The sequence below is a fragment of the Methylobacterium nodulans ORS 2060 genome, from assembly GCF_000022085.1.
Classification (GTDB): Bacteria; Pseudomonadota; Alphaproteobacteria; order Rhizobiales; family Beijerinckiaceae; genus Methylobacterium; species Methylobacterium nodulans.
The window spans coordinates 2,063,079-2,172,973 of the sequence record NC_011894.1 but is presented as its reverse complement, the minus strand read 5'-3'; the positions used below and the strand labels follow the sequence as shown (position 1 = coordinate 2,172,973).

General features: G+C 67.0%; 115 protein-coding genes, 1 tRNA gene and 4 pseudogenes (2 of these 120 cut by a window edge). 47 read left to right on the top strand and 73 right to left on the bottom strand.

Annotated features, from left to right (window positions below; translation table 11 throughout):
* On the top strand, positions 1-150 hold the 3' portion of the coding sequence (locus tag MNOD_RS09985; RefSeq protein WP_015928748.1) for a 5-(carboxyamino)imidazole ribonucleotide synthase. The gene continues 957 nt to the left of window position 1, outside the view; only the last 150 of its 1,107 coding nucleotides appear in the window; its start codon lies off the left edge, out of view; it ends in the stop codon at positions 148-150.
* Between the two features lie 241 nt (positions 151-391).
* Positions 392-1,270: a tetratricopeptide repeat protein gene (locus MNOD_RS09980; protein WP_015928747.1), complete on the top strand. Its 879-nt coding sequence runs from the start codon at positions 392-394 to the stop codon at positions 1,268-1,270.
* 150 nt (positions 1,271-1,420) lie between these two features.
* Here the strand turns inward: MNOD_RS09980 and MNOD_RS45665 are convergent, their stop codons facing one another.
* Positions 1,421-1,756, bottom strand: coding sequence for a hypothetical protein (locus MNOD_RS45665; protein WP_015928746.1), 336 nt, complete (start codon positions 1,754-1,756; stop codon positions 1,421-1,423).
* Positions 1,757-2,325: 569 nt separating this feature from the next.
* On the opposite strand from MNOD_RS45665, the gene MNOD_RS09970 reads away from it, so the two are divergent.
* The 3 genes from MNOD_RS09970 (at position 2,326) to MNOD_RS09960 (ending at position 6,324) form a co-directional block, all read left to right on the top strand.
* The gene (locus tag MNOD_RS09970) at positions 2,326-3,225 is read left to right on the top strand and encodes a LysR substrate-binding domain-containing protein (protein WP_015928745.1); all 900 of its coding nucleotides are present in this window, start codon (positions 2,326-2,328) and stop codon (positions 3,223-3,225) included.
* 223 nt (positions 3,226-3,448) lie between these two features.
* On the top strand, positions 3,449-4,864 hold the full coding sequence (aspA, locus tag MNOD_RS09965) for an aspartate ammonia-lyase (RefSeq protein ID WP_015928744.1): 1,416 nt from the start codon (positions 3,449-3,451) through the stop codon (positions 4,862-4,864).
* Between the two features lie 119 nt (positions 4,865-4,983).
* Positions 4,984-6,324 carry a dicarboxylate/amino acid:cation symporter gene (locus MNOD_RS09960; protein ID WP_015928743.1) on the top strand — a complete coding sequence of 447 codons (1,341 nt, stop codon included), beginning with the start codon at positions 4,984-4,986 and terminating at the stop codon, positions 6,322-6,324.
* 370 nt (positions 6,325-6,694) lie between these two features.
* On the opposite strand, the gene MNOD_RS09955 is transcribed toward MNOD_RS09960, so the two are convergent.
* Positions 6,695-7,762, bottom strand: a complete 1,068-nt coding sequence (locus tag MNOD_RS09955) for an ATP-grasp domain-containing protein (RefSeq protein ID WP_015928742.1) — start codon at positions 7,760-7,762, stop codon at positions 6,695-6,697.
* Positions 7,763-8,157: 395 nt separating this feature from the next.
* Between MNOD_RS09955 and MNOD_RS09950 the strand changes: the two genes are divergently transcribed.
* The 3 genes from MNOD_RS09950 (at position 8,158) to MNOD_RS09940 (ending at position 10,719) form a co-directional block, all read left to right on the top strand.
* Positions 8,158-8,940: a hypothetical protein gene (locus MNOD_RS09950; RefSeq protein WP_015928741.1), complete on the top strand. Its 783-nt coding sequence runs from the start codon at positions 8,158-8,160 to the stop codon at positions 8,938-8,940.
* 145 nt (positions 8,941-9,085) lie between these two features.
* On the top strand, positions 9,086-9,997 hold the full coding sequence (locus tag MNOD_RS09945) for a hypothetical protein (protein ID WP_157091417.1): 912 nt from the start codon (positions 9,086-9,088) through the stop codon (positions 9,995-9,997).
* A 362-nt stretch (positions 9,998-10,359) separates the two neighbouring features.
* A complete protein-coding gene (locus MNOD_RS09940) occupies positions 10,360-10,719 on the top strand; it encodes a hypothetical protein (protein WP_015928739.1) in 360 nt (119 codons plus the stop codon).
* A gap of 222 nt (positions 10,720-10,941) precedes the next feature.
* Here MNOD_RS09940 and MNOD_RS46290 read toward each other — a convergent pair whose 3' ends face one another.
* A complete protein-coding gene (locus MNOD_RS46290) occupies positions 10,942-11,115 on the bottom strand; it encodes a hypothetical protein (RefSeq protein ID WP_015928738.1) in 174 nt (57 codons plus the stop codon).
* A gap of 112 nt (positions 11,116-11,227) precedes the next feature.
* On the opposite strand from MNOD_RS46290, the gene MNOD_RS09935 reads away from it, so the two are divergent.
* Entirely contained in the window at positions 11,228-11,494 is a 267-nt protein-coding gene (locus MNOD_RS09935; RefSeq protein WP_015928737.1) for a hypothetical protein, read from the top strand.
* A 233-nt stretch (positions 11,495-11,727) separates the two neighbouring features.
* On the opposite strand, the gene MNOD_RS09930 is transcribed toward MNOD_RS09935, so the two are convergent.
* Positions 11,728-12,126, bottom strand: a complete 399-nt coding sequence (locus tag MNOD_RS09930; RefSeq protein WP_015928736.1) for a group III truncated hemoglobin — start codon at positions 12,124-12,126, stop codon at positions 11,728-11,730.
* A gap of 376 nt (positions 12,127-12,502) precedes the next feature.
* Between MNOD_RS09930 and MNOD_RS09925 the strand changes: the two genes are divergently transcribed.
* From MNOD_RS09925 to MNOD_RS09910, 4 genes are all read left to right on the top strand, one after another.
* Complete coding sequence (locus MNOD_RS09925; RefSeq protein WP_015928735.1) at positions 12,503-12,781, top strand: hypothetical protein; 279 nt, start codon at positions 12,503-12,505, stop codon at positions 12,779-12,781.
* Positions 12,782-13,276: 495 nt separating this feature from the next.
* On the top strand, positions 13,277-14,533 hold the full coding sequence (locus tag MNOD_RS09920) for a Hint domain-containing protein (RefSeq protein WP_015928734.1): 1,257 nt from the start codon (positions 13,277-13,279) through the stop codon (positions 14,531-14,533).
* A 210-nt stretch (positions 14,534-14,743) separates the two neighbouring features.
* Entirely contained in the window at positions 14,744-16,357 is a 1,614-nt protein-coding gene (locus MNOD_RS09915) for a glycosyltransferase (protein ID WP_015928733.1), read from the top strand.
* Positions 16,358-16,566: 209 nt separating this feature from the next.
* On the top strand, positions 16,567-17,469 hold the full coding sequence (locus tag MNOD_RS09910; protein ID WP_015928732.1) for an inositol monophosphatase family protein: 903 nt from the start codon (positions 16,567-16,569) through the stop codon (positions 17,467-17,469).
* Positions 17,470-17,752: 283 nt separating this feature from the next.
* Here the strand turns inward: MNOD_RS09910 and MNOD_RS09905 are convergent, their stop codons facing one another.
* Complete coding sequence (locus tag MNOD_RS09905) at positions 17,753-18,007, bottom strand: YegP family protein (protein ID WP_015928731.1); 255 nt, start codon at positions 18,005-18,007, stop codon at positions 17,753-17,755.
* A gap of 440 nt (positions 18,008-18,447) precedes the next feature.
* Here MNOD_RS09905 and MNOD_RS09900 point away from each other — a divergent pair, with 440 nt between their 5' ends.
* From MNOD_RS09900 to MNOD_RS09875, 6 genes are all read left to right on the top strand, one after another.
* Positions 18,448-18,645: a hypothetical protein gene (locus MNOD_RS09900; protein ID WP_015928730.1), complete on the top strand. Its 198-nt coding sequence runs from the start codon at positions 18,448-18,450 to the stop codon at positions 18,643-18,645.
* 611 nt (positions 18,646-19,256) lie between these two features.
* Positions 19,257-20,114, top strand: coding sequence for an IS5-like element ISMno12 family transposase (locus tag MNOD_RS09895; RefSeq protein WP_015927380.1), 858 nt, complete (start codon positions 19,257-19,259; stop codon positions 20,112-20,114).
* 323 nt (positions 20,115-20,437) lie between these two features.
* Positions 20,438-22,438 carry a protein-L-isoaspartate(D-aspartate) O-methyltransferase gene (locus MNOD_RS09890; RefSeq protein WP_015928729.1) on the top strand — a complete coding sequence of 667 codons (2,001 nt, stop codon included), beginning with the start codon at positions 20,438-20,440 and terminating at the stop codon, positions 22,436-22,438.
* Between the two features lie 4 nt (positions 22,439-22,442).
* The gene (locus MNOD_RS09885; RefSeq protein ID WP_015928728.1) at positions 22,443-23,339 is read left to right on the top strand and encodes a hypothetical protein; all 897 of its coding nucleotides are present in this window, start codon (positions 22,443-22,445) and stop codon (positions 23,337-23,339) included.
* A gap of 12 nt (positions 23,340-23,351) precedes the next feature.
* Positions 23,352-23,672, top strand: a complete 321-nt coding sequence (locus tag MNOD_RS09880; RefSeq protein ID WP_015928727.1) for a DUF2934 domain-containing protein — start codon at positions 23,352-23,354, stop codon at positions 23,670-23,672.
* Positions 23,673-24,121: 449 nt separating this feature from the next.
* The gene (locus MNOD_RS09875) at positions 24,122-26,281 is read left to right on the top strand and encodes a TonB-dependent receptor (protein ID WP_015928726.1); all 2,160 of its coding nucleotides are present in this window, start codon (positions 24,122-24,124) and stop codon (positions 26,279-26,281) included.
* Positions 26,282-26,496: 215 nt separating this feature from the next.
* Here MNOD_RS09875 and MNOD_RS09870 read toward each other — a convergent pair whose 3' ends face one another.
* The gene (locus MNOD_RS09870) at positions 26,497-27,753 is read right to left on the bottom strand and encodes a pilus assembly protein TadG-related protein (protein WP_015928725.1); all 1,257 of its coding nucleotides are present in this window, start codon (positions 27,751-27,753) and stop codon (positions 26,497-26,499) included.
* The gene (locus MNOD_RS09865; protein WP_043748432.1) at positions 27,750-28,106 is read right to left on the bottom strand and encodes a TadE family protein; all 357 of its coding nucleotides are present in this window, start codon (positions 28,104-28,106) and stop codon (positions 27,750-27,752) included. The genes MNOD_RS09870 and MNOD_RS09865 overlap by 4 nt, the downstream gene beginning before the upstream one ends.
* 1,117 nt (positions 28,107-29,223) lie before the next feature.
* Between MNOD_RS09865 and MNOD_RS46285 the strand changes: the two genes are divergently transcribed.
* Both MNOD_RS46285 and MNOD_RS09855 read left to right on the top strand, forming a co-directional pair.
* Positions 29,224-29,571, top strand: a complete 348-nt coding sequence (locus MNOD_RS46285) for a hypothetical protein (RefSeq protein WP_157091416.1) — start codon at positions 29,224-29,226, stop codon at positions 29,569-29,571.
* A gap of 48 nt (positions 29,572-29,619) precedes the next feature.
* Positions 29,620-29,808 (top strand): hypothetical protein, encoded by a 189-nt coding sequence (locus tag MNOD_RS09855; protein WP_015928723.1) that lies wholly within the window; start codon positions 29,620-29,622, stop codon positions 29,806-29,808.
* 543 nt (positions 29,809-30,351) lie between these two features.
* On the opposite strand, the gene MNOD_RS09850 is transcribed toward MNOD_RS09855, so the two are convergent.
* A complete protein-coding gene (locus MNOD_RS09850; protein ID WP_015928722.1) occupies positions 30,352-31,593 on the bottom strand; it encodes a KpsE/RkpR family capsule polysaccharide export protein in 1,242 nt (413 codons plus the stop codon).
* A 57-nt stretch (positions 31,594-31,650) separates the two neighbouring features.
* Positions 31,651-31,896: a hypothetical protein gene (locus MNOD_RS48880; protein WP_244424696.1), complete on the bottom strand. Its 246-nt coding sequence runs from the start codon at positions 31,894-31,896 to the stop codon at positions 31,651-31,653.
* Between the two features lie 232 nt (positions 31,897-32,128).
* Here MNOD_RS48880 and MNOD_RS46280 point away from each other — a divergent pair, with 232 nt between their 5' ends.
* Both MNOD_RS46280 and MNOD_RS46275 read left to right on the top strand, forming a co-directional pair.
* A complete protein-coding gene (locus MNOD_RS46280; RefSeq protein WP_015928721.1) occupies positions 32,129-32,353 on the top strand; it encodes a hypothetical protein in 225 nt (74 codons plus the stop codon).
* Positions 32,354-32,926: 573 nt separating this feature from the next.
* Positions 32,927-33,064, top strand: coding sequence for a hypothetical protein (locus MNOD_RS46275; RefSeq protein WP_157091415.1), 138 nt, complete (start codon positions 32,927-32,929; stop codon positions 33,062-33,064).
* 487 nt (positions 33,065-33,551) lie between these two features.
* Here the strand turns inward: MNOD_RS46275 and MNOD_RS09840 are convergent, their stop codons facing one another.
* Complete coding sequence (locus MNOD_RS09840) at positions 33,552-34,547, bottom strand: transporter family protein (protein ID WP_015928719.1); 996 nt, start codon at positions 34,545-34,547, stop codon at positions 33,552-33,554.
* Between the two features lie 867 nt (positions 34,548-35,414).
* Here MNOD_RS09840 and MNOD_RS09835 point away from each other — a divergent pair.
* From MNOD_RS09835 to MNOD_RS09825, 3 genes are all read left to right on the top strand, one after another.
* Entirely contained in the window at positions 35,415-36,296 is an 882-nt protein-coding gene (locus MNOD_RS09835; RefSeq protein WP_043750787.1) for an outer membrane protein, read from the top strand.
* A gap of 776 nt (positions 36,297-37,072) precedes the next feature.
* Positions 37,073-37,363 carry a hypothetical protein gene (locus MNOD_RS09830; RefSeq protein ID WP_015928717.1) on the top strand — a complete coding sequence of 97 codons (291 nt, stop codon included), beginning with the start codon at positions 37,073-37,075 and terminating at the stop codon, positions 37,361-37,363.
* 5 nt (positions 37,364-37,368) lie between these two features.
* Positions 37,369-37,926 carry a hypothetical protein gene (locus MNOD_RS09825; protein ID WP_157091414.1) on the top strand — a complete coding sequence of 186 codons (558 nt, stop codon included), beginning with the start codon at positions 37,369-37,371 and terminating at the stop codon, positions 37,924-37,926.
* Positions 37,927-39,038: 1,112 nt separating this feature from the next.
* Here MNOD_RS09825 and MNOD_RS46270 read toward each other — a convergent pair.
* On the bottom strand, positions 39,039-39,191 hold the full coding sequence (locus tag MNOD_RS46270; RefSeq protein ID WP_157091413.1) for a hypothetical protein: 153 nt from the start codon (positions 39,189-39,191) through the stop codon (positions 39,039-39,041).
* 223 nt (positions 39,192-39,414) lie between these two features.
* On the opposite strand from MNOD_RS46270, the gene MNOD_RS09820 reads away from it, so the two are divergent.
* Positions 39,415-39,651 carry a DUF6894 family protein gene (locus MNOD_RS09820; RefSeq protein WP_043748419.1) on the top strand — a complete coding sequence of 79 codons (237 nt, stop codon included), beginning with the start codon at positions 39,415-39,417 and terminating at the stop codon, positions 39,649-39,651.
* 524 nt (positions 39,652-40,175) lie between these two features.
* Here MNOD_RS09820 and MNOD_RS46265 read toward each other — a convergent pair.
* Entirely contained in the window at positions 40,176-40,376 is a 201-nt protein-coding gene (locus MNOD_RS46265; protein ID WP_015928713.1) for a hypothetical protein, read from the bottom strand.
* A gap of 14 nt (positions 40,377-40,390) precedes the next feature.
* On the opposite strand from MNOD_RS46265, the gene MNOD_RS09810 reads away from it, so the two are divergent.
* Complete coding sequence (locus MNOD_RS09810) at positions 40,391-40,879, top strand: hypothetical protein (protein ID WP_015928712.1); 489 nt, start codon at positions 40,391-40,393, stop codon at positions 40,877-40,879.
* A 433-nt stretch (positions 40,880-41,312) separates the two neighbouring features.
* Positions 41,313-41,513: a hypothetical protein gene (locus MNOD_RS09805; RefSeq protein ID WP_015928711.1), complete on the top strand. Its 201-nt coding sequence runs from the start codon at positions 41,313-41,315 to the stop codon at positions 41,511-41,513.
* Positions 41,514-41,752: 239 nt separating this feature from the next.
* On the opposite strand, the gene MNOD_RS09800 is transcribed toward MNOD_RS09805, so the two are convergent.
* Complete coding sequence (locus MNOD_RS09800; protein ID WP_244424695.1) at positions 41,753-42,034, bottom strand: helix-turn-helix domain-containing protein; 282 nt, start codon at positions 42,032-42,034, stop codon at positions 41,753-41,755.
* 642 nt (positions 42,035-42,676) lie between these two features.
* Between MNOD_RS09800 and MNOD_RS46260 the strand changes: the two genes are divergently transcribed.
* Both MNOD_RS46260 and MNOD_RS09785 read left to right on the top strand, forming a co-directional pair.
* A complete protein-coding gene (locus MNOD_RS46260) occupies positions 42,677-42,913 on the top strand; it encodes a hypothetical protein (protein WP_043748410.1) in 237 nt (78 codons plus the stop codon).
* Between the two features lie 1,560 nt (positions 42,914-44,473).
* On the top strand, positions 44,474-45,808 hold the full coding sequence (locus tag MNOD_RS09785; protein WP_012631034.1) for an IS1182-like element ISMno38 family transposase: 1,335 nt from the start codon (positions 44,474-44,476) through the stop codon (positions 45,806-45,808).
* Between the two features lie 37 nt (positions 45,809-45,845).
* On the opposite strand, the gene MNOD_RS42820 is transcribed toward MNOD_RS09785, so the two are convergent.
* The 9 genes from MNOD_RS42820 to MNOD_RS09745 all read right to left on the bottom strand — a co-directional run bounded on the left by MNOD_RS42820 (position 45,846) and on the right by MNOD_RS09745 (position 54,530).
* Positions 45,846-46,016 carry an SRPBCC domain-containing protein gene (locus MNOD_RS42820; protein WP_015928703.1) on the bottom strand — a complete coding sequence of 57 codons (171 nt, stop codon included), beginning with the start codon at positions 46,014-46,016 and terminating at the stop codon, positions 45,846-45,848.
* Between the two features lie 28 nt (positions 46,017-46,044).
* Positions 46,045-46,749 (bottom strand): ABC transporter ATP-binding protein, encoded by a 705-nt coding sequence (locus MNOD_RS09780; RefSeq protein WP_015928702.1) that lies wholly within the window; start codon positions 46,747-46,749, stop codon positions 46,045-46,047.
* Entirely contained in the window at positions 46,742-47,500 is a 759-nt protein-coding gene (locus MNOD_RS09775) for an ABC transporter ATP-binding protein (RefSeq protein ID WP_015928701.1), read from the bottom strand. The genes MNOD_RS09780 and MNOD_RS09775 overlap by 8 nt, the downstream gene beginning before the upstream one ends.
* On the bottom strand, positions 47,497-48,516 hold the full coding sequence (locus tag MNOD_RS09770) for a branched-chain amino acid ABC transporter permease (RefSeq protein ID WP_015928700.1): 1,020 nt from the start codon (positions 48,514-48,516) through the stop codon (positions 47,497-47,499). The genes MNOD_RS09775 and MNOD_RS09770 overlap by 4 nt, the downstream gene beginning before the upstream one ends.
* A gap of 12 nt (positions 48,517-48,528) precedes the next feature.
* Complete coding sequence (locus tag MNOD_RS09765; RefSeq protein WP_015928699.1) at positions 48,529-49,419, bottom strand: branched-chain amino acid ABC transporter permease; 891 nt, start codon at positions 49,417-49,419, stop codon at positions 48,529-48,531.
* A 27-nt stretch (positions 49,420-49,446) separates the two neighbouring features.
* Complete coding sequence (locus MNOD_RS09760; RefSeq protein WP_015928698.1) at positions 49,447-50,694, bottom strand: ABC transporter substrate-binding protein; 1,248 nt, start codon at positions 50,692-50,694, stop codon at positions 49,447-49,449.
* A 67-nt stretch (positions 50,695-50,761) separates the two neighbouring features.
* Positions 50,762-53,128 (bottom strand): xanthine dehydrogenase family protein molybdopterin-binding subunit, encoded by a 2,367-nt coding sequence (locus MNOD_RS09755; RefSeq protein WP_015928697.1) that lies wholly within the window; start codon positions 53,126-53,128, stop codon positions 50,762-50,764.
* Positions 53,125-53,655 (bottom strand): (2Fe-2S)-binding protein, encoded by a 531-nt coding sequence (locus tag MNOD_RS09750; protein ID WP_015928696.1) that lies wholly within the window; start codon positions 53,653-53,655, stop codon positions 53,125-53,127. Before MNOD_RS09750 ends, MNOD_RS09755 begins: the two co-directional genes overlap by 4 nt.
* Positions 53,652-54,530 (bottom strand): FAD binding domain-containing protein, encoded by an 879-nt coding sequence (locus tag MNOD_RS09745; protein WP_015928695.1) that lies wholly within the window; start codon positions 54,528-54,530, stop codon positions 53,652-53,654. The genes MNOD_RS09750 and MNOD_RS09745 overlap by 4 nt, the downstream gene beginning before the upstream one ends.
* A 116-nt stretch (positions 54,531-54,646) precedes the next feature.
* On the opposite strand from MNOD_RS09745, the gene MNOD_RS09740 reads away from it, so the two are divergent.
* Positions 54,647-55,354: a TetR/AcrR family transcriptional regulator gene (locus MNOD_RS09740; protein ID WP_015928694.1), complete on the top strand. Its 708-nt coding sequence runs from the start codon at positions 54,647-54,649 to the stop codon at positions 55,352-55,354.
* A gap of 12 nt (positions 55,355-55,366) precedes the next feature.
* On the opposite strand, the pseudogene MNOD_RS42815 reads toward MNOD_RS09740, so the two are convergent.
* From MNOD_RS42815 to MNOD_RS09605, 29 genes and pseudogenes are all read right to left on the bottom strand, one after another.
* Positions 55,367-55,585: pseudogene (locus MNOD_RS42815) on the bottom strand (transposase); the annotation flags it as partial.
* Positions 55,586-55,603: 18 nt separating this feature from the next.
* The gene (locus tag MNOD_RS09735) at positions 55,604-56,002 is read right to left on the bottom strand and encodes a hypothetical protein (protein ID WP_015928692.1); all 399 of its coding nucleotides are present in this window, start codon (positions 56,000-56,002) and stop codon (positions 55,604-55,606) included.
* Positions 55,977-56,537: a hypothetical protein gene (locus tag MNOD_RS47960; protein ID WP_015928691.1), complete on the bottom strand. Its 561-nt coding sequence runs from the start codon at positions 56,535-56,537 to the stop codon at positions 55,977-55,979. Before MNOD_RS47960 ends, MNOD_RS09735 begins: the two co-directional genes overlap by 26 nt.
* Positions 56,538-56,562: 25 nt before the next feature.
* Positions 56,563-56,796, bottom strand: a complete 234-nt coding sequence (locus MNOD_RS48875; RefSeq protein WP_043748409.1) for a hypothetical protein — start codon at positions 56,794-56,796, stop codon at positions 56,563-56,565.
* Positions 56,797-56,832: 36 nt separating this feature from the next.
* On the bottom strand, positions 56,833-57,126 hold the full coding sequence (locus MNOD_RS48870; RefSeq protein WP_043750779.1) for a hypothetical protein: 294 nt from the start codon (positions 57,124-57,126) through the stop codon (positions 56,833-56,835).
* Positions 57,127-57,288: 162 nt separating this feature from the next.
* Positions 57,289-57,930: a glycoside hydrolase family 108 protein gene (locus MNOD_RS09715; protein ID WP_015928690.1), complete on the bottom strand. Its 642-nt coding sequence runs from the start codon at positions 57,928-57,930 to the stop codon at positions 57,289-57,291.
* A gap of 31 nt (positions 57,931-57,961) precedes the next feature.
* Positions 57,962-59,629, bottom strand: a complete 1,668-nt coding sequence (locus MNOD_RS42805; protein WP_015928689.1) for a DUF2793 domain-containing protein — start codon at positions 59,627-59,629, stop codon at positions 57,962-57,964.
* Entirely contained in the window at positions 59,622-63,524 is a 3,903-nt protein-coding gene (locus MNOD_RS09705) for a baseplate multidomain protein megatron (protein ID WP_015928688.1), read from the bottom strand. Before MNOD_RS09705 ends, MNOD_RS42805 begins: the two co-directional genes overlap by 8 nt.
* Positions 63,521-63,973, bottom strand: a complete 453-nt coding sequence (locus MNOD_RS09700; RefSeq protein WP_015928687.1) for an NlpC/P60 family protein — start codon at positions 63,971-63,973, stop codon at positions 63,521-63,523. Before MNOD_RS09700 ends, MNOD_RS09705 begins: the two co-directional genes overlap by 4 nt.
* The gene (locus MNOD_RS09695; RefSeq protein WP_015928686.1) at positions 63,954-64,838 is read right to left on the bottom strand and encodes a DUF2163 domain-containing protein; all 885 of its coding nucleotides are present in this window, start codon (positions 64,836-64,838) and stop codon (positions 63,954-63,956) included. The genes MNOD_RS09700 and MNOD_RS09695 overlap by 20 nt, the downstream gene beginning before the upstream one ends.
* Positions 64,835-65,470: a DUF2460 domain-containing protein gene (locus tag MNOD_RS09690; protein WP_015928685.1), complete on the bottom strand. Its 636-nt coding sequence runs from the start codon at positions 65,468-65,470 to the stop codon at positions 64,835-64,837. The genes MNOD_RS09695 and MNOD_RS09690 overlap by 4 nt, the downstream gene beginning before the upstream one ends.
* Positions 65,470-67,677, bottom strand: a complete 2,208-nt coding sequence (locus tag MNOD_RS09685; protein ID WP_015928684.1) for a hypothetical protein — start codon at positions 67,675-67,677, stop codon at positions 65,470-65,472. Before MNOD_RS09685 ends, MNOD_RS09690 begins: the two co-directional genes overlap by 1 nt.
* Before the next feature lie 65 nt (positions 67,678-67,742).
* Positions 67,743-67,871, bottom strand: coding sequence for a hypothetical protein (locus MNOD_RS49910; protein ID WP_015928683.1), 129 nt, complete (start codon positions 67,869-67,871; stop codon positions 67,743-67,745).
* A 44-nt stretch (positions 67,872-67,915) separates the two neighbouring features.
* Entirely contained in the window at positions 67,916-68,302 is a 387-nt protein-coding gene (locus MNOD_RS09680) for a gene transfer agent family protein (protein ID WP_015928682.1), read from the bottom strand.
* Positions 68,299-68,748: a hypothetical protein gene (locus tag MNOD_RS09675; RefSeq protein WP_015928681.1), complete on the bottom strand. Its 450-nt coding sequence runs from the start codon at positions 68,746-68,748 to the stop codon at positions 68,299-68,301. The genes MNOD_RS09680 and MNOD_RS09675 overlap by 4 nt, the downstream gene beginning before the upstream one ends.
* The gene (locus MNOD_RS09670; protein WP_015928680.1) at positions 68,745-69,194 is read right to left on the bottom strand and encodes a DUF3168 domain-containing protein; all 450 of its coding nucleotides are present in this window, start codon (positions 69,192-69,194) and stop codon (positions 68,745-68,747) included. The genes MNOD_RS09675 and MNOD_RS09670 overlap by 4 nt, the downstream gene beginning before the upstream one ends.
* Positions 69,191-69,763, bottom strand: coding sequence for an HK97 gp10 family phage protein (locus MNOD_RS09665; RefSeq protein ID WP_015928679.1), 573 nt, complete (start codon positions 69,761-69,763; stop codon positions 69,191-69,193). Before MNOD_RS09665 ends, MNOD_RS09670 begins: the two co-directional genes overlap by 4 nt.
* Positions 69,763-70,065 carry a phage head completion protein gene (locus tag MNOD_RS09660; RefSeq protein ID WP_244424694.1) on the bottom strand — a complete coding sequence of 101 codons (303 nt, stop codon included), beginning with the start codon at positions 70,063-70,065 and terminating at the stop codon, positions 69,763-69,765. The genes MNOD_RS09665 and MNOD_RS09660 overlap by 1 nt, the downstream gene beginning before the upstream one ends.
* Positions 70,066-70,091: 26 nt before the next feature.
* The gene (locus MNOD_RS09655) at positions 70,092-70,580 is read right to left on the bottom strand and encodes a head-tail connector protein (protein ID WP_015928677.1); all 489 of its coding nucleotides are present in this window, start codon (positions 70,578-70,580) and stop codon (positions 70,092-70,094) included.
* 26 nt (positions 70,581-70,606) lie between these two features.
* Positions 70,607-71,077 carry a hypothetical protein gene (locus tag MNOD_RS09650; protein ID WP_015928676.1) on the bottom strand — a complete coding sequence of 157 codons (471 nt, stop codon included), beginning with the start codon at positions 71,075-71,077 and terminating at the stop codon, positions 70,607-70,609.
* Positions 71,078-71,142: 65 nt separating this feature from the next.
* Positions 71,143-71,532, bottom strand: coding sequence for a hypothetical protein (locus MNOD_RS09645; protein ID WP_015928675.1), 390 nt, complete (start codon positions 71,530-71,532; stop codon positions 71,143-71,145).
* A 62-nt stretch (positions 71,533-71,594) separates the two neighbouring features.
* A complete protein-coding gene (locus MNOD_RS09640; RefSeq protein WP_244424693.1) occupies positions 71,595-73,058 on the bottom strand; it encodes a phage major capsid protein in 1,464 nt (487 codons plus the stop codon).
* A 97-nt stretch (positions 73,059-73,155) separates the two neighbouring features.
* On the bottom strand, positions 73,156-74,064 hold the full coding sequence (locus MNOD_RS09635; protein WP_015928673.1) for a S49 family peptidase: 909 nt from the start codon (positions 74,062-74,064) through the stop codon (positions 73,156-73,158).
* Positions 74,061-75,482: a phage portal protein gene (locus MNOD_RS09630; protein ID WP_015928672.1), complete on the bottom strand. Its 1,422-nt coding sequence runs from the start codon at positions 75,480-75,482 to the stop codon at positions 74,061-74,063. The genes MNOD_RS09635 and MNOD_RS09630 overlap by 4 nt, the downstream gene beginning before the upstream one ends.
* The gene (locus tag MNOD_RS09625; protein WP_015928671.1) at positions 75,482-75,661 is read right to left on the bottom strand and encodes a hypothetical protein; all 180 of its coding nucleotides are present in this window, start codon (positions 75,659-75,661) and stop codon (positions 75,482-75,484) included. The genes MNOD_RS09630 and MNOD_RS09625 overlap by 1 nt, the downstream gene beginning before the upstream one ends.
* Positions 75,661-77,496 (bottom strand): terminase large subunit, encoded by a 1,836-nt coding sequence (locus tag MNOD_RS09620; RefSeq protein ID WP_015928670.1) that lies wholly within the window; start codon positions 77,494-77,496, stop codon positions 75,661-75,663. The genes MNOD_RS09625 and MNOD_RS09620 overlap by 1 nt, the downstream gene beginning before the upstream one ends.
* Positions 77,468-77,902 carry a P27 family phage terminase small subunit gene (locus MNOD_RS09615; protein WP_015928669.1) on the bottom strand — a complete coding sequence of 145 codons (435 nt, stop codon included), beginning with the start codon at positions 77,900-77,902 and terminating at the stop codon, positions 77,468-77,470. Before MNOD_RS09615 ends, MNOD_RS09620 begins: the two co-directional genes overlap by 29 nt.
* Before the next feature lie 104 nt (positions 77,903-78,006).
* Entirely contained in the window at positions 78,007-78,372 is a 366-nt protein-coding gene (locus tag MNOD_RS09610; RefSeq protein WP_043750772.1) for an HNH endonuclease, read from the bottom strand.
* A gap of 71 nt (positions 78,373-78,443) precedes the next feature.
* Positions 78,444-79,193: a Crp/Fnr family transcriptional regulator gene (locus tag MNOD_RS09605; protein WP_015928667.1), complete on the bottom strand. Its 750-nt coding sequence runs from the start codon at positions 79,191-79,193 to the stop codon at positions 78,444-78,446.
* Between the two features lie 482 nt (positions 79,194-79,675).
* On the opposite strand from MNOD_RS09605, the gene MNOD_RS42800 reads away from it, so the two are divergent.
* Positions 79,676-79,951 (top strand): hypothetical protein, encoded by a 276-nt coding sequence (locus tag MNOD_RS42800; protein WP_015928666.1) that lies wholly within the window; start codon positions 79,676-79,678, stop codon positions 79,949-79,951.
* 643 nt (positions 79,952-80,594) lie between these two features.
* Here the strand turns inward: MNOD_RS42800 and oxlT are convergent.
* The 14 genes and pseudogenes from oxlT to MNOD_RS50560 form a co-directional block, all read right to left on the bottom strand.
* Positions 80,595-81,908: an oxalate/formate MFS antiporter gene (gene oxlT, locus MNOD_RS09600; RefSeq protein ID WP_015928665.1), complete on the bottom strand. Its 1,314-nt coding sequence runs from the start codon at positions 81,906-81,908 to the stop codon at positions 80,595-80,597.
* A 489-nt stretch (positions 81,909-82,397) separates the two neighbouring features.
* A pseudogene (locus MNOD_RS09595) lies at positions 82,398-82,868 on the bottom strand (caspase family protein); the annotation flags it as partial.
* 75 nt (positions 82,869-82,943) lie between these two features.
* Positions 82,944-83,105, bottom strand: a pseudogene (locus MNOD_RS50565) (glycosyltransferase); the annotation flags it as partial.
* A gap of 133 nt (positions 83,106-83,238) precedes the next feature.
* Positions 83,239-83,883: a transcription termination/antitermination NusG family protein gene (locus MNOD_RS09590; RefSeq protein ID WP_015928664.1), complete on the bottom strand. Its 645-nt coding sequence runs from the start codon at positions 83,881-83,883 to the stop codon at positions 83,239-83,241.
* Positions 83,884-83,936: 53 nt separating this feature from the next.
* Entirely contained in the window at positions 83,937-84,083 is a 147-nt protein-coding gene (locus tag MNOD_RS46255; RefSeq protein ID WP_015928663.1) for a MucR family transcriptional regulator, read from the bottom strand.
* On the bottom strand, positions 84,080-84,328 hold the full coding sequence (locus MNOD_RS09585; RefSeq protein ID WP_015928662.1) for a hypothetical protein: 249 nt from the start codon (positions 84,326-84,328) through the stop codon (positions 84,080-84,082). Before MNOD_RS09585 ends, MNOD_RS46255 begins: the two co-directional genes overlap by 4 nt.
* A 139-nt stretch (positions 84,329-84,467) precedes the next feature.
* Positions 84,468-85,997, bottom strand: coding sequence for a virulence-associated E family protein (locus tag MNOD_RS09580; RefSeq protein WP_015928661.1), 1,530 nt, complete (start codon positions 85,995-85,997; stop codon positions 84,468-84,470).
* A 49-nt stretch (positions 85,998-86,046) separates the two neighbouring features.
* Entirely contained in the window at positions 86,047-86,652 is a 606-nt protein-coding gene (locus tag MNOD_RS41300; protein WP_015928660.1) for a bifunctional DNA primase/polymerase, read from the bottom strand.
* On the bottom strand, positions 86,649-86,969 hold the full coding sequence (locus MNOD_RS09570) for a hypothetical protein (protein WP_015928659.1): 321 nt from the start codon (positions 86,967-86,969) through the stop codon (positions 86,649-86,651). The genes MNOD_RS41300 and MNOD_RS09570 overlap by 4 nt, the downstream gene beginning before the upstream one ends.
* On the bottom strand, positions 86,969-87,418 hold the full coding sequence (locus MNOD_RS09565) for a uracil-DNA glycosylase family protein (protein ID WP_015928658.1): 450 nt from the start codon (positions 87,416-87,418) through the stop codon (positions 86,969-86,971). The genes MNOD_RS09570 and MNOD_RS09565 overlap by 1 nt, the downstream gene beginning before the upstream one ends.
* Before the next feature lie 2 nt (positions 87,419-87,420).
* Positions 87,421-87,804, bottom strand: coding sequence for a VRR-NUC domain-containing protein (locus tag MNOD_RS41295; protein ID WP_015928657.1), 384 nt, complete (start codon positions 87,802-87,804; stop codon positions 87,421-87,423).
* Positions 87,804-88,106 carry a hypothetical protein gene (locus MNOD_RS09555; RefSeq protein ID WP_015928656.1) on the bottom strand — a complete coding sequence of 101 codons (303 nt, stop codon included), beginning with the start codon at positions 88,104-88,106 and terminating at the stop codon, positions 87,804-87,806. The genes MNOD_RS41295 and MNOD_RS09555 overlap by 1 nt, the downstream gene beginning before the upstream one ends.
* Positions 88,103-88,525, bottom strand: a complete 423-nt coding sequence (locus MNOD_RS09550) for a hypothetical protein (RefSeq protein ID WP_015928655.1) — start codon at positions 88,523-88,525, stop codon at positions 88,103-88,105. The genes MNOD_RS09555 and MNOD_RS09550 overlap by 4 nt, the downstream gene beginning before the upstream one ends.
* A gap of 250 nt (positions 88,526-88,775) precedes the next feature.
* Positions 88,776-89,027 carry a helix-turn-helix domain-containing protein gene (locus MNOD_RS50560; RefSeq protein WP_015928654.1) on the bottom strand — a complete coding sequence of 84 codons (252 nt, stop codon included), beginning with the start codon at positions 89,025-89,027 and terminating at the stop codon, positions 88,776-88,778.
* An 83-nt stretch (positions 89,028-89,110) separates the two neighbouring features.
* Here MNOD_RS50560 and MNOD_RS42790 point away from each other — a divergent pair, with 83 nt between their 5' ends.
* The 8 genes from MNOD_RS42790 (at position 89,111) to MNOD_RS09510 (ending at position 94,955) form a co-directional block, all read left to right on the top strand.
* Positions 89,111-89,794 carry an XRE family transcriptional regulator gene (locus MNOD_RS42790; protein ID WP_015928653.1) on the top strand — a complete coding sequence of 228 codons (684 nt, stop codon included), beginning with the start codon at positions 89,111-89,113 and terminating at the stop codon, positions 89,792-89,794.
* Positions 89,795-89,975: 181 nt separating this feature from the next.
* On the top strand, positions 89,976-90,746 hold the full coding sequence (locus tag MNOD_RS09540; protein ID WP_015928651.1) for a phage regulatory protein/antirepressor Ant: 771 nt from the start codon (positions 89,976-89,978) through the stop codon (positions 90,744-90,746).
* A 3-nt stretch (positions 90,747-90,749) separates the two neighbouring features.
* Positions 90,750-91,142, top strand: a complete 393-nt coding sequence (locus MNOD_RS09535) for a hypothetical protein (RefSeq protein WP_015928650.1) — start codon at positions 90,750-90,752, stop codon at positions 91,140-91,142.
* Positions 91,143-91,503: 361 nt separating this feature from the next.
* On the top strand, positions 91,504-92,463 hold the full coding sequence (locus tag MNOD_RS09530; protein ID WP_043748404.1) for a hypothetical protein: 960 nt from the start codon (positions 91,504-91,506) through the stop codon (positions 92,461-92,463).
* A complete protein-coding gene (locus tag MNOD_RS09525) occupies positions 92,460-93,809 on the top strand; it encodes a hypothetical protein (RefSeq protein WP_015928648.1) in 1,350 nt (449 codons plus the stop codon). Before MNOD_RS09530 ends, MNOD_RS09525 begins: the two co-directional genes overlap by 4 nt.
* Positions 93,806-94,177 (top strand): hypothetical protein, encoded by a 372-nt coding sequence (locus tag MNOD_RS09520; protein ID WP_015928647.1) that lies wholly within the window; start codon positions 93,806-93,808, stop codon positions 94,175-94,177. Before MNOD_RS09525 ends, MNOD_RS09520 begins: the two co-directional genes overlap by 4 nt.
* The gene (locus tag MNOD_RS09515; RefSeq protein ID WP_015928646.1) at positions 94,174-94,653 is read left to right on the top strand and encodes a hypothetical protein; all 480 of its coding nucleotides are present in this window, start codon (positions 94,174-94,176) and stop codon (positions 94,651-94,653) included. Before MNOD_RS09520 ends, MNOD_RS09515 begins: the two co-directional genes overlap by 4 nt.
* Positions 94,650-94,955 carry a hypothetical protein gene (locus tag MNOD_RS09510; protein WP_015928645.1) on the top strand — a complete coding sequence of 102 codons (306 nt, stop codon included), beginning with the start codon at positions 94,650-94,652 and terminating at the stop codon, positions 94,953-94,955. The genes MNOD_RS09515 and MNOD_RS09510 overlap by 4 nt, the downstream gene beginning before the upstream one ends.
* 5 nt (positions 94,956-94,960) lie before the next feature.
* On the opposite strand, the gene MNOD_RS47955 is transcribed toward MNOD_RS09510, so the two are convergent.
* Entirely contained in the window at positions 94,961-95,191 is a 231-nt protein-coding gene (locus MNOD_RS47955) for a hypothetical protein (RefSeq protein WP_043748401.1), read from the bottom strand.
* On the opposite strand from MNOD_RS47955, the gene MNOD_RS09500 reads away from it, so the two are divergent.
* Complete coding sequence (locus tag MNOD_RS09500; RefSeq protein WP_015928643.1) at positions 95,190-96,251, top strand: tyrosine-type recombinase/integrase; 1,062 nt, start codon at positions 95,190-95,192, stop codon at positions 96,249-96,251. The genes MNOD_RS47955 and MNOD_RS09500 overlap by 2 nt on opposite strands.
* Positions 96,252-96,325: 74 nt before the next feature.
* On the opposite strand, the gene MNOD_RS09495 is transcribed toward MNOD_RS09500, so the two are convergent.
* Both MNOD_RS09495 and MNOD_RS42785 read right to left on the bottom strand, forming a co-directional pair.
* Positions 96,326-96,399 (bottom strand) — tRNA-Gln (locus MNOD_RS09495).
* A 166-nt stretch (positions 96,400-96,565) separates the two neighbouring features.
* Positions 96,566-97,083 (bottom strand): annotated as a pseudogene (locus MNOD_RS42785) (DDE-type integrase/transposase/recombinase); the annotation flags it as partial.
* Between the two features lie 1,231 nt (positions 97,084-98,314).
* Between MNOD_RS42785 and MNOD_RS09485 the strand changes: the two are divergent.
* Both MNOD_RS09485 and MNOD_RS09480 read left to right on the top strand, forming a co-directional pair.
* Positions 98,315-98,554 carry a hypothetical protein gene (locus tag MNOD_RS09485; protein ID WP_015928641.1) on the top strand — a complete coding sequence of 80 codons (240 nt, stop codon included), beginning with the start codon at positions 98,315-98,317 and terminating at the stop codon, positions 98,552-98,554.
* A 412-nt stretch (positions 98,555-98,966) separates the two neighbouring features.
* Entirely contained in the window at positions 98,967-99,179 is a 213-nt protein-coding gene (locus MNOD_RS09480; RefSeq protein ID WP_015928640.1) for a hypothetical protein, read from the top strand.
* A gap of 480 nt (positions 99,180-99,659) precedes the next feature.
* Here MNOD_RS09480 and MNOD_RS09475 read toward each other — a convergent pair whose 3' ends face one another.
* Together MNOD_RS09475 and MNOD_RS09470 are read right to left on the bottom strand one after the other, a co-directional pair.
* Positions 99,660-99,911, bottom strand: a complete 252-nt coding sequence (locus tag MNOD_RS09475) for a hypothetical protein (RefSeq protein ID WP_015928638.1) — start codon at positions 99,909-99,911, stop codon at positions 99,660-99,662.
* A gap of 672 nt (positions 99,912-100,583) precedes the next feature.
* Positions 100,584-101,786, bottom strand: coding sequence for a pyridoxal phosphate-dependent aminotransferase (locus MNOD_RS09470; protein ID WP_015928637.1), 1,203 nt, complete (start codon positions 101,784-101,786; stop codon positions 100,584-100,586).
* A gap of 394 nt (positions 101,787-102,180) precedes the next feature.
* Between MNOD_RS09470 and MNOD_RS09465 the strand changes: the two genes are divergently transcribed.
* From MNOD_RS09465 to MNOD_RS09455, 3 genes are read left to right on the top strand one after another with little or no spacing between them, the layout of a single operon-like run.
* Positions 102,181-104,400 carry a type I secretion system permease/ATPase gene (locus MNOD_RS09465; RefSeq protein WP_015928636.1) on the top strand — a complete coding sequence of 740 codons (2,220 nt, stop codon included), beginning with the start codon at positions 102,181-102,183 and terminating at the stop codon, positions 104,398-104,400.
* Positions 104,397-105,932 carry an HlyD family type I secretion periplasmic adaptor subunit gene (locus MNOD_RS09460; protein ID WP_015928635.1) on the top strand — a complete coding sequence of 512 codons (1,536 nt, stop codon included), beginning with the start codon at positions 104,397-104,399 and terminating at the stop codon, positions 105,930-105,932. Before MNOD_RS09465 ends, MNOD_RS09460 begins: the two co-directional genes overlap by 4 nt.
* Before the next feature lie 17 nt (positions 105,933-105,949).
* Positions 105,950-107,281, top strand: a complete 1,332-nt coding sequence (locus MNOD_RS09455) for a glycosyltransferase family 4 protein (protein ID WP_015928634.1) — start codon at positions 105,950-105,952, stop codon at positions 107,279-107,281.
* A 657-nt stretch (positions 107,282-107,938) separates the two neighbouring features.
* Here the strand turns inward: MNOD_RS09455 and MNOD_RS09450 are convergent.
* From MNOD_RS09450 to MNOD_RS09445, 3 genes are all read right to left on the bottom strand, one after another.
* Positions 107,939-108,997 (bottom strand): hypothetical protein, encoded by a 1,059-nt coding sequence (locus MNOD_RS09450; RefSeq protein WP_015928633.1) that lies wholly within the window; start codon positions 108,995-108,997, stop codon positions 107,939-107,941.
* Positions 108,994-109,140, bottom strand: coding sequence for a hypothetical protein (locus MNOD_RS46250; protein WP_015928632.1), 147 nt, complete (start codon positions 109,138-109,140; stop codon positions 108,994-108,996). Before MNOD_RS46250 ends, MNOD_RS09450 begins: the two co-directional genes overlap by 4 nt.
* Positions 109,141-109,765: 625 nt before the next feature.
* Positions 109,766-109,895, bottom strand: partial view of a sensor histidine kinase gene (locus MNOD_RS09445; RefSeq protein WP_015928631.1) — the final stretch only. The gene runs 1,019 nt beyond the window's last position; 130 of the gene's 1,149 nt are visible here — the last part of the coding sequence; the start codon falls outside the window, past its right edge; the stop codon is at positions 109,766-109,768.

The window sequence follows — 109,895 nt, the reverse complement described above, 5'->3', positions numbered from 1 at the left end:
GTCGAGATGCTGAACCTCGTCGGCGATACCGCCGGTCACTGGCACGACATCCTCGCCGAGCCCGGCTGCCATCTGCACCTCTACGGCAAGAGCAAGGCCCGGCCGGGCCGCAAGATGGGCCACGTCACGCGTCTCCTGCCGCCCGGCTGAGGCGCCTGCGCCACAGATGGTGCGCGCTCGCACCGTCAAGCGGCGTGGCGGCCCCTAAAGCCACACCTTCGCCACATCGGCCTTGTGAACCGTGACGGCGCGGATGCTTAAGCCGCCATTCACCTCGATCCGAGACGATCGTCGCGGATCAGGGTTCGTGGCCGTACTCGCGCCGCACGGGATCCGATGACCGAGACAGGACGCGCGGCGCTCCGATTGCGCCGCCGTTGGGGGACGAGGGATGAAGGCTGTGATCGTGCTGTGCCGGGCGAAGCCGGCGGTGGTGCTCGGAGCGACCGCGCTCTCGGCGCTGCTCCTCGCCGGCTGCGATACCGTCAGCCGCACCACCGCAACGCGGCAATTCGCCGTGCTGGAGACCGACAAGAGCGGGGCGACCGACGTCAACATCGCCTCGCTCAGCGACGTGATCCAGCGCAACCCGAACGATGCGGCGGCCTACAACACCCGCGGGGCAGCCTATGCCCGTGCCGGCTCTTACAACGAGGCGATCGCGGACTTCACCAAGGCCATCCAGCTCGACCCGAACTCCGCCTCGGCCTACAGCAACCGGGCGCTGGCCTACCGGCAGTCCGGCCGCAACGACTCCGCCCTCCAGGACTTCACCCGGGCGATCAACGCCGACCCGAACTACAGCGCAGCCTATATCGGCCGCGCCAACCTGCAGCGGGCGCTCGGCAATTACGAGGCCGCCTATTCGGATCTGAGCCAGGCGATCCGCCTGACGCCCGAATCGGCCGAGGCCTACCACGCCCGGGGACTCGTGCGGCAGGCGCAGGGCCAGCACCGGGCCGCGATCGGCGACTTCGACGCCGCCATCGACCGCAACCCCTTCGTGAACGCGCCCTATGCCGCCCGCGGCCAGAGCCTCATCGCCACGAACCAGTTCGACAAGGCGATCGAGGACTACAACGCCGCCCTCAACGTGAACAACAAGGACGCGGATTCCTGGGCCTATCGCGGCCTCGCCTACGAGAAGTCGGGCCGCCGCCAGGAGGCGATGGAGAGCTACCAGCGCGCCTCCGCGATCGACCCGAACAACGCCGTCGCCCGCCAGGGTCTCGGCCGCGTACAGGGCGGGATGGCGTCGCTGTTCCGGTAGGAAGGCTGTTCCGGCCGGCGTCCTCGCGCAGCAGCATCAGGCAGGGCGTACCCAGCGCCCCTTCTTCATCGGAGACGTCGGACGGAGAGAGAAGACGGTCAGGGCTCATGTCACCCGACCGCCATCCTCAAGCGAAATTCATGACACGCTCTAGATCTGAGCAAGTTTGTCGCCTTCTTCAGACGGCGACGGGTTGCCCGCAGGATCATTGTCCTGATCTATCGACTTCACTGCGAGGAACTCCGGCAGCAGATCGACGAGCCCGTGTATGTAACGGATACCCGCGGCGTGCCGGTCCTGCCCGCGAAGGTGGCTCTCCACTTCGCGGAGATCGTCGACGAGTTGCAGGCCGGAAATGGCTCCCGACCTGTCTAGCTGCTGCGCCAATACGGCGAAGGCGATCGAACTCGCGATGTCGCGCTCGGCCGCATCGGTTTCCAACTCTGCTATTCGTTCAAGCAGTCGTGCGACGGAGTTATCTTGCATTTTTGGCTCCATGGTGTCTCGACCGCTCCATGGTAGCACCGCAAGGCGGCTTCTTCTCCTAACAGGCGTTCGGCCGTCGCTCGCGCTGCGGGCGGCGCCCGATGCGCGCCGCCCGCAGCAGGTCGGGTCCCCCGATCAGCCATCGCCGCCGTGCGCCGATCCCGGCGGGCCATCGCCTCATCCGGCTCGAAGGCCCCACCCGCGTTCTGCGGGAGACGCAGCCGTGATGCGGATCGCGATCCCGTGCCCCCTGGACAACAGCCCTGCACAGCCAAGTGTACTTAACCGTACATTCATGGCGCGGCGCGAGCCATGCGCTCCGCCGTCATCACGCCGATCCGCCGGTCCAGCAATCCTGGCCCATCCGGCGGCGCGCCCGGTCCGGCAACGACCGGCCCCTGTCCGTTCCGGACCGGGCGCAACCCCGATCGCGTCGCCGACAGAAGCGACGCCCCGGATCCTGCCGGGCGGGATCCACGCGCGCTCCTGCGTGACGACGAGATGATTGCCTCTCCCGGATCAGGCGCCGAAGCTGACGACGCTCACCACCGCCCGGTCGGAATACCGCAATGGAACTGAAGTGGATCGAGGACTTCCTGAGCCTCGCCGAAACCCGCAGCTTCTCGCGCTCGGCCGAGCTGCGGTACGTGACGCAGTCGGCCTTCAGCCGGCGCATCCGTTCGCTGGAGGTCTGGCTCGGCACCGTCCTTCTGGACCGCAGCACCTATCCCATCACGCTCACCGCGGATGGGCGCCAGTTCCTCGAGACCGCCGAGGAGGTGGTGCGCCTCCTCACCCTCAGCCGGGCCGAGTTCCGCAACCGCAGCGAACGGTCGAGCCTGCCGGTGGTCACGATCACGGCGCTCCACTCGCTCTGCCTCTCCTTCCTGCCCGGCTGGCTCACCGAGATCCGCGCCGCGGTGGGACCGCTGGCGAGCCGCGTCCTGCCCGAGAACTTCAACATCTGCATCCAGGCCCTCGTCGAGGGCGGCTACGACCTTCTGCTGACCTACCACCATCCGGGCATTCCGATCCCGCTCGATCCGGAGCGCTATCCCTACCACGTGGTCGGGCGCGACAGCCTCGTGGCCGTGGTCGCTCCTGATCGCGTCTCGCCCGACGGACAGGGGCGCCTGCCCCTGCTGCAATATTCGCGCGGCTCGTTCCTGGGCCGGCTCGCCTCGATCGCGCAGGCCCGCGAGGGGGCGCCGCCGACCTATCCGGTCCACACCAACGAGAACTCGATGGCCGAGGCGTTGAAATCCATGGCGCTTGGCGGCCACGGCGTGGCGTGGCTGCCGCGCAGCCTCGTGGCGGAGGAGATCGCCGCGGGTGCCCTCACGGTCGTCAGCGCCGAGATGCTGATGGAGATCCGGCTTTATCGCAGCGGCGAGCGCGGGCGTCCGTTCCTCGACGAGGTTTGGGCCGCCGCGGCCCTCGACGCGTCGAATTATGCGATTCAAGAATAGTTTTGGTCCGTCTTAGCATTGGCAGTGCCCGCGCCCTGGGATTAATCAGGCGCCGCACCGTGAATGCAGCTGCTGTACCGGTCTTCCGGCTCGGAACGGCGGACGGCGCTCACGGCCGATTCATGAAGACTTGAGGCGGCACCCCGTGCGGCTCCTCCGCCGCGCGCTCACGCCCGCCCCCAACACGGCGCGCCGGATCGCCTCCGCGCGCGAGGAGAGAGCTGTGACCCTTATCCCGACCCGCATCGAGCACGATCTCCTGGGCGACCGAGAGGTGCCGGATGCGGCCTATTACGGCATCCATACCCTGCGTGCCGTCGAGAACTTCCCGATCTCCGGCACGACGCTCGCCGCCTGGCCGGACCTGATCCGGTCGCTTGCCGCCATCAAGCAGGCGGCGGCGCTCGCCAACCGGGAGCTCGGCCTCCTCGACGCGACGCGCTGCGAGGCCATCGTGGCGGCTTGCGAGGAGATCCGCGCGGGCGCCCTGCACGATCAGTTCGTGGTCGACCTGATCCAGGGCGGGGCCGGCACCTCGACCAACATGAATGCCAACGAGGTGATCGCCAACCGGGCGCTGGAGATCCTCGGGCATCCGCGCGGAGCCTACGGGCATCTGCACCCCAACGAGCACGTCAACATGGGGCAGAGCACCAACGACGTGTATCCGACGGCGCTGAAGATCGCCGCCGCCACCGGCATCCGGCGCCTCATCGACGCCATGGCGGTGCTGCGCGACGGCTTCGAGACCAAGGCGGCGGAGTTTTCCGACATCCTCAAGATGGGCCGCACCCAGCTCCAGGACGCGGTCCCGATGACGCTGGGCCAGGAATTCGGCACCTATGCCCGGATGCTCGCCGAGGACGAGGCGCGGCTCGGCGAAGCCGAGCTCCTGATCCGCGAGATCAATCTGGGGGCCACCGCCATCGGCACCGGCATCACGGCGCATCCGCGCTACGCCGCCCTCGTCCGCGCGCAGCTCTCCGCGATCACCGGCATCCCGCTCGTCACCGCGGAGGATCTGGTCGAGGCGACGCAGGATTGCGGCGCCTTCGTGCAGGTCTCGAGCGTGCTGAAGCGCGTCGCCGTGAAGCTGTCGAAGACCTGCAACGACCTGCGCCTGCTCTCCAGCGGCCCGCGGGCGGGCTTCGGCGAGATCAATCTGCCGTCGCGGCAGGCCGGCTCCTCGATCATGCCCGGCAAGGTGAACCCGGTGATCCCCGAGGTCGTCAACCAGGTCGCCTTTGAGGTCATCGGCAACGATGTGACGATCACCTTCGCGGCCGAGGCCGGCCAGCTCCAGCTCAACGCCTTCGAGCCGGTGATCGCCTACAGCCTGTTCCGCAGCCTCACCCATCTGGAGGCCGCCTGCCGGGTTCTCGACGCGCGCTGCGTGCGGGGCATCACGGCCAATCGCGACCGGCTGCGCGCCAGCGTCGAGCAGTCGATCGGCATCGTCACCGCGCTGAACCCCTATATCGGCTACCGCAACGCCACCGCGGTGGCGCTGGAGGCGCAGGCCACCGGTCGCGGCGTCTACGACCTCGTCCTCGAGCGGCGGCTGATGGACCGCGAGCAGCTCGACGCGGTGCTTCAGCCGGAGCGGCTCACGCGCCCGCAGGCCATCGAGGCGCTCTGACCACAGAGCTCCGAGACATCTGCGCGACGCCCTGAAAGCACGCGCTCCGTCCGGCTTTCCCTAAGCCGCGGTCCGGTCCGGGCGCCGCCAACCATTCATCAAACCACGGGAGGAACACGATGACACACAGCGACGCGGCGCCGCGATCGGGCCGCCTCACCCTCTATACCGGCCTCGGCCTCGTCCTCGGCATCCTGGTCGGCGCCGTCCTGCACGGGATTGCGGCCGGTCCGGCCGAGGCCAAGGAGATCGCCTCCTACTTCACCCTCGGGACCGATATCTTCCTGCGCCTGATCAAGATGATCATCGCGCCGCTCGTCTTCGCCACCATCGTGTCGGGCATCGCGAGCTTCGGCGATTCCCGCGCGGTCGGCCGCGTCGCCGGACTCGCCATGGGCTGGTTCCTGACCGCCTCGGTCGTCTCGCTGTCGCTGGGCTTCCTGATGGCCAATCTGTTCCAGCCCGGCGCCGGCCTCGCCCTGCCGCTGCCGGATGCGGGCGCGCAGACGGGCCTGAAGGCCGCCTCGCTCAGCTTACGGGATTTTCTCAGCCACGTCTTCCCGACGAGCATCGTCTCGGCCATGGCGGCCAACGAGGTGCTGCAGATCCTGGTCTTCTCGATCTTCTTCGGCTTCGGCCTCAGTGCGATCGACCGCCGCTACGCCGATCCGATGGTGCGGCTGCTGGACGGGCTGGCCCGCGTGATGTTCGCGGTCACCGACGCGGTGATGCGGCTCGCCCCCCTCGCGGTCTTCGCCGCGATCGCGGCGGTCGTCACCGTCCAGGGCCTCGGCGTGCTCCTCGACTACGGCAAGTTCATCGCCGTCTTCTATCTCGGCCTTGCCGCCTTGTGGGTGCTGCTCATCGGGGCCGGCTGGCTGGTGCTCGGCGGAAGCGTCGTGCGTCTCCTGCGCCTGCTGCGTGATCCGATGATCGTCGCCTTCTCGACCGCGAGCAGCGAGGCCGCCTTTCCGCGCACGGTCGAGGTGCTGGAACGGTTCGGCGTGCGTCCCCGCGTGACCGGCTTCGTGCTGCCGCTCGGCTACTCGTTCAACCTCGACGGGTCGATGATGTACCAGGCGCTCGCCGCCCTGTTCATCGCCCAGGCCTTCGGCATCCAGCTCGGCACCGCCGAGCAGCTCACGATGCTCCTCGTGATGATGGTGACGAGCAAGGGCATCGCCGGCGTGCCCCGCGCCTCGCTGGTGGTGGTGGCCGCCACCGTGCCCATGTTCGGCCTGCCGGCCGCCGGCATCCTCCTGATCATGGGCGTCGACCAGATCCTCGACATGGGCCGCACGGTCACGAACGTGCTGGGCAATGGTCTCGCGACCGCGGCCGTCGCGCGCTGGCAGGGCGAGATCCGGGAGGAAGAGGAGGAGGCGGGCCGAGACCAGCCGCAGGAGGTCTCGCCCGGCATGATCGAGGCTCTGACGTCCTGGTCCCCGGCCGGACGCTGACAGGTCCCTCGGAGGCCGATCCGGCCGAAGGGTGAGCCTCCGGAGGCCGTTCGTTCGAGCCCGTCCTGGAGAGGCGGATACCGGTTTTCCGTCCGCACATCCGATCGATCAATGACATCGATCAATGACTTGGAGGCCGCCGGGCGCTTCTCGAAGCGCCCGACGGCCTCTCGCCTTTCGGGCCCCCGGGTGCGAACCCCCAAGGCTCGGCGAGGGCGGCGGCGCTCGCGCGCGTGGCCCATCGGCCCTGCTCCGGGTTCCTAAGCAGGCTTGGCGGGGCATGCCACCGCTTCGTCCGCTTAGGCTTTTGCTGTGTCGCAGGTTTTTGACGGAAAACCGCAACGCACTGTTCCGAAACCTGCTTAGGCGGTCACAATTGCTGTCCGCTGGCCAGTCGGTTGGCGCCCAGCGCGCTGCGAAAAGCGGCCCAGGCCGTGATCGCAGGGTCGCGAACGATATAGCCGAGATAGGCACGCTCAACCCGGTTCAGGCGCCACGGCGTGAGAAGGTTGCTGCAGAGACTGCGAGGAGACCGCACTTCGATATCGCCGGAATCCGGCTTCGTCTCGTCGTCCCGCATCTGGCAGCCCAAGGCGACGAAGTTCAGCCCCGCGACCATGGCCACGTCCATGCGATACCAGAATCGCGGATTGCACTCGATGAAGGCGATCCGGCCGTCGGGCTCCCGCCTGACGTCAAACCCGATCGTGCCGTCATAACGGAAGTGCTCGACCAAGGCGCCGACGTAGCGGTCGATCTGAGCAACGCGCAAGCCCCTCAACTTGGAAGAAGTACGACAGTAAGAAAACGATGTGAGGATGCGCCGAGATCTGCAGAGATAGAACGCACTGAGATCATCGCCCGGCACGTAATTTTGGCAAATTATAGGGGAATATTCGAGACGCGAAGGCAACTGAGCGGCGGAGTCGATACGTTGCACGCCGAAGCTGCCCCACATGGAGGCCGGCTTCAGGATTAGCGGGAAGGTCAGACGACCGAGAACGACTTCGCGACGCAGGTCTTCTACTGTGTCGAATTTCTGCGTCCGCGGCACCGGAACGCCCAAAGTCGTGCACGCGTTTGCGAATTTCCACTTGTCGTCAAGGACATCGAAAGTCTCGCGAGAGGGCACGGGGTAGTGCGGTCTGTCGAACAGGTGGCCATAAGTCGACAGCAGACGGGTCGTTTCCCCGCAACTCGGCAGCACCATATCGATCGCATACTCGGCACACACCCTATTTATAATGGCAATGTCATCCTCATTTACGTCGGAGAAACTTCCGCGGAATGGAAAAAATTTTGTGCAGAAACGTGAATATCTTAAGACGTCCGCATCTGATGCACCAAGAACATAAACTTCGTCAAAATGATTGATCGCACATCTGAGCACCCGATATTGCAGACGAAATCCCTCTGCCAAGATCATTGCACGCTTCATTACACCACCCCGCGTTCCTCTCCGAATTTTATACCTTGACCACAAGCCGAAGCCCCCCTGCTTGATTAGTTAACAACTTGCAATGGCCAAATCTGAGGACGATGTGGTCTATTGTCACTATCAAAGTTTATAGATACCCCTTTTGAGCCCTGCCAGAAATATTCCCGACCCGATCAAGAAACAAAGTGCTAGAACCGTCCTGGCTGCACGCAGATCTGTGCCAGGGCTGAGCGGTGACTCCGTTCCAACGGAGGTTATGTCTCCGGTTTCGGAGCTGGCGCAGCATCCGTAGATCTCGTACCGAATGAATCATCGATTGGATTGCAACTGCAGATGCATAGAAGATTTGACAAAGGCCTCGACCGACAAGCGGGCCGGCGGATCCGGAGAGTCGAATGAGGATAAGGAAAATCAAAACGTATGTCGCTCTGGCGGCTATTTCTGCAGATTACATGGTGAGCGCGACGGTTGCACCATCGGCGTCTGGTGCACCAAGACACGGCGCGACTCTCGATTGGGCGGCGGTGCCAGGTGAGAATTACGCCGATGCGCAGTTTCGGTTGTGGCTGCCCACCCGCAGCCATCGGATCCGATATGTGCTGGTGCTGACGCCGGGATCGAACGCGGACGGCCGTTCGATGGTGGCGGATGCACGCTGGCAAGCCTTCGCAGTCCGGCATGAGGCGGCCCTGGTGGGATCCAGAATGACGGACAAGCCCCATGCCGACATGTCTCGGGAATCGTATGCGCAAGCCTCACGAGGAAGTGGGCAAGCCCTGATCGAGGCGCTGAATGCCTTTGCGGACAAGGTGGGCAATCGGGACGTGGCACGGGCGCCTTTGCTCCTGTGGGGATTCTCGGCAGGCGGGCAGTTCAACTACGAATTTCTGGCATGGAAGCCGGATCGCGTCGCCGGTTTCGTTGTGAACAAAGGCGGGGTTTATTATTCAGGGCTCCTGTCTGCGACGGCGCGAATCGTCCCGGGCCTTCTCATTCTTGGGACGAAGGACTTGGATTGGCGGAAGGCCGCCATCCAGCGCTTGTTCGCGATCAACAGGCAGGCGGGCGCGCGCTGGTCCCTCGTTGAAGAATCTGGGGTGGGTCACGAGGAGGGCAGATCACGTGACATGGCAGAGGCGCTCTTTCGACGCATAGCTTCGCGGCGTCTGCCGCCATGATCCTGCCCGACACCATAGATATCAGGGATATTAGGGATGAAATCAGAATTATAGCTTTTATTTTCAGTCGTGTCTTGACAGGCGCGCTCACGCCATTTCCGATTCAGCGCCAGAGAGGCAAGGCATCGAGACACCCGACCCGTCGGTGCGGATCGCGCCGAACACGATGATGGCGTCGGTGCCGATCGGCCTCGGCTCGAACGCCGCTGACGTCCTGCGCGCTCCTCGATCGGCAGGAACTGGCGAAATTGCCAAGCTCGGCGGGGCATCCCGGTGTTTACCCTGGCCAGATAGGACCACCATGCCCGTCGATCCGATGCCCATCCCTTCAGATCTCCACTACACGCTGGCGCCCGGCGCGCAGGTTCCGCAGTGGGCTGCGATGTGGGAGCACCTCAGCACCGCCTTTGGCGAAACCCTGAGCGCATTCGCGCGGCTCGGGCCGGGTGACATGCTGTTGGTCTGGGTCGCCGTACTGCTCACTCTCCTGTGCATCCTGGTGGCCCGTCTCAGCCGCGGACTGAGCCGATTCACGGGACGGCAGCTCCACCTCACCACGAGCCTGGCCGATACCGCGCTCGCCGCAGGCTGCCTGCAGCGAGAGATGAACGAGCGGCAGCTGCGGGCCTATGTTGATGTGGCCGCGGTCTCCTTTCAGCGGTTCGCACCGGGTCAGGAGATCATCGTGCAGGTCGAACTGCGCAATCATGGCCTCACGCCTGCGCTGAACCTGATCGCGCAGGTGACGCTCGCCTTCCTGCCGTTTCCGGCGCCGGATCTGCCGGTCCTGGAGGCTCCCTCGCCCGACCTGCTGCCGTCCGTGCTGGCGGCGCGCGAGAGCCGAGCGGTGCTGCAGGGAGTGAGCATCCAATCGACGCCGGGCACGGCGGAGCGTCTGCTCACAGGTGAGCTGGGTCTCTATGTGCTTGGCAAGCTGACCTACGCCGATGTGTTCGGCCGGGAGCACGTCACAACGGTGAGCATGGTCGCGAGCGGCGAGCGGCTGAAGGGACGTCAGCCATTCGTGCGATGCGAGGCTGGCAACCAGTCGTCCTGACGGAGGGCTTCGGCGCGCGCTTCCTGTCGGGTGGAACTCGTCGCGAGCCCCGTTCGGGTCCTTCAGCCGATCCAGCTTCGGAATGCGCCTGAGGTGAGCAGACGCCATCTCGGCATTCCTGCCTTCTCCATCGCAGCTTCGCCCCTCTTCGTATATTGCGATGTCGTGCGGATGAATTTGCGCCGATAAACGTAATCATGTCAGTATTAAAGTTTCGCAATCTTTGTTGACGCAAGCATCGAAGCCACCAACTCTATGGCAAGCGCGCGGAATGGCACCTCGGCTCCGATCTCATGGGATCGGAATTACTGCTCCGCGCGCTTGCTGGTACGGATCTTATGTTCATTCAGGAGCGAGCAGTCATGTCGGTCAAGTCGATTGCGATGATGTTCGGCGTTCTCACCCTGTCTGCCGGCCCCGCCCTGGCCATCACCGTGTCCAACCAGGACCAGCGGGAGCATACCCTCACGGTCGACCGCGGCGTCGAGGAGAAAGATACGAAGATTGTGCCCGGCGCCTCGCTGAAGGTGGATTGTCCGGACGGATGCAGTCTGCGCGTGCGCACCGTCGGCTACGACCGCCCGGCCGAGCCCGGCGATCGCCTGGTGATCCGGGAGGATGGCCTGCTGCATTACGCCAGCGACGACCTGGCAACCGGCAGCGTGCAGGGCAGCCAGGCGGGCGACACGGGAGAGAAAACGGGCAGGGCTTCGTCAAAGTGAGCCGCCCGGTCGGCGGATCGCGCTGATCGCATCCCATTCATCGAAAGCAATCGCGGCGGTGGGCGATCCTGGCGCTGCCAGCAGGAGCATCATCCACCGCCGCGGCCGTCAGCTCCGCATGTCGCGCAGGCGGTCGAGGCGGCTCATCACCGGCGTTACCGCGACACCTCGGATGCGGATCGCAATCGGAACGAGGCCGGCAGCCGCCTCGGCTCTGCCGTGTCAATCGGCCTCACGCACGACGATCTGGAAGGGCCAGAGCGGTCCCGCTCGCGTTCGTCTGGCCTGCGCGCACACCCGGGCGATCGCCGCCGTCGCGTCTTCCTCCGTCGGGTTGACCAGGATCTCCGAGGCCAGCGTCAGTCCGGCTCTCACGACTGCGATTTCCAGCCTCATCGCGCCTCCTCCCCTGTCTCGCCCTGCCGCCCTGGTCACGGGCAGCACGGACCTGCAACGATTGTTGATCCGCCGGGGTTGCCGGGCGCGCTGGCCCCGCCATGTAGACGGCATGGCCGAGCCGGACCGCAACGCTTCCCCGAATGGGCTGCCCCACGACGGCGGACCCATCCTCGACGCCTCGGCCCGGGAGCAGGTGGGACAGCACCTGCAGGCCCTCTACGCGCCCGTGTTCGATGACAGGCTGGATCCCCGCCTGGCTGAACTGCTGCAACGGCTCGGCCACGGCGAAGCCGAGCGGAAGAAGGATCCGGCTGCGGCGCCGCCGAGGCCGGGCGCCCGGTGCAGTCGCTCGGCATCGGGGCGGATGATGCGCTGATCCTGTCCGAGCAGGCGGGGATCTGAGCCGGATGCCGCGGCCGTTGCCGCCGCAGCGCCCCCCGGTAGGGCGGCCGCAGCCCTCCGAGCGATCCGATCGTCGCGGCATGCCGCCCGGCCGGCCGCCTCAGCGCGGAGGCGGCCCTCCGCTTCGCCGACGGGCGCGTGGTCGCGGATACGCGGCGGGAGGATCTGGCTGCCTGAGCGGAGGCGGGCGTCGGAGGCGCGCTCGCTTCAGGACGCTCCCTGCCCGGCCGGCGCGCCGGGCCGGAAGAACAGGCCCGCCCTCAGGCTGTCACCGATCCGGTGTGCCCGTTCGACCAGGGCGGCTGCGATCTCGGGGGCGAAAAGCTCGGCCGCCGTCTCCTCGAACAGGCTGAGCCAGCGGGCGAAGTGATCCGGTCTGAGCACGCCGAGCGCCTGATGCTTGCCGAACGGATTGCCCTTGTAGCGGCCCGTCCTGAGGAGCACCGAGGACCAGAAGTCCTGAATCGTCGCCATGTGCCGGGGCCAGTCCGGGTCGGGGATCGCCGTCGCGAAGACCGGGCCGATGAGCGGGTCGCGCCGCACGCGCGCGTAAAAGGCGTCGAGGAACCGGGCGAGACTCGCCTCGTCGAGGATCTGTTCGGGCATCGTCGGTGGCATGGCAGCAGGAAGCGACTTCGTGTGGGCCGTGTCGCGGTGCGCCCCGGGGCAGAGCGGCCGCGTCACCCGCCCGCGCCGTCTTATATACCAGCGGGCCTCGAAAATGCCCGCCGCTTCTGGTCTCGAAGGCGCGTCGAACCTCGTCGTCAGGCCTCCGGCCCGGCATCGAACCCGTCGAGATCGGGGTCGACGGCCCGCTGCGTGCCGCCATGCCCGATTCACCCGCCCTCGATCCGCCGTGCATCGACGGGGAAGAGTGCTGGGAGACGCCCTGCCGGGATGGTATGGTGCGTGGCTCAGTTGTCCGTCCCCCTTTAGGGAGCCGCCATGCCCTGCTGGCTCTCCGTTCATTGCGGTTCGCCCTATGTCTGAAGGGGCGGCCCTGATCGTCGTTCTCGGCCTCTGGACGGCGATCTGGTTCACCGCCAGCGAGGACGATGGCGCCCAACTCCCGAGACGTGACCGACCCTGGCACATCGATGGGCAGTATGGCGTCGATTATCATGCGTCTGGACTTAAGGGCGAGCCGATTTTCGCCGCGGGCGCACGACGTTTCCTGATCATGCTCGTGGTCGGCATTGCGCTGATTTTCTATCTTGTGATCATATTTCAGCCGATCATTGATGAGTTTATTTTGCTGTAGCCGCACCGACCGCGATCCTGCCGGCGCGGGCGGCGTGATCCCGCGCGAGCGAGTGCCCCGAAAAACGCCCTGGACGCTATCGCCGGCGGGGCGGGCTCATCTGGAGTGCTGATGACGAACGGCCCAACTCTCGGCGCCTCCGCTTGCACCGGGCCGAGGAACCATGCTGAAGAGTTGACGCCGAAAAGCGCTCCCAAAGGCGCTGCGGCAGGTGGCGATGACGGCCGCTCTCTTGCTGGCGCTGGCGGGGCAAGAAACGCCAGCACTGCCGCGGAGCAGCTTTAAATCTCAGGAATTAACTCTACTGAATTCCGGCAAGCAAAAATCCCCTTCTATCTGATTGATTTTGTTCTTGCTCGGCTTCGTGATTCAGCCTCTTCGGTCATTGTGGCTTACGCGCACTAGGATTCACAGAAACGACCGATACAATCAAAGCGCATCACACTGTTGTGAGGATTGGAATCCTGAAGAGATAAAATCGCTGGAGGACGACCAATGGCGACGCCAATTGTTTTCAATGATGTTTTCTACCCTGCTGGCAACCTTGGCCAGGATGTCGACAGACAATCGGCAACGCAGTTTACAGTCAACAATAATGCGCCTCAGGATTACAGCGTAAGAGGTACGGTAAATCAAGTAAACGATGCAGTTTCTTTTACATCGCGAGATGGCACAGACGCAATTACAGTCTATGTCACGAATTTTGATGATGCCGATCATATCGTGTTTACAGAGCAGCCCAATGGCATCGGGCCTGCCTACATTATTTCCAACACGCCGCTGTCTCCTGGAAATACGCTGACATTCAGCGAAACCAATGTCGGTGACTATCATGTCCCGTGCTACATGACCGGCACGCTGATCCGCACGACGCGCGGCGACGTGGCCGTCGAGGAGCTGGCGATCGGCGACATCGTCGTCACCGCCGCCGGCCTCGAGCGTCCGATCAGGTGGATCGGCCATCGTGCCTATACCGGCCGCTTCGCCAACGCCAATCCCGATGTGCTGCCGATCTGCTTCAAGGCCGGCTCGCTCGCCGATGGCACACCCGCCCGCGACCTCTGGGTCTCGCCCAAGCACGCCATGTTCCTCGACGGCTGCCTCATCCCCGCCGTGCATCTCGTCAATGGCGTGACCATCACCACGGCCGAGCGGGTCGACAGCGTCGAGTACTGGCACGTCGAACTCGACCGCCACGACGTTCTGCTCGCCGAGGGGGCGCCCTCCGAGAGCTTCGTCGACGATCACAGCCGCGGCATGTTCCACAACGCACACACCTTCGCGCAGCTGTATCCCGACACGCCGCCGCAAGAGGCGATCTACTGTGCGCCCCGCGTCGAGAGCGGCTATGTGCTGGAAGCGGCACGGCGGCGCTTGGCCGAGCGCGCCGGCCTGCCGGTTCCGGCAGCACGCGTCTTCGGCCCGCTGCGCGGCTCGATCGATCGTTGCGACACCGACGCGCAGGGCGGCGTCACGGTGGTCGGCTGGGCGCAGGATCTGGCCCATCCGGACGGCCCGGTCTGCCTGGACGTGGTGATCGACGGCACGGTCGTGGCCCAGGCCTTTGCCGAACGGTACCGCGCCGACCTGGAAGGGATCGGCATCGGCGACGGGCGCCATGCCTTCAGCCTCACGCTGCCGGAGGCGCTGACGCAGCATGGGCCGCATACGATCGAGGTGCGCCGCTCGGCCGACGGCGCCCCGATCGCGGCCGCCTTGCAGGTCGCGGCCCCGGAGAGGCATGCGGCCTGAGGCGGCCCCGGATATCGACGGCCCGCGATGCGGATGCAGCGGGCCGTTGGCCATCTCGACGGGTCGATGCCGAGCCGGAGGCTTGGAGCGGCTTGGGCGGCCATTCGAGACCGGAACCAACGGGCTTGAACAGGCCCGTTGGGATGACCCCTGCGTCTGCTGCAGCATCGCAGGCTACAGCAGACGCGAGCAATCCATTGCGCGTGAGCCATGCCGCTTCGTAGCCATCTCGACCTTACCTCTCACGAGTGCATCGCCGGATGGGCCTGGGACACCGACGCGCCCGATACGCCGGTCAGCCTCGTCGTGTTCGCCAACGATCAGGTCATCGGCCGCGTTCTCGCCGATGGCTATCGCGCCGACCTCGAACAGGCCGCGATCGGGGACGGCCGCCACGGCTTCACCTTCAGGCCCAGCCCCCCGCTCTCGCCACTGAAGCGCTATCTCATCGGCGTTCGGCGCGAAGGCGATGGCGCCCATCTGGAACGATCGCCTCAGACCCTCGAGCCCTCGACAGCCTTCGACAAGCCCGCGCAGGATGCCATCGCCCAGCTGCTTTCCGCTGTCATCGACGAGGACGACTTTGTCCGGCGGCTCACTTTCTTGACCGATCAGATCGACAGGTTGCGGCAGCGTCATGCTGATTACAGCAGCGGCGCCGAAGACCGTCGGAGGCGACGAGCGCATCAATGGAACGGGAGCGCAGACGGGGCGACCGCCACCAATCGGGATGTCGGCAAGCCTCGTGCGCTTGTCATCGACGAACGGATGCCGTTGCGACATCACGATGCCGGCTCGAACGCCATCCTGTCGCATATCGATTCACTGCAGCGGATCGGTTACGACGTCACCTTCGCTCCGGCGAACCTGCACGGCGATGGCAGCGCACTCGAAGCGGAGGGCGTCGCCTGCTGCCTGCACCCGTGGTACGTCTCGATCGAGGAAGTGCTGAAACGCCAGCGCGATGCCTTCGCGCTCGTCTACATGCATCGCGTCACCACGGCGGGCCGCTACATGGCCCTGGCCCGGGACAACCAGCCGCGCGCGCATCTGGTCTACAGCGTCGCCGACCTCCACCACCTGCGCCTCGCGCGGCAGGCGGAGATCGAGCAGCAGCCGGCATTGCTGTCCCTGAGCGAGCATGTCCGTCTCGCCGAACTTGCCGCCGCCTGGCAGGCGGATGCGGTGATCACCCATTCGACGGCCGAGGCCGCATTGCTGCGTCGGCACATGCCGGCCGGCAAGGTTCACGTCGTGCCCTGGAGCCTTCCATTGCGTCCGACTGCCGTAGCCTGGGCCGGGCGGCGCGGGTTCGCCTTCATCGGCGGCTATGGGCACCGTCCCAACGTCGATGCCGCGCATTGGCTGGTGGACACCGTCATGCCGGCGCTCGATGCCCTCGGTCGCTCGATCCCGTGTTCGCTGGTCGGCAGCAACATGCCGGACAGCCTGCGCAACCTGCGGCGGCACAACGTCGATCCCGTCGGGTATGTGCCCGAGCTGAGCACGATCTTCGATCGCGTTCGGGTGACGGTTGCTCCGCTCGCCTATGGGGCCGGCGTCAAAGGCAAGGTGCTGGACAGTCTGGCGGCGGGCGTGCCCTGCGTGTGCACCCCGGCTGCGGCTGAAGGGCTCGATCTTCCGGAGGCGCTGCTCCGCCATGTCGCCGCGACACCCGCTGAACTGGCCCGCTCCATCTGCACGCTTCACGATGACGAGGCGCTGAACCGCGCCTGCAGCGACGCCGGTCTCAAGTACATCGCAGACAAGGCAAGCGAGGCGCGGCTCGACGAGTCGATGCGGAGCGCCCTGGGCAAGGCGTAAACCGGTTCACGTTGGGCAGTTCCCGCTCGCGATCGCCGGCCCCGTCAGCGGCGTCAGCAAACAAGGATCCGCATCTTTTGTGGGCACGATCTCATGAGAGGAGCGGGTCGATCGGGGCCGAGCGGGACGGCATCATCTGTTCGGGGCGCACCCGCCGGGGCGCAGCCGGGGCATTCCAGTCCGGGATTTCGATCGGGAACCTCTCGTCGATGACGCATCCGTCCAGCTCAACCATCCTCGACACCCTGCTGGCCTTCGCCGAGGAGGCTGCCGCCATGGCTCTGGCCCACCGCGAGGCCGGCCTTGCGGTCACCTATAAGGATGCGGGGCTCGGCCAAGCGCTGACCGAGGCCGATCTCGCCATCAGCCGCCTGCTTCACGACCGCTTCGGTCCGCGACTGATCGAGGAAGAGACGGTCGATGCTCTTGGCCATGCGGCGGCAAGACAGCTCCTTGCCGAAGACGAATGGACCTTCGTGGGCGATCCCATCGACGGGACGAAGCCTTATTCCGGCGGCCTGTCGAGCTGGGGCACGATGGTGGCCGCCTGCCGCAGGGGCTGGCCGCGCGCGAGCGTCATGAGCCTGCCCGCCTGGGCCGACGACCGGGCGGACCCGTTCCGGCAGCTTCCCGCCTCAGACCAAAGCGGCCTGCTCCTCGCGGCGGTCGACGGCGCGGCCTACTGGGCACCGACGCGCGGGGGCCGCCGGACCGGGGAGCTGCAGCCGCTCCGGCCGCCGGAGCGGCGCACGCACCACGTGGGATGGCTGCCCGTCGCCGCACAGCGATACACGCTTGATTACGAACAGGGGTTTTTTCCCTGGAGTGAGAGCAGCGCGATCGCCGACGCCGCGCTCATGGCCCTCGGCCGGCTCGATGCCACATGCCTCAACCACATGCTCTGGGATGCCGCGGCCGTGCTGCCGGTGCTGGAGGCCCTCGGCTTCAGACTCTATCGCTGGCCCGATCTGGCTCCTCCGCCGGCCACGCTGGTCGAGATGTTCGACGATCAGTTCTCCGGCCATGACGCGCTCTGGCTCATCTGCCGGGATGCCGATCAGGCACGGCGCTTCGCGAGGGCTGTGCGCGTGTCCCCGGGCCGCGACCCTTGACCGGATGCTGCCGGGGCCTCACTGGCCGGCCCTGGCCCGGACGCTCCGTGCGCCGCGACAGGGGCGATGCCCGCGCCACGGCGGAGGCGGTCTTCATGGCTCTGGCCGGTCGCTCCGGACAGGGGGCGATGTCAGCGATCGGCCCGCGCCCGCGCAGGGATGACACGCGGAACGGCCTGTCCCGCGCCGTTGCCGACTGACGGGCTGGCGACCTCAGGCCTTGTCTCTGCCGGCCAGGGTGGGGGATGTACCGTCCACGGCGCGCGGGGGAGCCCGCCCGCAATCACGGTTCATCGATGGTCTCATCGAGCAGACGATCCATCCTGGCAACGTCAGGTTCCTCCTGGATCGGTCCAGCAGCCGCACGCTTCACCGCCGCGATGCTCTGCTCGCAATCCTCCTTCCGGAACCATCCCTGCGGCGACACGGCGAGAATTGTCTTGTCACTGTCGATGAGGCGCCATCGCCACTCGGTGCGAATACCGCCACCGGCTTCAGTCTGGAACATCTCGAAGAGCGGATCGTCGCTGTTGGACATGGGACGCTCCTCCTGTTTGAAAACAATCAGAGTAATCAGACGTGGCGCGGGGCGGCAAGCGAGCTGACGCGGGCCGTCGCCGGGCTCAGTCACAAGGCGCTTGCAGGAGCCTGCGGCGCGAGAGCGTCCTGCGCCGCAATGGGCGCCGGTTCGGCGCCGGAGAGCGCGACACGGCAAGACCGTGAGAGCCCTGCCCGATTGATCCGGATCGGCCGATCCGACCGGAGCCGCCACGGCTCTCGAGCATTGTCCGGCCCATCGTGGCGGGGTTGCGTCGATGAGCGACGACACCGCAGGCACGGGTATCACCCCCCGCATCGATTCCGCCGCCCGGAATGGATCGGAGCGTCTAGCCGAAGCAATGGCTGCCATGCATGATCATGGCTGGTCGCCTTCGTCGCGCCTGACAGACTGACGGCGCCTAACCCAGGGAGCCATCCATGTCGACGGATGAGATCGCCCGCCTTGAAGCCCTCGAACGGGCATTCGCTGCCCTGGTCACGCAGCTGCAGGCTGGCGGGCTGGACGTGGCTGCATTCAAGGGACGGTTGCGCGCGCTGGCCGTGTCGAGCACAGAAGCCAGCGGCGATGCCCAGGTCGCCAAGGCGCTGGCTCATCTCGAGCGGCGGATCCCATAACGAACGCATTGCCCCGACAGCGGCGTCGAACCTCCAACCGGGTCACATCGTCGGCGGCCTGAACGGGCGGTGCGTCCCATCCGGAGCTTCACGCATGATCAGCGCCCTGACGCATGCGGGCCGGAACCGTTGTCCATCGGTGTGATTGGCCTGACAGCGACAAGGGAATGGGAGATGCGTCATGCCGACCATGCCTGCGCCAGATCAGCCCTCTCCCCGGCCGAGTCCTGCTGATCCAGCACCAACGCCGGCGCACCCGCCGCAACCCGGAGAGCTGCCGCTGCCCGGTCCTGACGGCCAACCGCCTCCGACGCCGGACACGATCCCGTCACCGGGCGAGCCGGTGGGCATCCCGCCCGGGGCTCCTCCGGAAATTCCCTCCGGCCCCATCGCAGGTTTCGGTCTGAACCGCCGTGATCAGCTCAACCGGGGCTCGGCGGATTCCTCTTGGATGGCTCATCACCCGCCGCGGGCATGAGGGACCTGCCGGCAAAGTCAACGCGTGGGGAAACGCCGGCGTTGATGCGCGCGCCTCTCTGGTCGTGGACGCCTTGAAGGACTCAGAGTCCGTTGGGAAAGGGTGGCCAAGAGAAAATGCGGGATGATAGAGCATGTCTGCTCGTCTCGAATGGATGAATGGCCCCTCCTTGGTCTGGACCGCTGCAAATCGGCCGCGCTATGATCGTCGCAGCCAGAGATACCCGAGTGATATGACGAACGACGAGTGGCTCACCCTGGAGCCACTGCTTCCTGTCGCGGAGGGGATCGGGCGGCCCCGGACCTATCCTATTCGGGACATCATGAACGGCATCCGCTACGTGCAGCGGTACGGCATTCCCTGGGATGCCATGCCAAAGGATCTGCCGCCCGCCAGTCTCTGCTACGATTACTGGCGGTTGCTCACCGATGGCGGCCACATGGACCGGATCAACCATCATCTCGTGATGAGGGATCGTGAGAAGTCCGGGAAAGAAGCCAGTCCAACGCTGGCGATTGTGGATGCCCAGGCGGTGAAGTGTGACGCCCCGCAAGGCGAGCGCGGGTACGATGCGGCGAAACAAGTGCTGGGGCGCAAGCGGCATCTGGCGGTCGACAGCGACGGACGCCTGCTTGCGGTGATGATCACTCCGGCCAACGTTCAGGATCAAGAGGGCGGGATCCCGCTCGTCAAGCGCTTGGTTCGTCTCTGTCCCTGGATCAAGACAATCGTGGTGGACGGTGGGTACAAGGCCCGTTTCATTGAGGCGGTTCAGGCTGGCACGAGCCGTGTCGTGGAAGTGGTCGTACGGCCGCAATTTGGGAAGGGCTTTGTGCTTCTGCCGAAACGATGGCGGATTGAGCAAAGCATCGGCGCTCTCACGGTGTCGCGCCGTCTCAAGCTGGATTACGATACGCTGCTTCACATCTCGGCGGCGGCTATGCTTTTCGCCTCTATAACTCGGCTTCTCGCGTCAATCACTATGAAATGACCCTTTCCCAACGGACTCTCAAGGGGAGACACGCCGCAGCGTTCAGGCAAGCCCCGTCCACTCGGCGGAGAAGATGCGTCAGGGCGATCCTGTGCCGACAATCTCGACACGCAAGATCATCGTCTTCGCCGGACTGATCGGCTTCTTGCTCCCATCCATGATCATGGGGCTCGATCCTCACGCAGCGCGGCAGCTTTCGAACTCCAGGGAGGCGTGCAGAACATCTGCAGCGACTGAGCGTTGGTGCTGATGCCGAGGTGCGGCAGCCGTCACGATGATTGATCCGGCTCCGGGTTGAAGGAGTCGGTGTCGGAGTAGCCGTGATGTCCGATTACAGTCATGCTCGCTCCCGCATGGTCGATGTGCAGATCGCATCGCGTGGCGTGCGCGACAAAGCCGTCCTGGCGGCCATGCGCGAAGTTCCGCGCGAAGCCTTCGTCGAACCCGGCTTCGAGGAGTTCGCTTACGAGGACATTCCGCTGCCCATCAGCGAGGGGCAGACGATCTCGCAGCCCTACATCGTCGCCGCGATGATCGCTCTTGCCGAAGTGGAGCCGGGCGAGCGCGTGCTGGAGGTCGGAGCGGGCTCGGGCTATGCGGCAGCCGTCCTCAGCCGCATTGCCGAGCGGGTCTACGCGATCGAGCGCCATCCCTCGCTCGGCGAGCAGGCCAGACGGCGTTTCGACAAGCTCGGCTATGGCAATATCGAGCTGCGCGTCGGCGACGGCACCCGCGGCTGGCCCGAGGCCGCGCCGTTCGATGCGATTCTGGTCGCCGCCAGCGGGCCGGATGCGCCGCGCGCCCTGAAGGAGCAGCTCGTGATCGGCGGCCGCCTCGTGATTCCGGTCGGCAGCGACGAGCGCCAACAAACCCTGCTCAAGGTGACCCGGACCTCCGAGACCGACTACGAGGAAGAGGATTTCGGGCCGGTCATGTTCGTCCCGCTGATCGGCGAGCAGGGCTGGTCGGAAGACGGTCGGCGATCCGCGAGCCGTCATGTTCCGGGACAGGCGCGGGGAGAGACCCTGCCGCAGATGATTGCCAAGGCCGCCGAGCCGCTGCCGGACCTCGATGATCCAGCCTTCGGGCGCCTCTTCGAGCGCTTCGCCGACCGGCGGATCGTGCTGCTCGGCGAAGCGAGCCACGGCACGGCCGAGTTCTATCGGGCGCGGGCGGCCATCACCCGGTCCCTGGTCGAGCGGCATGGATACACGATCGTAGCGGTCGAAGCGGACTGGCCGGACGCGGCCGCGGTCGACCGCTACGTCCGGCACCGCTCCGCGCGCGCGGCTGCGGAGCCGCCGTTCCAGCGCTTCCCGACCTGGATGTGGCGCAACACCGATATCGCGGACCTGACCGCCTGGATGCGCGCGCGCAATGCCGGCCTGACCGATCGCACGAGACAGGTCGGCTTCTACGGGCTCGATATGTACAACATGCGCGGCTCCATCGCGGCCGTGCTGGCCTATCTGGACAAGGTCGATCCCGAGGCCGCCAAGGTCGCCCGGGAACGCTACGGCTGCCTGACCCCCTGGCAGAAGGAGCCATCGACCTATGGTCGCGCGGTGCGGACGGCCGGCTATCGGAAATGCGAGGAGGCCGTGATCGCCCAGTGCCGCGAGCTTCTCGCGAAGCAGCTCGAATATGCGAGCGACGACCGCGACAGCTTCCTCGATGCTGCGCAGAACGCGCGCCTGATCGCCTCCGCGGAGCGGTATTACCGCATCATGTATTACGGCGGCGCGGAGTCCTGGAACCTGCGCGACACGCACATGGTCGAGACGCTCACCCACGTTCTCGACGCACGCGGCTCCGGCTCGAAGGCGATCGTCTGGGCCCACAACTCGCATATCGGCGATGCGCGCTACACGGATATGGGCTTCGTGCGGGGCCAGTTGAACATCGGCCAGCTCTGTCGTGAGCGCTTCGGCGACGCGGCCGCGCTGATCGGCTTCGGCACCCATACCGGCTCCGTCGCGGCCGCGACGGACTGGGATGGCGATATGGAGATCAAGCGGGTTCGCCCCTCGCACCGGGACAGCTACGAACGGCTCTGCCACGATTCCAATGTGCCGCGTTTCCTCCTGGATCTCCGCAAGGGGCAGCACGATGCCCTTCGCCACCGGCTGCTGGAACCACGGCTGGAGCGGTTCATCGGCGTGATCTACCGGCCCGAGACCGAATTGTTGAGCCACTATGCGGATGCATCGCTGCCGCAGCAATTCGATGCCTATGTCTGGTTCGATGAGACTGCGGCCGTGACCCCGCTCGGACCCGAACACGCCAAGCCCGGCGTGCCGGACACCTACCCGTTTGGGCTGTAGCGCGATGCTTCGCGACATCGGCTATGTTCTCGACAAACTCGACTGGATGCGCCGCGAGCGGATCTGGCCCAACGGGCTGCGCTATCTCTGGACCGATGCCTTCGGGGTGGTGCTCTACGTCTCCCTGTTCCGGGAACTCGGCGACCAGCATTGGCTGCGCGAGGCCGAAACACTGGTCGGCGAGGTTGAGCGCGTGCTCGGGCGACCGCGCGGGGTCCGGATCGGGGAGGCTCCGGATCGGGACGGGCAGTACTTCCATTATCTTGCCATGTGGCTCTTCGCGCTGGCGCGGCTGGGCGATCTCAAACCGGAGTACCGCAACCGCGGCATCGCGCTCGCGCGCGACATCCACCCGGCCTTCGTGATCCCGGGCCGTGGTGTGTTCTGGAAGGCGGAGGAGGACCTGAGCGGCCCCTACCCGGGTTACGGGTTCGGTGCCATGGACGCCTATGGCGGCTACGTGTCCTATCGCCTCCTCGACGAGGACGCCCTCGCGGCGGAGATCGCCCAGATGCGGGATCTGATCGAGCAGGATTGGCGCCGCCTCGACATCGATCAGGATCTGGGGCTCGGCATGATGCTGTGGCTTGCCCACTTCTTTCCCGACGAGCCGTGGGCAAGGGCGCAGACGGCGCGCTCGCTCGCGACGCTTGACCGAATGTGGGTCGACCCGCCCGGCTACTTCAGCCGCGCTCCGGCGCTGCGCACCGCGAAGTTCGCCTTTGCCAATTACGGTGTCTCGGTCGGCCTTCAGGCCGCCGCGGCTTGGCCCGACCGGGTTTCGCGGCTGAACGCCTTTTTCGAAACGTGGCGGTCCGGTGACGAATACGACCGCGAGGCGATCACCTGGGTGATGGCCTGCACGTCGCACCTGCCCGGTGCGTTTCTCGCAACGGCATGAGAGGAGACGAGCATGGAGAAGGAGCGCGGGGAGCGAATCCGCAGGCGTGCCTACCAGATCTGGGAGGCAGAGGGTCATCCTCACGGGAGGGACAGAGCGCATTGGGACCAAGCCGAGCGGGAACTCGGCGCGTCGGCGAGCACCGCGGTCGAGGCGGTTGAGACAGCAGAGGAGGTCGGCGGTGCGACCGAGAGACCCGACGAGGTTCCGACGCGGTCGGAGGTCGCGGGATCGACGCCCGCAGAAGCAGCCGCAACCTCGCGCAAGCTCTCCCCGCAATCTCCCCCCGACGAAAAAACCAAGAGAAAGCTGCCTGACGGCAACAAAAAGTAACCGTAGCGATTATTTACAATAATGAGTCTCATAATCTAAGTTATTTCGCTTTCTATCCTTCCAATTGTGCGGCGGCTCATGGCGAGGCAGGTCCAGGTCTCAGTAGCAGACAGGCGCTACCGAGCCTTTCGGTGGCGGGATCGGGCAATCCGCGCCGCGATCACGTGGCCCGCCGTTCCCGGCCTCTCACGCCGGAGGGCTGATCGGCATGGTGCCGTTTCTGCAACAGCAGGCATAAAATGGTGCCGGTCGGGATTACCGTCCACCCTTTCGCCCCGACCAGAAAACCGCGTCGACCGAGGCGGATAGCCTGTAGCTTATAAGTCTTATTGTAATACTTCAAAACTGGCGATGTGAATCGTCCATTTCCGGGTCTTGTCCGCAGATCAGGGACGCATAGAACCCGCCGGCGATTGATAATGCGCTGATCGGTTGTTGGCGGCCATACAATGGAACATTTCCAGAGATCTCGTCGAGCCAGGTTCCTGCTGGCGTCGGTGCCGGCCGCGTTGATGGGTGCGGCCGTGGCACGGGCGCAGTCGGACGTATCCGCACCGTCGCCGGACACCATTGCCCTGGAGACCATCGACATCGCCGGCAGGTCGGGCGGCGCGGCAAACACGGTCGGGTATCTCACCCGCCGCACCTCGTCGGCGACCAAAACGGATACGCCGCTGATCGACACGCCCCAGTCGATCACGATCGTGACCCAGGAACAGATCCGCGACCAAAATTTTCAGAACCTGACCGATCAGCTCCGTTATGTGCCGGGTGTCATTCCCGCTCAGGGTGAGAGCAACCGGGATCAGGCCATCATCCGCGGTCAGAACACCAGCGCGGATTTCTTCGTGAACGGGATCCGTGACGACGTTCAATATTACCGGGATCTCTACAATGTTCAACGTGTGGAGGTCCTGAAGGGGCCGGACTCCCTGATCTTCGGCCGCGGCGGGGGCGGCGGCGTGATCAACCGCGTGCTCAAGGAGGCCGATGGCCTGCGGATTCGCGAGATCGGCGCGGGCGGCGGCCAGTTCGGCGACAAGCGCGTGACCGTCGACGTCGGCGACCGTTTCAGCGACAGCGCCTTCTTCCGCCTCAACGGCATGTTCGAGGACAGCGGCACCTACCGCCAGTTCGGCGAGCTGACGCGCTACGGCGTCAACCCGACCATGACCTTCCTCATCGATCCGGTCACGACGCTGAAGCTGTCCTACGAGTACTTCCATGACGATCGCTTCCCCGATCGCGGCATCCCCTCGCAGTTCGGCCGACCCTATCGCTACCGCCAGAACATCTCGACCTTCTTCGGCAATCCCGAGGTGAACTTCACCAAGGTCGACGCCAACATCGCGACCGCGACCTTCGATCACCTGTTCGACAGCGGCGTGCAGATGCACAGCCAGCTGCGCTTCGCCGATTACGACCGCTTCTACCGCAACACTCTGCCCGGCAGTGCGGTCAACAACGCGGGGACGGCGGTCACGATCACGGGCTACCGCAACGAAACCGACCGGACCAATTACTTCAGTCAGAACGACTTCATCTACAAGTTCCTGACCGGACCACTCAAGCATACGCTGCTTGGCGGTTTCGAACTCGGCTATCAGGAAGGGCTCGTATTCCGGCAGACGGGTTTCTTCGGCAGCAATCTCGCGACGAGCGTCGTCGTGAACCCGCTCGCGCCGATCACCCGCGTGCCCGTCACCTTCCGCAACAACGGCACGACGGACGCCAACAGCCGCTACAGCCTCGGTCTCGCCGCCGTTTACGCCCAGGATCAGGTCGAGGTCACCGACTGGCTGCAGCTCATCGGCGGGCTGCGCTACGACCATTTCGACTTCGCGTCGACCGACCAACGGACCCTCGTCACGAACGCCCGCATCGACAACCTCGTCTCGCCACGTGCCGGCATCGTGCTCAAGCCGTTGCCGAACTTGGCATTCTACGGCAGCTACAGCGTCTCCTACCTGCCGAGCTCGGGCGACCAGATCGGGGCCTTCACGCCGGGACTGGTCATCGCCAAGCCCGAGGAATTCGAGAACACCGAGGTGGGCGTGAAGTACGACGTGTCGCCCACCTTCCAGCTTACGGCCGCCGCGTACAACCTCGACCGCAGGAACCAGCGTCTCGCCGATCCGAACAATCCGGGTTTCTTCATCCTCTCGGGGCGGACGAACACGCAGGGCATCGAGATCGGCGCCAACGGCTACGTCACCGACTGGTGGCAGATCGCGGGCGGCTATGCCCTGACCGATGCCCGCATCGAAAGCGCAACCTCGGCCACGATCGTCAAGGGCAACACCGTCGGCCTGGTTCCGTTCAATTCCGTCTCACTCTGGAACAAGTTCGCCGTCACCAAGGAGTTCTCGATCGGCGTCGGTTACATCTATCAGACGCATACTTTCGCGAGCTCCGACAACACGGTTCGCTTGCCCGGATACAATCGGTTCGACCTCGGGTTGTTCTATGAAGTCAACGAGTCGGTGCGTGCCCAGATCAACATCGAGAACCTGTTCGACCGGCGCTACATCTACACGGCGGATAACAACAACAACATCACGCCGGGTGCGCCACGCACCATTCGGGCTCAAGTCATCGTTCGGTTCTGAGGACCATGAAAGATGCGGCTCGCGCGGCATCGGGCCGCCGGTCCGGCCCGAATTGTCGATGTCAAGCCAGAGGCTTCTCGAAGAGATTTGACGAAGATTTGAGCCCGGATCCAACGGGCCTTGCCAAGGCCCGTTGGCATCACGATCGTCATGCGCCTGCCCCCTCGGGTCCGAGCTGAGCAGGCTGGTTGCAGCCCCGCACACAGCAGGGCCGGTCACTCAACCAGGCCGGACGAATATTTGAATCCGACGGGCAATACATTCGAGTAAGCGTCGAAGTTAAAGGTCACAGAACCATTGTAACTTACCCGCCCCGCGATGACGTAGCCGCTCTTGGCCACATCACTGATACTCCCGGATCCCGTCATGCTCAAGGTCGAGGTCGGCAGGTAGATCGTTCCATCCATGAGGATGTCGGGACTGCCTCGCACCACGCTCGTCGTCGTTGCGGCCGCGCTGCGCGACTGAAAAATCAACAGCCCGCGGTAAGGTCCCGAACTGGGCGCCTTGAGGTTCACCGTACCTGATGCCGCGAACTTCAGGGTCGAGTTCGCATCCAGAAAGATCGTCACTCCCGAACCCACGAGCGAAGCGTTCTGCAGCAATTCGACCGTGGCATTCTTGAAGTAGTACAACCCAGGCTGCAGATAGAAATCGCCGTTTCCATTCAGAGTGATCTTGCCGCAGTAAGTCACGTTGGACGGCAACGTCATCCCGGAACCCGTGTTGAGGCCATTGTAGTAGCAGCCGGCCGTGGGCTGCGCCGGCTCCGGGATGTCGGCCAGAGGGTCTGGAGCCGCGGCGCACTTGGTGATCGGCTTCGGGCTGAAACTCGTCCCGGAATAGCCGCCGACGATACAGAAGGAGCGTGCCTGCGCGGTGCTGTTGTTGCCGACCGTGGCTGCCGTGGCGGAGGTGGAGTTTACCTGCACGCCGCAGTTCGGCACGGAGAGCCGGCCCGTCCCCGACACGCTCAGAGCATCCGAGGCCGATGGGTCCAGTACGAGAAAGCAATAGGCCGGCGAGAACCGGACCGCCACGGCGCTGACGGAAATGTCAGGGGTCGACCACCCCAGCGCCTTGGCGAAAGCCAGCACGACAGGGTTGCCATGCGCCTGATTGCGGGATGCGGTCACCTGCACCGCATTGGCCGGGGTCGCTCCGGGCGTGAATGATTTGGCAGCGGAATTGTAGGATCCGAACCGAACGTCGGAGGCCGCCGTAACGGTGCCAGCTCCGGTTCCGGCGTTGTCGGCTGCGATCGACAGAGCGCGGTCGAGGGCTGTGGTCGTGTCCGGCAGGACAGCGACCGCCGCGAGCGAGGCTGCATCGGCCGCAACCTTCAGCCTGTGCTTGACCAGCTGTAACGTCGAGAGGTCGATTGCCAGGGCTGCGATCCCGAGCCCGATGGGCAAGAGCAGGCTGGCAAGCACCGTGATCTGACCAGATCGGTCGCGCAGAAGGCGTCTCATGTGCCAGGCTCCTGCTGCATGCTGACCTTGGCGTGCAGGACCACGCCGCCATAGGCCCAGCTCAGAAGAGTGGTGGGGGTCGCGACCTTGGCGGAGAAGGCAACTTCCGTCGTGAAGCGGTTGCTGCTCGGGTCCGTGGGGGCGGTCTGGGTGACGTTGACCGTCGTGCCTGCGGCGACCCAGCTTGGAAGCTGCTGGATGACGGCGCTAGAGGCCTGAGCGGCTGAGATGCGGTTGGTGGCGAGCCGGCGCGTGACATCGCGCGCGGCGCTCTCGGCGGCATTGAGGGTGTAGATCATGATGCCGAACTCGATGATGCCGAAGCCAAGCACAATCAGCACGGGTGCAAGCAAGGCGAACTCGACGGAGTTAGTCCCGTCTTGATTGTGGGGGAAGCTCCTTCGATGCCTCATCAGACCGCCATACGGGTTGAGGATTGGTCCAGGCCTCAACGATTAGCTTGCAGCTCTGACTGATGCCCGAACGCTATCAATCACATTTTAGGTTCTTTTGCTGCATTGCCGCGATATGACCGGCATACCTTGAGCTCAATATCGGCGAGAACCTGCAGCCGGAGACCCATGCAACAAAAGCGGCTGGTGGTATCGATGAAACCCGCAGATTCAGGGCGGCCTGGGGACAGAAACTCGCCAACCGTTCGATGCAGGCCGCCACGGCATTGGTCTGGATTGAAGCTCCGCTGTTCGCCCCGCAGCGGTCTTTCGCCCTACGGCTCCGCAAAGGGCTACGACGGATCACCCGCTCCACTCGTTACAAACCAGTTTCATCCATGTTCAAACCGTCACGATGATGGCGAGCAACAACTATGAACTCTTCCGCAATGGCGTTTTCGATGAAATCCCTTCTGTGAGAAGCGTGAGGCCGTTGCTGTCGTTGCGAGTCGTCACGGCGTCGGTCTGAGCTCGCTCTTCGGATATCCCGGGCAGTGCTTCTGCGCGGAAGCGCAATCGTTTCGTCTCTCGATCTTCTCCTTGATGCCGAAGCTCGCCGGCCACCAGCTCAGAAGCACGCCCTTGCAAGAGCTCAACGCGGGCCGGCCGCTCCTGACATGGGGGGCGATGTCCACGACCGACCCGCGGTCCCGCTTCGCTGGGGGGACAGGTGCGGAACGGATCAATCATGAACAGGTGATGTTGCTGGATGATGTGCGGGCCGGGCATTTGTCGTGAAGCCCCCATCGCCCAGCCCGCAGCCCCGCACCGAGGAAGCGATGTGCAGAGCAGGCCGAGCTTGACCATGTTGTGTTTCTGGCGTGTGTGCAACCTTCCGGCCGCAATTGCTCGATGTCGTTTGCCATCTCGACGCATCGCCTCGGCATCCGACTGATCAATATCCCCCTTCATCGTCCGGCAATAGCAAGATTTTTGGCCTCACCTGCCGTAATTGCACCTGCCGCTCTGACATTAATTGTTAGACTGTGATACTGATCTGCTTACGCAACTGCGTCGCTTGCAGATCGAGGCGATATCGATGGCCTCACGGCTTGCCGATCTGTACTTCCAAGCCGTTGTCTCGGCGATCGTTTTCGTCTTCCACCGGATTTTCGCCGCTGCGGAGGCGCTCGACAGCGCCTGGTCGATCTGGGACGAGTCGTCAGCCCCGCCCGTGATTTCCTGTATGGCGGCTGAGCCGGAAGGAGCAGGTCCGGGCACGGATCGACGAACTCGCCGGGATCGGCTTCGCCACCCTGCTGGACTGCGGGCGGGTCCGGACGGCGATCGCCGTCCGGAAGCAGCTCTCCAGCTGGCCGAGCTTCGGCTGGGGCCGACGCGCTGGGCCGCGGGGCTCACGGCCTGACTTCCCGTGCGCCTCCGGGCTCTGCGGCGCAGACACCGGAGAGAGACCATGACGAAGTTCCTGACGCCGGGCGTGGTGACCGGCCTGCTCTCGGGCGCGGCGATCGGCGTCAGCCTCGCCGGCAAGCCTGCGCTCTCCGCATTCCTGAACGCCCCCTCCACCGCGGTGAACGCGCTGGCGGCCCTCGGCGCGGTCGGCGCGCTCGCAGCCGGCCTCCTCAAGGGCGTGTGCCCGTAATCCTGGCGCTCTCCCCGCTCTCGGGAGAGCGCCTCCTGCCGGTCCTCATGGCACAGCTAAATCGAACCTGACCTGCGTGGAAGCCGCCCCGCTCCTCATGCTGAGGTGCAGGCGATCGAAGATCGCGCAGCCTCGAAGCACCCCGGACCGGTGATCCCAGCCACCCGGAGCTTGGGACGAGCGGTCCGGCGTGCTTCGAGGGCCGGCGTAGCCGGCCACCTCAGCATGAGGGCTGGGTTGGCTGCCCCAGAAGGGAGCGCTCGGTCAGCCGGTTTCATCCATCAGGGTCGGCAAAGGCCGGTGGCGAAGTGATGCCAACGGCTTGAGGCTGCTGACGCAGCGGGACGTTGACCTGTCTCGAATTCCCGATGCCAAGCCAAAGGCTTTCTGATGAGGCTTGGCGACAATTCGAGACTGGAACCAACGGTCCTTCTCAAGGCCCGTTGATCGTATGGACGGGATAGAAGCAAGGCAGCAGGACGCCCGACCAGTCGCCGCGGTGCCGGAGGTGGCGGCGGCGAGGAGTGGCCGCCGCACACAGCATCAGGCGAGGTGCATCCGCAGCATGATCGAGAGGCCGAAAGCCAAGGCAGAGCCCGCCACGACGACGCCAATCCACAGAGCGCGCCGAGGGAGCTGCGGCGATTGCGGCAGGCTCGGCTCCACCACCACCGTGAAGAACTCGATCTGGCGATCGGCGATCATCCGGGCCCGCTCCCGCGCGGCGATGACGAGCCCGTAGAAGGTCTGAGCGTTCTTGCGGTCGACGTTGAGCTGCTCGAAGCGCGTCAGCGCGTCGGCGAGGACCTTGTGCTGGCTGGGATCCTGGGTCGTCGCCTCGCTCTCAAGGCCAGCGATGGTGGCGTCGAGCTGGGCGATCTGCGCCTTCAGGTCCTGGATGCTGCGCGCGTTGTCCTTCAGGTCGCGCTGCAGCAGCGCCAGCTTCACCGCGAGGTTGATGCGCTGCTCGCGCACCTGGGCGATCATCTTGACATTGGCTTCGTTGGTCTTCTGAGCGTCGAGCACGCCGGCGCGGTTGCGTAGGCCCCACTCCACAATCTGGAGTTCGGTGAGGCGGCCCTCTGCGCGCTGAAGCGCGTGGTCGCTCTCGGCGAGCGCATCCTGGCGCGCCTTGGCCGTGAGCTCGTTCATCCTCCGCTCGCTCTCGGTGAGGATCGCCTTGCTGATCGCCACCGAGTCGTGGGGGTCGAACGCGTTCACCGTCACCGAGATGATGCCGGACGTGCCTTCGACCTTCACCGCGACGCGGCTGCGCCAGTAGCGCACCAGCTTCTCGATCGACCGGTCGGGATCGAACCGCGAGAACCAGTCGATGGAATCGCGGGAGAACATCTCGCGCAGGGGCAGCTGGCGCTCGATCGCCTCAACCATCTGCCGGCTCGTAATGTACTCGGAGGCAAGATGCGTGTCTTGGGCGATCATCTGATTGAGATTGCCGGCCGCGCCTCCCCCATCCTTGTTGTGGGTCGCTTCGGTAGCGCCGAATGCCGGGCGGATCGCGAAATTCACTTCTGTGACATAGCGGTCCGACAGGTAGAACCCGAACACGGCGAGCCCGATGAGGCAGGGCAGCACGACCAGGGCCACGAACAGGATCGGCGTGATGAAGTCGCGGCGCCGCAGCGCCCGTGCCTCGCGGAGCTGCTGGCGCGGGTCGTTGTAGCGCGACACGCGCGCCATCTGGCGCAGCGACTCCGAGACCAAGCGTGAGCGCTCAGCCGGATTGAGCGGCTGGCCTGTCGGATTGCGGGCGTCGACCGTCATGCGGGAGGATTCCGGTTCAAGCTCGAAGAGCGGGACGGCGGGTTGGGCGCGGCCGGCCTACTGGTTCAGGCGCTGGTAGACCTCGATGGCATCGTTGATGTCCGAATAGATCACCGCCCGCCCGTTCGCCAGCACGATCCCTTCCATGCTGTACCGGCACAGCATGTCCAGAATATGGGAGCGGTCGGACACGCAAAGCGACAGGCTGGCGAGCCCGCGGCTCCATGCGAGGACGGCGGGAGACCGGGTGTCGAGATTGGGGGAATCGGCCCTCGTGACGCGCCTCGGGCGCACGAACATCACGCACCAAGTTGTCCAGAGCAGTGTCTAGAAACCGAGGTCCGGGAGCCAATCTGCGATGTAAGTGATTGATTTGATCTGGCTGGGGGACGTGGATTCGAACCACGACTAACGGAGTCAGAGGCACCTTGTATCGGTGATACTTCAAGCACTTAGGCCCTTTCCAGCGCGTCTAACTCGAATCCCGTTCATTGCAGAATTCGGGATTTTGTCTAACCCGGAGAGGCCTTCCCAGATGCCCGAATTCCCCTCTCAGCCCCTCATGCCCGCCCACGTCTGGCAGCTCTATGGCGAGATCAAGGCCTGCCGCGACGGCGAGGCTATCGCGCTGATCGACCGCAACGGCTTCAAGGTCTGGAGCCGCCACGACCGCGACCGGGCCGGAACTGGCAGCCCGTGCCGAAGGCCACGAATCACTCCCACAGCTCGGGCCTCCGGCTGTTCGACAACAGGCTGGTGAGGATGGAAGGCCGGCGTCTGGTGCTGCTCGAGCAGCGGCAAGCCTCCGCGGAGTGAGGCCGTCCACAGACTGCGCCGTGATGATAGCCGGCGGGTGTTGGCGCGCGGCCTCGCCCGCAGGCCGCGTCCCGCCATGTCCGACTCGGCCACGCTCAACGCCCCCTCCCCCACCGTCCTCGAATGGAGCCGCGGGCTCGCCAGTCTGTCACCGGGCCAGCCGCCATGCCCCGGGTTCAGGCCAGACGAATGGGTCGAGACGCTGGCGAACTGCCGACGGTTCGTGAACGATTTCGGACCTGAGGCTGACCGGCTCGGCTGGGCGCTTTGACGCTGTTTGGGGTCCACCCTTAGTCCGGCGCGAATCGCAGCGACTGGTCGGGCGTGCTGATGCCGTGCACCGACCCGGTCCTGGAGGTGCGGGCCGACTACCTGAAGAAACACCTCTGGACGATCCGGGGGCACAAGCCGTGGCGGTACTGCGGGATCCCAGTGTGAGAGTTCGGGACCGCTGACCAGCCCACTATCGGTGAGTTCTACGAGTCCACCGCCAGCGAGCAGGCAGCGATGCCAAACGTTGGCTACCCTCAATCTGCGTGAACGTCAGAAGGCGTTGGCTGACGCGGGTGGCCTCGGCGCGGATGGGCTCGACGAGATCAACCTTCCGCATCGATTGCCGTGCTCGCGCAGCGCGCTGGCGGTGGTATCTGCTTGAACGATCGGCGCTGATCACGGCGCTCGGGCATCCGCAGGCTCGAGAAGCCCTATGTGCACCTCGCGCGCCCTACGTGACCGACACGATCAGCCGGACGGCGCCGGATCTGTTGATTCGTGTCGGCAGCCGAGTACCTATTCCGATTTTGTAGACTGCCTCTGCGCCCTTTGATTCCAGTAAGCGCACTTCAGCGGTATTCTTCTATCCTTCGGACGCTTGTCGAAGCGGAGCACCTCGAGAAGGGTCCATGCCCGACCACGCACGTCAGGGATGCCACGAGCATTCAGAACTGCGGCAATGTCCGCAGGATCGGAGATCCCCCCTGCGCGCAGCTCCTGGGTAACGATCGCAACCCGAGCCGCGTGATCAATCCGATTTATGAGGCGCTGGTAAATCGGGTCACCTCTCAGCATGGGAGGCCATACATAGCAATAGACCCACACTGACAACAGTGTGGGTCTTGCTCAGGCAGAAGCCGAAGAGCTGATCAGTACTTGCGGATAATCGGTGCCGGAGCCGGCGCCGGAGCCGCAGCTGCCGTGTAGAGCGGGACGATGACGCGGCCCCACACTTCGGTGTTCTCGCCGCGCGGGAGAGATGTGACGACGTCGCGGGCGGCGTAGACCTGGGCCGTGAAGGGTCCGAAATCGTAGCCGATGAGACCGCCGAGGGCGAAGCGCCCCCGACCCGGGCCGCCATTGATGATAGCGGCCACGCTTCTGGCGCTGATGTCGAAGTTGTAGGTGCCGTAGCCGATCGCACCAATCTCGAACTTGCCGAACTTCTTCGTGGCGGTAAGGTCGAGGTTCAGCGCGTCGGAGATGATGAACGGACCGCGGGTGTTACCGAAGCCCGGCGTGTTGAGGCCGGGGAACTTGGCTGGCGAGTCATAGATATTCGCCGTCAGGTTCGCCGTCAGGTTCCAGCCATCGCCGGTGTAGCTGCCCGCGATGCCGAAGCGGTAGGTGTTCGAGGCGAGCTGCGGAAGGACGGGCGCGGCGACGAAGGCACCGGCGTTGTTCACCAGCACGCCGCGGTCGCCGTTCAGTTCGTTGAGGTAGGCGCCGCCGAGCAAGCTGACGCCGAAGTTGTTGCCGAGATCGAACGCCCAGATGCCGCCCACGAAGGTGCCGACGTTGATCGACAGGTCGCGGATGCCATTGGGGCCGCCGTTCTTGCCGAACGCAAAGACGGTAGGCGGAGCAACTACCGCCTCAATCCGGCCGCCGAGCGGCTGCCACGGCGTCGACCACACGAGGACCGGAATGTTGACGCCGACATCCACCGGCAAGGCGCTGGGCCCCGTGTCCGGCGTCATCCGATACAGGAAAGTGTCGATCGCATAGACACCTTCAGGCAGCGGAGCGCCGACGGCGAGACCGACCTGCTCACCAGGGACTGTGGTAGTCTGGGCGTACGATACTGTCGCCGTCATACCCATCGTCAGCGCAGCCGCGCCGGCAACAAGCCAGTTCTTTGTCATTTGGCGTCCCACATCTGAATTTAAGGCGTCCGCCCCGTAGCCCCGGCTCGATGTCTCTGATCGACTATTAGGTCGCGATCTTCTTAGACAGCGTCCGAGCGCCCCCTTACGGCCCTACCTCGTGTCTGAACGATTCGAATATCCTACAGCTTTGCGCGAAAGGACAGCCGGAATAGCCTAGCTCGATGGCATCGGCGCCTCAGCGTGGCAGAAATGCATCATTTTTGCGGCACCGCAGTATCGGGGATTATCACCGCTGCAAGCTGGATCCGCAGCTGACGACAGGTGGCAATCGGGGGAAAGACCCGGATCGGCCTGACGAGCGCGTGCCGCTTTCGACTTTTGTCTCGCAAGCTGCCCGGATTCGGTGTAGTTCACAGAAGTGCCGCGCCGAGCCCGCCCCCGCGTGTCGGCGTCGGATGGCGGACCGGGTACGAACAGTCTGAACAGCTTCCTTCGCCCGGTCCGCCTTTTTCCCAGCTGATTTGGATGCCGTTAGGCGCCAGCTTCACGCCGAGGCTCAGGCCGGGCTTCGAAGCGGTATACCGGAATACAATACGGGTTGCGCAGTAAGGTGCGCATCTCGGCGAGGCGCCCTCTGGTCGCCATACGTACTCACAGATTGCGCGGCCGCCGTGCACACAGCTGGCGATAATGCGCTGCACGCCGGCGATAAGCCGGCACTCGACACCGGACATGATCTAGCGAGTTGAATTCGCCCACATTCTAGCTTCCATCGGCGATGACGCTCTCTACCTCTCGCCGCGTCACTGTTGCGAATTTGCACTAGCAGAATCGGGTACGGTCACGCTTAGTGGTGGGGTAGGCCCCGGTGATCCTGGGCCGCGAAGGGGATCCGCGTAAATGTTGAAGAAGCTTCTGCTCGCAAGCGCAGCAGCGACCGCCTTGTCGGGCGCTGCTTCGGCTGCCGACCTGCCGCGTCGCGTCGCTCCGCCGCCGGTGATCGCGCCCGTTCCGGTCTTCACTTGGACCGGGTTCTACGCCGGTTTCAACGTCGGCTACGGGTTCGACGCGAGCGACAACCGTGGACCCACGGTGATCGGCGTCGGCCCGGCGACCGGCCTGGTGCCGCCCGGCGCTACCGCAGTCATCGCCTTCACGGGTAACAGAAACCTCGAAGGCTTCGTCGGCGGCGGTCAGGTCGGCTACAACTATCAGTTCACGCCGGGCTCGGGCGTTGTTGTCGGTATCGAGGCGGACGCTCAGTTCGCTGACTTCGGCCGTGATCGCAATCGGTTTATTGTCGCGACCAATCCGGCGGCCCTGGGTGGCGTGGCGGCCCAGCAAGTGTTCAACCCGAACGGTCTGGCGGGCCTTGACTGGTTCGGCACGGTGCGCGGCCGGCTCGGCTACGCCTTCGATCGCGTGCTGTTCTACGGCACCGGCGGCTTTGCCTATGGCGGCGGCGGCGGCCGCGACTTCGGCCTGCCCAACCGTGACGACTTCCAGACCGGCTGGACCGCTGGCGGCGGCATCGAGTACGCGCTGCCCACCGACTCGTTCCTGAACTTCTTCCGATCGAACGCCGTGACGCTGAAGGTCGAAGGTCTGTACGTGAACCTGGACCGCGGCCGGGGCCTAAACGGTGCCTTTGCTGTCAATAACGCGGGCACGCTCATTACGGTGGCGAGCCCGGGCGTGGTCGTGGTAAACAACGGCCTTCTGCGCCGCGACACCGAGTTCGCGGTGGTTAGGGCCGGCCTGAACTATAAGTTTGGCACCTGGTAGTCTGGAGCCGAACAAAGTTCGGCTTAAGCGTCCCCAGACCCCGATCAAATCTGGCCGCTTGGCTGAACGGCGCCCCGGGTCCTCCCGGGGCGCTTGCTTTTTTGAGCTTGATGCTGAGCGATGGACAGTCGTGGAAGGTGAAACGCCAGCGGCTGGCAGCACGAGCCTACCCCGACACGACTCGTGTGCAACTCACTGAATATGAAGGAAAAAGCCCGCCACAGCAGAACTGGGCAGGCTGAGGGTACGTAGAATAGAACCGTCAACAGAGAAGCATATCTTCCGCCGGTTGGAAACTAGGCGGGTTGGGTTGGGCATACCTACCAAATCGCGCTCTGCGGGCTGCGCATGGCCGTTTCGTGGAGGCGCACCGCTCGCAGATTGCCCTTGCCCACCGTGAAGCCGCGTCGGAGTTCGCGGACATGAGGGGCACCGTTTCGCCAAAGAACCGGACGCGAGAACGCCGGCGGTCTCATCCAGCACCCACCGCATTCAAAGGCCCATCGCCATCTTCCGAGTGACGACCGCAGGAGCTGATCCGTGAGACGTCGTGCCCCCCGTCGCCCGCACGACGAGCACGTGAGCGCCGCCCTTTCCTACTCCGTCTAACTTCAGTGAGAGACGGCCGGCACGGTCTGCGCGACAGGGAGAGTGTGGCGCTACTCCTCGTCGCCTGTCGGGACCACAGCACCACCAGCGGGCCGGCATCGCCTATCACTCCTCTGCCCCCGGCCCGCTGCCATCCCCAGGCAGGCGCGCGGCCCTACACCGCCAGCATGCCCGACACCCGCACCATCGGCGAGCTGTATAAGCTCAAGCACATCACGGACGAGCAGCTCGACGCGGCCGTCCGCGACGACCTGAACGACCCGACGCCCGGGATGCGGCTGATCGCAGAGGGCGTCGCTCTCGACGTCGCTGCGGTCGTGCTGGCCCACCCCTATGCCCGCAAGCTGCTTGGGAAGAATGGTGCGCTCGACTGCCTTCTCGGTCAGCGGACTGCATTGGCCACATCACTCAATCCGTTAAGACGACCTCAGATCCCCCGTCAGGAGTGGTCAGGATGAGGATGATGAGAACCCTGGCACTGGCGAGCGCCAGTATGGTCTGGCACGGCTTGGCCCTCGCGGCCGGCGGTACCGTGAGTCTACCAGGAACGGCCGTGATCGGCTCCGACAGCCGTGATGTGACAATGGTGTTTGCGTGTGATGACACGCAGGCGCGCGGTCAGACCGGCAGTTTGTCCATCGGCTTCGGTGTCCCTGCATTCGAGACCCTGGCGAAGCGCTTCGACTTCGACGCCTTTGAGGGGCCGGACGGCCCCCACAAACCGCTCAGCGCGATTAAGGCGACGACGGCACAGCCTCTGCGCCTTGCCGCCAGCGGCTCCATTGCAGCCGATGGCACGACGTTCGATTTCGCCGTGGCGGCCGCCATGCGGGCTGAAGCAGCCCAGCTGACCAGCGTTCACATCCTGGCCAGCGAGGTGGTGAAGGGAGGCGGGCTGCTGCGCTGGCATCAGGGGAGCCCGCGCCAGGGAGACGCCTCTATTCTGGTGACGGTGCTGATCGGCGAAGCGGACGCGGCTCGGCTCAAAACTGCGCTCGCACCCTGCTTGGGCGGCAAGTAGCAGTGCGTGGTGGTGGTAGCAGTGCGTGGTGGTGGGGACCACGATCCTGCTGGCGAGGTCGGCATGAGCGAATCGGCTGGATTATGGGCGAGCGGAATCGGCCAGAGTCTGAATCGGCGCTCGAAGCTGTGCTCGCACGGCTGGGGAGAGGTCTAGGCCTGTGAGGACAGAGGCCAGCGGAGCCGTCGCAAGGGCTGCCGGGACGGCAGGGCAGCGATGATCGGCGCGGCTTGCGAGATTCGGACAGAGTCGCGGAGCCGGCTGGCGCCATGCGGTAGATGCAAGCGGCCGATCGGCACCGAGAGCCACCGCTCGGGGTTGGTCGGAAACTGGCTCCGCAACATCGCGTTACCCGCTGTCTGGGAGGCTGCTCACCAGATGGAGGACGCCCATGCACATCCACACCGTGCTGCCCCTCATCGCGCTGCTCGCGCTCGCCGCCTGCAAGGATGAGAAGAAGGCCGACACAACCGGGACGGCCAGCCCCCCGACCGGCAACACCGTGGCGCCCACTCCGCCCCCGGCGAACCCATCGGCTCCGTCCGGCGCTCCCGCCAATCCGCCCCCCCGCGAGCAAGCCAGGTCAGTGATGACGAGCCGGGGTTGCGCCTCCGCTGCTGCGCCGCGGGATGTCAGACCTGGCAAGCATCCCGGGAGTATCTCGCCGGTCTTCTGTGGAGCTACGCCTAGACAGACAAAGGAAGCCTGCCACGGGAGGAGGACCGGGCGGGCTGAAGGGTAAGTTCTCATGCGCAATGGGCAGAGACAGCTACGTCTGCCGGCGCGGCGCCTTCACCTGCATTACAATCGCGCCTCGCGCGCGCGAGGCGCTGCGGGACGCGTGAGAGGGTGGGTATGGATTGCGTTATGGTGCCTCCGGGAAGTGCTCGGAAGTCCTCCGCACCGGTCCGGGTGGGGCACCAGTCGAGAGCCAGTCTAATCGCCTCCCAAGGGTCGTGGCAGGCGTTCGGCAAATTTGGCTAAGACTATCCTGGGCAACGCCGCTTCGGATCTCCAGGGAGCACTGCGATGTAACCGATCCCACGATGTGAGATCCCCTCACCTGCCGAGCTATCGAACGTCCGCCGCAGCCTTTCGCATCGGCCGCTGATCTAACTTTGTGACTTCTCTTTGCCCAGAGAGGCGATCAGCTTCCTAATGATCTTTGCAACATGCGCGCGTACTTTGCCGCTGTGCTCAGATGAGTCCTGTCTTGTGCCAATATCTTCGAGTTTCGACAACTCAACAATCACCTTGGCCTCCATGCCGACGTATATCTCGGGCGGGGCAGGTTCCTACCAACGCCGCGCAGCTATATATAACTTGCTGCATACCCCGAGCGATCCCAAGCAAGCGAGAATATCGCGTTACAATCTGCTACAGGCTTGATACGTGGGCGGAATTCGCCCGAGGTGGGGAGAGCCGGTGGTTGACCACACCGGTAGACAGTTCCGGACTGGCCCCGTGGCGCACACCGTGGAGGGGTGCGTGGCACAGCGCTTCTACTTCGACCTCACCGATGGCCTCACCACCATCCGCGACGACGAGGGCGTGGAGGCTGACGACTTAGCCGACGCCCTGAAGCAAGCCGAGGCCGCGCTCAAGGAGATGAGCGCCGATGGCGAGCTGACCGACCTCGAAGAGGGCTGGAGACTCGTCATTCGCAGCGGAGCCGATACGGTCCTTGCCACGATCCCGATCGTGCCGGCGAGCAGGCTGCGGTGACTGTTCCGCCGGCCTTAACCAATGGACGGCTTGGGAGCACGCCGTTCATTGAACCTCCCGAACCGCCAGTCCGCCCATGAGTTGATCGCGCAGATCAAGGTTGTCTCCTACTCCGCCCCATGGCTTCGAGCCTGGGAGGCAGAACCCGAGGCGGCCGGGCAACGACCCGGATTGGAAGAAACCAGACCTGGAGATGACCTCGCGCGCTCGGCACCGACCGGCGGCAGGGCCTTCTTCGTTGGTTAGCTACAGCCCGAACTCCCGGGCCAAGAGGATGTCCGTGATCCGCTCCTGCTCCGCGTTCAGGAACGCAGCAAGCCGGGCGGCGCTTCTGATGGGCGATGAGCGATCGCTCACGTCACTGTGTTCAGCGTCCCCCTGCCTCCCCAGTTCTGGTTGCGCAAGGTCGATCCGGCCATCAACGATCAAAGCGTGCTGTTGGCTGCTGAAATCATGGCAACAAGCGCCCGCTGGATGAGCGAGGCATAGCTTTAGGAGCCGCTCAGCTTGCTGCGAAAGCGCTGTCATTTTTCGCCTTCGAGCAAAAAAGTATCTTCAATTACATGCGGTTTTGTGACATCATAGAAGCCGCTCAAAGCTTTGCTTTTGGTCAGCCAGTTCCCGATCATCAGCCAAGGTGTTGGAGCCTCGTATCCGCAAACTGAGCAGCAGGCGACATTCGGGCGGCAGCAGCGTCCGCTGATTATGGTGTGCAGCAGCTCCATGAAAGGAGCTCCCTATGCAGAAGCCCATCTCTTACCGGCACGCCGACGGATCGGCTCATTATTCTCACTGCTATCCAGAAGATGTCAGCCGGCTCCCTCGCTTCGAGTGGGCAGCATCGCGCCGCGCCAAGCGGTCTGGGCGACGTTTGAGAACCGCCCTGAGACTGTTCGGATCGGCCTTTGCGCTCGCAACAGCAGCGTTCTGGGCGACGATGTTAGTGTCACCGCCCACCTCCGAAGCGACAGCTATTTCTGAGCGTGCGGCGCAATGCGCGCAGATCGAGCAAACCGTCCGGCCATGGCTTGACCGTGAGGTCGCACGCCGCGCTCGCGTGAGCGTCGCTGCGGGTCAGGCGGACTTCAATAGCATGCTGCTGTCGTACCAGTTCGCCCATGCGCAATGCATGTCCGGCAGGGTGCGCGACGCCGAAAACAATCTCAAGCGCCTAGACGTGATGATTGCGGCGCTGGCCGACCGATATGCTCCGCAGGACGAGGACTGAACCTCCACGCCTCGCGAACGGCTACGGTGCCTAATCGGCCGGTGCCATCTGCCGGCTCTTGGACACGTTCACCTCCTTGAAGAGCCCGTCCGGGTGGCACAGAGCGCTACACCGCCCCGGCCTTCTTGCGCGCGTCGAAGTTCGTCTGTCCCAGCCTTCGCGGGCTTGGCGGCCTCACCCCACGCATCGCCGATCTTCTTTGCGGCCTCGCTCTGGGAGAGGTCGTTGAGCTGCTTCTTCAGCTCGTTCAGCGTCTTAGAAAACGCGTCGTGGAAGCTGCGCTAGAACGGCTGCGCCGGGCGGGAGGGTTCTGAATCGCGGAGGCCAGCGGAGCCGTCGCAAGGGCTGCCGAGAGGCAGGGGCGCGGCGGAACCAGACGAACCACTACGCGTCGACTCGTTGGCCTCACCCCCACAATCGAGGTCAACAAGCCATGAAGCATCCGTCGTTCGCCGAGCTGCAGAGGCAAGTCGAAGAGACGATCGCGGACTGGAGTCATCAAGCGGCCGAACTTCGCCGATCGGCGGAGGAGTTGCTCCACGACGAGGTGATCGCCGCACGCAAGATCATCCGCGCGATCCGATGCAACCTGACGTCCACCGGAGGCAGTAGTAGGCGCGCTGGCGGCCGTTGAGGGTGCCCACGGTGTGGAGGGGACTCGTAGATGTGGCTGAGTGGTGTGGAAGGGCTCGTGGAGAAGCGGATCCCCGCGGTCCCATCTCGCACGCGTGAGGCCGCGCCGGGTGCGTAAGCCGGTGTATGGAACGAGAAGAGCCCGCCACGGCAGGACCGGGCGGGCTGAAGGCAAACAGAGAGTGTGCTGGCAGATAACCACGCCTGCCGGCGCGGCGCCTTCACCTGGGCTACCGGCTTTCAATGGCGCCGGTGTTCTTTCCGCCATGCGCTTGGCGTTGTGCCGGTCCAGCGCCGGAAGGCATGCGTGAAGGCGGCCGGCTCGGAGAACTCCAGCGCGGCCGAGATCTGCGCTAGGCTCAGGGTGGTGTCGGCCAACAACTGCTTCGCGATGCTAAGCCGCGTCTCGTCGGCGACCTGTGTGAAGCTCGTGCCTTCGGACTTCAGCCGGCGGCTCAGCGTGCGCCGATGCATCCCCATCATCTGCGCGACCTGCTGCTTGCCGAGGGGCTTCTCAGTCATCGTGGCGCGCAAGCGCTGGTGAACCTCGTCTGTCATGTCAATGGGAATGAGGGCCTCGGGACAATGTTCCGGAGGTCTCATTCGCCGCAGATAAATGGGGATTACCGGTGACGATCAGCGGGCCTCGCGGGCCGGCGGATCTACTGCGGCGATCTGTCGGCCTGAACCGGGCAGATGCCGGGCAAAGAGACGCCGACCGCGGGTGAGGACACTGCCCGGGGCCGGCGCGCCGTCCCTCGCTGGCTAGGAAAGAAGCCGGCCGGAGATGCGTGATCCAGCCGGCAGTGGGCAAGGGCCATGGGGGCTAGGCATGGCCATTGAATCAATCGAGGCGCGGCGCGGCCTGTTCCGCTGTAGGGTTGTCTTTGCGGAGCAACTCGACCGGCGCACAAAGAAGCGCCGGCAGCGGGTGAGGGAAGCCCGGCCGGCGTTGAAAGAACGTCCATAACCGCAGGCATATCGGGCGGCAGCCTGCGATGGTTCCATCTCTGCCACGATGTCGGGGGCCTCGGCGCTGGTCATCCCTGCGGCTCTTCACCGGTGAGATCTCACCCCCAGTTCGCATCCGTAGCAGGCGCGCATGCTCGGGGCGAAGTAACCCACCTGAACGACGCGGCCGCGGATCGGGTGCATCAGGCCGGCATGACCGACCCTGCCGCACGCGATACTCAAGCGGTCTTGGACGATGCTCAAGCGCTCAAGCGGGAGCGCCAGTGCCTCCGCGAACAGCGGCAGGAACTGCTGAAGGCGCTCCGCTTCGGTGTCCTCGCCCTTAGGAGCGAGAGGATGGAGCGGGCGGCGATCCGCGCAGAGATGAGGCATCGCGGCATGCCGTCCCCACCGCCGAATCGCAAGAAGGATGGGCCGGACGGGGCCTGACCGGCGATCTCAGCGCCTGCCCAGCAGCGTCCAGCCGGCGCTGATTGTGACCATGCTGGCGAGGCCCGCGTGACCCGCCGCAACCCCCGTCGCGCCTACGACGAGCACGGCCGGGGTTGCGGCCGCCGACCATCGCCGAGTTGCGCGCGGCCAGCACAGCGAACTTGCGGTTCTTTCACTTCTGCTTGGATTCAGGACGCTCGCCTGGACCCGGCGGGTGGCCGGGATCGGCTCGGCCACCTGGCTGTCCTGCGACGCCGGGCGCTCCGCCCCCAACATTTGCGCCTGGTGTCGTGCCGGTCGTGCGTGGCTCCTGTTGAGCATTCCCCGCCGCTGCCGGTTTGTCGGCTCCTGCTCCTGTGGTCGTCCCTTCCGCTGCAAGGGCGATCGAACTGAGGGACACCATGGCTGCGGCGCATGCGCCAAGAATGGGCGCAGATTTCATCGGGAGAGCTCCCTATGTACGTTGGCTGACACTGGGCTTCTGGCCCGTGTCGAACGAGTCAACGCAGGGGCCCATGCGGCAGATCCAGACAGGCGTCCGACACGGAAGGCGGCTCGCCGTGGCGGGCTGAGTGGATAGGTCAAAAAGCCTCTTGGGCTGTCTTCTTGGGGCTGCTTAGGGTGAGCTCCGATCAAGTTGCGCCGTACCCTGCTGTGGCGAGGTGTTTCAACACTTGGCCGGACGGAAGCGGGTCAGCGCGGGGTAATAGCGGCCCAGAGGTCCGGGATGGTGCGCGCGGGCAGCCACATCACCGCGGCCGTGAGCTGCTCTGCCTGCGGCTCCCGGGAGATCGGCGTGATGCGCGACATGCTGGCCCACTCTGCTCGGGTCCATGCCGAGACCGGCTGGCACCCGACCGGATCCGGCCCGCTGCCGGCACACTACAAGGTGGTCGGCCGAGACGGCCCTGGCCGGATGAGGTGAGCTGAAACGAAAAACCCCGCCACGGCGGGGCCGGGCGGAGCAAGGGATCGCAGGTCCCGAGTAGAAGAGCACATCACCGGCTCGGGCGGGATGGCCTTTTGGTACGGCCTGAGACGAAAAAACCCGGCTGCGGGATGCAGCCGGGCTCAGTGTCGAACTTGGAGTTCGGCACAGGAAAGCACAGCCTCCCCGGCTACGTCGGCACAGGAAAGCACAGCCTCCCCGGCTACGAAACAGCCCGCCGCGGCGGGGCCGAGCGGGCTGATGACAGGGCGATTCTTGACGGCCCCCCGGAGGCTCCGCACCCTGCGGGCATGGCTGAGGGATGATCCCCGGCCGGATTGAGGGACAGGGCCATGACGCCCGATCGCTTCCGCGCATGCCTTGCCCTGGTCCGTTGGTCGCAGCGGGGCTTGGCCGAGGCGCTGGAGTGCGATGACCGGCTGGTGCAGCGCTGGGACAGTGGCGAGGTACCGATCCCGACCGGATTGGCCGCCTGGCTGGAGAACCTGGCCCATAGCGCATCCCTCTCAGCGTGGCTCAGCGTACCACCACACCGTGGGACAGAACATCTAGGAGCCCGTCCGAGTAAGTACCTCGACGGCGGCGCTTTGGGATGATTCACTCGGCTCATGGCCAAGGTGTTTCGCTCCTGGGACGTCGATCAGGGCTGGCTGCTGCCACCCTCGCTGCATGAGTTCGTGCCGCCCGGGCACATGGCGCACTTCGTGCGCGATACGGTGCGCGAGGCGCTCGACCTCTCAGCCATTCTCGACACCTACACCGAGGAGCGCGGCTACCCGCCCTACCATCCCGGCATGATGGTGGCCCTGCTCCTCTACGGCTACAGCCGCGGTCTGTACTCGTCGCGTCAGCTCGCCCGCGCCTGCGAGGAGCGGGTTGACTTCATGGCCGTGACCGGCCTGAACCGGCCCGACTTCCGCACCATCGCTGACTTCCGCAAGCGGCATCTGACGGCGCTCTCGGACCTGTTCGTGCAGGTGCTGCGGCTGTGCCGGGCGGCCGGGCTGGTCGGCTTTGCCCACGTGGCGGTGGACGGCACCAAGCTGAAGGCCAACGCCTCGCGCCACAAGGCGATGAGCTACGGCCGGATGAAGGCGGCCGAGTCGACGCTGGCCGCCGAGGTCGAGGCTTGGCTGGATCAAGCGCGCGAGGCCGACGCGGCGGAGGATCGGGCTCATGGGACCGACCATCGTGGCGACGAGACACCGGCCTGGATGGCCGACAAGCAGCGGCGGCTGGAGACGATCCGCGCCGCCAAGGCCGCGTTGGAGGCAGAGGCTGCCGATCCGCCCGATCCGGAGGACGAGGACGGGCCGGGGGCCTCGTCGGGCATGCGCTGGCAAGGTCGGCCCTTGCGGGGCGAGGACGGCGGTCCGCCCGACCGGGCGCAGCGCAACTTCACCGACCCGGACAGCCGCATCCTGCCCACGCGCGACGGGTTCGTGCAGGGCTACAACGGCCAGATTGCGGTTGATGCGGCCCATCAGGTGATCGTCGCGCATCGGCTCGTGACGAACCCCGCCGACTCGCGCGCTCTCGTGCCGCTCGTCGACGGCGTCTGCACCCATCTCGGGCGCAAGCCGCGGGAGGTCTCCGGAGATGCCGGCTTTGCCACCGAGGCGAACCTGGCCGCGCTGCAGGAGCGACGGATCACAGCCTATCTCGCTCCGGGCCGTGCCCGTCACGGCGAGGCGGATGCAGCAGGTCGCCGGAGGCTGACGAAGATGCCCCTGATGAGCGCGATGGCCGTCCGCCTGAAGCGGGCTGGGCGCCGGAGCCGTTACCGTCTCAGGAAGCAGGTCGTCGAGCCGGTGTTCGGGCAGATCAAGCAGGCCAGAGGCTTCCGACAGTTCCTGCTACGTGGGCTCGATCAGGTCCGCGGCGAGTGGGCGATGATCTGCACCGCCCATAACCTCCTGAAGCTGGCGCAGGCCGCGCGCTGAGCCTGTGGCGCAGGAGCCATCCGCCCAGATCTCAACCTTAGTCCCAACGCATCAAACCGTTACTCGGACGGGCTCCTAGCTCCGCGGGCGAGGCTTGCGTCAATTCCTTGCAGCCGGGAATGCAGCGGGCGAGCAGCTCCGAATTATTGAGGGCGGTCCAGACGACCGCGCGGGGCGCCGCGACGCGGTATTCGCCAGTAATATCCACGATCCTCTTCCCTCCTGGGACGCGCCAGTCAGACCGCGCAGTAGCGGTCCTGGATCTCGGTGTCGGCGCGCAGGGCTGCGGCCGAACTTTCGTGCACGACTGCGCCCTGGTCGATGATCACGGCCCGGTCGGCGAGGTTGAGCGCCCACTCGACGTTCTGCTCGACGAGGAGCAGCGTCACGCCACGCTCGCGCAGGGACACGAACAGCTGGCCCATCTCCTCGACTAGGACCGGCATGATGCCCTCTGACGGCTCGTCGAGCAGAATGAGCTTCGGGCGCGCGATCATGGCACGGGCGATGGCGAGCATCTGCTGCTCGCCGCCCGACATCGTCACGGCGGTCTGGTCGAGTCGCTCGGCGAGACGCGGGAAGGTCTCGGCGATCTCGGCGATGGCCGCCTCCTCCTTAATCGCGTTCGAGGCGCGCAGGAGGCCGAGCTTCAGGTTCTCGCGCACCGTCAGGCCCGGCACGATGCGACGGTCCTCGGGCACGTAGGCGAGCCCCAGGGGGAAGCGGGCATGGGCCGGGCGGCCGAGCAACGCTTCCCCGAGGAAACGGACACTGCCGCCGACCTTCGGGATCAGGCCCATTACGGCCTTCATCGTCGTGGTCTTACCCGCCCCGTTTCGCCCTACCAAAGCCAGGATCTCCCCCGCCCGCACCGCCAGGGAGAGGCCGTGCAGGACGTGGCTCGGCCCGTACCAAGCATGGAGCCCCTGGATCTCAAGCATGGCCGTACCCGCTGCTCTGGCCGAGATAGACACGCCGCACCTCGCGATCGGCCTGGATCTCGGCCGGGCTGCCGTCGGCGATGAGCCGGCCGTGATGCAGCACGAGAATCCGCTCGGACAGGCCAAGAATCATCTTCATCTTGTGCTCGACGAGCAGGATCGTTCGCGTCTCTCCCAGGCGGCGCAGCAGGGCGATCATGTCCTTGGTCTCCTCGGGGCCCATCCCAGCGGTGGGCTCGTCGAGAAGCAGGAGCTTCGGGTCGCTGGCCAGTGCGATGCCGATCTCGAGGGCGCGCTGCTCGCCATGCGCGAGCGAAGCGGCAGGGCGGTCGCGACGGCTCAAAAGGCCGACATCGGCCAGGAGCTCATCGGCCCGGTTTGCCAGGTCGGGGAGGGCATCGCGCCGACCCCAAAAATTGTAGCGGCTCGTCCGCGCCTGCATCGCCGTGCGCACGTTTTCATGCGCGGTGAGCCGCGGGAAGACGTTCGTGATCTGGTACGAGCGCGCGATGCCGAGCTGCGCGAAGCGCGCCTGGGGCACCCTGGTCATGTCGCGGCCGTCGAACCGGAGACTGCCGGCCGTCGGCTTCAGGGCGCCCGAGAGCAGGTTGAAGAAGGTGCTCTTGCCGGCCCCGTTCGGACCGATGATGGCGGTGATGCGCTCCTTGCCAAAGGCGGCACTGATGCCTTCGAGAGCCGTAAAGGCACCGAAGCGACGGCCAAGCGTCTCGACTTCCAGGATAGGACTCATGGGCGACCCCACCGGAAAGAGCTCCACATCAGGGCCGTGCCCAAGAGGCCGCGGGGAAGGAACAGCACGAACAGGATGAACACGGTCCCGAGCACGAGTTGCCAATGGGATGTCCAGAGGCTGAGCACGTCCTCCAAGACCAGCACCACGAGGGCCCCGACGAAGGGCCCGAAGAAGGTGCCCGCGCCGCCGACCAGCGTCATCACCACCGCCATGCCAGAGGTGTGATAGGCGAGGCTATCGAGCGGCACGATCGAAAGGTGGATTGCCGAGAGCGCTCCGCTAAGCCCGCAGAACAGCCCGGAAAGGACAAAGGCGAGGAGCTTCGAGCGTTCCACGTCGAAGCCGCAGGCGCGGGCCCGGATCTCGTTCTCGCGGATCGCCTCGATGGCGGCGCCGAAGGGCGAGGCGAGGATGCGCGAGATCATCGAGAGGGCCCCACCTACGAAGGCCAGGACGAAGAGGTATTTGACGAGTGGGTTCAGGATGTCGAGCGAAACGGGTCCGAGGTCGATCCGCGAGACCGTAAAGCCGCGGAGACCGTTCTCGCCCCCGGTCCACGAGGAGGCCTGAAGCGCGGCGTAATAGACGAGCTGAGCGAGCGCCAGGGTCACCATGGCGAAGTAGATGCCGCGCGAGCGGATCGAGACCGCTCCGACCGCCAGCGCAAGACCGCTCGCCGCGACCGTGCCGAGTCCCATCGCCAGGAGCGGGTGAAGGCCTACGGCGCCGATGGCGATTCCGGTAAAATAGGCGCCGGTTCCGAAGAAGGCCGCATGTCCGAACGACAGCAGGCCGGTATACCCGTAGAGCAGATTGTAGCCGACTGCGTAGAGCCCGTAGATCAGCACGTTGACGGCGAGTGCCTGCGAGGGAAGCAGGAACGGCAATCCCAGAAGCGCGAGGATCGAGAGCGGCGCGCGCCAGCGTGAGAAGCTATCGGTGGCGATCGGCGAGTGCTGCGACGCGGCTCCCGCGGCAGGCGCGTCGACGACGGTCTGGTCGAGGGTCTGCATGTCTCGCTCCCCTCAGGTGCCGAGGCCAGGCTTGCCGAAGAGGCCCTGCGGTCGGATCAGAAGCACCAGAGCCATAAAGGCGAACATCGCCATGCTCGCCATCTCGGGGGCAACGAGCGCGGTCATCGAGACGACGACGCCGACGAGAAGCCCGGCGACGACCGACCCCATCAGCGAGCCCATCCCGCCTATCACCGTGACGGCGAAGGCTTCGCCGAGCACGACGTTGCCCATCTCCGGATTGACGGAGCGCATCGGTGCGGCAAGGACGCCGCCGAGTGCGGCAAGCGCGATCCCGAGGCCAAACACCCAAAGCCAGAGCCGCTGGATGTCCACGCCGAGGACCCGCAGGATCTCGGGGTCGCGTGCGCCGGCCCGCACGATCAGCCCGAGCTTGGTCCGCTCCAACCCGTACCAGAGGACGACGAGCACCAGCGCCACCACCCCCACGACGAAGAGTCGGTAGACCGGGAAGAAGCCGACGCCGAGATCGGCGACGCCGGAGAGTTCCTCCGGGGTTGCGAATGGCAGGCCGTCCGAGCCGAACAGGATGCGCACGCCCTCGACGAGCACGTAGCCGAGCCCGAAGGTGAGAAGCAGGGGATCGTCCGGTGAGCGCCCCGCCAGAGGCCGGATCAGGAACCGTTCAATCAGGAGCCCGAGGGCGCCGACCAGGAGCGGACCGACCAGCAGTGCCGCCCAGAAGCTACCCGTGCGCTCCATGACGAAAACGCCCGCATAGGCGCCGACCATAAAGACGTTGCCATGGGCGAAGTTCACGATGCCGAGCATGCCGAAGATGATCGACAGCCCGAGCGCCAGCATCACGAACACGGCGCCGAGCGCCACGCCTGAGAAGAGCTGCATCACGATCAGCTCGAGGTCAAACGACACTAGGTTCATGGCCGGATCCTGCTTGTATTCATCCGGTCAGGCGCGGTGACCGAGTTCGTTGCAGGTGCGGAGCGCGTTCTCGGAGCCCGCCTCGACCTCCAGGATCCGGAAAAGGTCCGCCTCGCCCTGCATCTCGGACTTTTTCTTGGATACGGTGATGAGCACGGACTGGATCGCCTGGTGGTCGCAGGCGCGGTAGCGCTCCGGGCCCTTGGCGACGTCGTATGTCAGTCCCTCCAACGCCGCGATGACCTTGTCGGTGTCGGTGTCGCCGGCCGCTTTCACCGCCATCAGCAGTGAGCGAACGGCGGTGTAACCGTAGGCGCCGTAATCGGTCGGGATCGCGTCGGCGTAGGCGGCCCGGAAGGCGTCGTTGAAGGCTTTTGCCGACGGGACGGTCTCCTCAAGGCGCCAGTAGTAGTTGCTGGCCCCTACCACGCCTTCGAAGGCGTCGGCGCCGCCGGCGAGGCGTTGGTTGTGCAGCAGAACCGGGACGACGATCTGGGCGCCCTTCTTCAACCCGAAATCGCTGGCCTGCTTGATGCTATTGGCCTGATCGCGGCCGAAATTGCAGATGCACAGGATGTCGGGGCGCATGGAGCGCAGCCGAGGCATGAAGGTCGAGTAGTCGGGCGCGCCGAACGGGTGCAGGATCTCGCCGACCGTCTCGGCGCCAATGGCGGCCGCCGCGCGCTTGAAGCCGCGCAGCATCTCGTGGCCGTAGGCATAGTCGGCGGCCAGGTATGCGACCTTGGTGCCCTTCTTGAACGCGTGCTTGGCCACCGCCGCGGTGGTCATGTGCGGGTTCAGCGCCTCGTGGAAGGTGTAGCGGCTGAAGTCTTTGGCCTCGTTGATCGTGTCAGACTGGCTGATCGACACATAGAGGACCTTGCGCGAGCGGGTGATCTCGTTGACGGAAAGCTGGACCGCGCTCGAAAGCGCGCCTACGATGAAGTGGACTTTGTCCTTCTCGATGAGCTCTAGCGTCCGGGTCGCGGCCTCGCCGGGATTGAGCTTGTCGTCGCGGACTAGAAGCTCGGCCGTCCGTCCGTTCACGCCACCCGCTTCGTTGAACTGCTTCACGGCGAGTTCGGCGGAGCGGATTTGATCCTTGGCTTCGGCGCCGAACGGGCCGGTGACCGGCGTCGGGAAGCCGATGCGGATCGGCTCAGCCGCGCGCGCGACGAAAGGCATGCCGATGCCGGCGAGCGCGCCAGTGGCGGCCATGCCGCGCACGAGCATCCGGCGCGAGACGGAGCCCTGGCGCGTTCCCTGTTCGATCATGGTTTTCCTCCTGTCGTCGCGCAGGCTCTTGCATGTGGCCCGCGTCGCGAAGTCCGAGTGCAATGGATCAGATCACGTCGAGAGCCCTCAGGATGCGTTCGGGCGTCATGGGAAGCTGGGAGACGCTTGCGCCGAGCGGACGCAGGGCGTCGTTGACGGCGTTCAGGGCCGCACCGCTGGAGGCGGCGGTGCCAGCCTCGCCACAGCCCTTGGCGCCGAGTTCCGTGTCCAGGGTGGGCGTCTCGACATGGACGATCGTGATATCGGGCATCTCGCAGGCCATCGGCACCAGGTAATCGGCCATCGAACCGTTCAGGAGCTGGCCCGTCTCGCCGTAGCGGCATTCCTCGAAGAAGGCCGCGCCAAGGCCCTGCACCACGCCACCGCGAATCTGCTCGTCGACGAGCAGCGGGTTGATGACGCGCCCGCAATCCTCGACGACCCAGTGCTTCAAAATCGTCACGAATCCGGTTTCGATATCGACCTCGACGAGGCTACCGTGGATGCCGTTGGTGAAGGCGAAAGGATAGCCGCGCGGCGCGAAATGGTGCGCCACCGTCAAGGCCGGCGAGACGCCAGGCGGCAGCAGGTCCGAGCGGTAATAGGCGAGGTTGGCGAGTTCCTTCAGCGTCATGCGGGGCGTGCCGTCTGCATCCGTCACCACACCGTCGCGAATGTCGAGGTTTTCCGCCTCCGCCTGGAGGATCGCGGCGGCGATCTCCAGTATGCGCAGCTTCAGCCTCCGGCTCGCTTGAAGTGCGGTCTCGCCGCCGATGCCGGCGCCCCGGCAGGCCCAGGTCGCCCCGCCGGACGGCGTCGTCTCGGTGTCGCCCGTCAGCACGCGGACATGGTCCTGGTCGACGCCGAGCCCCTCGGCGACAATCTGGCCGACGATCGCTTCGCTGCCCTGGCCCTGCTCGGTGATGCTGATCGCGCATTGCACCTCGCCCGCGGGCGTCAGCTTCAGCACGCAGCCATCCTGTGCCGAGATGTGCGCGCCCCCGACCCCATAGAAGGCGGGCGTCGGGTTGGTGATCTCCACATAGGTCGCGATGCCGATGCCGCGATGGATGCCCCTGGCGCGCAGGCGCTTCTGCTCCGTCAGAAGGCCCGGGTAGTCCATCAAGTCATAGAGTTTCGACAGACACGTTTCGAGCGAGAGCTTCTCGAACCTGTACCCGCTCGGGGTCGTGTGTGGGTACATGTCGGACGTCACATAATTGCGCCGCCTGATCTCGAACGGATCCAGGCCGAGCCTGTCCGCTGCGAGGTCGACGAGGCGCTCCGTCACTGCGCAGGCGATCGGGTGGCCGACCGCCCGGTATTGGCTCATCTGCACCTTGTTCTGGGCCAACACCGTGAGGTCAGCGCGGTAATCGGTCAGGCGATACGGCGCACCGATCAGGCGCACGACCTGATTGCCCTCCACCGCACTGGTGCGCGGATAGGCAGAGAACGGGCCGACACCCGTTACGTCATCCACCTCGATCGCCCTGAGGATGCCATCCTGCCCCACCGCGAGCCGTGCGCGCACCCGGTGGTCGCGGGCATGGATATCGCTGACGAAAGCCTCCATCCGGTCGGCGGTAAACTTCACCGGACGCTTGAGGAGTAGGCTAGCGCCCACCACGGCCATGTCCTCGTGGTAGAGGTGCAGCTTCATCCCGAAGGAGCCGCCGACATCAGGTGCGATCACTCTGACGCGCGCTTCTGAGAGGTTGAAGTGACGCGCATAGAGATCCTGAAACTGGTAGGGCGTCTGTGTCGATTGGTAGACGGTGAGGCGCTCCTCGCTCGAGTCGAAATCAGCGAGCACTGAGCGCGGCTCCATCGTCACCGCTGTGTGACGGCCGAAGCGCAGGTCGACCGAGACGGTCTGCGCGTCCGCGAAGGCGCCTGCAGTCGAGCCGGACTCGATTCGCGTGCGGAACAGGACGTTGTCGGGCGCATCGTCGTCGATGAGGGGCGTACCGGGCGCGCGGGCCGCGTCGAGATCTACAACCGCATCCAGTTCGTCGAACGCGACCTCGATCACCTCAAGCGCGTCCTCGGCCTGCGCGCGCGTCTCGGCAATCACCATGACCACCGGTTGTCCGGCCCAAACAACCTTTTCCGTAGGAAGCGGTCGCTGAGGCGTGGAGCGCATGCCCTTGAAGTGGCTGAGCGTCCCGATCCATGGTGTGCAGATCGCCTCGAAATCGGCGCCGGTCAGCACCCGATGGACACCCGGCATTGCGGTGGCGGCGGACACGTCGATCATGCCGAGCCGTGCATGGGCGTAGGGGCTGCGCAGAAAGGCCGCGTGGAGCATGCGAGGCAGCACTACGTCGTCCGTGTAGCGGCCCCGGCCCGCCAGCAGGCGTTTAGCTCCGGGGCGCGGCAGACTGCGCCCGATGTAGCGGCCTCCGACCGGGCTGTCGGCCGCCGCGCTCACGCGGCCGCCTCCGCTTCACGGTGCACATGCCCGCGGGAGCCACCTGCGCGAGCCTTCGCGACGCTCTCGATCGCATCGACGATCGCTTCGTAGCCTGTGCATCGGCAGTAATTGCCCGATAGCGCATCGCGGATCGACTCTCGCGACGGAGTGGTGCCGGACACATCGCAGGCCGCCAAGCAATCGTGGGCGACCACGAGGATACCCGGGGTGCAGAATCCGCATTGAAGCGCGTTCCGCGTATGGAACGCGGCCTGCAGGTCGGCGATGATGCCTGCGTCGGACAAGCCCTCGATCGTGTCAACCCGCATCCCGTCCGCCTGCACCGCGAGCATCAGGCAGGCATGGACCGGTTTCCCGTCTAGATTGACGATGCAGGCACCGCAGGCGCCGACCTCGCAGCCGAGATGCGTGCCGGTGAGACCCAGATCGCCTCTAAGGAAATCGGCGAGCGACACGCGAGGCTCGACGAAGCGCCGGACCTTGGAGCCGTTGACGGTAATGGAGATCGCCTGCGGTTCAATCACGCGGCATCCTCCTCGATCTCTTCCTCAATGAGGGCGGATAGAACCCGGCCGAGCAGGACGCGGGCGAGGTGCATCCGCGCCGCGGCCGAGAGGCTGTCGTCGTCGTCCGGTGACAGGTCGTCGCCGAGTGCCGCCTTGGCCGCCGCGATGGCGTCCCGGTCGAGGTGGCGGCCGGCCAGCGCGGCTTCGGCTGCGGGGGCCCGCATGGGCGTTGGTCCGACGGAGCAGAAGCTGAGCCGGGCGGAGTCCACGATCCCGTCCGGGAGCACAAGGTTCGCCGCAAGTCCGACCATCGCGTAGTCGCCGCGCCGCCGGGCAATTTCCGCAAAATGCATCCGGGCGCCGGGTGCCGACAGTGGCACGCGCACGGCCGTCAACAGGTCGCCGGGCGCAAGTGCAGTCTCATACAGGTCCAGGAAGAAGTCATCGGCCGCCACGGTGCGGACGCCGCCGGGCCCGGTGATCTCGAAGGTGGCGTCGAGCGCGCGCATGCAGGCCGGCAGTTCGGATGCGGGATCGGACAGTGAGAGGCTGCCGCCCATCGTACCGAGATTCCGGATCGCTGGATGTGCCATGTAGGCGGCGGCCTGATTCAGGATCGGCGCGTGCGCGGCGATGAGTGGCGATGTCAGCGTCTCGGCATGGCGTGTCAGAGCACCGATACGGAGTTCGTCGCTGTCGATGGAGATGCCGCGGAGCGCCTCGATCCGTCCGATATCAATAAGCAGGTCGGGGGCGTCGAGGCGCATGTTCAGGGCCGGCAGCAGGCTCTGGCCGCCAGCGAGGTAGCGCGCCTCACCTGCACAAGCCGCGTAGGCGTCGAGTGCCTCCGCCACGCTTGCGACGCGGCAGTAATCGAAGGCACGAGCCTTCATCAGCGTCCCTCCCACGAGTCGCATATCGTTGCAGTCACTTGTTGTTGACCGCTTGGTTACAAGCTATCCAGGACCCGAAGGTGTCGTCAAGCGAAATAACCAAACGGTCACGAAGCATGGATCTCCCCGGTGTCGCCGCCCAGGAACCGCTCACGACAGTTTCGGAGAAGTCCAAGCAAGCTGTCCGGCGACGCCTGCCGGCTGCGCAGCGCGAGCAACAGATCGTCGAGGCCGCAGCGCAGTTCTTCGCTGAGCACGGACTTGCCGGGCAGACGCGCGAGCTTGCCCGTGAAATCGGCATCACGCATTCGGCGATCTTCCGATACTTTCCCACCAAGGAGGCACTGCTCGATCGGGTCTATGAGCATGTCTATGTCCAGCGTTGGAACCCGGCTTGGGGCGGAATCGTGCAGGACCGGTCGCAGCCGCTTGAGGCGCGGATCCTGCGCTTCTACGGAGAGTACGCCGAGAAGATCTTCGACTACGTATGGGTGCGGATCTTCGTGTTTTCGGGACTTAAGGGTTACGACATCGCCCCCCGCTATCTCGGCATCGTCCGCGACCGGGTGATCCACCCCATCTGCACGGAGATGCGAGCGGAACTCGGCTTGCCTGCCCCTGAGATCGTGCCGTTGACCGAGCGCGAAACCGAAGCAGTGTGGGCTTTGCACGGGAAGATTTTCTACCTGGCGATCCGTAAATTCGTCTATGGCTGGCCGATCCCTAGCAATGTTTCTCAAATCATATCTGATGATGTCGGCGCGTTTCTACGAGGTTCGCCGCCGATCTTTGTAGACTGCGTGAAAAATTCGGTCAAAGACTAGGGCCTGTCGTCCCTTGATCCAGTCGCGGGTAGCGGCGAGGCAGAGGACGCCGGTGAAGCTGACGGCTGTTTTCTCGTCGCGGGTGGCCACCGCATGCCACTCCTTGAGACGCGCCCACAGGCGCTCAACGATGGTGCGGTTGGTGTCGATCCAGTCCGGACACGCCCCCGGCGCCTCATTGCGCTTGGTCGGGATCGCCGGCCGCGCACCGGTCGTCCAGATGGCCTCGCGAGCCGCGGGCTCCGTCGGTCAGCGGGGATGCTGGTCTCGGCGGGAGCCGCGGTGTATCCCGCGGCCGCTCGCCTCCTCCCATTCCTCGATCCGCTCCGTGAGGCGGGACAGGACGGAGATCAGCTGACTGTCATGCCGGGCCGCGCCCAAGGCCGTGTCGGCCCGGATGGCGGCCGCCAGTTCCTTCACCGCGTCCGTCAGATCGGCCACAGCGATCGCATCGAACACGGCTGGCCCCGCCGCGGCGACGTCCCGCGCAGTTTCGGCCTGGAGCGCTTCGGCCTTTTTCGCCTCCAGCCGGTAGTCGAGCAGGGTCTTGATGAAACCGTTCAGCGGGACGAGAGCGCCCGCCACCGCAGCCGTGATGCCGACGACGATCGCCGGCCAGCTGTCAAAGGAGACGCCCGGGTCGGCCACCAGCCCGCCTCCTCTTGCGCAGGCCGAAGGTGTCCTCGGCCGCCATGTCGGAGGCGGCCCGCCCCGACGAATGAAGCTCGGCCAGGGCGAGGACACCGTAGACCGCGATGCCGATGGAGAGCGGCGGGTAGGCTGCGGCAAAGCCGGCCGCGGTCGCGAGCCAGAAGGCGAAGCCGGACATGCACCCGAGGGTCCGGATCAGCGAGGTCTCCCGGCCGCGGCGGCCATTGATCCAGAGGGCGAGGAGGCGGGCCCCGCCCACCGAGACGGAGATCGTCCCGGCCGTGCGCTCGGTCACGCAGGACGCGATCACGCGCCATTGCGGGCCGACGAAGGTGGGCTCGGGGAGGAGCAGCACCAGCCCGAGCGTGACCATGATCAGGGAGAGCCAGACCTCGGCCCAGCGGGTCTGGCCGTAGCGGACAGCTCTGCGGATGCGCTCGTTGATGGCCGGATCGGGATCGTACTGGATCATGGCTTGGTTGGGCCAAGGCGCAAGGTAAGCCAGCCAGCAGCGTCCTTTGGAGATCCGCATGGCCGCCTCCGGGCTGCCGGTTGCATCAGCGCTTCACGACGCTCGGCAGGATGGCGCTGATCTGGGCATCCTTCTGCTGGCTGGAGCGCGAGGAGCCGAGCCAGAAGGCGATGGCGGTGCCCAGCGCGAGGTTGGCTGCGCCATAGGCTTGGCTCAAGAGCTGGTAGACGCGCTCGGGGATCTCGCCCTGGATGAAGTAGAGCGCGCTGGTCAGCAGCGCCCAGGCGGTGAGGATCGCCAGCGTGACGATCGCCGGCATGGAAGCGGTCCAGTGACTGGCCTGCGCCAGCCCGAGCTACATCTGGCGGGCGTTGGCGAGGTCGCCCAGCTCAGCGAGCTGCAGCTTCGCGGCGGCCTCGATCTCGGCGAGCTTGATCTGCGCGCCGGAGGGATCGGCCTGCACCGCCTGGCTGATTGCCTGCGGGGTGGCCGGCACGTCGAGGGCCGCGCCGATGGCGGCTGCTGCCGTCTTACCGGCGGCCGCGCCGATGCCGCCGCCGAGCGGCCCGCCCAGCGTGGTGCCGAGGAGCGTGCCGAGAGAGGGCAGCCCGACCTGCGCGAGCTGCCCGGCGAGTTGAAGCCAATCCATGTGAGGAGGTCTCCACCCCTCTCCTGTTTCTGAGAGGGGGCGTGCGCGCGGCGGGCCCGGCCGGCTCGGGTGGTGACGAGATCGAAACGGGAATTCCCGTAACGTAGCGAAATCAACGGCTTAAGGCGGTGGTGAACTGCCGCGGATTTTGCGGTAGTTCGATCAGGCGGCCTTGCCGCGCCACAGGCGCTTGAGCGCCCGCAGCAGGCCGCCGGTCCGCACCGTGCTCGCCTTCGGCGGCGCACCGCCTGCAGGCCGCACCCCGGCGGTCGCGGCCACGACGACCGGTGCTGTGACCAGGGCGAGCGCTTCCGTCCAGACGCCGGCCACCCGCGTGGTCCAGCCCTTCCCGAAGGTGGGCCAGCCCTTCAACGAGCGCAGGAAGGCCAGGCGGCGGTCGCACAGCGCGTTGATGAGCCACCGCTGATCCGTCCGCGCGACCGCCGCCAGGGTCACCGCTCCGATCACCCCGTCATCCGCCACGCCGACCAGGCGCTGCAGCGCGATGGCCGCCCGCGCCGGCCCGCTGTTCACCGCGAAATCGAACACGGCATAGTCGAGGCCGGCCGGCAGGTCGTCGCCGCGCACCGCGTCCCAGTAGCGGGTGCGGTAGATCGGGGCGACCTTGGCGAGCGTGAGCGCCCGAACGTCGGCGCGGGTGGCGGGCCGCCCGAGCACTGCCGAGAGCGTGCCGAGGGTCACGCCGAGATTGGTCGGGCCGCCGGGATCGTCGGGGTGATCGACATACCCTCCCTCGTGCGCCAGGACGAGCTTCAGCGCCCGGTCGTAGGACGACGCGGCCATGGGGGATCTCCGATGTGGGGAACGGGTGCGGTCAGCCCAGGCCGGCTTCGAGCGCGGCGAGGCGGGCCTCCTGGCCGCGGGCGATGAACAGCGCGAGCTGATCCGGCCGGAAGCCGTAGCGGTCGCCGGCCGGCCGGGCGGGCGACAGCACCCGCGTCTCGCCGCTCGGCTCCCCATCCTCGCCGAGGATCGGCTCGGAGACCTCGGGCTCGGCGTCCCACTTGTCGTAGCAGATGAAGGCGTAGCGGAACGGGTCGAGGCCGCGCGCCTGCCCCAGCGCGATCGCCCGCTGCACCGTCAGGCCGATGTGGTGCCGCGCCCCCTCCGCGCCCTTCTCGGCAACCGCGGAGAGGAACCGGAACGACCCGATCTCCCGGGCCAGATCCTGCGCCCAGCCGATCTCCGCCTCGGTCAGCGGCGCGACCCCGGTCTTCTCGCGGGCATCCGAGGTGTTGATCGAGCCGGTCGCGGCGTAGACGGTGCTCCACCGGTTCGGGGCGAGCCCGCTGGCTTTGGCGTTGTCGGCAGACGGATGGAACCCGGCCTCGGTGAACCAGAACAGGTCGCCGGTGTCGTCCCGGTAGACCCGCAGCGGGCCGCCGGCCGCGTACACCACCCAGCGCGCGGCGCCGCTCCAGCGGTCCGCCCACGCCACCTCGCCCGCAAGGCCGCTGACGGCCACGGCGCCGGGGACGGTGATGCCCGCCGTGAAGCTGCCGCCCGCCTTGTCCATCTTGGTGGTCGGATCGAAGCTGGCCGAGGTCCAGAGGCGATCCCAGCTGCTCCAGCGGCCGGCGACCCGGACGCGCTGCCAGGTCTCCCGCGCGGCGGCGTCGTTCAGCCGCGTCGCCCGCTGCAGGGCGTAGAGGCTGCTGTTCGAGTGGGTCTGGACCTCGATGTACCACCACTCGGCCGTGGGCGCGTTGACGAGCTGCGCGCCGTCGTAGAAGCCCGCGGTCGTGAGCGTGTCGAGGTTCGTCGCGGCGGGGAGCCGGCTCGCCTTGCCGTACGTCAGCGCGCCCGCCGCGAGCGGGCCGGCGACGAGCCCGCCGGTGCTGCGGTCGATCCGCAGCGCCTCGATCCAGGCGCTGCCGTCGGCCGAGACCTTCAGGTGCAGGTCGTCGTCGCCGGTCAGCCCGATCTCGGCCCGGCCGGACCAGCCGGATTGGAACAGCAGCGAGAGCGTGTTGGCGGGCGCGTCCTTGTTGAGGGTGTAGCGCAGGTCGCCCGTGCCGCCCTCGGCGCGGGCGAGCGCGGTCCACAGCGCCGCGTTGAGCTTGGCCGCGAACGGATTGGCGGCATCCGCCGTGGTGCCGATCCCGAGGCGGGCGAGGTTCTGCAGCGCCGTGAGCGTGGCCCGGAACCCGACCCACGCACCGCCCGTGTAGGTGTAAAGGTCCGCCTCATCGGTGACCCAGGCGAACCACCCGGGCCGCGGAACGAAGGATCGCCACGCGCCGTCCTGAAACCGGACGATGCGCCCCGCCCATCCCGTCCACGCGCCGCTCGGGCTCGCTCCGGCGATCAGGTAGCGGTCGCCCTCGGCCGGGCTTGCCGGGGGTTCGAGCCGGTCCTTGTCGAGGACGGCGAGCTGCACCAGCGTGTCGAGGCCGAGCAGTGCCTCGTTGTGCGTCACGTGTTTCTGCGCCTGCGCCGCCTGCAGGAGCGGCAGCGCGAGCAGCGGCGTTGCGTCAGACATGGAGCGTCGTCCTCAGGGCCGCGCCGCGGCCGTAGGTTGCGGAGAGCTGGTGGATGGCGATGGACAGGCGCAGCACCGGCCCGCCGAAGTCCGCCGCCTGCTCGGCCGCCGTGTAGGTCAGGCGCGGCGTGTCGGTCTGGACCGTGCGGAGCACCGTCATCCCGTCGCGAATCTCGACCGCATAGGCCTCGGTCTCCTCGGCGAGCGGCACCTCGGTCTGCTCCCAGGCATCGCCGTTGAGCCGGGTGCGGCGGATCCAGCTCAGCACGAGGTCGCCGCTCGCCTGGCGCCGCAGCCGGGCCTGCACCGGGGCGTAGGGGCGCAGGCCCGCCCCCGCGATGGTCAGGGTGGCGCCCGCATAGCTCGCATCCTCCGGCGGCAGTGCCGCCGGCCCCCAGCGGAAGACCTGCGGCAGGGCCCGGCTGGCCAGGGGCATGCCCGACTGCACCAGGGCCTCCGAGAGCACCACGAACGGCGCCCCGGCCGGGGTCGGGTCGCCCAGGGCGAACTCCGTCCCGCGCTGCCCGCGCAGCAAGGTGGTCAGCCGACAGCGGCCCGGCCCCAGCAGGGTGGCGGTGGCCCATTGCAGGATCTCCCACTCGCCCGAGGGGGTGAGCAGGGCCGCCGCGTTGGCGCCGTTGAGCACCTCCATCTCCGGCGCGGAGGTGAGCTCGGCCCCGGCCGGCACCTGCACGTCGAGCGCCGAGACCCGGTCCCAGCGCTGGGTGGGGCCGCTGGAGAGCGGGGCCGTGAGCTGGCCGATGATCGAGCGGGCGGCCACCACCGCATCCGCCGCGAACGGCCCGCCGCCGAGCGCCCGCAGCACCGCGATCGGCGACCACGGCGCGGTGTAGCCGGCGAAGTACGGCGCATGCGCCACCGCGTCCGCGCGCAGCAGCGGCAGGTCCAGGGCCTGGAACAGCCCGACCCCGATCGTCGCCGGCGGGGCCGGCGCCCGCCCGCTGGCACTGCCGTCCCGGTAGGCATAGACGCCGCTGTCCGCCCGCACCGCGCTCACCGGCCGGCCCGCCTCCAGGCCCAGCCGCGTCAGGCGGTAGTCGGTGCGGCTGCCGGCCAGCGTCAGGCTGACGACGTCGCCCGCCTCCAGGGCCAGGGCCGAGGGCGGCAGCACCGCGCCGACCGCCTCGCGCTCCACCACCGCCTGATAGAGCAGCGCCTGGGCCAAGCCGCGGGCGGCGCCCTCCTCCAGGCACAGCGGCAGCGCGGTCCGCGACACCGCGGCCGAGCGGCCGGCGGCGCGGCGCGCCTCGACGGCCGCGCTCTGGTAGGCGCGGGCCGGATCGAGGTAGCTCAGCGCCACCGCGGCCGGCAGCGCGGTCTCGTCCGTGCGGGTGCGCCGGTAATCCGGCCCGGCGCCGGAGGCGACCAGATCGGCTTCGGTGAAGTGGGCCACCGGAGCCTGCGCGAGCGGCCGGAAGTGGATGGCGCCGCCGCTCTCGACCCCATCGAAGAAGTAGGCGGTGCGCAAGGGCGCCAGGCTGTCGCGCGGGGCCTGCACCTCGGCCACGGTGTAGCCGTGCACGAGGCCGTGCAGCGCCGACACGTCGACCGGCGCGCCGCTGCCGGCGCAGAGATCGGCGACGACGTCGGGCAGCAGGCCGAGGTTGAGCCGGCCGGTGAGCCAATGCCCGAGGCTGTAGTTCGGGCTGTCGCTCCAGACCGAAACCTGGCGCGGGAACTCGGGGAAGGGCCGCGCATCCCAGGTCCACACGAACAGCCGCTGCGGATCGACCATGCGGCCGCCGTAGACCGTCGAGACCGGGTTGCCGTCCGGGCTCTGCCAGTGGCGCAGCGTCGCCTCGAGGTAGGCGCGCTGCATCATCAGGTCCTGCCGGCCGGAGGAGTAATGGGGCAGGAAGCTCTCGGAGGATTTCGGATCGACGAAGACGTTGGGCTGGTTGGCGCCCTTGTCGACGGCCGGGCAGCCCACCTCGGTGAAGCGGATCGGCTTGGACTGGGGCCGCCAGGCGGTGGCGGCTTCCTGCCGGACGCCGCCGGGCCGGTCGTGGTGCGGGTTGAGCCACCAGGCGCGCAGATCCTTGATCCGGAACACCCACGGCTCGGCATGGGCGCTGTCGGTGATCGGCACCCGGTTCTGCGCGTCGCGGTCGGCGAGCGTCGGATAGTACCAGTCGAACAGCTCGCCCCCGGCGATGTTCTGCGTCAGATACTCCGGATCGTAGATCGCCTTGTGATCCTGCGCGTCCAGATGATCGAAGCCGTCGCGCCAGTCTGAGAGCGGCATGTAGTTGTCGATGCCGATGAAGTCGATGTTGCTGTCCGCCCAGAGCGGATCGAGGTGGAAGTAGACGTCGCCGGTGCCGTCGGCCGGGCGATAATTGGCGTACTCGCTCCAGTCGGCGCCGTAGCCGATTGCAGCCCCGGCGCCGAGGATGGCGCGGGCGTCGGCCGCCAGGGACTTGAGCTGCGCCACGGCCGGAAAGGTGGCGGGGTCCGAGCGCACGGAGGTCAGCCCGACCATCTCCGAGCCGATCAGGAAGCTGTCGACCCCGCCCGCTGCCTCGGCCAGACGGGCGCAGTGCAGGATGAAGCGGCGGAAGCTCCACTCGGCCTTGGCGCAGCTGACGGTCGCGCCGGTCCAGGCCAGATCGGCCGGCCTCACCGTGCCGAAGAAGGCCGCCACCTGCGCGGCGGCCGCCGCGGTCTTGTCCGGGCTGCCCGGGCGGCCGATCGCCGGATCGCAGCTGAGGCGCCCGCGCCAGGGAAACGCCGCCTGCTCGGGCCCGCCATACGGGTCGGGCAGGCCATTGCCGGGAGCGATGTCCATCATCACGAACGGGTAGAGCGTGACCGACAAGCCCCGCCGCTTCAGCTCGCCGATCGCCTGCACCACCGCAAGATCCGAGGGCGCCCCGCCGAGCAGCGGGGCGCCGTCCGCGTCCCGGCTCACCACCGACGCTTGCGCCCGCGACAGGCCGCCGGCCCGCCAGGGCACATCCGTGCTCTTGGCGGCCGTCTCGACCTTCGGCAGGATCCGGCAGGCGGCAAGCCGCAGGTCGGTGCCGTGCCACGCCACCACCAGCGCGACGTGCCGGCAGCGCGGCGCCTCGGCCTGGAGCTGATCGAGCGCCTTCAGCAGATCGACCCCGCCCGAGACGGTGTTCTGCCCGGCAATGGCGCCGAACTCGCGCGCCGTCACCGGGGCGGTGGCATAGACGAACTCGCCCATGCCCGGGATCAGGGTCACGGCGGTGATCAGCTCCTCCAGCGCGGGCCGTGCACTGGCGGCGGGCGGGCGGCGGATGATCTCGGCGGTGATCACCGGGACGCGGTTGCCGAAGGCGGCCAACGGCAGATCCTCGAACACGAGATAAGCCACGCCCCGGTAGGCCGGGGCCGCGCCCTCGATCGCCTCGATCTTGGGATCCGGCAGCTGATCCTCCGTGCCGAGATAGAGCCGGGCCTGGTAGTCGGCGAGCCGGATCGGCTTGCCGTCCGCGTAGACCTCGCCGAGGGCCTGGATCGGCCCCTCGCAGAAGGCCACCGCCATGCTGACGCTGTAGCTGTACGTCACGTTGTAGGTCTTCGGCTGCGGCATCCCCTTGCCGCCGCGGGTCTTCACCGTCTCGACGGCCTGGGTCTCCTTGAGCCTGGTGGCCCAGATGATCTGGCCGGCGACGCGGGTGCGGCCGTAGACGCGGGCGATCGCCGCGCCCTCGCTGGACGCGGTGACGTAGAGCTCGGACAGGCGCGGCCCGCTGGCGATCTGCGGCTTGGGCCGCGCGCCGAACAGGGCGCGATCGGCCACCCCGCCGAGGGCGGCCCCGGCGATCCCGCCGAGGACGCCGCCGAGCGGCCCGCCGAGCGCGGTGCCGACCGCCTTGCCGGCATAGGACAGCACCAGCGTGCTCATCGGGCGATCTCCGGAAAGCGGAAGGCATGCGCGATGCGCCGGCTCCAGGCCGGCGGGATCCCGCTCTCCAGGACGGCATGGCCGTCATAGGCGTGGATCATCCGGCTGGGGCCGGAGAGGATGGCGCAGTGCTTGGCCGGCAGCCCGTCGCGCCAGCGGAACAGCAGCACGTCACCGGCTTCCGCCTGCGGGATCGGGATTTCCTCAAGGTGGCGGCGGGCCGCCTCGCGCAGCGTCTCGCTGCCGTGATCCTCGGCCCAGCTCGCGCTGTAGGGCGGCGGCGCTTCGGGCGCGCAGCCGTACAGCTCGGCATAGACGCCGCGCAGCAGGCCGAGGCAGTCGCAGCCCACCCCCTTGAGCGCGGCCTGATGATGGTAGGGGGTGGCGAGCCACGTCCGGGCGAGCGCAACGACCCGCGCGCGGGTGCGATCAGAGGCGTCCGCCGTCATTCTGCGCTCCCGCCGGGCTGGCCGACACCGCGTAGTCGTTGCCCGGCAGATCCGGGAAGCCGCGGAAGTGGACGCCATTGCCGAACTTGGCCCGGCAACTCGTGAAGGACTTGTCGCAGCCGGCCGTGAGCGTGAAGCTGTCGCCGGCCGCCATCGGGGCCGGCATCGGCTCCCACAGCTCGAGCAAGGCGCTCGCTCCGGAACGCAGGTGGGCGCGCACCTCGACGACTGCCCCGGCATTGGCGCCGGAGGCCCAGACCAGGTGGCCGGCGGTGAACCAGTCGGTGCGGTAGGCCTCGAGGCCCGCGGCGACGAGCGCGCGGGCGGAGCGCACGGCGGTGACGCGGCCGCTGCCCTGATAGGTGGCCGATGTGGCGTCGATCCCGCAGCGGGGATCGCCGAACAGGGCATCGCAGGAGCGCTGGTAGAGCCGGCCGCAGGGCTGAGCCAGCCGATCGGCGAGCCCGCGCACCTCGGCGGTGAAGCCGGTGCAGCCGCGCGAGACCTCGCCGATGGTGCCGGACAGGATGAGCACCGCATGGGCCGGGGCGGCCCAGTCCAGCCACCACACCGCGACGGCGGCACCGTCGTAGAGGCCGCGGGCGAGCTCGGCCTCGGCCAGGCGCCCGCTGCTCAGCGCGCCCATGATCTCCAGGCTGTCGACGGCGAGCCCCGCGCTCTGCTCGAGGGCGCTGCCGGTGGCGCCGCTCTCGGCCGAGCAGAGCACGCCGTCACAGGTCACGTCCTCGTCGTGATCCGTGAAGCCGAGGCGCTGGCCGTCGCTGCGGGTGAGGATCCAGCAGCGGCACAGGGTGGTGACGCCGCTGGCGAGGCTGGCCGCGAGGCCGGGCGGGAGCGTCTTCATCGGCGCAGCTCGATCACCGGAATGTCGGCGACCACGCCGGCCAGCACGGCCTGGTGGTCGATCTCGAGGCGGTCGCTGGCGAAGCGCACCGGCACATCGAACAGGAAGCCGGCGGTGACGGCAGCACCCGGCGCCGGCGCCGCGGCCAGGGTGACGCGCCCGGTGGTGGGATCGACGGAGAAGCCGGTGGGGGCGAGCTCGGTGCCGGCGACTGCGATGCGCACGGAGCCGGCGACCGGCTTGAGGATGGGGCGGAGATAGGGAGCGAAGGCGCCGCCATAGGTCTTGGCGAGCGGGAACACCGTGGTGCTGCCGTCGCCGGTGCCGAGCGGCTGGTCGGTGGGGGCCGGCTGCTGGCCAAGCGCACAGGAGGCATGGTCGAAGGTGTCGCGCCAGCGGAAGCCGTAGAGCGGCCCGCGGCGCTCCTCGAAGAAGGCCAGCAGCAGGGCGATGTCCTCGGCCCGGCGCAGCGCCGGGCCGGCATTGTAGGAGCGGCGGGAGTGGCGCCAGAGGCTGTTGCGCTCCTCGTCGCCCGAGCCCAGCGTGACGATCTCGGTGCGCCGCTCGGGCCCGCCGCGCGAGCCGTAGGAGAGGCTCAAGGGAAAGCGCACCTCGTGGAAGGGCGCGGCCATCAGCCCGACCGCATGCCCCGCTGCACCGCCCGGTAGAGGGCGGCGGTGATCTGGGCCTCGGAGCGTGCGAAGCTCGGCGCGTCGGGCGTCTGCACCACCATGCTGACCTGGATCGGCCGCGCGCGGCTCGCGCCATCGGCCGCGGCCGGCGGGCCGGCGCCCCGCGCGATCGGGATCACCCGCCCGTCCTGGTTCGGCACGAACAGCTCGCGCCCGAGCTCGCCCACCGTGTAGGCGCGCCCGGCCTGCACCGGGCCGCCATTCGCCCGGAAGAAGCTGCTGACGAAGTCACCGAAGCCGCTCGCCTTCACCTCCTGCGTGGCCCACCCGGCGAGGCCACCGACCGCACTGCTGCCGGCGCTCGCGGCCGGCGCAGTGCCAAAGAACCCGGCGAGCGGCCCCTGACCGGTGAAGAGCGCCTGCAGCGCCGACCGCTCGAATTGCTTGATCAGGCTGCTCAGGACATCGCCCAGGTTCTTGCCCTCCAGCACCGCATCGGCGAAGCCGTTGGCCGCCGCGTCTCCGAAGTAGCGAGCTGCGTCCGCCGTCTGGCGCAACGCCTGCTGGGCATCCGTCGCAGCGTCCTTGTAGCGCTGCATGGCCTCAGCAGCGGCAAGCACGCGCGTGCGCTCGTCTTCGGTCAGATCGGCCGAATCCCGCTTGCGCCGCTTCACGTCCTCGCGTGCCGCCGCCTCGGCCTTCGCGAGCGCCACCGCCTTCTCGCGCTCGATGTTCGTCTGGGTGACGTTGTCCAGCTCGGCCTTCGCGGTATCGCGCGCCTTCTCGAGCTGGTTGATCAGGGTCTCGACGGCATCGAGGCTTTCGGAGCTCGATCCACCACCCCTGGAATGAAGAGACGGGAGAGGGTTCGCGTTGGCTCCGCCTCGCGGGCTCACCCTGACGGTCACCGGGGCGGGCGGCCCCTGCTCCTCCGGCGGGAGGGCGCCGACAGCGCGCAAGGCCTCCTGAGCCGCGGTGAGCACGTTGCCTGCGGTCAGCACCTTGCCGATGTAAGGAATTGAGTTGACGAAGCCCTTAATCTCACCGACGACCGCAGATATCTGCTTGTACAGATCAACCGCAATCGTCACAACGCGAGCAATTACGGCCTCGACATTTAGGAATGCCTGATAGGTGTCGAGGACGGCATTCGAGATGTCACGCTGGATCGGGGCAAGCGCCGTCGCGAAGGTGTTGGCGATGTCCTTCGCCTTGGCGTCGAGCTGATTGGCTCTCTCGATCTCGTCCTCGCCGACGATGCGGATGCCGGCGACGGTCGTGGAGGTGGAGGTGATCGCCTCCCGCAGCTTGCCGGTCAGGTCGATCCCGTCGCGCAACCGCCGCTCGAAGTCGGCCCCGAAGAACTTGCCGGCCAGGTCGAACGCGGCCGGATCCCGCGCCTCCGCGCGCAGCTTGTCAATGAGATCCAGCACGACGCGGATCTTGGCTTCCTGGCTCGCCGCGTTGTCGAACAGCGCCTTGTCGGCCGCGGTGAGGTTTCCGGCGCGCACGTTCTGCTCAAGACGGTTGCTGAACGACGAGGTGTTGCTGGCGTCCTTGCCCTCACCGATCCTGATCTCTGCGGCCTCCCGGGCGTGCCTCAGCGCCTGAGTGACCTGATCGACGGTCAGGCCGTACTTCTCCGCGCTCAGCGTGGCGCGCTGGAAGAACTCGGCGCCGACGCCGACACGCTCCGCATCGCGCCCGATCTTGACGAATTCCTCGACATGCTGGCGCGCCTGATCAATCGAGCTTGCCACGCCCTCGAAGACGAGCTTGGCGATCTCGAAGGCGATGAAGGCACGAAACAGGGTCTGAAGTGTCGGGATCTGGGCCGCGATGAGGGCGATGGACGACGTCGTGCCGGCCAAGCCCGCCTGCACCGTCGCCTGGGCCGTCTGCGATGCCGCGGCCGATGCGGTGAAGGCCCGCACGATGCCCTCAAGGGTCGCCTTCTCGGCCGTCGCGGCAGTCGCTGTCGCGGTCGCGATGGTCCTGAGGTCCGTGCCGACGGCGCCAGCCGCGCGCTGGGCATTCCGCTGAACCGCATCGAGCGTGCGACCCAGCGAGTTCGAGTTCGCCGCGGCGCCGGACATGGAGACCGCGACGCTTGCCATGTTGCCGGCGATCGACGAGGCCAAACTCGCCATCGCGCTCTGGGCGCGTGACGTGTCCGCCGCAAACTGAATGACAAGAGGCTCAGCCATGCGACTGCCGTTTTCTGGTCTTGCCGACTGACTTTCGCTTCATCGACCGTCGAACCAGCGCGCCATCAGGCGCGACCGGCGGCCATCTCTTCGGACAGCACGTTCAGGAATTCGTCCTCGCCAATGTCCGCCTCGCGCGGCGTGTGGGCGCGGATGAACCCGTCGATAGCGGCGTGCCACTCCGCCAGGGTCATTCGCCGGACATCCTGTGGCGTGAACCCCGCGACCGCCCCGGCTGCTATGTAGACGGAGAGGTCTCCGGGGCGGCTGCGCTGCCCCCCTCCGTCTCGGCTTTTCCCTGAGGGACACCGCTCACCGCAGCCCTCACGATCTGCGCCGCGAGGTCGAGGAAGTCGGCGACCGGGTAGACGGGAGGGTGATAGCGCATCACCAGGGCCTGGGCCTCGACGGCCGATGCACCGGCACCCTCCAGCCCGAGCCGGATCGGCTCCCACACGTCGTTGACCCCGAACCGGTGGGTGGCGAGCCGCAGCATGATCTCGCCGATGCCGGCGTTGCACAGCCGCTCCAGTTCGGCGATCTCGCCGAGTCGCAGCTGGAACGAGCGCTCGCGACCGCCGAAGGGCGCCCGCACGAGCGTGCGCGAGGTGTCGGTCTCGCTCATGCCGTGGCGTCCGTCCACGTGAGCGGGCCGTCGCCGCGGAACTGGCAGGTGAACGATACGATGCCGTTGTTGTTCTTCGTGATCTCCAGGTTCTCCACGAAGACGTTGCCGATCCAGGCGCCGCCGCCGTTGGCCGCGGTCTGATCGACCAGGAACCGATACGGGATCGGCGTCTGGCTGCCCGCGTCGGCACGCAGCTTGGCAAGACGCGTCGCATCCACCTGACCGGCGATGCGCCCGCCCCAGGCGGTCGAGGACATGATGCTCTTGCGCACCGGGATCGCCAGCGGATCATCGCAGTCCGGGACGGTCGCATCCTCGAATGCGTTCGTCAGCGTGAGCGTGATCGAGGTGGCGAGGCAGATGAACGCCCAGTTCTGCTGGGCAGTGCCGTCGCCGCGGTAGGCCCTGAAGCGATTCCCGGGCAAGAGGTTGGGGGTCGTCATCCAAGCGGCTCCTCGATGAGGGTGTCACGGGCGATCGTGGTGGTGAGGTCCACGAACATCGACTTGGGGGCGAGGGGATCGACGACGTCGCCGGCCTGGGTGACGTCGAGGCGGTTCTGAAGGCTGAAGGGCGCCGGGATCGTCACGACGTCCGCGTCCTTGCCGTCCAGGGCCTGCACGATGGCCTCGATCACCTCCCAGCCCTGATCGCGACCGGAGGTTGTGGTGACGGCGTAGATCCGCATCCGGATCTGCCAAGCCGTCCCGCATTCGAGGTAGACCCGCTGCCGGTTGATCGGGCCCGCGTAGATGTAGGGAGCCTCCTGGCCGGGCCTGCGGTCGTTCGGCACGGCGTCGAACACCTTGCCGGCCACGAGGGCGGTGACGCCCGCATCGGCCTTGAGCAGGCGGCGCACCTCGCCGAGGAGGGCGGTTTCCGGGGTCATAGTCCTTCCTCCCGCGCCGCAGCCGCGGCGCCGCTGTAGAGCTGAGCCAGTCCCTCGCGGACCGAATTCCAGAAGAAGGGTTTGGGCTCGACGTCGGTCGGCCCGGCGGAGGAGCCGCGTGGGCGAAGTGCACTGTGGTCCTCGAGGTCGAAGAATCCCGCGTCGGCATGGCCCGTGCCGCCGACCCGGTGCCCGAATTCGACGAAGCGGGCATACTCGTCGTCCCCGTTCACCGCGGTCGCCTCGACGGTGATCAGCCGACCTTCCTTGCGCCAGCTGATGCCGCTGAAGAGCGTGCCGGTGTCCCGCGGCGCCCTGGCACGCATCATCTCCACCATGTCGGCCGCAGCCTGCTCGGCGGCGTGGTCGGAGCGAGTGGCGAGCGTCACGAGGTACTTCGCGAGTTGGCCCGAGATGCGCTCCACCCCGACCACGCCCGTGACGGTGTCGATGAGGCGCAGGCCGGACAGCACGCCGGGCGCGGTCCGGAAGGCGCGCGCCTGGGGCGCCAGATCGAAGGCGGAGAACCCCTGGCCGATCGCGCCAAGGGTCGCGGTGATGTCGACCATCACTGCCCTCCCATGTTGGACGAGATGCGCATCGTGATCATGCCGGTGCGGCGGTCGGGCAGGCCGACGCCCTCGATCCCGAACTCGCGGCCTAGGATCACCACCCGATCGGCGCTGGTGACGGTGCGGGCTTGGGGACTGTCGCGGATGGTGAGCGTGCCGGTCTCAACGTCCTGCGCTCGGCCACCCTCTGCGGCTTCGCGGGCGCTCTCCTGCCGGTAGTTCGCCCAGGCCTTGAAGGCATCGGCGTAGTCGCCGCGGTCGGTGCCGTCGCCGATCACCGGCCGCTGACGAAACGTCACGCGCTTATCGAGGAGGCCGGGATCCATCAGCCCCACCCCCGGTAAGGCGACAGCAGCGCGTCGACCCCCAGAGGCAACTCGCTCATTCCTCCGGCTGGGGTGACAGGCAGGCGGTTGGTGTAGAAATGCCCGACCATGAGCAGGATCGCGTGCCGGATCGGCGCCGGAACCGTGCTCCTGGCGTCGCTCCCGGTTCCCGTCTCTGGATAGCCGGCGCGGTAGCGGACGGTGATGCTCTGCCCGTCCGCCGAGGGCGTCTCGCTCTCCACGGCCCGGAACGGCGGGCACGGATAGACGCGGTCGCCGGGGGCGAGAACGGCCGGGAAGACGATCTCCAGGACCTGTTCCCCGAGCGCCCGGCCGAGCCAGCCGTCCGGCCCGTCGAGCCAGGCCGTCGCCACCTCCACCAGGTCGGAGATGTAGCCATTATCGTCGTCGTGCTCGACGCGCAGGTGCCGCTTCGCCTGCGCCAGCGTGACGATCGGAGCGGGCGGCGTGACGACGATCGGGGACATGGGGATCTCGGCTGCGGATCGGCCGATTACTTGGGCTTCTTGCCAGCGGAACTGTTATCGGAGTTGCTGTTCTGGTTCTGCTCGGTCGCTTTCGCAGCCTCCACCCGAGCCTCGATCTCGGCGATCTCGGCCGCGGCCGCCCTGCGCCGATCGGCCAAGCCCTGCTCCAGGTCCGCCGCCTCCTGCTGCGCCTTGGCGCGAGCCTCCTCGACCAATCGATTGATCTCCGCAATGGCCGCCTGCGCCTGCTCGCGCGCCGTGGCGACCGCCGCATCCAGGGCCTCGATCTCCTGCTGACCGCTGGCACTCTGCAGGGGCGGCAGGCTGGCGGTCGGCACGGCCGCGTTCTCCTCATCCGTGAGGGCCACGCAGCCGGCCGCGGCGAGGGTCTTGATCTGCACGGGCGTGAGCGCGACGACCTGCCCCTGACGGACGGGGCGGCCATCCAGGGTGAAGGCGCTGATCGCGGTGCGTTCGGCGACGTTGGTCTTGCCCATGACGCAAGCTCCTGGTCAGGCAGAGGGATGGGTCGGAGCCGCGGCCGGGGCCGCAGCCCCGGAGCTCACGGGTTGTAGCGGTTGTCCCCGAACAGCAGCACGGCGGTGCCGATCACGGCGCCCGCATTGTCCGAGGAGATCTGCACGGCGACGTAGCTGTAGCCGTCGTCGAGCTGCTCGGTCTTGGCCTCGGCCGTGACGAGCAGGGCGCCGCCGCCGGCCGGCGCAACCTTCTCGACCGGCGCGCCGAGCGGCTTGGCGCCTGCGCCCGCGCCGTCGGTGGCCTGCAGGAGCTGGACGGTGACCTTTTTCGTCGCGGCGATGGGGCCGGTGACGACGTCGGCGGCGATGCGCTGGGCGCCCGCGGCGGCGTAGTACGCCCCGGTCCGGGCCGTGGTGATGTCGGCGTGGACGACGCCGAGCTGGCGACGCTGCCGCTGGGCAATGGTGGGCATGGCTCGCGGTCCTTCACGATGGAGGCGGAGAGGAGCGGGCGCGCGTCAGGCGCCCGCGAGGATCACGCGGCGGGCACGTCGAGCACGACGAAGGGCGAGACGGCGTAGCCGTTCTCCTCCTTGATCGGCTCGGTGAGCCAGGGCGCGCCGTCGACGTTCCAGAAGACCTTGATCACGGTCTTGTTGCGGGTGAAGTGCACGTGCTCCGACGCCGCGACGTAGGGGCCGGAGCCGTCCTTGATCAGGTACGAGGACCAGTCCGCCAGCACGACGTCGCCGAGCGTGCCGAGCAGCGGCGCCCGGTTGTTCCAGATCAGCGGGTAGCCGAGCAGGGTGCCGGGAATGCCGTCCTGCGCGTTCGGCTGCCAGATGAGGCGGCCCTGGTCGTCCTTGAGCAGCATGATCTGCGGCAAGACGGCCTGCGGCGCGCTCCACACGGGGTTGCTGCCGCGCATCAGCAGCCGCGAGAGCATGGTGACGAGGTCGACGTAGGTGACCTTGGTCGCCTGCGCCCGCGGCACCTTGTAGGCCGCCGGCGCATGGATCGCGCCGAGCGGCCGGCCGACGCCATTGCCGCGCAGGAAGGCGTAGTCCTCCGCCGCCGAGACCGCGCCGCGCAGCTGGGTGCGCAGCAGGGTATCGGAGGTCTGCCAGTTGCGCAGCAGCTTGTCGCCGATCGTGATCGTGCCGGCGACCTCGTGCGGCGTCAGCATGATCTCGCGCAGCTTGAGGTCGGTCTCGGGCTTCTCCCCGCCCTCCTCGATCCAGGTCACCTTCACGCCGCCGAACATCCCCTGCGGGGCGTCGCCAGTCTGATCGAGGGCCGGGATCACCACCGGGGCATCCGGCGGCGAGCCGGCGGGCAGCACGTTCGCGCGCGACCGCACGATCGAGTCCTGCGGGCGCACCGACATCAGCTCGGTGCGGAACTGCGGCGGAATCGCGAAGCCGCCGGAGGGCCCGTCGTCCATCCGCATCTCGGCGCTCAGGGCACCTTCTGCTTCCGAGGCGCCGATGCCCTCGTGGAAGTCGAGGCGCTGGTCGTTCGGCCGGAAGCGCACGGCGTGCATGAACTCGCCCAGGCTCTCGAACTGCGTCGAGGCCTCGCCGTGCCGCCGGACCGGCTGAGGACCGGCGCGGCGGGACACCGCCGGGCGCGTCTCCTCCAACGCGGCCTCATGCCCGGCCTGCTCCTCCAGGCGCGCGATGCGCCGATCAAGAGCATCCTTGTCGGCCTTCAGGCCATCGTAGCTCTCCGCCTCCTCGGCCGTGAGGTCGCGGTCCTCGGCCTCGGCGGCCTGAAGGATCTCGCGCATGCGCGCGACGATCCCGGCCCGCTTTTCCTGGAGGGCGCGAAGCGGCGCCTCGAGGGCGGCCATGGCCGGGGCGGCAAGCACAGCGGTGGGAAGGCCGTGCAGGTACGGAGCGAAGGCGGCGGGGTCGCCATGGATGCCGCAGACGACGAGGACGCCGAGGCACACGAACGCGGCTGCTGCGAGCAGAACCGCCGGTCGGTTCGATTTCATGACGCGATTCCTCTCGCGGTGATGACCGGACGAACGGGGAGACCCCATCCAGGCCGGTCCCTGGCGGGGCGACTGCTCGCGCGAGGCGCGGGTCAGATCAGGAAAGGTCGAGCGCTCGCAGGGCACGCCGCGGCGCGACGCCGGCCCGGCGAGCGGCCGGAGCGGGCCGGTACTGGCTCGCTCCGAGGCGTTGCAGCGTCTCGTCGAGGGTGCCGAGGCGGTCCGCCATGCCCTCCGCCACGGCGGGCGCGGCATCCACCATGTCGCCCTGGCCGAAGCCGTCGCGCACCGCCGACAGGCTGACGTTGCGGTTGCGGGCCACGGCCCGCACGAACATGTCGTAGGCGGCCTCCACCCGGGCCTGGCGGCGGGCCAGCGCCGCGTCATCGAGCGGGCCGGCCACGCCATCGGCCTTGAACCGGCCGGCGCTGATGATGGTGCGCTTCACCCCCAGCTTCTCGCGGGCGCCGGACAGGTCGTCGTGAATGCCGAAGACGCCGATGGACCCGACCGCGCCGGTCGGCGTCACCACCACCTCGTCGGCGGCGGAGGCGATCCAGTAGGCCGCCGAGGCCGCCGTGGCGTCGACATGCGCCACGATCGGCTTCGTGCCGCGGGCCGCGAAGATCATGCTCGACAGTTCGTCCGAACCGCTGACGGCGCCGCCAGGGCTGTCCACATCCAGCACGATCGCCTTCACCTCGGGATCGCGCAGCGCCCCCTGGAAGGCGTGCCGGAACGCCTCGGCGGACGTGCCGCCCGAGATGTCGCCCATCAGGTTCATGCGGTTGGCGATGACCCCGCGCAGCGGCAGCACCGCCACCGCGCCCTCGCGGCGCGCCACCTCCTTCGCCTGCGCGTTCGAGATGCGGGCCTGCACCTCCTCCGCCGAGAACTTCACCCCGTCCGCCTGCGCCTCCAGGAAGGCGACGATCTCCTGCAGCTTCGCCTCGCGCAGGGCCCAGCGCTCTTCCGTGACCGCCATCAGAATGTGACCGTACTTCATGCGGCGCGCTCCAAAGCGTCGAGACGGGCAGCGATGACGTCGAGCTCGTCCACGCGCCCCTCCACGGCGGCCAGCCGCGCCTCCTGGGTCGGATCGGGAGGCACGGCACCGCCCTGGGGCACGCCGACGGTGTCGATCGCGTTCTTGAGGGTGTGCATGTTGACCGGCACGAAGTGGTGATCGCCTTCGGGGCCGAGCGGGTCCATGTCCTCCAGCGTCAGGATATCATTGGGCGAGAGGCCGCCCACGCCGAACAGAAGCTGGTAGAACCGGGCCCGGCTCATCATGTCGCCGCGCAGGAGCGCGTTCATGTTGAACTTGACGAAGTATCCCTGCTTTCGCTCCTCTTCCGTGAAGAGCTTCCAGTTCATCTCCTGCTCCCAGGCATTCACCCAGGGCTCGACGGTCTGACGGACGAAGCCGATCATCAGCTGCTCGATGCCGGAGCCCCACGACGTCGTCTTCTCGTGGCTCTGCAGCAGGATCAGCGGCACATCGTACATCCGCGCGATTTCCGCGATCTGCATCTCGCGGGTGCCGAGGAACTGCGCATCCTCGGGCGGGATCGTCGTCTGGATGTACTTCATGCCCTCCTCGAGCACCTTGACCCGGTGCGCGTTGTCGAGGCCGCCCTGGCGCTCCAGCATCGCGCCGGGGTCGGTGCGCCCCGGCTCGACCCGCGGAGCGTTCGGGTCGCGCTGCCCGCGCGGTCCCTGCGCCCTCAGGTTCGCCTGTGCGCCGGCCGAGAGCCGGCCGGGATGCAGGAGGAAGCCGCCGCTCTTGGCATCGTTGGCGAAGAACTTGCCGCCGAACTGCTCAAGGGCCTGCGCGAGCCCCAAGGCCTCGCGGGCCAGTGCCACCGGCGAATGCCCCACATAGCCGTCCTGGCTGAGGTCCATGATGTGCAGGACGTCCTCGTGGTCGAGGCGGAAGGTCTGCCCGTCGATGGTGGTCCGGTAGACCAGCACGCCGTCCTCGCGCACCGGCTGCGTGGCCCAGGGCAGGAGCGGCCAGAGACCGACCGCCTGCCCGCGGCCGTTGCGCTCGATCTCCATGTAGCCGTTGCCCCACAGGAGAGCATGAGCCTGCGCCGTCTTGCGCAGGGTGCGCGACGACATGAAGTCGTTGGGCCGCAGGCCGAGCCGGCGCGACAGGGGATGGTCCGTCACCTCCTCGCTGCCCCCGCCGGCGCGGGGCTTCATGATCTTGATCGGGAAGCGGGCCAGCGGGTTCGAGATGCGGTTGACGCAGGCGTAGACCACCGGCAGCCGCAGGGCCGAGTGCTCGGTCACGACCGTGCCAGCGGCGGTGCGCCCGCCACCGATGGCGCGGATGAGCCAGCCGCCGTCCGAGACGGAGGCTGACGGGCCGAAGCGGGGCGCGGCCGCAGCGCCGAAGAGCGAGGCGAGCAGCCCCATCAGAGCCTCGCCAGGGCAATCGCCGTGGCCACGAGCGCGAGGCCGGCGACGATGAGCGCGGTGGGCACGTGGATCAGCGCGACGCCCGCCACGACGAGGCCGATGCCGGCCAGAGCCGATGCCTCGGGCAGGCCGAACAGCCTGGCACGTGGCGCCGGGAGATCGTGAGGCTCTTCCATCAGATCGCGTCGATCTCGATTTCCAGGATGCCGCGGGTCTCGTAGACGGACGGGCCGCTGTCCGGCAGGTCGGCCGACGCTGCCCCGACCGCCATCGCGATCGTCACGAGGCCGTCGATGCGGCCCCGGCTCCGCTTCTTGTCGAAGGCCCGGTTGCCCTGGCCGTCCGCATCGACGTGGGCGTTGGCGGCGCAGGCGTAGGTGACGGGGGAGGCGTCGATCGCGATGCCGCCGGTCAGGATCAGGTCCTCCAGGCGTTCGATCGAGCGCGGCATGCACAGCGCCCGGTCCTCGAACACGATGCGCTTGCCCTGGCCGTGCGCGACGAGCTTCAACCCCTCGCCTTCGGGCTCGCCCGGCCCCTGGTAGCGCCACACCGGAAGCCCGATCTCCTCGCAGGCGGCCTCGAAATCCGCCATCCCGGCCGGGTCGAAGGCCAGGAACTGCACGTCGTGCTCGGCGACGAGGCGGGCCACCTCGGCGGCCACGAAGGTCTTGTCGATCACCGCGCCCGGAACGGCGACCAAGCCCGTCTCCTCAGGCCTCTCCGCCCACTGGTCATAGGGCGCCTGATCGGCCCGGGCCCGGTCCGCAATCCCTTCCCGCGTGGTCCAGTACCAGGTCTTGGCAAAGTGGTGCCCGTCTCCCCCGACCCACACCGCCGTGAGGGCCGTGAGGTCGTTCTTCTTGGACAGGTCCAGCGCCAGCCAGCACGGCTGCCCACGCAGCGCCTGCGCATCGACCTTGCCCTGAACCGCGACCCAGGCCTCCTCAGCGATCCAGAACGCGGTGGCGCCGATCGGGATGCCGAAGTAGAGCCGCTTCACCGACAGCGCCGTCGAGAGCAACTGCTTGGCCGTGTTCACCTCGCCCCGGATGTTCTCGATCGGGAAGGTGATGCCCAGCGCCGGCAGCGCCTTCGGCCAGCAGGATTCGTCCTCGAACACGCTCTCGCGGTCGGCCTTGTCGACCCGGGCGATGAAGGCGAACGCCTCGTCATCCTGGATCTCGCCCCGCGCTACCTTCTGGTAGAACTCCGAGTAATCCGTGCCAACGATCTGCGTCGTGGCCGGCGTGTTGGTGCCGAGCAGCATCAGCGCGTCGCCCGGCATCTTCGCCACCGCCCGCCGCCACGTCTCGATGGCCGCGTTGGCCTTGAACTCGTGGATCTCGTCGGCCAGCACGGCGGTGGGCCGCGGGCCAGACACCGCCTCGCCGTTGGCCAGCGCCCGGAACTTCGAGCCGGTCTCGATGTGCTCGATCTTCCAGGCATTGTCGCCCTCGCCGCGGATCACGACCTCGCCGCGCTGCTCCAGCGTGTCACTGTCGTCCTCGGCTCCGGGGATCGGCGCCCGGCACATCGCCACCGCGTCCCCGAACAGCACGTTGGCGGTGGCCCGGTCCTGCCCGATCGCGTAGACCTCGGACCGCGGAATGCCGGCCCAGCCCATCAGGTAGAGCCCAACCGCGGCCATCAGCGGCGACTTCGCCTGGCCCTTGCCGGTCTCCAGCCAGCCGGCACGGAAGCGCATCCGACCGCTGTCCTTGCGCCAGCCGAACAGCGAGCCGATCACGAAGGTGTGCCAGGGCAGCGGCACGAACGGCTCGCCGGCCTTGGCGCCCGCCGTGATGGTCAGGACGGCCGGCAGGAAGCCGAGCGCCCGGGCTGCGATCTCCGGCCGCCAGTGCAACCCACGCCGGGCTCCATCGCGCCGGTCGCGCAGGTGCCGCTCGGCGGCATGGCGCACCAGCTCGCCGGCCACGATCCGCCCGGCGACGACGTCTTCCGCCCAGGCGGTCGTGGGATCACTTCGCGACGGGCCTGAGATAGGCATCGGCCGCTCGCGCCGCCTTGGTCTTGCGCTCCACCTTCGTTACCGCGCCGCGGCGCCGCGGCGACAGCCCGAGCTCGGCTTCCAGCGCCGCAGCGTCGGAGGCCAGCTCGCGCATCGCGGTGTGATGCGGGCTCAACCGGGCGATGGCCTTGGCGTTGCCCCGCCGTGGCCGGGACACCGATCCGCTCTCGGCGACTTGGCGCAGCGACCGATCGTAGAGCACCCGGGCGCAGACCAGCCGCTGGATCGCGTGGCCGTTCACGGGCGCCAGCAGGTTGCGCTCGCGCAGCTCCGTCGTGATCACGCGCCAGTGCTCCCGTGCTGCTGCGAGGTCGAGTTCGTCGGAGAACAAGGACGACCAATCGGGCTCCGCAACGATTGTCCCGGTGCCGCTCACCACATCCATCTCGGCCAACTTTTTTGTCTGAAACTGCTTCCAGTGCGAACGGAGGGGGGCGTCGGGTGCAGGATCCGGAGGTCCTAGACTTTCGACCCTCCCCTCCCCCAAGGTCAGGTGGGCCGATTCCACGGATGACGCGGGTCGCGCGGCCGCCCATCGAGGGTCACGCCCGTCACGTAACCGCGGCGCTCCTGCGCCTGCTTTGTGCCGTCGTGGCAGGGCTTGCAGAGGGACTGCAGCTCACCCTCCCAGAACAGATGCTCGTCGCCCCGGTGCGGCACCACGTGGTCGCAGACCGTCGCTGCGACCGGCCTCTCATCCGTCGAGCACATCGCACAAAGCGGATGATCCCGAAGCTGCGCCTGGGCGATGCGGCGCCAGCGCGCTGTCCAGTACCAGTGCCGCCAGGGTTGGTCGGTGGTGCGGCGCGCATCATGGAAACTGACACGAGCCCGATCCGCAGCGGTCTTGTTCATCGCGCCCTCCTGCGCCTCCGCCAGCGTCGGGCCGGCGAGCCAGGTCAGGCCGATTGGGACGCCTATCCCCATTAGGAGGCTTCGAACTGCTTCAGGTGCAGATAGATCGGATCGAACCCCGCTATGGCGGTCAGCCCCTCCCAGTCGTTCACCGTCAGCCGTCCACCGCGCAGCGTGACCAGCCCTGCACTCCTGAGTTCCTGCAGCGTGCGGTTGACGTGAACGGTCGTGAGCCCGAGCGCGTCCGCAAGCTCGGTCTGGGTCATCGGCAGATCGCACGCATGATCCTGGGCAAGCCCGACTGCCTCCAAGCGCGTGACCAACTCGCAGAAGAGGTGAGCCATCCGGGTATAGGCGTGGCGCCGACCGATGTTGACAATCCACTCGCGGAGGAGGGCCGCGTCGATCAGCGTCAGGCGCCAGAACGCGTCCGCGAGCCTGGGATGGGTGCGGAAGAGCGCCCGAACCGCCTCGTGCTGGACGAGTCCGATCCGGCATGGGGAGACCGTGGCGATGCCGTTGTCGAGCACCTTCAGGTGCAGGCTCTGGAGATCGGGCATGTCACCGGGGACGTGGTAGGCCATGATCTGGCGCATGCCTGCCGGCGTCGATTTGTAGAGGCAGGCGAAGCCCTTCAGAAGGGTGAAGCACTGAGAAGGCCGGTCATGCTCGCGCACGATGTCCTGCCGCGGTCCGAAATCCGCCACCTGCATCGGCAGAGCAAAGAGTGCCGCCTTCTCGTCCGCAGACAGGGTGAAGAGGGCAATGCTCTCCACCTTGCGCACGAACGGATGGGTGTCGGGCTGGAAGGAGGCGGCCATGACGCTCCTCTTGGCTAACTTGCAGGGGAGAGTACGCAATCTCCCGGCCAGCAGCATCCAGGACCGATGTGATGATGCGCGACGATGGCACGGTGGTAGTGGGGCCGCAGTGGCGCAGATCTGAGACTGCTATGCACCCGTTGCAAGTCTGTGGCGTGGGTGCGAAGCGTCAGATTTGGGCCATGTGGCGCACGAGATGGCGCCCCGGACCGCACCGAACCCAGTGCCGACTCCACGATGGTTTGCGGGACTGGTCCCAGCCGTGACGTCCGGCCCTGCTTTCGGCCGCGCTGAGGTCGAGGCTCCCGCTGGAGGCCGACGCGCGCCGAGGGGCGATAGATCGGTGCGTGTGGGACTCGACACCAGCTCGACTGCGCAACGAGAGGTGGCATTTTTTGGTATTAGACTAAGGTAGTACTTGTCGTGTTGCACTGCACAAAATACGGGTCGTTAGTATAACTGCAACTGATTCGGTCGATCCGATGGGCACGGAAGCGTATTTGCAGTCTGTAACCGTGAACACCGGAACCGGTGGCGAGCACGGAACACTTGTCTTTATCGGCGGTCAGCTTGTTGCTGTTCTGACACAAATCAACGAAGCCCGAGATACTGAACAAGAGCTTCAAGGCAAGTGGTTTCTTGAGGCTGGCTTTGGCCCCTGCAAAGACTGGAATAACGGCTCAATCTTCGCCTCCAAAGACAAGGCAGTTGAGTGGGTGCGTGAGCAGGTCCTGATGGATGGACCCGTTGCGAACTGAGGCGCCTTAAAGATCGTAGCTAGAGCGCCCTTCCAAGCGATAGCTGTGCGGTTCGCTTGGATTGAGGGCGAATAGTATCGCTCCCACCCCTTTACGAACCGGCCACGACAGGAAGCACACGCCGACGAGGGTCACTGCTGGCCAACCGCTCGGAGCGCTTCGCCAGTTCGCCGTCCGGATCGGGCTTCGTGCGCACGGGGCCGGAGGAGGCCCAGCAGACGGAGATGGTATCCGCAGGCTCGGACGCTCCACTCTCGCGACGTGATCAGTAGAAATCAGGACGCATTCACCCTGTCGCGGCGCACGGGGCTTCCGGGCCAGGGCCACACCGGAGATGCACGCGAGAACCGCGGATCACGCACAGCGTGGGCGTCCGCCGGAAGAGGTAGCACGCTACCGTCATCCAAGCAATGGGGCGGGCCAGCCACCTTGATGGAATGGATATAGATGTGGCCGCTCTGACCACTGAATGAACGCGCAATAAGGCGCCCCAACCGTGTAGGAACGCCGGCTGAGTGAACCCTTCAGGGCCGGTCCACGTTCCTGGCCTCACCGTCGGGTGGGCAGTGCTTAACGAGAAAGGGTCTGGAGGCATGTCCAGACCCTTCCCGTGTTTGCTGTGGCTACGGTTGCCTGGAGCCTGTCAGGCTACCGCCACCTTTGCGCCGGCGGGGACGTCCGCATCGGCCTGGGCGCCGGTGACGACGCGCTTGCGCCAGGGCTTCAGCAGCGCGATGGCGAGGATGGAAGCCAGGATGTTGGCTCCGGCCGCCGCGAGGAACACGCCGTCCCAGTTGGCTGTGCTCTGCTGCAGGTAATTGGCGAAGGGCACCAGCAGCGCCGCGGTCCCCTTGGCCGTATAGAGCAGCCCGGCATTCGTCGCCGCGAACTTGGAGCCGAACGTGTCGGTGCAGGTTGACGGGAACAGCGAGTAGATCTCGCCCCAGGCAAAGAACACAAAGCCCGACAGGAGGACAAACCACAGCGGATCATGCCCCCAGAGGTACAGCATGTAGATGCCAAACCCCTCCATCGCAAAGGCGATGAACATCGTGTTCTCGCGCCCAATCTTGTCCGAGACCCAGCCAAAGAAGGGCCGGGTCAGCCCGTTGAGCACACGGTCAATCGTCGCCGCGAAGGTGATGGCCACCATGGTGACGCCGAGGATCGTCACCGGCACCTTGTCGACGTGGATATCGGCCGCGATCGGCTTCAGGTTCGCGGTGATCATCAGGCCGCCGGCGCCGACGATGACGAACATGAAGTACATCAGCCAGAAGATCGGCTGGCGCACCACCTCGCTGGGCGTGTAGTTGCGCCGCGACTGAATGTTGGCGGTGCTCGTCACCTCCGGGATTTGGCCCTTGCGCGGCGCCGCCAGGAAGAAGGCCAGTGCGGCGACAATCACGCCTTGGCCGATGCCGAAATTGAGGAAGGCAGCTTGGAAGCCCTGGTCGGCAATCATCCACTGGATGGGCGCCACCGTGAGGGCCGAACCGGCACCGAAGCCCGCAGCGGTGATGCCGGCGGCCAGACCACGCTTGTCCGGGAACCACTTGAGGGCATTACCCACGCAGGTGCCATAGACCGCGCCCGCTCCCAGGCCCGCGATGACCTGACCGACGTAGAACAGGTTGAGGCTTGAGGCATAGGCGTTGATTACCCAGCCGACGCCGCAGAGCACGCCCCCGAACAGGACCACGATCTTCGGGCCGTACTTGTCAACGAACCAGCCCTCGACGGGCACAAGCCAGGTCTCGAACAGGACAAAGAGCGTGAAGGCCCACTGGATCGCGGCGCGATCGAAGCCGAACGTTTTTTGGATTTCCGGGACGAAGAAGGTCCAGCCATACTGCAGGTTGGCGATCATCACCATGCAGATGACGCCGATCGCGAGCTGCATCCAGCGGTAACTATCTGATACTCGCTCGGTTTTTCTCATTGCAGACGCTGGCATTAGCGTTTCCTCGGTTGTTTTTATAGGAACTTGGTAGCCTCCGGAGAGACAAACCTTGCAGGCGTGCGGCAGACCGGGACAGCGCCCAGGCACCCCAGCTTTTGCTGGAGATCGCCGAGATCAGAGCAGCGATAACCGCCTGCTGACCGACGCGCTTTGATCGGGTCAGCGTGGATGAGTGAAGCGTCGCAAGCGGCGCTCGAGCCGAATTTGCGACGGCGCGTAGCCGCGGCTTTCGGCTTGCATATTGTATACCAGGATTGCTGCAATCCTGGCCTGCGTCAAGAGCAGGCCGCAGGTTTTTGCTCATGCCCGCGGCGATGTTCGGCGGAGGCGCTGTCACGCGCCCCTCGGAGCCCGGGTGGCGAATGTCCGGTTCCGGTTATTTTCCGGCTATTTGACCTCCAGGCCGAGTTTTTTCGCAGGTGGTTCTGTCACCCCTACGCAATTACGCGGACTCGGTGAGGTCCACCTCGACGGAACGGCGGATCACCGCGGCCGGAAGTAGAATGCCTCGCCCGGCAGCGAGCCGTAGGTGAAGGGCTCCTGCTTGCGGTTCGTGGCGGCGTAGACCTCGTCGCGCACGCGGCGGAAGAGCATGTTGATCTCGAGCCCCGGCTCCATGATCAGCTTCACGAAGGCGGCCGCGAAGGGGCTGTTGGCGCCGGTGCCGTCCTGCGCAACCTGGCCGTCGCGGGCCGCGAAGGCGATCAGCGTGCCGCCCTCCGGCTCGACCTTGGCAAGCCCCCGCCCGACCGCACGCGTCGCCATCATCCGGCGCATCCGCGGGATGAACGGATTGTCTCGACAGGCATCGAGCACGATGAGGCGCAGCTTGCGCGCCCGCTCGGTGGCGTTGAGGATGCGCTCTACTGTCACCGCCTCATCCTGCACGTCCCGGTCGGTCCTTAAGGTCGCGTCGACTGGGATGATGTAGTTCATCCCCCCGACCTCCAGCCCCCGCGTCCGAGCGCAACAGTCCGGCTGGTCCAGCACCACGTCGGCGGAGCGGCGCAGCATCGCGAAGTCGCCCGCATTTCCACCGAGGTTGATGCCGGCGCCCGACCAAGCGACGCGGACGCCGACCTCGGCCTTGTCCTCGGCGAGCCCGGTCGAGAGGACTGGCACCCCGGCCTGGAGTGCAGCATGCACCGTGTCGTAGCCCCCGCTGGTGAGGAGCGCGTCGAGGCGCGGCATCAGCTCAGCGAAGGGCAGGAAGGTCGCGACCCAGGCGCTGTCCGGCATGGGTCAGCGGATGGATTCTGACCATCGCTTATGGCGCATCTTTGCCCATCACATTGGCGCACTACGGGATGATCAGCTCGCGCCGCTATGAAACTGCCGCTCGGCAGATCTCAGACGCTCCCCTGCATACCAGATCGGCAACGTCGCAGAAGTCCAGGCGCTGCCCTTCGAGAATGCGCGCAGCCGCAGCGGGGAACTGCCCGACCGGCTCCTTGCCCGCATAGAGCACCGCAACGAGTTCGGCGCCGACCTTGTCCGAGAACCGCTGCAGCTGCTCGGGCCCGAACGGCCCCATCACGCGGTAGAAGGGGCGTTCGACCTCACCCTGCTGGCGGGCCCGGACGATGCGGCCCTCATCCTCCAGCTCGAACACGGAGGGCAGCAAGCTTGCCATGATGCGGTCGTGGTAGGCCCAGAGCGCCGCGCGCCCATCCGTGCCGCGATCCACCCCCACGAACAGGTAGCCCGGCACCGCCCGGTGGCGCACCTCCCGAAACCGACCGCGATGCTCGATCACAGCGCTGCTGGCCGGCGCACAGATCGCGAAGCCTGCCGTCTCCAGGCCCTCGCGGATCTTCCGCTCACGGCTACCGTCGATCCGAACGACGTACCAGCGACGGTCCGCGTCGATCACGACCCGCAGCCGATGCAGGCGCACGTGATGCGTCGGGGTGACCTTCGCGTCGAAGATCTTGGTGCGATTCCGGCGGCGATTCCGCTTCCGGGCCATGGTCGCTGCTCTCCACAGTGGGCGACAGGTGGGGGAGGATGGGCGGCGGCCAGTCAGAACCAGCCACTAGCGGGATCAGGCGACGGCTTTCCGGCCGCGAGACCCGACTGCTTGGCGAGATCGCTGCGCTGGGCCGAGTAGGAGGCCGCGACCATCAGAGAGTCCCGCCTGCGCGTCTTCGATTTGGCGGGGCGGCTCATCGGCGCTGCTCACCCGCAACGATGTCGGCCAAGGAGTGGATCAGGTCGCCACAATCCCCGCAGCCGCCCGAGTAGCCCCGCACCCAACGCTCGTCGTCCGGCGCGCGCAGCAGGCCTTCCTCGGCCCCGCGCTGCTTGACCGTGCACATCGCGGCGACGCGCCGAAGCAGCTCGGACGCAACGGCAGGTTCGATGTTGAGCCCCGCCGTCGCCTGTGCGGCAAGGGCAGGCAGGTCATAGCTCATCGCCTTCCTCCGATCCTACCGGCCATGTCGCATGACGCACCATGACGCACTTCCTAACGAGGCAGCATGCGCGGGGGTGTGAGCGCACGTGCGCGTGCGCGCACGCATGCCCCTTCGTTGGAAAGTGCGTCATGGTGCGTCATGCGACATGGCCCTTGGGCACGAAGGCCCGTCCCTTCCAGTCGCGAACTGAGACCCAGCCGAGCCGCTTCAGGGCGGCGCCGATGCGCCTCTGCTCGGCGGTTCCGATCTTCGGGAGATCGAATCCGAGGCAATCCCGGGCAACCTCCGTCACCGAAACCCGGCTTCGACCGATGAGGAAGCCGGTGATCGCCTCTTCCCAGGCATCCGCCTCGAACCGGGCTTCCTGCTCGGGCTGGATGTGCTGCCGCTCGAACTCGTCGTCGGGCCACCAGCGCGTCTTCTCGCGGTAGTGAGCCACCGCCTCGGCGAAGAGCTGGTCGCGGTCCCGCGCCAGGGCATCGGTGTCCACGCACCCGACCTTGACGGGCCAGTAGCGCCGGCCTCCGGTCTCGTCGCGCAGGTACGTCGCCTTGTTCGTGGTGCCGATGAAGACGCACTGGCGCGGCTGGATGATCTCCTTGCGCCCATAGCTCGGCCGGTAGCGCTCCACGGGGCGGCTGATGAACGCCTTCAGGGCAGCGTCCTCCGCCTTGGACATCGCGCTCATCTCGGCGATCTCGATGAGCCATTTCCCGGCAAGGTGCTGGGCGACGTCCTTACCCGTCGTGACATCCGGCAGGTTGTCGGAGAACCACGGGCCGCCGAGGATGGCGCAGGCCGTCGACTTGCGCGCGCCCTGCTCGCCCTCCAGCACCATCATGTAATCGGCCTTGCAGCCGGGCTCGTAGATGCGGGCCACCATGGCGACGAGGAACATCGTGCCGATGCCGGCGGTGTAGGGCGTCGCCTCGGCCCCGAGATAGGTCGAGAGCCATGTGCCGAGCCGCTCCCGCGCGTCCCAGCGCAAGCCGTCCAGGTAGTCGCGGACGGGGTGAAACGAGCGCTCGTGCGCCCGCTGGTCGACGGCCTGATGCGCCGTGTCCTTGCTCATCCGCGGCAGGCCGCAGACCTGCAACCATTCCTGCACCCGGCTGACGTCGTTGTCCGTCGCCGGCCGGATCGGAATCGGGGCCGCAATGCCCCCACCGGGATCCGGTACGCCGCGCGTGAGCACGGTGGCGCACAGCATCTCGTCATAGGCGAAGACCTCGCTCATCTCCGGCGCCAACCGGAGGGCCGTCATGGCGTTCGCGAGGTTCGGCAGCGGGTTGCCGCGGTCATCGAGCAGGCAGGCGCCGAGCCAGTCGCCCCCGGAGGCCGCGAAGGGCCGGCCGGCGGGCTCACCGTCCGGGTCGTCTTCATCGCCCTTGCTGCGGGCTTTCGCCCGGCGTTGGCCGCTCTTCTGTTGCGGCGGAGGTTCGGGGATCTCCCGCGGCTTGGCGGCACCGGCCGTCAACCCGCTCTCGATCGTCGCCATGGCCCGGTCCCGGCCCTTGTCGCGGACCAGGCCGCAGGCAATCGCGGCATCCATCAGCCGGTCCGTCGCCACGGCCGCGTCGAGCACCCCTGCACCCACCAGCGTGCCGAGCTGGAAGGCTGCCCGGTTGAGCCGGTTGTTGCGTCCGCGAACAGGCGTGCTCGCCACGGCGGAGCATTCTGCCTCGAGTGCCGCCTGGACGTAGCGCTCCCTTCGGTCACCGCCGCTCTCGCGCCGCCGCCTGCCGGCGCGGACCTCCGGCTTCGGAGCCGGCTCCGGGTCCGCCGCCTTCCGGGCCTTGCCGCCTTCGACCAGATCGAGCAGCCACATAGCCGCCCTCGCCGCGCACGTTGATCCCCTTGGGCAGGTCGCCTTCCGCGTTGGTGATCGACCGGTCCTCGGGGTAGCGGAACAGGAGATGGCGCCCGCCGCTCGGCGTGACGTGGGTGTGGGTCGCGGGGACGTCGCCATGCTCGGCCGCGAGCCGCCGCCACACGGCGAGGCCGTCTGCATCGCCGGGCTTCTTCACCACATCGGGGTCGAGCGCGAACGTGCCGGCGTCGTGGCCCATGCGCAGGCCGATCATGGCCTTCGGCCACCTCCGCCACAGCCTGCGGATCTGCTCCTCGTCGCGCGTGGCCTTGTAGAACCCGCCCGTCTTCGGGATCGGCTTGCCCTGCTCGTCCTTGTCCCGGGGCACCAGGGGACGTTTGCTGTCCTCCCCGGTCGGGCTCGGATTGCAGGGGAACACCGCGAAGCCGCGCCGCGCCCACGCGAGGGCGTGCTCGACCATCTCGGTGGGATATGTGGCGCTCGCGTTCACGCGGCGGCCCGCCCCTCACGCGCATCGAGGGCGCGGAGCACCGCCGCACTGAAGGCGTCACCGACCGCCCTCGAGTCGAACTCGAACACGGCCGCGTACTGGACCTTGCCGTCGCGCCGGACGAGCTCCTGGTCACGCCCGATCTGGGCCTTGGCCGGCAGGCCGATCCAGCGCTTGCCGTTGCTCTCGTGAACGCTGCAGTCGCGGATGGTGAGCCGCATCGCTGGAATGCGGACCGTGACGAAGCCCTTCAGCGTGTTGCGGTCCATGGGGCGGAACTCCACCACCTCGACCGCGAGCTTGCCTGTCTCGCTCATCACCGCACCCGCATGATGATCTTGATGCGCTCGAAGGCGCGGGGCGGATCGCCGGGAACGCCGTCGTTGAAGGGCTCGAGCCCGTGCCGCTCGCGCATCAGCACGATGCGGCGTCCGATCAGGCTGAGGAGATCGTGGCGGGTGTCGGCGTCCATCTCCTGGATCCACGCCGCGGCCTCGACGCGGGCGATGAGCGCCGGCCCATCGGCGAGGCCCATGCGCCGCATGAAGCGGTCGAGTTCGCGGACCTGTTCGCCGTGCGGCCCATCGAGGAGCGCCTGAAGCTTGGCGCGCTTCCAAGCCCGGTACTGCTTGGACAGCTGCTCGTCCTCGCGCAGCTTTTTCTCGGCCTCCCCGCTTCTGGATCGAGGAACTGCGCGCCTTGGCTCCCTGGCCCCCGGAAGCCGGGCGCGACGGCGCGGCGCGGAATCGGTCTGCAGGCCTACCACGGTCAGAACTCCGTCGCCGGCTCGGGCGCGGGCCCGCGGCGCGGCCCGAACCCAGCCTCGCGCATCGCCTGCACCGCGCCCTCGACGTCCCGCACCACGGCGACCGGGAAGCCGCGCTCGCGCAGGTTCGGGATGAGGCGCCGCTGGGCCGCGCTGAGCGACCCGCCGGCCGCCTTGACCTCGAACAGCAGGACGCGGCCGTCGCGGCCGTAGGCGATCAGATCGGGGTGCCCGGGCTCGACGCCCTCCGCCCGCAGCTCCACCGCCTCGCGCTTGCCGCGCCGGCCGCCGTTCGGCACCGCAGCCACGATGGCATCGAAGCTGCCGCGCAGGCGCGCCACGATGGCGACCTGGATGTGGTGCTCGGGCTGGGCGCGCGAGGCCATCACACCGCCTCCTCGACTAGGGTGGAGGCCTGCAGGATCGCGGCGCCCAGGCGCAGGTTCTCGGCGGTGAGTCGGGCGACCTCGTCCTCCAGGGCGAGGAGATCCCGCTCCTCGCGGGACAGGTGCGCTCGCATGAAGGCGGTGTAGGCTTGGGCGACAACGGCGTGGTCGGCCGGGTCCTCGCTCTCGGCCGCGCACCGCTTGGCGTCGAGCCAAGCGCGGAACAGGCGATCGCGCTCGGCCTTCGCGTCGTCCTTGAGATCAGCCTCGGCGAACCTCGTTGTCGCTGTTGCCGCGCTCATGGCCGAGCGCCCTTGGCCAGCGAGGATCGGCAGATCGAAGCGAGGCGGGCTCGCGCATTCGCGAGATCAGCCTCTGCCGCCGCGATCTCAGGCTCCAGATCAGGTCGGCCAAGGCTGCGAGCAATCGCCAGCGTCGTTTCAAGCTCATGAACTTCACTCCGAGCGACGGCGACGCGAGCCTCGATCAGCCGATCCAGCCACCGGCCCAGGCTCTCGCGAGCGCGATGGCGGGCAGCCCAGAACACGCCGCGCGGGATGCCGTGCCGGCGCTCCAGGTTACCGCGTGCCAGCGGGCGGGACACGCCTGCCGAGACCTCGCGGTCCTCCAGCCACTGGGCAAGATCGCGGGCGAGCACCGCCCCGTTGGTCAACCCTGCTGTCACGTCGGTTCTCCGGTGCAACAGATCTTTGCCACCCACGCAAAGCCTCCTGTGATCGATTGCCCTCGACCACGGCAGAGGGAGACCAAGTGGTGGGTCGTAGAAGCGAGACGAGAGATCAGGTCGGCGACGCCGTGCGCGGCATCTTGGCGGACGTGAGCGCACTGCGGACGCGGACTGGATCGAAGAACAAGAGAAAGGAGCGGGCCCGGCAGCGAAACTGCCGGCATGCAGCCTGGGAAAGGCTGTCTCTTCGGCATCAAACCAAAGCGAGCTTCAATCGATGCCGTTACATGTGACACGTATCGCCCCCAACCTGTGCAACCATGTCGGGAGGATCCCAATAATCTGGGCGCAATTGCCAACGTCCAATCTTGCCAGCCGTCGCTTTTTCAATTGCGATGGCTACGCCTGCGGAAATTTGTCTTTGGCAGTGCAGTAGTTTGGAAACCTGCTGCTGGCTAATCCCAGCAGCTCGCGCAAGCTTTGGCTGAGAGCCAACAATGTCGATGGCCAGAGCGATATGCGGGTGGCGGTGCATATCTGAGCTCTAACCCCAAAAGGAGTTAGGATCAACCCCCAACGGCTGTGGCGTACCCACCCCAGAAGGGGTAGGATGGCGGCATGAGCACAATCGGAAACAACGTCCGCAACGCGCGACTTCGGTTAGGCATGACGCAGGAACAACTTGCGGAGGCCGCGAATGTTAGCCAGACTACCATTGATAAAATCGAGAGAGGTTTAACTAAACGTAGCAAGTATCTGCCTTGGATAGCAATTGCTTTGTCTGTTGATATTAGCGAACTTGATAATTCTTTGCGTTATTCTCCAACTGAGAAGGAAAAAGACGTCGGCGAAGTTGTTTCTCGCCCGCACCTGCTGGCTTTTCGACCCGGCAAAAACGAACAAGGCACCGGAAATGATTCAATACCTGTGTATATAGCCACAGAAGCCGGAAATGGCGGCTTCCTAAAAATTGACTTTAGCAACGTCGATTATGCTCTTCGTCCAAGAAATCTCGATAACAGCCCGTCTGCCTACGGGTTATATATTGCCGGCGGCACAATGCATCCTGAACTATCACCAGGGGATATGGCGTTTTTCGATACTAGGCTTCCGGTTATTGTCGGCTCAACTGTTTTGTTTCAGAGAGATGACGATGTTGTGACGGCATTTTTGGGACGGCTGCAGGGCTTCGATGCCACCTATTGGACCACATACTGCTGGGAGGATCGAAAGTCCGTTGATCTTCCGCGTGAAGAATGGCCTCGCGCCCACCGGATGGCCGCCCGCTACACCCGCCCATAGTTTTACGCCAAAAGGGGTTGTGCTCTGACCCCCTTAGGGGTTATTGCTTCCACATCGCCTCCCACCGAGGCGGTGGAGGCATGCCGTGCTTCTCAACCTGCTACCCTTCATTCCGACCCTGACGGTCGCCGCCCTATGGGGAATCGGCCATCACCTCACCCGCGAATGGGAGGGGTGAGCAATGGGTGTTGCAGCCGCGCATAATACCCCGATCGTCATCCCGCCTCTCGCCTTCCACGACGGGCGCCCGATGGCGGACAGCCGCGACGTTGCCGCTACCTTCAGGCGGAACCACAGGGATGTGCTCCGCGCCTATCGCGAAGCGCATTGCTCCGCCGATTTCCGTCAGCGCAATTTTGCGCCGTTTAAAAGCAAGGATTTAACCGGGGAAAGCACCTCGCACGTCCTGATGACGAAGAACGGGTTCGCCTTCCTCGTGCTCGGCTTCACCGGACCGGAGGCCGGCGCCTTCAAGGAGGCGTACATCGAGCGCTTCGATGCGATGGAAACCGAGCTGCGCGCTCAAGTTCCCGATCTCAGCGATCCGCATGCCTTGCGAGCTCTCCTGTTGGCCCACGCTGAACGCGAGATCGCGCTTGAGGCACGTGCCGAGAAGGCCGAAAACACTCTTGCTGTCGCTGCTCCGAAGGCCGCTGCACTCGACCGCATCGCTGAGACGCGCGGCTCGCTGAACCTGCGCGAGAGTGCCAAGACGCTCCAGGTTCGGCCGTCCGATCTCAACAACCACATGCTGCGGCACGGCTGGCTCTATCGCGCCCCGAAGTCAGGCCGCCTCGTGGCGCGCCAAGACAAGATCAACGCCGGCCTGATGGAACACAAGGCCGTACCGACCGCAGACGGCCGAACCGTGTCCCAGCCTTTCATTACTCCGCGCGGCCTGACGCGCTTCGCGCAAGATCTCCATCCAGATCTGTTTGATGCAGGACGCTGAGCGATGCTTCAGAGCAAGTCCCATTCCGCCGGTAGCACCCGGGAAACTTTCCGGCTCGTAGCTAAGGCCTGCCATACATTTGGAGAGACAGCGGCGCGCGATCCCGCAAGTAATCTCGGGGTAGATTTCGAGAATTACCGCATCTTTATCGATCAGCCCCCTATCATAAATGTAGATGACCAGGGCCTTGACGCAGATGGGCTTGGTTATGTGTACGAACCAACGCTCAGGGCCGTTGAGCAAGACCTGGTTACAAGCCGACTAGTGGTGCTGCGCTACCCGGACGGCCGGCTTGATGAAGCTACCGAGGTGCCGATTACCAAGAAGGACCTCGCTCAGCTTACCGCCAACCCGCCATCCGTCGAGGTGATCGATAATCTCCGCGGCATTGTTTGAAATAACGGTAGATGTATCGCCCCTGCGCAAGTCTCGCCACTAAACCTGAGACAGCTTCGGATATGCCGGCCTTATGGCAAAGGTTAACGGGCAGGTCCCAGGATTAACACTCCGTTTACTAAAGCTGGTTCACATTCCGTTCTCCCCTCCTGCTGGAGGGGTGCTGGCGGCAGGGCTTTGCCACGCCAAGCCTCGCCCTGCCGCCCTCCCGACGCGCCGACTTGCCGGCCGGCGCAGCGTAGCCACGTCGTCTGGAGAAGCCGACATGACCGGAACAGGAGATATCACGAACCGATCTCGGGCGTCCGCAGGCTGGGGCACATCGCACCAGCCTCGCGCAAGCTGCGATGCCGTAACGGCGATGCTTACGGCCGCGCCCAAGGACCACACGATTCCGCACGCGCTTGTGGCCCGCAGGGCGATCATCACCGGCCTCGCGATGGCGCCGATCACTGCTGCAGTCACCGCTGCGGCGCAGACCCGCCACCCCGACCACGACCTGCTTGAAGCCGGGCGCCGCTACGACGCCGCTGTGGAATCGACGAAAGCGACCGGCGCAGCTCTCTCCGAGGCACATGAGGCAATCCACAAGGAAGCCGGGAAGTGCCCACCTATCCTCTTTCTGGACGACGACGAGAAGAGCTGGGTGGCCCGCCCGGAATCGCGGCGCTTTGTGCCTAAGCTGCGCCTCCGGTGGGTGGACAGGGTCGATCCAGACACGGGCAAGGAGACCAGCTTTCAGGCCTGGACGGCATCAGCGCTGAGACAGTGCCTGCCTCATGCGGTGCCGATGTTCGGTCCAGCCGGCACGACACCGCGGCGCATCGCTCGCTGGCGTGCCATCCTCCCGGAGGCGGAGGCCTACGATTCGGCGGTTGCAGCCGCTGAGGCGCGCCATCGGATCGGCGAGATGCGAGAAGCGGACCGCCGCGCGCGGCGCGAGCGGGATGAAGCCGAGCGGGCCATCCTCCGGCAGACCGCTACGACGATCATTGGCCTTGCGGTGATCACGCGGCACGTCCTGTCCCATGATTTCTCGCGCATGCCCCCGAGCTGGACGGCGCTGCTGCTCAGTGCGGCAAAGATCAGCGGTGTCGCCCTCTCGCGTCCCGCGTTCGACGCTGCGCGATGGGTCGAAGAGTTCGAGGGACTTGGTGGCCACGTCTATCGACCGGAAGTGCATGGCACCAGCGGCTTAGGCTGGCCTGTTCGGCATGACGATCCGCCGGAGGTGCGCGAAGCGCTGTCGCGCCTCCATCAGGAGCAAGAGGAGAACCACCTCGCGATCCGCCTCTTCATCGAGAGGGGCGTGACGGCATGACGAGCACCGTCCCGAGCGCCGAGCAGCCCACCCGCTCGGCCGCCTGCTCCCTCCCCTCCTATGCCGAGGCTCATGCCATGATCCATGTCGCTGCCGCGGCCATCGCCGCGCCCTATGCCGACCCGATCTTCGCCGCCATCGCGCACAATCGCGACGGGATGCTGCGACGGCGCGCCATCCTGGCCTGCGCCATCGACGTGCCAGCCGAGCAGGAACGCACCTGCCCGCTGGTCGCTGCGAGCCACGAGGCCTGCTGCGAAAGCTGGAGCCGCTGGCGAGACGGCGTGCTGATAACCCGGCCGACCACGCCCGCCGGTGCGCAGGCGCTCGCCCGCCACGTCCTCGAATGGATGCAGGAGCAGGGCGAGGCCGACGATGATGACCTGCGGGACTACCGGCAGGCCTTCGCCCTGATCGCGGGCACGCCCCCGCTTGGGCCGACCCCGGCTCTGGTGAGGCTGATCGACGAGTGGAGCGCCCTCTCGGCCCGCATCAACGCTGGCGGGCTCAGCGACGAGGAGGTCAATGCGCTCGTTGCCCGCCTGGACGAGCTGCAGCTCGGGATCTACGCCTTCCCGGCAGCGTCGGTGGCCGACCTTGCGGCCAAGACGCCCGTCTTCCGCGACGAGTTGGAGGATGCGATCGGCGGCCTTGATGACGATGCCGCCCCGGAGAGCACGCTTCCGGGCGCCGCATGGCTCGGCCTGTTTCGTGACTTCGCACGTCTGAGCCAGGCCGTTAGCGTAGGCACCTCACTCCAGGCGCACCGCATCGACCCGATCTTCGCGGCGATCGAGCGTCACCGCCTTGCGGACGAGGCGCACCAGGAGGCCGGCGCCACCCTCAGCCGCGCGCAGCAGGCCGTGATCGACGCCGAGCGGGCCAGCCTGCCCGAGATCGTGCAGCAGGCGGCCCGGAGCGTCGAGGCGGCGGCGGAGGCCGTGGAGGACGATGCCGGCCTGGCCGAGCGGCAGGAGTGGACGGATCTGCTCGCCACCGTGCCGACGACCGAGGGCGGCCGGCACGCCCTCCTGGCCTATGCTCTCGACTTCCTGCGTCGATCCGGCGGCGTGGTCGGCGCGGCTGTCGAAGCCGACGCGGCCGAAGTCCTCGTCCGTGCCACGCGCCCGCTGACGCCTCGGGATGCGACGTCCGACCCCGAGCGCGACGCCTGCCTCCTCGCCCGCGCCCTCCCTCTCTGGCGAGCGGGGAACGACACCCACACCATCGCCTGGTTCCTGACCCTCGACGGGCAAGGAATCGTCCGGGAGGACGAGGTCGCGCGGGTGCTCGCCCGTCACCGCGATGCGGCCCGTCCGGCCCTCGCCCAGGGAGGCGCAGCGTGACTGGCCCGATCCCCAGCCCTGAGGCACAGGCCGCGCAGGACGCGACGAAGCGGGCCTTCGACGAAGCTCGCTACCAAGTCGGCAACGCCCTGGTCCTCTTGGCCTATGCCGCCACGGCGCTCGATGGCGCCGAGGGGATGCTCGCAGCCGACGAGCGGCAGCACCAATACCCCTCGCCGGCCGCACAGCACATGATGGCCCGCGTGGCCGAAGCCAGCGGCGCGATTTCCACCATCCTGCGCAGTCTGAAGGAGGACGCCGACCTCGCCGAGGTCGAGCGCCGGATCAGCGACGGCTCCACGCTCCAGCAAATGCTGGCGGCGCTTGAGGCAGAGAAGGACCTGGTCGAGGGGGGAGATGTCGCATGACCGTGCGCGCCTCCCTCCCCGCGCCCACACCCGGTGTTCGCGGCATCACCGTCCTGCTCCTGGGGGACGGCACGGAGATCCACGTCGACGACATTGCGACGGCCGAGCAGGGCCGATCGCTCCTCGACCGTCTCGATCAGGAGATCGCCAGCATCGAGGATCAGATCTCTGCGGCCGTCTTGCGCGGCAGCGCTGATCCGTCCTGGCGGCGTCGGGCGGAGATCGCGCTGAAGCGCAAGCGCCGGATCCGGCCGCGCCTGCAGGAACGCATCGACGAACTTCGGCGCGCCGAGCAGGCGGTGCGCGCCGAGGCGAATCGCGTCGCCGACCGGGCGGCGATCGACGGTCAGCGGCGGGCCGTCATGATCGCCGCCCGCGAGCTGCTCGGCCATGAAATCATGACGGAGATCTGGGCCCGCGCCGCGGAGCTCAGGCCAGCCTGCTTCCGCGAAGGTGTGTCGGAGGACGCGGCATGAGCGGACTGACGCGCTTCGGCACGTTCCCGGCCCCCTACGGCGCGGCCGTTCCGGTCTACCGGGCGCCGACGCCTGACCCGAGTGACCCCGAGGCTTTCGTCTTCGACATGCAGGGCGTGGCCTGCGCCCTGCTCAGCGGTCTGCAGCCCGGACCGGCCGACGTTTTCGCCTACCTGTTCCCCGCCAGCGCTGGCCCCGTCCGACCGAAAGCGGAGAGCGACCCAACCCGATTCGTCGTGACGGAGGTAGGCCTCCGGGCGCTCCGCGACCTCCCTCAGGATGGGCGGCCATGGTTCGGCTGAGTCGCTCAGGCGAGCACGCGCTCCCGCTGCCGCCGGCACGCATGCTCACGCGAGCGCAGGCGGCCGCCTACCTCGGGCTCGGGGCCACAGCGCCCATCCCGGTGGCGCCGAAGCGCCTCCGCCCCGGCAAGCAGGGTCTGCGCTACGACGTCCGCCAGCTTGATGCGTACCTCGATGCTTTGGAGGAAGGGGAGAATCGTGAGAGCGATGAGGAGGTGCTCGCAGGACTCTTCCATGGCAAAGGTGCGCGTCCCCGGCGTTAAGGTCTACGTCTCAAAGGGCATAACCTACGCCTACGACCGGGCATCCGGCGAACGTCTCACACCTCCTCATGAGATCGGCACGCCGGGATGGTGGACTGCTCTGCAAGCGATCCGCGCGAAGGCTAAGCCGAAGGTGAAGGAGGAGCCTGGAACCTGGGGCGCTCTGGTTATCTCCTATCGCTCCAGCCCGCGTTTCTTGAACGACCTCGCCCCGCGGACGCGCGCCGACTATCAGACCGTGCTGGATCACCTCGGGAAGCTTCACGATCGGCCGATCAGCGCCTGGACGCGTGGTTTCGTGGCCGGGCTGCGCGATGAGGCGCAGAAGAAGAAAGGCCGGCGGTTTGCCAACTATGTGCTCAGCGTGGTGTCAGTGGTGTTCGCCCACGGCATCGAACGGGAGATGGCGAGCACCAATCCGGTGAGGGACGTGAAGAAGCTGCGGCGGCCGAAGGGCGCGCCGCGCGCCAATCGTCCGTGGTCACCCGAGGAGTGGGATGCCGTGGTGGCGGCCGCTTCGCCTGAGCTGCGCGCCGCCATCATGTTGGGCGGCGTGCTCGGCTACCGGCAAGGCGAAGCCCTCTCAGCCAAGCGCGACTCCTGGAACCGTGCCGCCGGCACGCTATCGCGGATCTCGGCCAAGAGCGGCAAGCCGGTGAAGGTGCAGGCGCCGGAGATCGTGGCGCAGGCGCTGGCCGCCCTACCCTCGCACTCGGCGACGACGCTCCTCGTGAACAGCCGCGGGCAGCCCTGGAAAGAGGATGGCTTCCGGGGCTCGTTCTTCCGGCTGATCCGCACGCTCGAGGCGGAAGGCAAGATCGCCGACGGCCTAACCTTCCACGGCCTGCGGCACACGGCGGCCACACAGATGCGCCAGCTCGGGTTCGACACGCGCACCATCGCCGACATGCTCGGGCAGGAAACAGAGGGCATGGCAGCCCACTACTCGCGGGAGGCGGACCTGGAGCCGAAGCTCCGGGGCGTGGTCGTGCGGCTCGATCAGGAGAACAGGAAGCGCACAGGCAGTGTCTAACCAGGCGGAGCGAAAGTGTCTAACCGCCTGCTGAGGCGCTTCCAGACTTGATGCTAAGTGCTTGAAAATCTTGATGGCTGGGGGACGTGGATTCGAACCACGACTAACGGAGTCAGAGTCCGCTGTTCTACCGTTAAACTATCCCCCAGCAAGCCGCTGATTTCTCTTGGCTTCTGGCCGGCCGGTCTTGCAAATCCCGCAGGTTTCGCAAATCGCGCTTTGTGCGCTGTCCGTTCCGACGCCGGGGCGATAGCACGGGTCGGCGCGCGGATGCAAGCGCCAAAGGCATGCAAAGGATGGTGTGATGACGCGCCGCTGTCTGGATGCGAAACCTCCTTGGTGGCCGCAATGACCCGGGGCGCATTGGGGAGAGCGTCCGGGTCGGGCGGCGTGGCGAGCGGGTTGGCCAACTCGGGTTTCGCCGCCAGGCGCTCGCGCAGCCCCCTGTCGGGCGAGCGCCCTTCGAGCACACGCTGCCGGCGGCCGCTATAGGCCAGGTTGAAGCCGGCCAGGACGGCCTCGAGATCCCGGTGGCTGGAGATCGTTGCCCAGCACCACGCGCCGCACCCGGCCGTTGAAGCGCTCGACCATGCCGATCATGCGGGCGTGTTGTGCGATGCTCCACACCGTGCAGCCAGCAGGCGTTCTCGAAGCCCTCGGCGGTGAAGCCGGAGCTGCGGTCGGTCAGCACCTGCGTGACCCGGAAGGGCAAGGCGGTGAGCGCCTCCTCCAGGAAGGCCACCGCCGAGGCGGTGGTCTCGTCGTCCGTGACGGCCAGATGCACGAAACGCGAGCCGCGATCGATGGCCACGTACAAGTTGCGCTTACGGGTGACGCGATCCCGATCCTGCGGCTCGCACATCGACGAGCAAAAACCTACTGCCAAGAGCAAATGGCAGAGCAGATTATTCTACGGCACGCGGCAGCCATGATCGTCCCGCTTCCCTACCATGCGGCTGAAGTATACAAAAACATCATCTCAGGCTATGCTTGACATATTTCTGTAATAATGCTGCGCGATGTGCGCTTTCGCACATTTAATTTCAGGCATGCCTCCTAACTGTCCACTCATCGGCGATCGAATACACCGCGATCGGCCGCCTCATGCAGCCACACGAGTGGTACAATGACTAAATCGACTTTGCTTCTGGCCAGCGTGGCCGTGCTCGCGGCAACCTCCGCTTCTGCTCAGACGGCTAAGGAAATCTTCAGCTACAAGGCTCCCTCCGGCATGTTCAGCGAGGGCACCACGAAGTGGGAGCTGTTCCGCTTCATGCATGAAGATGCCGAGCGCCGGCGCGCCATAAGCGCCAGCCCAACCGCAACCGGCTCAACCCAGGCCGCCGTACCAAGCCCCTCAGATGCTCCGTACATGGGGAGTTCAGGCCGCCGACATCAGCCCCGCCGGTAAGAGGCTCTGCCAGAGTGTGCGTCGCCTCCAAGCCAATGGACAGACGCCAGAAGGCCTCTCCCTGACCCCAGGATGGCTCAGGACGGCCTGAGGCTGGCCAAGCTGCGAAGCTTGACCGACCGCTGCAGGAGCCTCTGAGCTCATTGCAGGGCATGCGACTTGTTAGGCTAAAGCGAGCCTCCTCATGACGGGCGCCCGGCAAGGTCCCAACCCTCTGCCGGGCGTTCTGATGTCCGGGCCGCGTCTCGGCATCCGGAACCGTGCGCCGCGCCGTGCGTTTCCTTGGTTGGCATGATGGACGATCTTCGGCTCCAGAGGTGAGCGCCCGGTGCGGGTCCCGAACCCCGGCCGGGCGTTCCGCTGTCGGGCGGCCTCGTCCGACCACCGGTCCACCAAGGTCTGCCCGCCCCAGAGTTCAACCCGGTGCGCGTGCGGCAGAGGTCGATGCCCGAAACGAACCGGATGCGGTTCGCCTCGGGCGTCTCCACCGTCTCGGCGATGATGTCCTGGCCGTCCCGAGAGATGAGGACGCGGAAGGGCGGGCTCCCCAGATCATTGAATTGTCGGCATCGTAGCGGCTGGGGCTCCCATCCCGGAACCTGCAACGTCGGTTGAGCGGTTGATCAGCCCGATCGCAAGTTAGGACCGGCTGATGTGCAAGCATTCCGTTCTGATCCTCGCTCTCTTGAGCGTCTCCACCACGGCCATGGCGCAGAGCGCTACCCCGACCGCCGACTCGCCGACGGCTTGGCAGCAGGTGTGCGGTGACAGGGCCGACAAGCTCAACATCACGGGCGGCGAGCGCGACACGTATATGCGCGAGTGCGTCAGCGGAGAACGGCTCGATAGCAAGCCCGCGCCCGAGACATCGGCCAAGCCGGCCAACAAGTAGCCGCTCGGGGTGGAGACGGAGGACGCGCCTTGGACTCCGGCCACCCGCTTGAGAGCGAGGGCGCCGAACGGCGACTTCGGCGGGGAGCGCTCTAAGCAGGTTTCGGAACAGTGCCCCGCGATTTTCCGACAAGAACCTGCGACAGACCAAGGACCTCAGCAGGCGAAGTGGTGGCACGCCAACGCAAGCCTGCTTAGCGCGACCGCTCGCCGTCAAACGCTACCCTGCCACCCGCCAAGCTTAGCAGGTATCTGGAGGTACTCTGAGGCGAATACAGAGGGATTCCAACTGGCAGGGGTGGACCAATGTCCAATAAATGGCAGCGCTATCCTTATCTAAGCACTCGGATTAGGCTCTTGTCTCAAACGTTGTCCTGTATCAATACAATAAGAAACCACAGCCGGGGAACGCCATGCCCAACCGCCGTTTCACCGTGCGCAAAGGACGCAATGGCTGGGGCGTCTATGCCGCGCACACAGGCGAGCCCGTCCGAGTGAACGGGCGCGAACAGACCGGGATGTCACGCGAGGCTGCCACTCAGCTTGCCGCGTCGCTGAAGATACTCGCCTTCATCAAGGCTGAGTTCGATGAACGGCTGGTCACCAATCCGAACACGCTCCATTAGGACACGGCGTCCAGGCGGGCGGGCACGCGCCGCACCGATATCGGCGGCTCAGGCTTCGATCATGTGCTTGCCCGCGGCAGCGCCGAACGGCATCTCCTCAGTCGATCTGGACGGATAGGTGCCGTTGAGCGCACGCGGCGACGTTCAACCTGGGTAAGAGACGGCCGGCGCGATCTGCCTCAGACACGATCCGTGGCGCTGCTCGTCGTTTCCGAGACCGGGACGTCCTCCGTCGGCGTCACCAGGCGGGCCAGGTGCAGCGCATGGGCGCCCGGCCCGCCGCATCGCCTCAGGGAAACGGGAAGTCGGCTCGCGGGGTTTGGCGACGGAGGGACGCCATGCCGGACCGTGGGTACGCCGTCCGCAAGGGACGCGAAGGCTGGGGCGTCTACGCCCAGCACACCGGTGAGCCAGTCCGGGTCAACGGCCGGGTGCAGACGGGACCTTGCGACCGACAGCCTGGCGGGCGATCGACAGCCTTCAATGAACCGTAAAGTTCCTCACGTCGTAGAGATGATACAGGACCGGCACCATTCGGCGGATCGCCCGGATGGCGGTGTCCGCCTGATGGCGGGCCCCGGCATCCACATCGATCGCGACCGAGGGCAATGCCGCTGCATCGGTGTGCGGCTGGATCCGAATGCCTTTGATATGCTCGCTGCCGGGAATCCGTTGAATGTGCCGCAGGAGAATATTGGCAATTTCAGTCCGCGTCCTCGTCTCACGCTTCATGTAGATCAGCCTCCCCCACGGCGGGCATATGCCTCCCGGGTGCAAAGCTGTCCTCCACATTTGTCAAAGGGCGGCGGCATGACCTTCGCCCGCCGCACAGACCTGTTTGCGAAGGGCGTGAATTGCTCATCCGCAGAAAAGGACCGGCCCATGAGCGCAGGCCGCCGCCTTGGAATCGCTCGCCATCGGCGCTGCGGCTGCGCACGCGCCCCGTCGCGGCGCTGGCAGAGGTCAGCAATCCCTTCCAGGTGGCCGCCATCACGGGCCAGCCGCTCGACATCGTGGAGCGGCATCTGAAGGACCGCCGTCAGCGTTGCGCTTCAGGCGATCCGAGCTTGGGAGAATGCCGCACAGCCCGGAAGCGATGAGGACGCTACCCCCAAATGACGTTTTACAGATCGGTCTTCTGTTCGCATCCTGTTTCGGCTCCGTCCAAGCCCATACATTCAGCAGGATTGCGGTATGATGTTGATCGGCTTGGAAAACCGGGAAGCGCAGGGCTGTTCTGCCGTCAAACCATCCCCCAACGGGGCGTCGGCCGATCCTGGTTCCGGGCCGCTTGCGGCAGCCGGTCGGGTGAAGCAGGGCGTCGCCTCGGGTGCGGCGCAGATCGGACGGTCCCCGGAGCGGGTCGAGGAAAACCTCGATCCGCTCCGCGAGAGAGCGCTGCCGTCAGCGCAGCGTGCCGCAGAAGCGCTGGATGCGCGTGCACGCCTCTTCCAGCGCCGCGTTCGACGTGGCGTAGGAGATGCGCAGGTTGGGGCCGAGGCCGAAGGCCGAGCCGTGCACCGCAGCCACCCCCTCGGTCTCGAGCAGCGCCGTGACGAAATCCTCGTCCGTCGCGATCACCGTCCCGTCCGGCATCCGGCGTCCGATCAGGTCCGCGCAGGACGGATAGACGTAGAACGCCCCCTCCGGGGTGGGGCAGCGCAGCCCGTTCGTCTGGTTGAGCATCGAGACCACGAGGTCGCGTCGGGTCTGGAAGGCGGCCCGGAACTCCGCCAGGTGATCCTGCGGGCCGTCGAGGGCCGCCACCGCCGCCCATTGGGCGATCGAGGTGGCGCCGGAGGTCTGCTGCCCCTGGATGAAGTCCATCGCCTTGATGAGGTGCTCGGGTCCTGCCGCATAGCCGATACGCCAGCCGGTCATGGCGTAGGCTTTCGACACGCCGTTCATGGTCAGCGTGCGCTCGTACAGGTTCGGCTCCACCTGCGCGGGCGTCACGAAGCTGAAGTCGCCGTAGACGAGGTGCTCATACATGTCGTCGGTGAGCACCCAGACATGCGGATGGCGCAGGAGCACGTCGGTGATCTTCTTCATCTCGGCATGGCTGTAGGCCGCGCCGGACGGGTTGGAGGGCGAGTTCAGGATCAGCCACTTGGTCTTCGGGGTGATCGCGCGCTCCAGATCCTCGGGCTGGAGCTTGAAATCGTTCTCCATCGTGGTGTCGGCGAAGACGGGCGTGCCGCCGCACAGGCCCACCATCTCGGGATAGGACACCCAGTAGGGCCGCGGGATCACCACCTCGTCACCCGGGTTCAGGGTGGCGAGCAGCGCATTGAAGATGACGTGCTTGCCGCCGGTGCCGACGATCGTCTGCGACGGCTTGTAGTCGAGGCCGTTCTCGCGCTTGAACTTGCGGGCGATCGCCTCGCGCAGCGGCACGATGCCGGAGACGGGCGGGTACTTGGTCTCGCCGCGCCGGATCGCGTCGATCGCCGCCTGCTTGATGTGCTCGGGCGTGTCGAAGTCCGGCTCGCCGACCGAGAGGCTGATGACGTCCCGACCCGTCGCTTTCAGGTCGCGCGCCTTCTGGGTCATCATGATCGTCGCGGACGGCTTCACGCGCGAGAGGGCGTCGGCCAGAAAGCCCATGGGACAACTCCACTTTCCAAAGAGACCCTGCGACAGACGCAGGCCGGCCGGGCACCGCCGGCCGGTTCATCGAGCGGGGCGGACCCTAGTCGGGCCGCGCCGCCGGAGCAAGGCAGCCGGCCGGGGCGCCGGGCAACCCCGTTCCGCAAGGTCATCGTACGCCGCAGGACCAAGGACGCGCCGATCCCGGCAAGCATGGCAGAGTTGTCGCGGGCAGCCGGACAATGACGCGGCTGCCCGCAATTTCGACCCATTCGCCGAGCACACGCCGTGTGCCACCCGGCGGCGCCTCGGGCCGCATGAGACGTGACATCACGGTCATCAAGCAGTCTGATAATGTCGCTACCGGCATCGGCGCGCCCGGGAAGCGGGGCGGGGATCAGGGGACGAGTTTATGGTAGGACAGGTCGCGGCATCGATGGCGGATGCCTCTCCCGAGGGGCCGCGCGCGGCGCAGGCGGCCCCGCCGGTGGCCGGCCCGGATTCCGGTCTCAGCGCGCTCGCCCTCGTCGCCTCCTTCCATCAGGTCGCCTGCGAACCCGCGCAGGTGCGCCACGAACTCGGCCTGGGCGTGCAGCCGGCCCGCGCGATCGACCTCGTGCGCGGCGCCCGCCACCTCAAGCTCAAGGCGCGCCTGCTCGAGAAGCAGAAGCCCGAGCGCCTGGAGACGATCCCGCTGCCCGCGATCCTGGAACTCGAGGGCGGCCGCTTCGTGCTCCTCGGCCGGCGCCTCGATGACGGCAAGTACCGGATCATCGACGCCGCCGCCCGCACCGCCGAGCACCTTCCCGCCGCGGACGTGGTCGCGCGCTGGACCGGCGCCGTCATCCTGATCGCGCGGCGCGCCAGCCTGCAGAAGGTCATCCACGATTTCGGCCTGAGCTGGTTCGTGCCGTCGATCTGGCGCTACCGCCAGCCGCTCGTCACCGTCCTGGTCGCCTCCTTCTTCATCCAGATCTGCGCGCTCATCACGCCGATCTTCTTTCAGATCACGATCGACAAGGTGCTGACGCACCGGGGCTACTCGACCCTCACCCTGGTCGCGGTGGGCCTCGTGGTGCTCGGCCTGTTCCACGTGGTGCTGCAGTATCTGCGCAGCTACATCCTCACCCACACGACGAGCCGCATCGACGTCGAGCTCGGCGCGCGGCTGTTCGAGCACCTGATGCGCTTGCCGCTCGGCTATTTCGAGACCCGGCCCGCCGGCCAGACCGTCGCGCGCGTGCGCGAGCTGGAGACGATCCGGGGCTTCCTCACCGGCCAGGCGCTCACCTCGGCGATCGACATCCCCTTCACGCTGCTCTTCCTCGTCATCCTGTACTTCTACTCGCCGCTGCTGGCGCTGATCGTCACGCTGTCGATCCCCTGCTACGTCCTGGTGGCGGTGCTGCTGCGGCCGATCCTGCGCGAGCAGACGCTCGAGCGCTTCAACCGCTCGGCCCTGTCCAACCAGTTCCTGATCGAGTCCGTGGTCGGCATCCACACCATCAAGGCGCTCGCCGTCGAGCCGACCCTGCGCGTGCAGTGGGAGGAGCGGCTCGCCGCCTACGTCAAGACCTCGTTCGTGGCGAGCGTCATCGCCAGCATCGGCCAGAACGCCATCCAGTACATCAACAAGGTGACCACCGCCCTCGTGCTGTTCTTCGGCGCCTACGCGGTCATGAACGGCGACCTGACGGTCGGCAGCCTGATCGCCTTCAACATGATCATGGGGCAGGTGACGGCGCCGATCCTGCGGCTGTCGCAGCTCTGGCAGGACTTCCAGCAGGTCAAGGTGTCGATCGAGCGCCTCGGCGACGTGCTGAACTGCCCCCCTGAGACCCGCTCGATGGGGCAGGCCCATCTGCCGCCGGCCAAGGGCCAGATCACGGTGCGCAACGTGGTGTTCCGCTACCAGCCCGGGACGCCGGAGGTGCTGAAGGACGTGTCGATCGAGATCCCGGCCGGTCAGGTGCTCGGCATCGTCGGCCCCTCGGGCTCGGGCAAGTCGACCTTCACCAAGCTCCTGCAGCGCCTCTACGTGCCGGAGAAGGGGCAGGTGCTGATCGACGGCATCGACATCGCGCAGGTCGATCCCGCCTGGCTGCGGCGCCAGATCGGCGTCGTGCTGCAGGAGAACCTGCTGTTCCACAAGACCGTGTTCGAGAACATCGCGCTCGCCAATCCGGGCCTGTCGCGCGCGCAGGTGATCCAGGTGGCGCGGCTCGCCGGCGCCGACGAGTTCATCAACCGCCTGCCGCTCGGCTACGACACGCCGATCGAGGAGCGCGGCGCGAACCTGTCGGGCGGCCAGCGCCAGCGGCTGGCCATCGCGCGGGCGCTCGCCACCAACCCGCGCATCCTGATCCTCGACGAGGCGACCTCCGCCCTCGACTACGAGAGCGAGCGCATCATCCAGGAGAACATGAAGCACATCGTGCGGGGACGCACGGTGATCATCATCGCCCACCGCCTCGCGGCGGTGCGGGGCTGCGACCGCATCATCACCCTGCAGGACGGGCGCATCGTCGAGGACGGCACCCATCGCGAGCTCCTCGAGCACCCGGCCTCCCTGTACGGGCGCCTGTGGCGCATGCAGTCCGACCATGGATCCGAGCAGGGAGCCGCCGCGTGAGCGCCAGTCCCGAACCCCGTCCCGACGCGTCCGGCGGGCAGAAGCCCGCTCCGGCGGCGAAGCTGCCCATCCTCGCCCCCGCCCGGGCCCTGTCGCCGCGCCGCCTTACGGAGCGCGTGCGAGCGATGGCGGTGACCCGCGAGAACCAGGAATTCCTGCCCGCGCATCTCGAGATCCTGGACACGCCGCCTTCCCCGAAGGCCACGCTGTTCACCTGGACGATCTGCCTGATGTTCGCGGTGGCGCTGGGTTGGAGCTTCCTCGCCAAGCTCGACATCCACGCGGTCGCGAGCGGGCGCATCCAGCCGAGCGGCCGCTCGAAGGTCGTGCAGCCCTTCGAGACCGGCAAGGTGCAGGCCGTCTACGTCGAGAACGGCGCGCGGGTGAAGGAGGGCGACGTCCTCATCGAGCTCGACCCGACGGAGGCGGAGGCGGATCTCGCGGCCCGCCGCAGCGACCTCGCCGCCCTCGATGCCCAGATCATCCGCCGACGGGCGACGATCGCGGCGGTCGAGGCCAACGATCCCAAGGTCACTGCCCGCTTCCCCGACAGCATCCCGGCGGCGGTGCAGGCGCGCGAGCAGGCCGCCATGCTGGCCGACATCAGCCAGTACGTCACGACCCGCGACGCGCTCCTCGCCCAGATCGCCGAGAAGGACGCGACGCAGAAGCGGTTCGCCGCCAGCATCGAGGCCCGCGAGCGCCTCAAGGCCGTGCTCAAGGAGCGGGCCGACATGCGCGAGACCCTGGTCGCCAAGGCGGCGGGCACCCGCGCGGCGGTGATCGACGCGGTCCAGCAGGTCGAGCAGGTCTCCGCCGACCTCGCCTATGACCGCGGCCAGCTCATCGAGGCCCAGGCCGCGGCCCAGTCGCTGCAGCGCCGGGTCGAGCAGAATGCGAGCGAGACCATCGCCAAGCAGCACCAGTCGCTGACCGAGGCGGCCCAGAAGCGGGACGCCCTGCGGCAGGACGTGATCAAGGCGGCGTTAAAGCGCGACCGGACCCGGCTCACCGCGCCGATCTCCGGGACGGTGCAGCAGCTCGCCGTGACCACCCTCGGGCAGGTGGTGACGGCCGGCCAGCCGCTCCTCGTCGTGGTGCCGAACGAGGGGCCGATCGAGGTCGAGGCGCTGGTTCAGAACAAGGACATCGGCTTCGTGATGCCCGGGCAGGACGCGGTCGTGAAGATCGACGCCTTCCCGTTCACCCGCTACGGGTCGATCGAGGGCAAGGTGCTGCGGGTCTCCCGCGACGCGGTGGACGACAAGGATGCGAACGGCGGGGCCGATGCGGTGGCGGTGGGCCGCGGCCAGAGCCTCGCCCCCGTGAGCGGCACCCCGCGCACGCAGAACCTCGTCTTCCCGGTCACGATCGAATTGTCGCGCTCGACCATCGAGGCCGACGGCAAGACCGTGGCGCTCACCCCCGGCATGACCACCACGGTCGAGATCCGCACGGGCAGCCGGCGGGTGATCGACTACGTGCTCTCCCCCGTGAAGGAGACCACCTCGACGGCCGGCCACGAACGCTAAAGGGCGGGCGCGCCGCGATGCGCGTCCTCTTCGTCCACCAGAACTTCCCGGGGCAGTACCGCCACGTCGCCCCGGCCCTCGCGGCGCGGCCGGGCCACGAGGTGGTGGCGCTCGGCATCAATCCGGCGCCCCCGCTCCCGGGGGTGCGCCACCTCCGCTACGCGGTCGAGGGGCGCTCGACGCCCGGGATCCACCGGCTGGCGCAGGATTTCGAGACCAAGGTGCTGCGCGGAGAGGCGGCCGCGCGGGCGGCCCAGCGCCTCAAGGCCGAGGGTTTCGCGCCCGACGTGATCTGCGGCCATCCGGGCTGGGGCGAGACCCTGTTCCTGAAGGATGTCTGGCCGGAGGCGCGGCTCCTCAGCTTCGTCGAGTTCAGCTATGGCGCGCGGGGCGCGGATGTCGGCTTCGATCCGGAATTCGCCTCCCGCGACGGGGAAGGCCTGTTCGCGGTGCGGACGCGCAACGCCGCGCAATATCTCGCCTTCGAAGCCTCCGACTGGCTCCTCGCGCCGACGGCCTGGCAGGCGAGCCGCATTCCGGCGCCCTTCCACGGCCGGCTGAGCGTGATCCACGACGGCATCGACACCGACCTCGTGCGCCCGAACCCGCGGGCGCGCATCACCCTCGACCGGAGCAGCCTGACCTGCGGTCCCGACGACGAGGTGGTGACCTTCGTCAACCGCAACCTCGAACCCTATCGCGGCTATCACAGCTTCATGCGGGCGCTGCCCGAGATCCTGCGGCGCCGGCCCCGCGCCCGCGCGGTGCTGGTGGGCGGCAACGGCGTGAGCTATGGGGCGAAGCCGCCCGCGGGCCGGACGTGGCGGGAGATCTTCCTCGACGAGGTGCAGGCGGATCTCGACCTGTCGCGGGTGCATTTCGTCGGCCGGGTGCCCTACGCGACCTACCTGACCCTGCTCCAGGTCTCGGCGGCGCATGTCTATCTGACCTATCCTTTCGTGCTGTCCTGGTCGATGCTGGAGGCGATGGCGGCGGGCTGCCTCGTCGTCGGCTCAGCGACGCCGCCGGTCGAGGAAGTGATCCGCGATGGTGAGAACGGGCTCCTCGTCGACTTCTTCTCGCCTGGAGCGATCGCCGAGGCGGTGGTGCGGGCGCTCACCGAGCCCGAGGCCCACCGCCCCCTGCGCGCGGCGGCGCGGCGCAGCGCGGAAGGCTATGATCTCAGGCGGGTCTGCCTGCCGCGGCACCTGCGGCTGATCGACGACGTCGCGGCCGGGAGGATGCCGGAGGACGGAATGCAGGCTCCCCGCTCACGTGCGGGAGAGGAACGCCCCGCATCCGGTCCGCGCTCCGCGCGCTCAATGGAAGCTGATCCGAAATCCGATTGATGGCTTCGTCATGCGGATTTCGGATGAAATCGCGTCGGCCCAGGCGAGGATGTCTGCCTGACGCGTCCGGAGACGATCGAGGATCGGCGCACCCGGCCTCCTCTCGCCCGCTCCCCTCTTTCCCGGGCGCATGCAGCGTCAGCGGATTGCGACCCGGGATCCAGCACAAGAAGTCGCGCAGCGACCGCTTGTCAGCCACGCTGGAGGCAAACGGAGCCGCTGCGCAGCAACTCACCGTGCTGGGTCCCGGATCTCCTTCCGCTGGCGCTGCAGTCGTCCGGGAAGGAGGGAGCGGGACAGAGGCGGAGAACCTGCGATCCGGTCCGTGAACGCTCGTCCAAGATCCGGGTGGCCAGGATCACCAGTCCGGGGTGCCTGCCGGCTGCTGCCGGCCCAGAGGCTCACTCCGGTGCGATCTGCGATCGCCAGTACCTCAGCATGACGGCCGGAGGTTGGCTGCCACAGGCGGAAGCGCTCATTCAGCCGCGGTGTCATCCGCCAGGGTCGGCCTGGCCGGTGGTGAACTCATCCCAACGGCCCGAACTGCTGACGCATCGGGCCGTTGGGATCACCGATATGGTCAGTCAGGCTGCCCCGCGCGGATGGACCCGGCGACGAGCGCGGCTGCACCGGCCGGGATCAGCCGCAAGGCGCCGCTTACGGATGGGCTCTCCACAGCACCCGCTCGACCCGCCCGGAGAGGCCGGCCGCCACCCCGACCACGCCCACGAGCGCCAGCCCGTCGAGCCAGGTGAACCGGAAGGCGCCCCGGAAGCCGGGCGTGACGAGCCAGAACATCTCGGCCCCGTGCAGCGCCAGAACCAGCACGGCGATGCCGGCGAGGGCGGCGGGCCGTCCCGCCACCCGCCGCGGCAGCAGGACGAGGAGGGCGAGGATGCCGGTCGCGAGCGCGATCCCGGTGCCGAGCCGCGTCAGCGCCCCGCCCCGGTCGAGGTACCAGCGCGCCTCCTCGGGCAGGTTCGCCAACCACACCACCAGGTACTGCACGACATGAACGAAGCCCCAGCAGGCGAGCAGCACCAGCATCGGATCCGTGAAGGCCGCCGCGGTGCGGTTGTCGCGCACGGGCCGGCCGGAGCTCGACCGCGCAGCGATCAGGGCCGCCGCCGAGACGGCGATGCCGGCCTGGATCGTCATGACGAGGAGCCCGAAGGCGGTGGAGGCGCGGCCCGGATCGACCGACTCCACCCAATCCTCCGCCGCGAGCGTGCCGAGCACCGCGTGCAGCACCATGCCGAGGACGGCCCGGCGCCGCCGCGCCGCTGCGTCCTCGAGGCTCAGATCGATCGGCGCCCGGCGGAAGGTCTCGGCGAGCCAGAGCCAGACCGCGAGGTAGGACAGGCTGCGCAGGGTGAAGAAGGCCGGCGTGAACCAGATCGCCGCGAGGCCGGTGCGGGGCGGCACGCTCCTCTCCCAGCCGTAGAGCTCGCCGACATTCAGAAGGATGGGCACGAGCAGCACGACCGCGATCGGCAGCAGCCCGAGAAGACGGCGGAGCGAGGCCGCCATGGGGCCGGCGGCGAAACCCGCGAGCTCGAGCCCCATCAGCAGGGGCAGCGCCCCGGCCGGCAGCGAGACCAGCACCAGCCACGCCGCCAGATAGGAGGGCATCACGGCGGTGCCGGCGGACGCTGCGAGCCCGCAGGCGACGAGCGCGGCGGCGCCCACGGCGAGCGAGATCGGTCGGCGGTTCATGGTGTCGCTCCGGCGCTCTCCGCGAGCCGCGCCCCGTCCGTCTCCGGGAGGCTCGCCATGCCGTGGCACAGCCGGAATGCCCGGACAGCGGCGAAGATCGCCCGGCAATCGGCGGTCGGCACCTGGGCGGCGTAGCTCAGCATCCGGCCCGTTCCATTCGAGATCACGCCTTGACGTGGTCGGCCAAGGCCGCGCGCAGGCGCGGCGTGTGGAAGGATGGCGGCCGGGGACGGCCCCGCTGCATCACGAGCCCGTCCCCGGACCCCGCCCCGCCATGGCAGGGGGGCAGAATACCTCGTAGCGCTCCCGGCCCCGAGCGAGCAACGCTGCGTCGGCCACCTACGGTCGGGGCACGGGCCGGTTCGGCTCGTCGCGCGGCGCCGCGTCGGTCGGGATTGCCGAAGGCAACGCAGGAGAAGGCCGCCAGGGTTCATCGGCGTTCCGGGGAACCCGGAAGGTCGTCAGGCCTGCAAGCCAAGGATGGCGCGCGCGCCGCGATGGCGCCATCGCACGCGACCCTGGAGCGCACCTTTGTGCCCCTCGCCTGAAGAATGCGGGTGCCGAGCCCGGACCCGAGCGGCCCCCTCCCCCGACCAGCCCACGCCGTCATCCGCGACCATGAGGACGAGCGCATCGGTGCCCTGCCGCGCGACGCCGACGGACAGAGCTCGAGCATTCTCCGGCGAAGCGGATGCCGGCTCGTCTCAGACGATGCGGCAAACTCGAAGGCCTGGAGCAGAACCCGGTCCACCGTGAACGGCTTCTGCTCTAGGGGCTCGCGGCCGGCAGGGTGAGGATGAAGCGGGCGCCGCTCCCGCTGCCGAGGGAGAGCGTTCCCTCGAGCTGCCGCGCCAGCCCCTGGATGATCCGCATCCCGAGGCTCCGCCGCGTGGCGGCC

What these genes read in the sequence shown, in the direction of transcription:
- MNOD_RS09980 (WP_015928747.1), top strand. Translation starts at nt 392, where the DNA reads ATGAAGGCTGTGATCGTGCTGTGCCGGGCGAAGCCGGCGGTGGTGCTC.
- MNOD_RS45665 (WP_015928746.1), bottom strand. Translation starts at nt 1,756, where the DNA reads ATGCAAGATAACTCCGTCGCACGACTGCTTGAACGAATAGCAGAGTTG.
- MNOD_RS09970 (WP_015928745.1), top strand. Translation starts at nt 2,326, where the DNA reads ATGGAACTGAAGTGGATCGAGGACTTCCTGAGCCTCGCCGAAACCCGC.
- MNOD_RS09960 (WP_015928743.1), top strand. Translation starts at nt 4,984, where the DNA reads ATGACACACAGCGACGCGGCGCCGCGATCGGGCCGCCTCACCCTCTAT.
- MNOD_RS09955 (WP_015928742.1), bottom strand. Translation starts at nt 7,762, where the DNA reads ATGAAGCGTGCAATGATCTTGGCAGAGGGATTTCGTCTGCAATATCGG.
- MNOD_RS09950 (WP_015928741.1), top strand. Translation starts at nt 8,158, where the DNA reads ATGAGGATAAGGAAAATCAAAACGTATGTCGCTCTGGCGGCTATTTCT.
- MNOD_RS09940 (WP_015928739.1), top strand. Translation starts at nt 10,360, where the DNA reads ATGTCGGTCAAGTCGATTGCGATGATGTTCGGCGTTCTCACCCTGTCT.
- MNOD_RS46290 (WP_015928738.1), bottom strand. Translation starts at nt 11,115, where the DNA reads ATGAGGCTGGAAATCGCAGTCGTGAGAGCCGGACTGACGCTGGCCTCG.
- MNOD_RS09935 (WP_015928737.1), top strand. Translation starts at nt 11,228, where the DNA reads ATGGCCGAGCCGGACCGCAACGCTTCCCCGAATGGGCTGCCCCACGAC.
- MNOD_RS09930 (WP_015928736.1), bottom strand. Translation starts at nt 12,126, where the DNA reads ATGCCCGAACAGATCCTCGACGAGGCGAGTCTCGCCCGGTTCCTCGAC.
- MNOD_RS09925 (WP_015928735.1), top strand. Translation starts at nt 12,503, where the DNA reads ATGTCTGAAGGGGCGGCCCTGATCGTCGTTCTCGGCCTCTGGACGGCG.
- MNOD_RS09920 (WP_015928734.1), top strand. Translation starts at nt 13,277, where the DNA reads ATGGCGACGCCAATTGTTTTCAATGATGTTTTCTACCCTGCTGGCAAC.
- MNOD_RS09915 (WP_015928733.1), top strand. Translation starts at nt 14,744, where the DNA reads ATGCCGCTTCGTAGCCATCTCGACCTTACCTCTCACGAGTGCATCGCC.
- MNOD_RS09910 (WP_015928732.1), top strand. Translation starts at nt 16,567, where the DNA reads ATGACGCATCCGTCCAGCTCAACCATCCTCGACACCCTGCTGGCCTTC.
- MNOD_RS09905 (WP_015928731.1), bottom strand. Translation starts at nt 18,007, where the DNA reads ATGTCCAACAGCGACGATCCGCTCTTCGAGATGTTCCAGACTGAAGCC.
- MNOD_RS09900 (WP_015928730.1), top strand. Translation starts at nt 18,448, where the DNA reads ATGTCGACGGATGAGATCGCCCGCCTTGAAGCCCTCGAACGGGCATTC.
- MNOD_RS09895 (WP_015927380.1), top strand. Translation starts at nt 19,257, where the DNA reads ATGTCTGCTCGTCTCGAATGGATGAATGGCCCCTCCTTGGTCTGGACC.
- MNOD_RS09890 (WP_015928729.1), top strand. Translation starts at nt 20,438, where the DNA reads ATGTCCGATTACAGTCATGCTCGCTCCCGCATGGTCGATGTGCAGATC.
- MNOD_RS09885 (WP_015928728.1), top strand. Translation starts at nt 22,443, where the DNA reads ATGCTTCGCGACATCGGCTATGTTCTCGACAAACTCGACTGGATGCGC.
- MNOD_RS09880 (WP_015928727.1), top strand. Translation starts at nt 23,352, where the DNA reads ATGGAGAAGGAGCGCGGGGAGCGAATCCGCAGGCGTGCCTACCAGATC.
- MNOD_RS09875 (WP_015928726.1), top strand. Translation starts at nt 24,122, where the DNA reads ATGGAACATTTCCAGAGATCTCGTCGAGCCAGGTTCCTGCTGGCGTCG.
- MNOD_RS09870 (WP_015928725.1), bottom strand. Translation starts at nt 27,753, where the DNA reads ATGAGACGCCTTCTGCGCGACCGATCTGGTCAGATCACGGTGCTTGCC.
- MNOD_RS09855 (WP_015928723.1), top strand. Translation starts at nt 29,620, where the DNA reads ATGACGAAGTTCCTGACGCCGGGCGTGGTGACCGGCCTGCTCTCGGGC.
- MNOD_RS09850 (WP_015928722.1), bottom strand. Translation starts at nt 31,593, where the DNA reads ATGACGGTCGACGCCCGCAATCCGACAGGCCAGCCGCTCAATCCGGCT.
- MNOD_RS46280 (WP_015928721.1), top strand. Translation starts at nt 32,129, where the DNA reads ATGCCCGAATTCCCCTCTCAGCCCCTCATGCCCGCCCACGTCTGGCAG.
- MNOD_RS09840 (WP_015928719.1), bottom strand. Translation starts at nt 34,547, where the DNA reads ATGACAAAGAACTGGCTTGTTGCCGGCGCGGCTGCGCTGACGATGGGT.
- MNOD_RS09830 (WP_015928717.1), top strand. Translation starts at nt 37,073, where the DNA reads ATGCCCGACACCCGCACCATCGGCGAGCTGTATAAGCTCAAGCACATC.
- MNOD_RS09825 (WP_157091414.1), top strand. Translation starts at nt 37,369, where the DNA reads ATGAGAACCCTGGCACTGGCGAGCGCCAGTATGGTCTGGCACGGCTTG.
- MNOD_RS46270 (WP_157091413.1), bottom strand. Translation starts at nt 39,191, where the DNA reads ATGGAGGCCAAGGTGATTGTTGAGTTGTCGAAACTCGAAGATATTGGC.
- MNOD_RS46265 (WP_015928713.1), bottom strand. Translation starts at nt 40,376, where the DNA reads ATGGAGCTGCTGCACACCATAATCAGCGGACGCTGCTGCCGCCCGAAT.
- MNOD_RS09810 (WP_015928712.1), top strand. Translation starts at nt 40,391, where the DNA reads ATGCAGAAGCCCATCTCTTACCGGCACGCCGACGGATCGGCTCATTAT.
- MNOD_RS09805 (WP_015928711.1), top strand. Translation starts at nt 41,313, where the DNA reads ATGAAGCATCCGTCGTTCGCCGAGCTGCAGAGGCAAGTCGAAGAGACG.
- MNOD_RS09800 (WP_244424695.1), bottom strand. Translation starts at nt 42,034, where the DNA reads ATGACTGAGAAGCCCCTCGGCAAGCAGCAGGTCGCGCAGATGATGGGG.
- MNOD_RS46260 (WP_043748410.1), top strand. Translation starts at nt 42,677, where the DNA reads ATGACCGACCCTGCCGCACGCGATACTCAAGCGGTCTTGGACGATGCT.
- MNOD_RS09785 (WP_012631034.1), top strand. Translation starts at nt 44,474, where the DNA reads ATGGCCAAGGTGTTTCGCTCCTGGGACGTCGATCAGGGCTGGCTGCTG.
- MNOD_RS09780 (WP_015928702.1), bottom strand. Translation starts at nt 46,749, where the DNA reads ATGCTTGAGATCCAGGGGCTCCATGCTTGGTACGGGCCGAGCCACGTC.
- MNOD_RS09775 (WP_015928701.1), bottom strand. Translation starts at nt 47,500, where the DNA reads ATGAGTCCTATCCTGGAAGTCGAGACGCTTGGCCGTCGCTTCGGTGCC.
- MNOD_RS09770 (WP_015928700.1), bottom strand. Translation starts at nt 48,516, where the DNA reads ATGCAGACCCTCGACCAGACCGTCGTCGACGCGCCTGCCGCGGGAGCC.
- MNOD_RS09765 (WP_015928699.1), bottom strand. Translation starts at nt 49,419, where the DNA reads ATGAACCTAGTGTCGTTTGACCTCGAGCTGATCGTGATGCAGCTCTTC.
- MNOD_RS09760 (WP_015928698.1), bottom strand. Translation starts at nt 50,694, where the DNA reads ATGATCGAACAGGGAACGCGCCAGGGCTCCGTCTCGCGCCGGATGCTC.
- MNOD_RS09745 (WP_015928695.1), bottom strand. Translation starts at nt 54,530, where the DNA reads ATGAAGGCTCGTGCCTTCGATTACTGCCGCGTCGCAAGCGTGGCGGAG.
- MNOD_RS09740 (WP_015928694.1), top strand. Translation starts at nt 54,647, where the DNA reads ATGGATCTCCCCGGTGTCGCCGCCCAGGAACCGCTCACGACAGTTTCG.
- MNOD_RS47960 (WP_015928691.1), bottom strand. Translation starts at nt 56,537, where the DNA reads ATGCGGATCTCCAAAGGACGCTGCTGGCTGGCTTACCTTGCGCCTTGG.
- MNOD_RS48875 (WP_043748409.1), bottom strand. Translation starts at nt 56,796, where the DNA reads ATGCCGGCGATCGTCACGCTGGCGATCCTCACCGCCTGGGCGCTGCTG.
- MNOD_RS48870 (WP_043750779.1), bottom strand. Translation starts at nt 57,126, where the DNA reads ATGGATTGGCTTCAACTCGCCGGGCAGCTCGCGCAGGTCGGGCTGCCC.
- MNOD_RS09715 (WP_015928690.1), bottom strand. Translation starts at nt 57,930, where the DNA reads ATGGCCGCGTCGTCCTACGACCGGGCGCTGAAGCTCGTCCTGGCGCAC.
- MNOD_RS42805 (WP_015928689.1), bottom strand. Translation starts at nt 59,629, where the DNA reads ATGTCTGACGCAACGCCGCTGCTCGCGCTGCCGCTCCTGCAGGCGGCG.
- MNOD_RS09705 (WP_015928688.1), bottom strand. Translation starts at nt 63,524, where the DNA reads ATGAGCACGCTGGTGCTGTCCTATGCCGGCAAGGCGGTCGGCACCGCG.
- MNOD_RS09700 (WP_015928687.1), bottom strand. Translation starts at nt 63,973, where the DNA reads ATGACGGCGGACGCCTCTGATCGCACCCGCGCGCGGGTCGTTGCGCTC.
- MNOD_RS09695 (WP_015928686.1), bottom strand. Translation starts at nt 64,838, where the DNA reads ATGAAGACGCTCCCGCCCGGCCTCGCGGCCAGCCTCGCCAGCGGCGTC.
- MNOD_RS09690 (WP_015928685.1), bottom strand. Translation starts at nt 65,470, where the DNA reads ATGGCCGCGCCCTTCCACGAGGTGCGCTTTCCCTTGAGCCTCTCCTAC.
- MNOD_RS09685 (WP_015928684.1), bottom strand. Translation starts at nt 67,677, where the DNA reads ATGGCTGAGCCTCTTGTCATTCAGTTTGCGGCGGACACGTCACGCGCC.
- MNOD_RS49910 (WP_015928683.1), bottom strand. Translation starts at nt 67,871, where the DNA reads ATGACCCTGGCGGAGTGGCACGCCGCTATCGACGGGTTCATCCGCGCC.
- MNOD_RS09680 (WP_015928682.1), bottom strand. Translation starts at nt 68,302, where the DNA reads ATGAGCGAGACCGACACCTCGCGCACGCTCGTGCGGGCGCCCTTCGGC.
- MNOD_RS09675 (WP_015928681.1), bottom strand. Translation starts at nt 68,748, where the DNA reads ATGACGACCCCCAACCTCTTGCCCGGGAATCGCTTCAGGGCCTACCGC.
- MNOD_RS09670 (WP_015928680.1), bottom strand. Translation starts at nt 69,194, where the DNA reads ATGACCCCGGAAACCGCCCTCCTCGGCGAGGTGCGCCGCCTGCTCAAG.
- MNOD_RS09665 (WP_015928679.1), bottom strand. Translation starts at nt 69,763, where the DNA reads ATGGTCGACATCACCGCGACCCTTGGCGCGATCGGCCAGGGGTTCTCC.
- MNOD_RS09655 (WP_015928677.1), bottom strand. Translation starts at nt 70,580, where the DNA reads ATGTCCCCGATCGTCGTCACGCCGCCCGCTCCGATCGTCACGCTGGCG.
- MNOD_RS09650 (WP_015928676.1), bottom strand. Translation starts at nt 71,077, where the DNA reads ATGGGCAAGACCAACGTCGCCGAACGCACCGCGATCAGCGCCTTCACC.
- MNOD_RS09645 (WP_015928675.1), bottom strand. Translation starts at nt 71,532, where the DNA reads ATGCCCACCATTGCCCAGCGGCAGCGTCGCCAGCTCGGCGTCGTCCAC.
- MNOD_RS09640 (WP_244424693.1), bottom strand. Translation starts at nt 73,058, where the DNA reads ATGAAATCGAACCGACCGGCGGTTCTGCTCGCAGCAGCCGCGTTCGTG.
- MNOD_RS09635 (WP_015928673.1), bottom strand. Translation starts at nt 74,064, where the DNA reads ATGAAGTACGGTCACATTCTGATGGCGGTCACGGAAGAGCGCTGGGCC.
- MNOD_RS09630 (WP_015928672.1), bottom strand. Translation starts at nt 75,482, where the DNA reads ATGGGGCTGCTCGCCTCGCTCTTCGGCGCTGCGGCCGCGCCCCGCTTC.
- MNOD_RS09625 (WP_015928671.1), bottom strand. Translation starts at nt 75,661, where the DNA reads ATGGAAGAGCCTCACGATCTCCCGGCGCCACGTGCCAGGCTGTTCGGC.
- MNOD_RS09620 (WP_015928670.1), bottom strand. Translation starts at nt 77,496, where the DNA reads ATGCCTATCTCAGGCCCGTCGCGAAGTGATCCCACGACCGCCTGGGCG.
- MNOD_RS09615 (WP_015928669.1), bottom strand. Translation starts at nt 77,902, where the DNA reads ATGGATGTGGTGAGCGGCACCGGGACAATCGTTGCGGAGCCCGATTGG.
- MNOD_RS09610 (WP_043750772.1), bottom strand. Translation starts at nt 78,372, where the DNA reads ATGAACAAGACCGCTGCGGATCGGGCTCGTGTCAGTTTCCATGATGCG.
- MNOD_RS09605 (WP_015928667.1), bottom strand. Translation starts at nt 79,193, where the DNA reads ATGGCCGCCTCCTTCCAGCCCGACACCCATCCGTTCGTGCGCAAGGTG.
- MNOD_RS42800 (WP_015928666.1), top strand. Translation starts at nt 79,676, where the DNA reads ATGGGCACGGAAGCGTATTTGCAGTCTGTAACCGTGAACACCGGAACC.
- oxlT (WP_015928665.1), bottom strand. Translation starts at nt 81,908, where the DNA reads ATGCCAGCGTCTGCAATGAGAAAAACCGAGCGAGTATCAGATAGTTAC.
- MNOD_RS09590 (WP_015928664.1), bottom strand. Translation starts at nt 83,883, where the DNA reads ATGGCCCGGAAGCGGAATCGCCGCCGGAATCGCACCAAGATCTTCGAC.
- MNOD_RS46255 (WP_015928663.1), bottom strand. Translation starts at nt 84,083, where the DNA reads ATGAGCCGCCCCGCCAAATCGAAGACGCGCAGGCGGGACTCTCTGATG.
- MNOD_RS09585 (WP_015928662.1), bottom strand. Translation starts at nt 84,328, where the DNA reads ATGAGCTATGACCTGCCTGCCCTTGCCGCACAGGCGACGGCGGGGCTC.
- MNOD_RS09570 (WP_015928659.1), bottom strand. Translation starts at nt 86,969, where the DNA reads ATGAGCGAGACAGGCAAGCTCGCGGTCGAGGTGGTGGAGTTCCGCCCC.
- MNOD_RS41295 (WP_015928657.1), bottom strand. Translation starts at nt 87,804, where the DNA reads ATGGCCTCGCGCGCCCAGCCCGAGCACCACATCCAGGTCGCCATCGTG.
- MNOD_RS09555 (WP_015928656.1), bottom strand. Translation starts at nt 88,106, where the DNA reads ATGAGCGCGGCAACAGCGACAACGAGGTTCGCCGAGGCTGATCTCAAG.
- MNOD_RS50560 (WP_015928654.1), bottom strand. Translation starts at nt 89,027, where the DNA reads ATGCACCGCCACCCGCATATCGCTCTGGCCATCGACATTGTTGGCTCT.
- MNOD_RS42790 (WP_015928653.1), top strand. Translation starts at nt 89,111, where the DNA reads ATGAGCACAATCGGAAACAACGTCCGCAACGCGCGACTTCGGTTAGGC.
- MNOD_RS09540 (WP_015928651.1), top strand. Translation starts at nt 89,976, where the DNA reads ATGGGTGTTGCAGCCGCGCATAATACCCCGATCGTCATCCCGCCTCTC.
- MNOD_RS09535 (WP_015928650.1), top strand. Translation starts at nt 90,750, where the DNA reads ATGCTTCAGAGCAAGTCCCATTCCGCCGGTAGCACCCGGGAAACTTTC.
- MNOD_RS09530 (WP_043748404.1), top strand. Translation starts at nt 91,504, where the DNA reads ATGCTTACGGCCGCGCCCAAGGACCACACGATTCCGCACGCGCTTGTG.
- MNOD_RS09525 (WP_015928648.1), top strand. Translation starts at nt 92,460, where the DNA reads ATGACGAGCACCGTCCCGAGCGCCGAGCAGCCCACCCGCTCGGCCGCC.
- MNOD_RS09515 (WP_015928646.1), top strand. Translation starts at nt 94,174, where the DNA reads ATGACCGTGCGCGCCTCCCTCCCCGCGCCCACACCCGGTGTTCGCGGC.
- MNOD_RS09510 (WP_015928645.1), top strand. Translation starts at nt 94,650, where the DNA reads ATGAGCGGACTGACGCGCTTCGGCACGTTCCCGGCCCCCTACGGCGCG.
- MNOD_RS09500 (WP_015928643.1), top strand. Translation starts at nt 95,190, where the DNA reads ATGGCAAAGGTGCGCGTCCCCGGCGTTAAGGTCTACGTCTCAAAGGGC.
- MNOD_RS47955 (WP_043748401.1), bottom strand. Translation starts at nt 95,191, where the DNA reads ATGGAAGAGTCCTGCGAGCACCTCCTCATCGCTCTCACGATTCTCCCC.
- MNOD_RS09485 (WP_015928641.1), top strand. Translation starts at nt 98,315, where the DNA reads ATGTGCAAGCATTCCGTTCTGATCCTCGCTCTCTTGAGCGTCTCCACC.
- MNOD_RS09480 (WP_015928640.1), top strand. Translation starts at nt 98,967, where the DNA reads ATGCCCAACCGCCGTTTCACCGTGCGCAAAGGACGCAATGGCTGGGGC.
- MNOD_RS09475 (WP_015928638.1), bottom strand. Translation starts at nt 99,911, where the DNA reads ATGAAGCGTGAGACGAGGACGCGGACTGAAATTGCCAATATTCTCCTG.
- MNOD_RS09470 (WP_015928637.1), bottom strand. Translation starts at nt 101,786, where the DNA reads ATGGGCTTTCTGGCCGACGCCCTCTCGCGCGTGAAGCCGTCCGCGACG.
- MNOD_RS09465 (WP_015928636.1), top strand. Translation starts at nt 102,181, where the DNA reads ATGGTAGGACAGGTCGCGGCATCGATGGCGGATGCCTCTCCCGAGGGG.
- MNOD_RS09455 (WP_015928634.1), top strand. Translation starts at nt 105,950, where the DNA reads ATGCGCGTCCTCTTCGTCCACCAGAACTTCCCGGGGCAGTACCGCCAC.
- MNOD_RS09450 (WP_015928633.1), bottom strand. Translation starts at nt 108,997, where the DNA reads ATGAACCGCCGACCGATCTCGCTCGCCGTGGGCGCCGCCGCGCTCGTC.
- MNOD_RS46250 (WP_015928632.1), bottom strand. Translation starts at nt 109,140, where the DNA reads ATGCTGAGCTACGCCGCCCAGGTGCCGACCGCCGATTGCCGGGCGATC.